This window comes from Arthrobacter terrae (assembly GCF_015708085.1).
Classification (GTDB): Bacteria; Actinomycetota; Actinomycetes; order Actinomycetales; family Micrococcaceae; genus Arthrobacter_M; species Arthrobacter_M terrae.
In genome coordinates this window covers 1-115,343 of record NZ_JADNYM010000011.1, presented here as the reverse complement: position 1 = coordinate 115,343, position 115,343 = coordinate 1, and the positions used below count along the sequence as shown (strand labels likewise).

Annotated in this window: 99 protein-coding genes, 1 tRNA gene, 1 pseudogene and 3 riboswitches (1 of these 104 running past the window's edge); of the genes and pseudogenes, 45 read left to right on the top strand and 56 right to left on the bottom strand. The window is 63.2% G+C overall.

Translation table 11 applies throughout. From position 1 onward, the window contains the following. The 3 genes from IV500_RS10240 to IV500_RS10230 form a co-directional block, all read left to right on the top strand. On the top strand, nt 1–152 hold the 3' end of the coding sequence (locus IV500_RS10240) for a succinate dehydrogenase hydrophobic membrane anchor subunit (protein WP_196396703.1). 313 nt of this gene lie to the left of the window's left edge; the window shows 152 of its 465 coding nt (coding positions 314–465); its start codon lies off the left edge, out of view; the stop codon is at nt 150–152. Between the two features lie 192 nt (nt 153–344). Then, nucleotides 345–2,132, top strand: coding sequence for a succinate dehydrogenase flavoprotein subunit (sdhA, locus tag IV500_RS10235; RefSeq protein WP_196396702.1), 1,788 nt, complete (start codon nt 345–347; stop codon nt 2,130–2,132). Further along, a complete protein-coding gene (locus IV500_RS10230) occupies nt 2,132–2,929 on the top strand; it encodes a succinate dehydrogenase iron-sulfur subunit (RefSeq protein ID WP_196396701.1) in 798 nt (265 codons plus the stop codon). Before sdhA ends, IV500_RS10230 begins: the two co-directional genes overlap by 1 nt. A gap of 103 nt (nt 2,930–3,032) precedes the next feature. Here the strand turns inward: IV500_RS10230 and IV500_RS10225 are convergent, their stop codons facing one another. The 7 genes from IV500_RS10225 to glyA (IV500_RS10195) all read right to left on the bottom strand — a co-directional run bounded on the left by IV500_RS10225 (nt 3,033) and on the right by glyA (IV500_RS10195) (nt 9,665). Further along, complete coding sequence (locus IV500_RS10225; RefSeq protein WP_196396700.1) at nt 3,033–3,953, bottom strand: YihY/virulence factor BrkB family protein; 921 nt, start codon at nt 3,951–3,953, stop codon at nt 3,033–3,035. Nucleotides 3,954–4,020: 67 nt separating this feature from the next. Further along, nucleotides 4,021–4,653 carry a 2'-5' RNA ligase family protein gene (locus tag IV500_RS10220; protein ID WP_196396699.1) on the bottom strand — a complete coding sequence of 211 codons (633 nt, stop codon included), beginning with the start codon at nt 4,651–4,653 and terminating at the stop codon, nt 4,021–4,023. A gap of 4 nt (nt 4,654–4,657) precedes the next feature. Further along, entirely contained in the window at nt 4,658–5,677 is a 1,020-nt protein-coding gene (trpS, locus tag IV500_RS10215; RefSeq protein WP_196396698.1) for a tryptophan--tRNA ligase, read from the bottom strand. Nucleotides 5,678–5,732: 55 nt separating this feature from the next. Next, complete coding sequence (locus IV500_RS10210) at nt 5,733–6,668, bottom strand: exodeoxyribonuclease III (protein ID WP_196396697.1); 936 nt, start codon at nt 6,666–6,668, stop codon at nt 5,733–5,735. Nucleotides 6,669–6,718: 50 nt separating this feature from the next. Then, on the bottom strand, nt 6,719–7,303 hold the full coding sequence (locus IV500_RS10205) for a hypothetical protein (RefSeq protein ID WP_196396696.1): 585 nt from the start codon (nt 7,301–7,303) through the stop codon (nt 6,719–6,721). A gap of 120 nt (nt 7,304–7,423) precedes the next feature. Next, nucleotides 7,424–8,368 carry a bifunctional methylenetetrahydrofolate dehydrogenase/methenyltetrahydrofolate cyclohydrolase gene (locus IV500_RS10200; protein WP_196396695.1) on the bottom strand — a complete coding sequence of 315 codons (945 nt, stop codon included), beginning with the start codon at nt 8,366–8,368 and terminating at the stop codon, nt 7,424–7,426. Nucleotides 8,369–8,372: 4 nt separating this feature from the next. Beyond that, on the bottom strand, nt 8,373–9,665 hold the full coding sequence (gene glyA, locus IV500_RS10195; protein WP_312875888.1) for a serine hydroxymethyltransferase: 1,293 nt from the start codon (nt 9,663–9,665) through the stop codon (nt 8,373–8,375). A 121-nt stretch (nt 9,666–9,786) separates the two neighbouring features. Continuing rightward, a riboswitch (ZMP/ZTP riboswitch) is annotated at nt 9,787–9,872 on the bottom strand. 90 nt (nt 9,873–9,962) lie between these two features. Here glyA (IV500_RS10195) and purU (IV500_RS10190) point away from each other — a divergent pair. The 7 genes from purU (IV500_RS10190) to IV500_RS10160 all read left to right on the top strand — a co-directional run bounded on the left by purU (IV500_RS10190) (nt 9,963) and on the right by IV500_RS10160 (nt 18,187). Then, complete coding sequence (gene purU, locus IV500_RS10190; RefSeq protein WP_196396694.1) at nt 9,963–10,832, top strand: formyltetrahydrofolate deformylase; 870 nt, start codon at nt 9,963–9,965, stop codon at nt 10,830–10,832. 92 nt (nt 10,833–10,924) lie between these two features. Further along, nucleotides 10,925–11,455, top strand: a complete 531-nt coding sequence (locus IV500_RS10185) for a gamma carbonic anhydrase family protein (RefSeq protein WP_196396693.1) — start codon at nt 10,925–10,927, stop codon at nt 11,453–11,455. A 108-nt stretch (nt 11,456–11,563) separates the two neighbouring features. Then, the gene (locus IV500_RS10180; protein ID WP_230854782.1) at nt 11,564–12,763 is read left to right on the top strand and encodes an ROK family transcriptional regulator; all 1,200 of its coding nucleotides are present in this window, start codon (nt 11,564–11,566) and stop codon (nt 12,761–12,763) included. A 158-nt stretch (nt 12,764–12,921) separates the two neighbouring features. Then, nucleotides 12,922–14,466 (top strand): multiple monosaccharide ABC transporter ATP-binding protein, encoded by a 1,545-nt coding sequence (gene mmsA, locus IV500_RS10175; RefSeq protein WP_196396692.1) that lies wholly within the window; start codon nt 12,922–12,924, stop codon nt 14,464–14,466. Nucleotides 14,467–14,492: 26 nt separating this feature from the next. After that, complete coding sequence (gene mmsB, locus IV500_RS10170) at nt 14,493–15,758, top strand: multiple monosaccharide ABC transporter permease (RefSeq protein ID WP_196396691.1); 1,266 nt, start codon at nt 14,493–14,495, stop codon at nt 15,756–15,758. 72 nt (nt 15,759–15,830) lie between these two features. Next, entirely contained in the window at nt 15,831–16,925 is a 1,095-nt protein-coding gene (locus tag IV500_RS10165) for a substrate-binding domain-containing protein (protein ID WP_196396690.1), read from the top strand. 116 nt (nt 16,926–17,041) lie between these two features. Beyond that, entirely contained in the window at nt 17,042–18,187 is a 1,146-nt protein-coding gene (locus tag IV500_RS10160; RefSeq protein WP_196396689.1) for a Gfo/Idh/MocA family protein, read from the top strand. A gap of 211 nt (nt 18,188–18,398) precedes the next feature. On the opposite strand, the gene IV500_RS10155 is transcribed toward IV500_RS10160, so the two are convergent. From IV500_RS10155 to purH, 7 genes are all read right to left on the bottom strand, one after another. Further along, a complete protein-coding gene (locus IV500_RS10155; RefSeq protein WP_196396688.1) occupies nt 18,399–19,112 on the bottom strand; it encodes an ABC transporter ATP-binding protein in 714 nt (237 codons plus the stop codon). Then, nucleotides 19,099–19,962, bottom strand: coding sequence for an ABC transporter ATP-binding protein (locus IV500_RS10150; protein ID WP_446680230.1), 864 nt, complete (start codon nt 19,960–19,962; stop codon nt 19,099–19,101). The genes IV500_RS10155 and IV500_RS10150 overlap by 14 nt, the downstream gene beginning before the upstream one ends. A gap of 215 nt (nt 19,963–20,177) precedes the next feature. Then, nucleotides 20,178–21,410: a branched-chain amino acid ABC transporter permease gene (locus tag IV500_RS10145; RefSeq protein ID WP_196396687.1), complete on the bottom strand. Its 1,233-nt coding sequence runs from the start codon at nt 21,408–21,410 to the stop codon at nt 20,178–20,180. Continuing rightward, a complete protein-coding gene (locus IV500_RS10140; RefSeq protein ID WP_196396686.1) occupies nt 21,407–22,414 on the bottom strand; it encodes a branched-chain amino acid ABC transporter permease in 1,008 nt (335 codons plus the stop codon). Before IV500_RS10140 ends, IV500_RS10145 begins: the two co-directional genes overlap by 4 nt. A gap of 140 nt (nt 22,415–22,554) precedes the next feature. Continuing rightward, complete coding sequence (locus tag IV500_RS10135) at nt 22,555–23,787, bottom strand: branched-chain amino acid ABC transporter substrate-binding protein (RefSeq protein ID WP_196396685.1); 1,233 nt, start codon at nt 23,785–23,787, stop codon at nt 22,555–22,557. Between the two features lie 221 nt (nt 23,788–24,008). Beyond that, complete coding sequence (locus IV500_RS10130; RefSeq protein WP_196396684.1) at nt 24,009–26,231, bottom strand: NADP-dependent isocitrate dehydrogenase; 2,223 nt, start codon at nt 26,229–26,231, stop codon at nt 24,009–24,011. A 91-nt stretch (nt 26,232–26,322) separates the two neighbouring features. Continuing rightward, the gene (gene purH / locus IV500_RS10125) at nt 26,323–27,951 is read right to left on the bottom strand and encodes a bifunctional phosphoribosylaminoimidazolecarboxamide formyltransferase/IMP cyclohydrolase (RefSeq protein ID WP_196396683.1); all 1,629 of its coding nucleotides are present in this window, start codon (nt 27,949–27,951) and stop codon (nt 26,323–26,325) included. Nucleotides 27,952–28,045: 94 nt separating this feature from the next. Between purH and IV500_RS10120 the strand changes: the two genes are divergently transcribed. Together IV500_RS10120 and murQ are read left to right on the top strand one after the other, a co-directional pair. Beyond that, a complete protein-coding gene (locus IV500_RS10120) occupies nt 28,046–29,662 on the top strand; it encodes a glycoside hydrolase family 3 N-terminal domain-containing protein (protein ID WP_196396682.1) in 1,617 nt (538 codons plus the stop codon). A gap of 139 nt (nt 29,663–29,801) precedes the next feature. Beyond that, entirely contained in the window at nt 29,802–30,731 is a 930-nt protein-coding gene (gene murQ / locus IV500_RS10115) for an N-acetylmuramic acid 6-phosphate etherase (RefSeq protein WP_196396681.1), read from the top strand. A 64-nt stretch (nt 30,732–30,795) separates the two neighbouring features. On the opposite strand, the gene purN is transcribed toward murQ, so the two are convergent. Together purN and IV500_RS10105 are read right to left on the bottom strand one after the other, a co-directional pair. After that, nucleotides 30,796–31,410 carry a phosphoribosylglycinamide formyltransferase gene (purN, locus tag IV500_RS10110; RefSeq protein WP_196396680.1) on the bottom strand — a complete coding sequence of 205 codons (615 nt, stop codon included), beginning with the start codon at nt 31,408–31,410 and terminating at the stop codon, nt 30,796–30,798. 26 nt (nt 31,411–31,436) lie between these two features. Further along, entirely contained in the window at nt 31,437–32,747 is a 1,311-nt protein-coding gene (locus tag IV500_RS10105) for a cell division protein PerM (RefSeq protein WP_196396679.1), read from the bottom strand. Between the two features lie 135 nt (nt 32,748–32,882). On the opposite strand from IV500_RS10105, the gene IV500_RS10100 reads away from it, so the two are divergent. From IV500_RS10100 to IV500_RS10090, 3 genes are read left to right on the top strand one after another with little or no spacing between them, the layout of a single operon-like run. Then, complete coding sequence (locus tag IV500_RS10100; RefSeq protein WP_196396678.1) at nt 32,883–33,803, top strand: transporter substrate-binding domain-containing protein; 921 nt, start codon at nt 32,883–32,885, stop codon at nt 33,801–33,803. 8 nt (nt 33,804–33,811) lie between these two features. Continuing rightward, nucleotides 33,812–34,459 (top strand): amino acid ABC transporter permease, encoded by a 648-nt coding sequence (locus IV500_RS10095; protein ID WP_196396677.1) that lies wholly within the window; start codon nt 33,812–33,814, stop codon nt 34,457–34,459. Next, nucleotides 34,456–35,319: an amino acid ABC transporter permease gene (locus tag IV500_RS10090; protein WP_196396676.1), complete on the top strand. Its 864-nt coding sequence runs from the start codon at nt 34,456–34,458 to the stop codon at nt 35,317–35,319. The genes IV500_RS10095 and IV500_RS10090 overlap by 4 nt, the downstream gene beginning before the upstream one ends. 124 nt (nt 35,320–35,443) lie before the next feature. Here the strand turns inward: IV500_RS10090 and cspE are convergent, their stop codons facing one another. Together cspE and IV500_RS22135 are read right to left on the bottom strand one after the other, a co-directional pair. Continuing rightward, a complete protein-coding gene (gene cspE / locus IV500_RS10085) occupies nt 35,444–35,647 on the bottom strand; it encodes a transcription antiterminator/RNA stability regulator CspE (protein ID WP_196396675.1) in 204 nt (67 codons plus the stop codon). 260 nt (nt 35,648–35,907) lie between these two features. Beyond that, complete coding sequence (locus tag IV500_RS22135) at nt 35,908–37,677, bottom strand: acyl-CoA dehydrogenase family protein (protein WP_312875887.1); 1,770 nt, start codon at nt 37,675–37,677, stop codon at nt 35,908–35,910. Between the two features lie 66 nt (nt 37,678–37,743). Between IV500_RS22135 and IV500_RS10075 the strand changes: the two genes are divergently transcribed. Continuing rightward, nucleotides 37,744–38,778: an alpha/beta hydrolase gene (locus IV500_RS10075; RefSeq protein WP_196396674.1), complete on the top strand. Its 1,035-nt coding sequence runs from the start codon at nt 37,744–37,746 to the stop codon at nt 38,776–38,778. 35 nt (nt 38,779–38,813) lie between these two features. On the opposite strand, the gene IV500_RS10070 is transcribed toward IV500_RS10075, so the two are convergent. Continuing rightward, nucleotides 38,814–39,527, bottom strand: coding sequence for a CE1759 family FMN reductase (locus IV500_RS10070; RefSeq protein WP_196396673.1), 714 nt, complete (start codon nt 39,525–39,527; stop codon nt 38,814–38,816). 299 nt (nt 39,528–39,826) lie between these two features. On the opposite strand from IV500_RS10070, the gene IV500_RS10065 reads away from it, so the two are divergent. Next, the gene (locus tag IV500_RS10065; RefSeq protein ID WP_196396672.1) at nt 39,827–40,255 is read left to right on the top strand and encodes a very short patch repair endonuclease; all 429 of its coding nucleotides are present in this window, start codon (nt 39,827–39,829) and stop codon (nt 40,253–40,255) included. Here IV500_RS10065 and IV500_RS10060 read toward each other — a convergent pair. From IV500_RS10060 to IV500_RS10050, 3 genes are all read right to left on the bottom strand, one after another. Beyond that, nucleotides 40,252–41,949 carry a thiamine pyrophosphate-binding protein gene (locus tag IV500_RS10060; RefSeq protein WP_196396671.1) on the bottom strand — a complete coding sequence of 566 codons (1,698 nt, stop codon included), beginning with the start codon at nt 41,947–41,949 and terminating at the stop codon, nt 40,252–40,254. The two genes, IV500_RS10065 and IV500_RS10060, sit on opposite strands and share 4 nt — an antisense overlap. Then, entirely contained in the window at nt 41,946–43,013 is a 1,068-nt protein-coding gene (speB, locus tag IV500_RS10055) for an agmatinase (RefSeq protein ID WP_196396740.1), read from the bottom strand. Before speB ends, IV500_RS10060 begins: the two co-directional genes overlap by 4 nt. A gap of 259 nt (nt 43,014–43,272) precedes the next feature. Continuing rightward, nucleotides 43,273–43,851 (bottom strand): helix-turn-helix domain-containing protein, encoded by a 579-nt coding sequence (locus IV500_RS10050; RefSeq protein WP_196396670.1) that lies wholly within the window; start codon nt 43,849–43,851, stop codon nt 43,273–43,275. Between the two features lie 273 nt (nt 43,852–44,124). Here IV500_RS10050 and IV500_RS10045 point away from each other — a divergent pair, with 273 nt between their 5' ends. Beyond that, nucleotides 44,125–45,216, top strand: coding sequence for a VIT1/CCC1 transporter family protein (locus IV500_RS10045; RefSeq protein WP_196396669.1), 1,092 nt, complete (start codon nt 44,125–44,127; stop codon nt 45,214–45,216). Nucleotides 45,217–45,260: 44 nt separating this feature from the next. On the opposite strand, the gene purU (IV500_RS10040) is transcribed toward IV500_RS10045, so the two are convergent. From purU (IV500_RS10040) to glyA (IV500_RS10010), 7 genes are read right to left on the bottom strand one after another with little or no spacing between them, the layout of a single operon-like run. After that, complete coding sequence (gene purU, locus IV500_RS10040; protein WP_230854781.1) at nt 45,261–46,163, bottom strand: formyltetrahydrofolate deformylase; 903 nt, start codon at nt 46,161–46,163, stop codon at nt 45,261–45,263. A 9-nt stretch (nt 46,164–46,172) separates the two neighbouring features. Next, nucleotides 46,173–47,546 (bottom strand): L-serine ammonia-lyase, encoded by a 1,374-nt coding sequence (locus IV500_RS10035; RefSeq protein ID WP_196396668.1) that lies wholly within the window; start codon nt 47,544–47,546, stop codon nt 46,173–46,175. Then, nucleotides 47,546–48,292 carry a sarcosine oxidase subunit gamma gene (locus IV500_RS10030; protein ID WP_196396667.1) on the bottom strand — a complete coding sequence of 249 codons (747 nt, stop codon included), beginning with the start codon at nt 48,290–48,292 and terminating at the stop codon, nt 47,546–47,548. The genes IV500_RS10035 and IV500_RS10030 overlap by 1 nt, the downstream gene beginning before the upstream one ends. Then, nucleotides 48,276–51,251 (bottom strand): 2Fe-2S iron-sulfur cluster-binding protein, encoded by a 2,976-nt coding sequence (locus IV500_RS10025; RefSeq protein WP_196396666.1) that lies wholly within the window; start codon nt 51,249–51,251, stop codon nt 48,276–48,278. The genes IV500_RS10030 and IV500_RS10025 overlap by 17 nt, the downstream gene beginning before the upstream one ends. Continuing rightward, the gene (locus IV500_RS10020; protein WP_196396665.1) at nt 51,248–51,568 is read right to left on the bottom strand and encodes a sarcosine oxidase subunit delta; all 321 of its coding nucleotides are present in this window, start codon (nt 51,566–51,568) and stop codon (nt 51,248–51,250) included. The genes IV500_RS10025 and IV500_RS10020 overlap by 4 nt, the downstream gene beginning before the upstream one ends. A gap of 21 nt (nt 51,569–51,589) precedes the next feature. Then, nucleotides 51,590–52,810 carry a sarcosine oxidase subunit beta family protein gene (locus IV500_RS10015; protein WP_196396664.1) on the bottom strand — a complete coding sequence of 407 codons (1,221 nt, stop codon included), beginning with the start codon at nt 52,808–52,810 and terminating at the stop codon, nt 51,590–51,592. Then, nucleotides 52,807–54,138 carry a serine hydroxymethyltransferase gene (gene glyA, locus IV500_RS10010; protein WP_196396663.1) on the bottom strand — a complete coding sequence of 444 codons (1,332 nt, stop codon included), beginning with the start codon at nt 54,136–54,138 and terminating at the stop codon, nt 52,807–52,809. The genes IV500_RS10015 and glyA (IV500_RS10010) overlap by 4 nt, the downstream gene beginning before the upstream one ends. Nucleotides 54,139–54,314: 176 nt before the next feature. Here glyA (IV500_RS10010) and IV500_RS10005 point away from each other — a divergent pair, with 176 nt between their 5' ends. Further along, nucleotides 54,315–54,998, top strand: a complete 684-nt coding sequence (locus IV500_RS10005; protein ID WP_196396662.1) for a GntR family transcriptional regulator — start codon at nt 54,315–54,317, stop codon at nt 54,996–54,998. A 208-nt stretch (nt 54,999–55,206) separates the two neighbouring features. Continuing rightward, nucleotides 55,207–56,031 (top strand): IclR family transcriptional regulator, encoded by an 825-nt coding sequence (locus tag IV500_RS10000; protein ID WP_196396661.1) that lies wholly within the window; start codon nt 55,207–55,209, stop codon nt 56,029–56,031. Here IV500_RS10000 and IV500_RS09995 read toward each other — a convergent pair. Together IV500_RS09995 and IV500_RS09990 are read right to left on the bottom strand one after the other, a co-directional pair. Continuing rightward, nucleotides 56,000–57,142 (bottom strand): aromatic ring-hydroxylating oxygenase subunit alpha, encoded by a 1,143-nt coding sequence (locus IV500_RS09995; protein ID WP_196396660.1) that lies wholly within the window; start codon nt 57,140–57,142, stop codon nt 56,000–56,002. The genes IV500_RS10000 and IV500_RS09995 overlap by 32 nt on opposite strands. A gap of 62 nt (nt 57,143–57,204) precedes the next feature. Next, entirely contained in the window at nt 57,205–58,470 is a 1,266-nt protein-coding gene (locus tag IV500_RS09990; RefSeq protein ID WP_196396659.1) for an NAD(P)/FAD-dependent oxidoreductase, read from the bottom strand. 281 nt (nt 58,471–58,751) lie between these two features. Between IV500_RS09990 and IV500_RS09985 the strand changes: the two genes are divergently transcribed. From IV500_RS09985 to IV500_RS09950, 8 genes are all read left to right on the top strand, one after another. Continuing rightward, nucleotides 58,752–59,102: a bifunctional 3-phenylpropionate/cinnamic acid dioxygenase ferredoxin subunit gene (locus IV500_RS09985; RefSeq protein ID WP_196396658.1), complete on the top strand. Its 351-nt coding sequence runs from the start codon at nt 58,752–58,754 to the stop codon at nt 59,100–59,102. 73 nt (nt 59,103–59,175) lie between these two features. Continuing rightward, nucleotides 59,176–60,147, top strand: coding sequence for a formyltetrahydrofolate deformylase (gene purU, locus IV500_RS09980; RefSeq protein WP_196396657.1), 972 nt, complete (start codon nt 59,176–59,178; stop codon nt 60,145–60,147). A gap of 79 nt (nt 60,148–60,226) precedes the next feature. Next, complete coding sequence (locus IV500_RS09975; protein WP_196396656.1) at nt 60,227–62,743, top strand: GcvT family protein; 2,517 nt, start codon at nt 60,227–60,229, stop codon at nt 62,741–62,743. Between the two features lie 78 nt (nt 62,744–62,821). Further along, on the top strand, nt 62,822–64,702 hold the full coding sequence (gene betA / locus IV500_RS09970; RefSeq protein WP_230854780.1) for a choline dehydrogenase: 1,881 nt from the start codon (nt 62,822–62,824) through the stop codon (nt 64,700–64,702). Then, the gene (locus IV500_RS09965; protein WP_230854779.1) at nt 64,699–66,222 is read left to right on the top strand and encodes an aldehyde dehydrogenase family protein; all 1,524 of its coding nucleotides are present in this window, start codon (nt 64,699–64,701) and stop codon (nt 66,220–66,222) included. Before betA ends, IV500_RS09965 begins: the two co-directional genes overlap by 4 nt. 2 nt (nt 66,223–66,224) lie before the next feature. Further along, nucleotides 66,225–67,430: a quaternary amine ABC transporter ATP-binding protein gene (locus IV500_RS09960; RefSeq protein WP_196396655.1), complete on the top strand. Its 1,206-nt coding sequence runs from the start codon at nt 66,225–66,227 to the stop codon at nt 67,428–67,430. After that, a complete protein-coding gene (locus tag IV500_RS09955) occupies nt 67,430–69,451 on the top strand; it encodes an ABC transporter permease (protein ID WP_196396654.1) in 2,022 nt (673 codons plus the stop codon). The genes IV500_RS09960 and IV500_RS09955 overlap by 1 nt, the downstream gene beginning before the upstream one ends. Nucleotides 69,452–69,552: 101 nt before the next feature. Continuing rightward, nucleotides 69,553–70,527 carry an ABC transporter substrate-binding protein gene (locus IV500_RS09950; protein WP_196396653.1) on the top strand — a complete coding sequence of 325 codons (975 nt, stop codon included), beginning with the start codon at nt 69,553–69,555 and terminating at the stop codon, nt 70,525–70,527. A gap of 104 nt (nt 70,528–70,631) precedes the next feature. On the opposite strand, the gene IV500_RS09945 is transcribed toward IV500_RS09950, so the two are convergent. Both IV500_RS09945 and IV500_RS09940 read right to left on the bottom strand, forming a co-directional pair. Then, nucleotides 70,632–71,066, bottom strand: a complete 435-nt coding sequence (locus tag IV500_RS09945) for a nucleoside deaminase (RefSeq protein WP_196396652.1) — start codon at nt 71,064–71,066, stop codon at nt 70,632–70,634. A gap of 57 nt (nt 71,067–71,123) precedes the next feature. Continuing rightward, nucleotides 71,124–72,629 (bottom strand): PucR family transcriptional regulator, encoded by a 1,506-nt coding sequence (locus IV500_RS09940; RefSeq protein WP_196396651.1) that lies wholly within the window; start codon nt 72,627–72,629, stop codon nt 71,124–71,126. 165 nt (nt 72,630–72,794) lie between these two features. Between IV500_RS09940 and IV500_RS09935 the strand changes: the two genes are divergently transcribed. The 6 genes from IV500_RS09935 to IV500_RS09910 all read left to right on the top strand — a co-directional run bounded on the left by IV500_RS09935 (nt 72,795) and on the right by IV500_RS09910 (nt 79,562). Continuing rightward, the gene (locus IV500_RS09935) at nt 72,795–74,327 is read left to right on the top strand and encodes a purine-cytosine permease family protein (protein WP_312875886.1); all 1,533 of its coding nucleotides are present in this window, start codon (nt 72,795–72,797) and stop codon (nt 74,325–74,327) included. A gap of 82 nt (nt 74,328–74,409) precedes the next feature. After that, a complete protein-coding gene (locus tag IV500_RS09930; RefSeq protein WP_196396650.1) occupies nt 74,410–75,207 on the top strand; it encodes a creatininase in 798 nt (265 codons plus the stop codon). 193 nt (nt 75,208–75,400) lie between these two features. Further along, nucleotides 75,401–76,804 (top strand): MFS transporter, encoded by a 1,404-nt coding sequence (locus IV500_RS09925; protein ID WP_196396649.1) that lies wholly within the window; start codon nt 75,401–75,403, stop codon nt 76,802–76,804. 63 nt (nt 76,805–76,867) lie between these two features. Beyond that, nucleotides 76,868–78,124: an aminopeptidase P family protein gene (locus IV500_RS09920; RefSeq protein ID WP_196396648.1), complete on the top strand. Its 1,257-nt coding sequence runs from the start codon at nt 76,868–76,870 to the stop codon at nt 78,122–78,124. Between the two features lie 149 nt (nt 78,125–78,273). Continuing rightward, on the top strand, nt 78,274–79,077 hold the full coding sequence (locus IV500_RS09915) for an IclR family transcriptional regulator (protein WP_196396647.1): 804 nt from the start codon (nt 78,274–78,276) through the stop codon (nt 79,075–79,077). A gap of 59 nt (nt 79,078–79,136) precedes the next feature. Beyond that, entirely contained in the window at nt 79,137–79,562 is a 426-nt protein-coding gene (locus IV500_RS09910; protein ID WP_196396646.1) for a cupin domain-containing protein, read from the top strand. 39 nt (nt 79,563–79,601) lie between these two features. On the opposite strand, the gene IV500_RS09905 is transcribed toward IV500_RS09910, so the two are convergent. The 5 genes from IV500_RS09905 to IV500_RS09885 form a co-directional block, all read right to left on the bottom strand. After that, a complete protein-coding gene (locus IV500_RS09905; RefSeq protein ID WP_312875885.1) occupies nt 79,602–80,777 on the bottom strand; it encodes an LOG family protein in 1,176 nt (391 codons plus the stop codon). 156 nt (nt 80,778–80,933) lie between these two features. Further along, the gene (gene sucD / locus IV500_RS09900; RefSeq protein ID WP_196396645.1) at nt 80,934–81,836 is read right to left on the bottom strand and encodes a succinate--CoA ligase subunit alpha; all 903 of its coding nucleotides are present in this window, start codon (nt 81,834–81,836) and stop codon (nt 80,934–80,936) included. 12 nt (nt 81,837–81,848) lie between these two features. Then, nucleotides 81,849–83,018, bottom strand: a complete 1,170-nt coding sequence (gene sucC / locus IV500_RS09895; RefSeq protein ID WP_196396644.1) for an ADP-forming succinate--CoA ligase subunit beta — start codon at nt 83,016–83,018, stop codon at nt 81,849–81,851. A 200-nt stretch (nt 83,019–83,218) separates the two neighbouring features. Then, nucleotides 83,219–85,627 carry a DNA helicase PcrA gene (pcrA, locus tag IV500_RS09890; RefSeq protein WP_196396734.1) on the bottom strand — a complete coding sequence of 803 codons (2,409 nt, stop codon included), beginning with the start codon at nt 85,625–85,627 and terminating at the stop codon, nt 83,219–83,221. A gap of 119 nt (nt 85,628–85,746) precedes the next feature. Continuing rightward, nucleotides 85,747–86,679 (bottom strand): inositol monophosphatase family protein, encoded by a 933-nt coding sequence (locus tag IV500_RS09885; protein ID WP_196396643.1) that lies wholly within the window; start codon nt 86,677–86,679, stop codon nt 85,747–85,749. 50 nt (nt 86,680–86,729) lie between these two features. Between IV500_RS09885 and IV500_RS09880 the strand changes: the two genes are divergently transcribed. Next, entirely contained in the window at nt 86,730–87,446 is a 717-nt protein-coding gene (locus tag IV500_RS09880; RefSeq protein ID WP_230854778.1) for a hypothetical protein, read from the top strand. Nucleotides 87,447–87,523: 77 nt separating this feature from the next. Here the strand turns inward: IV500_RS09880 and IV500_RS09875 are convergent, their stop codons facing one another. Beyond that, nucleotides 87,524–88,306, bottom strand: coding sequence for a DUF998 domain-containing protein (locus IV500_RS09875; protein WP_312875884.1), 783 nt, complete (start codon nt 88,304–88,306; stop codon nt 87,524–87,526). Between the two features lie 91 nt (nt 88,307–88,397). Between IV500_RS09875 and IV500_RS09870 the strand changes: the two genes are divergently transcribed. Beyond that, nucleotides 88,398–88,471, top strand: a tRNA-Arg gene (locus IV500_RS09870). A gap of 1 nt (nt 88,472) precedes the next feature. Beyond that, nucleotides 88,473–88,928, top strand: a complete 456-nt coding sequence (locus IV500_RS09865; RefSeq protein ID WP_196396642.1) for a DUF6314 family protein — start codon at nt 88,473–88,475, stop codon at nt 88,926–88,928. 56 nt (nt 88,929–88,984) lie between these two features. Here IV500_RS09865 and IV500_RS09860 read toward each other — a convergent pair whose 3' ends face one another. Beyond that, complete coding sequence (locus IV500_RS09860; protein WP_196396641.1) at nt 88,985–90,883, bottom strand: ABC transporter ATP-binding protein; 1,899 nt, start codon at nt 90,881–90,883, stop codon at nt 88,985–88,987. A 223-nt stretch (nt 90,884–91,106) separates the two neighbouring features. On the opposite strand from IV500_RS09860, the gene IV500_RS09855 reads away from it, so the two are divergent. From IV500_RS09855 to IV500_RS09845, 3 genes are read left to right on the top strand one after another with little or no spacing between them, the layout of a single operon-like run. After that, nucleotides 91,107–91,925 (top strand): amino acid ABC transporter substrate-binding protein, encoded by an 819-nt coding sequence (locus IV500_RS09855; protein WP_196396640.1) that lies wholly within the window; start codon nt 91,107–91,109, stop codon nt 91,923–91,925. A gap of 41 nt (nt 91,926–91,966) precedes the next feature. After that, nucleotides 91,967–92,632, top strand: coding sequence for an amino acid ABC transporter permease (locus IV500_RS09850; RefSeq protein WP_196396639.1), 666 nt, complete (start codon nt 91,967–91,969; stop codon nt 92,630–92,632). Next, nucleotides 92,619–93,401 carry an amino acid ABC transporter ATP-binding protein gene (locus tag IV500_RS09845; protein ID WP_230854777.1) on the top strand — a complete coding sequence of 261 codons (783 nt, stop codon included), beginning with the start codon at nt 92,619–92,621 and terminating at the stop codon, nt 93,399–93,401. The genes IV500_RS09850 and IV500_RS09845 overlap by 14 nt, the downstream gene beginning before the upstream one ends. A 26-nt stretch (nt 93,402–93,427) precedes the next feature. Here the strand turns inward: IV500_RS09845 and IV500_RS09840 are convergent, their stop codons facing one another. The 11 genes from IV500_RS09840 to IV500_RS09790 form a co-directional block, all read right to left on the bottom strand. Beyond that, on the bottom strand, nt 93,428–96,529 hold the full coding sequence (locus IV500_RS09840) for an alpha-mannosidase (protein WP_196396638.1): 3,102 nt from the start codon (nt 96,527–96,529) through the stop codon (nt 93,428–93,430). Between the two features lie 10 nt (nt 96,530–96,539). Then, nucleotides 96,540–97,475, bottom strand: a complete 936-nt coding sequence (fdhD, locus tag IV500_RS09835; RefSeq protein ID WP_230854776.1) for a formate dehydrogenase accessory sulfurtransferase FdhD — start codon at nt 97,473–97,475, stop codon at nt 96,540–96,542. A 16-nt stretch (nt 97,476–97,491) separates the two neighbouring features. Further along, nucleotides 97,492–98,748, bottom strand: coding sequence for a molybdopterin molybdotransferase MoeA (locus IV500_RS09830; protein WP_196396637.1), 1,257 nt, complete (start codon nt 98,746–98,748; stop codon nt 97,492–97,494). Next, nucleotides 98,748–99,026, bottom strand: a complete 279-nt coding sequence (locus IV500_RS09825) for a DUF6457 domain-containing protein (protein WP_196396636.1) — start codon at nt 99,024–99,026, stop codon at nt 98,748–98,750. Before IV500_RS09825 ends, IV500_RS09830 begins: the two co-directional genes overlap by 1 nt. A gap of 101 nt (nt 99,027–99,127) precedes the next feature. Then, a complete protein-coding gene (gene mobA, locus IV500_RS09820) occupies nt 99,128–99,877 on the bottom strand; it encodes a molybdenum cofactor guanylyltransferase (protein WP_230854775.1) in 750 nt (249 codons plus the stop codon). Continuing rightward, nucleotides 99,870–100,265: a VOC family protein gene (locus tag IV500_RS09815; protein WP_196396634.1), complete on the bottom strand. Its 396-nt coding sequence runs from the start codon at nt 100,263–100,265 to the stop codon at nt 99,870–99,872. Before IV500_RS09815 ends, mobA begins: the two co-directional genes overlap by 8 nt. Before the next feature lie 31 nt (nt 100,266–100,296). After that, on the bottom strand, nt 100,297–100,797 hold the full coding sequence (locus IV500_RS09810) for an HNH endonuclease (protein WP_196396633.1): 501 nt from the start codon (nt 100,795–100,797) through the stop codon (nt 100,297–100,299). A gap of 195 nt (nt 100,798–100,992) precedes the next feature. Then, nucleotides 100,993–101,898 carry an NlpC/P60 family protein gene (locus IV500_RS09805; protein WP_196396632.1) on the bottom strand — a complete coding sequence of 302 codons (906 nt, stop codon included), beginning with the start codon at nt 101,896–101,898 and terminating at the stop codon, nt 100,993–100,995. A 155-nt stretch (nt 101,899–102,053) separates the two neighbouring features. Then, nucleotides 102,054–102,863 (bottom strand): C40 family peptidase, encoded by an 810-nt coding sequence (locus tag IV500_RS09800; RefSeq protein ID WP_312875883.1) that lies wholly within the window; start codon nt 102,861–102,863, stop codon nt 102,054–102,056. Nucleotides 102,864–102,867: 4 nt separating this feature from the next. Beyond that, nucleotides 102,868–103,055, bottom strand: a riboswitch (cyclic di-AMP (ydaO/yuaA leader). 155 nt (nt 103,056–103,210) lie between these two features. Further along, nucleotides 103,211–104,044 (bottom strand): M23 family metallopeptidase, encoded by an 834-nt coding sequence (locus tag IV500_RS09795; protein ID WP_230854774.1) that lies wholly within the window; start codon nt 104,042–104,044, stop codon nt 103,211–103,213. Between the two features lies 1 nt (nt 104,045). Further along, nucleotides 104,046–104,288, bottom strand: a riboswitch (cyclic di-AMP (ydaO/yuaA leader). 71 nt (nt 104,289–104,359) lie between these two features. Then, entirely contained in the window at nt 104,360–105,055 is a 696-nt protein-coding gene (locus IV500_RS09790) for an iron-dependent transcriptional repressor DtxR (RefSeq protein WP_196396631.1), read from the bottom strand. A 168-nt stretch (nt 105,056–105,223) separates the two neighbouring features. On the opposite strand from IV500_RS09790, the gene serC reads away from it, so the two are divergent. Next, complete coding sequence (serC, locus tag IV500_RS09785; protein WP_196396630.1) at nt 105,224–106,351, top strand: phosphoserine transaminase; 1,128 nt, start codon at nt 105,224–105,226, stop codon at nt 106,349–106,351. A gap of 31 nt (nt 106,352–106,382) precedes the next feature. Here serC and IV500_RS09780 read toward each other — a convergent pair whose 3' ends face one another. Together IV500_RS09780 and IV500_RS09775 are read right to left on the bottom strand one after the other, a co-directional pair. Continuing rightward, the gene (locus IV500_RS09780) at nt 106,383–106,931 is read right to left on the bottom strand and encodes a DUF3027 domain-containing protein (RefSeq protein WP_196396629.1); all 549 of its coding nucleotides are present in this window, start codon (nt 106,929–106,931) and stop codon (nt 106,383–106,385) included. Further along, nucleotides 106,931–107,311, bottom strand: a complete 381-nt coding sequence (locus IV500_RS09775) for a cold-shock protein (protein ID WP_196396628.1) — start codon at nt 107,309–107,311, stop codon at nt 106,931–106,933. Before IV500_RS09775 ends, IV500_RS09780 begins: the two co-directional genes overlap by 1 nt. Nucleotides 107,312–107,523: 212 nt before the next feature. Here IV500_RS09775 and IV500_RS09770 point away from each other — a divergent pair, with 212 nt between their 5' ends. From IV500_RS09770 to IV500_RS09755, 4 genes are read left to right on the top strand one after another with little or no spacing between them, the layout of a single operon-like run. Beyond that, nucleotides 107,524–107,778 carry a hypothetical protein gene (locus IV500_RS09770; protein ID WP_196396627.1) on the top strand — a complete coding sequence of 85 codons (255 nt, stop codon included), beginning with the start codon at nt 107,524–107,526 and terminating at the stop codon, nt 107,776–107,778. A gap of 46 nt (nt 107,779–107,824) precedes the next feature. Next, nucleotides 107,825–110,317 carry a helicase-associated domain-containing protein gene (locus IV500_RS09765; RefSeq protein ID WP_196396626.1) on the top strand — a complete coding sequence of 831 codons (2,493 nt, stop codon included), beginning with the start codon at nt 107,825–107,827 and terminating at the stop codon, nt 110,315–110,317. Next, the gene (locus IV500_RS09760) at nt 110,314–111,960 is read left to right on the top strand and encodes a DNA repair helicase XPB (RefSeq protein WP_196396625.1); all 1,647 of its coding nucleotides are present in this window, start codon (nt 110,314–110,316) and stop codon (nt 111,958–111,960) included. The genes IV500_RS09765 and IV500_RS09760 overlap by 4 nt, the downstream gene beginning before the upstream one ends. Before the next feature lie 21 nt (nt 111,961–111,981). Continuing rightward, entirely contained in the window at nt 111,982–112,878 is an 897-nt protein-coding gene (locus IV500_RS09755) for a methyltransferase domain-containing protein (protein WP_312875882.1), read from the top strand. A 116-nt stretch (nt 112,879–112,994) separates the two neighbouring features. Here the strand turns inward: IV500_RS09755 and IV500_RS09750 are convergent, their stop codons facing one another. The 3 genes and pseudogenes from IV500_RS09750 to IV500_RS09740 form a co-directional block, all read right to left on the bottom strand. Continuing rightward, nucleotides 112,995–113,894 carry a sugar phosphate isomerase/epimerase family protein gene (locus IV500_RS09750; RefSeq protein WP_196396624.1) on the bottom strand — a complete coding sequence of 300 codons (900 nt, stop codon included), beginning with the start codon at nt 113,892–113,894 and terminating at the stop codon, nt 112,995–112,997. Between the two features lie 546 nt (nt 113,895–114,440). Further along, nucleotides 114,441–114,809 carry a VOC family protein gene (locus IV500_RS09745; RefSeq protein ID WP_196396623.1) on the bottom strand — a complete coding sequence of 123 codons (369 nt, stop codon included), beginning with the start codon at nt 114,807–114,809 and terminating at the stop codon, nt 114,441–114,443. 199 nt (nt 114,810–115,008) lie between these two features. Beyond that, nucleotides 115,009–115,343, bottom strand: a pseudogene (locus IV500_RS09740) (hypothetical protein); the annotation flags it as partial.

The window sequence follows — 115,343 nt, the reverse complement described above, 5'->3', positions numbered from 1 at the left end:
CCGAACGCAACGCTACGCGGATGACGCTCAAGACGGTGCTCTACGTGGCGACGGTCGTCATCATTGTCCTCGGCACGCTCGTCATTTTCACCTTTGACCCGTGCCCGGCCGGCGCTGTGACGGACCTCCCGTCCTTCTGCACCGCCAAATAACCGGAAACTGACCAACTAATCAGCGCAGGTTCAGCCACCGCCGGTAGACGGACGTGGCCATCAGTAAGCACTGAACGCTTTAAATCCCACACGTCTTAAACCCCACACTTCTTAAACCTCACACTTCTTAAACCCCACACTTCTTAAACCCCACACTTCTTAAACGCAGTAAAGAGAGAAAGAGCATCCAGTATGCAGGTCCATAAGTACGACGTCGTCATCGTCGGGGCCGGTGGCGCCGGCATGCGTGCCGCCATCGAATCCGGCCAGCGCGCACGCACCGCTGTACTGACCAAGCTCTACCCCACCCGATCCCACACCGGTGCGGCCCAGGGCGGAATGTGCGCTGCACTGGCCAATGTCGAGGAAGACAATTGGGAGTGGCACACCTTTGACACCGTCAAGGGCGGGGACTACCTGGTTGACCAGGACGCGGCGGAGATTATGGCCAAAGAAGCCATTAACGCAGTCCTCGACCTGGAAAAGATGGGGCTGCCGTTCAACCGCACCCCCGAGGGCCGGATCGATCAACGCCGCTTCGGCGGGCATACCCGCGACCACGGCAAGGCCCCGGTCCGCCGTGCCTGCTATGCTGCCGACCGTACCGGACACATGATCCTGCAGACGCTCTACCAAAACTGCGTCAAACACAACGTTGAGTTCTATAACGAGTACTACGTCCTGGACATGCTGATGGTGGATGAAGAAGTCACCGTCGACGGCGTCACCCGTATCCAAAAGCGCGTAGCCGGCGTCGTCTCCTATGACCTTGCCTCCGGTGAACTCCACGTCTTCCAGGCCAAGAGCATTATTTTTGCCACCGGCGGCGCCGGCAAGGTCTTTAAGACGACGTCAAATGCGCACACGCTCACCGGCGATGGTATGGGCATTGCGTTCCGCCGCGGCATCCCCCTGGAGGACATGGAGTTCTTCCAGTTCCATCCAACCGGACTGGCTGGTCTGGGCATCCTGCTCTCCGAAGCCGCCCGCGGCGAAGGCGCAATTCTGCGCAACTCCGAGGGTGAGCGCTTCATGGAGCGTTATGCCCCGACCATCAAGGACCTTGCCCCCCGGGACATTGTGGCCCGGTCAATGGCCAACGAGGTCCGCGAGGGACGCGGCTGCGGCCCGAACAAGGACTATGTGCTCCTTGATCTGACCCACCTTGAACCGGCGCACATCGACGCGAAGCTGCCGGACATCACCGAGTTCGCCCGCACCTACCTCGGTGTCGAGCCCTACACGGAGCCGGTCCCGGTTTTCCCGACCGCGCACTATGCCATGGGCGGCATCCCCACGAACGTCAAGGCCGAGGTTCTGCAGGACAGCGACAATGTCATTCCCGGCCTGTACGCCGCCGGTGAGGTGGCCTGCGTGTCGGTGCACGGTTCCAACCGGCTGGGCACAAACTCGCTGCTGGACATCAACGTCTTCGGCAAGCGGGCCGGAATTGCCGCCGCCGAGTATTCCCTGACCGCGGACTTCGTGGACCTGCCGGCAGATCCGGAGGCCTACACCGTGGAGCTGCTTAACCACGTCAGGACGTCCGACGGCGGCGAAAAAGTTGCGCTGATCCGCAAGGAGCTGCAGGACACGATGGACGCCAATATGCAGGTGTTCCGGACCGCCGAGTCGCTGAACAAGGTTTTGAGCGACATCGCCTCCTTCGAGGAGCGGTACCAGCGCATTACCGTTCAGGACAAGGGCAAGCGGTTCAACCTGGATCTGCTCGAGGCCGTGGAACTGGGCTTCCTGCTTGAGCTGGCCAAGGTCATGACCGTTGCGGCGCTGCATCGCGAGGAGTCCCGCGGCGGTCATTTCCGCGAGGACTTCCCGGAGCGTGATGACGAAAACTTCATGAAGCACTCGATGGCCTACAAGGTTGCTGAGGGGGCCAACGCCGAACACACTGCGGGCATCCGGCTGGGGACCAAACCGGTTGTATTCACGCGCTACGAGCCGATGGTGAGGAAGTACTAATGAGCCCGATTGAAACTGCTGAAACGGCACCGGAACCGGCGTCAAAGATCGAACTGCCCGCGCACATTGGCGGCGGTGGCGAAATCCCCACGTTCGACATCACCTTGCGCGTACGCCGATACAACCCGGAGGTGTCCGAGGACTTTGTCTGGGAAGACTACGAACTGACCATGTACGGTACGGACCGTGTCCTGGACGCCTTGCATAAGATCAAATGGGAGCACGACGGCTCGCTGTCCTTCCGCCGCTCCTGTGCGCACGGTGTCTGCGGCTCCGATGCGATGCGCATTAACGGGCGCAACCGGCTGGCCTGTAAGACTCTGCTGAAGGACCTGGACACGAAAAAGCCCATCACGGTTGAGGCGATCAAGGGTCTGCCGGTGGAAAAAGACCTGATTGTGGACATGGAACCGTTTTTCCAGTCGTACCGCGAAATCATGCCTTTCCTGATTAACAAGGGCCACGAACCCACTAAGGAGCGCCTGCAATCCGCGGAGGAGCGGGCCCGCTTCGACGACACTACTAAGTGCATCCTCTGCGCCGCGTGCACCTCATCGTGCCCGGTCTTCTGGACGGACGGCCAGTACTTCGGCCCGGCAGCAATCGTCAATGCGCACCGCTTCATCTTCGACTCCCGCGATGATGCCGGCGACATGCGCCTGGAGATCCTCAACGACAAGGAAGGTGTGTGGCGTTGCCGCACCACCTTCAACTGCACCGAAGCATGCCCCCGCGGCATCCAGGTCACGCAGGCGATCTCGGAGGTCAAGCAGGCCATCCTCAGCCGACAGGTCTGACCCTCATCCAGGACCAAACCACATCGGCTGAGCCGTAGCTGTCCGTTAGAGCCTTCTACAGGACAGCTACGGCTCAGTCGTTTCGATGGGGCGGTTGATTTGGTCAGGCCGGCCGCAGGGTGCGGGCGCGTCCCCGCTTGTCCGCCGCGAGAACGGCGGCATCGGCATCCGCCTGCCGCACGGCAGCATAGGCGGCGGCGAACAGGAAAACCTGGCTGACGAAGTTAAACCAGATGAGCAGGCCGATGATCACGACAAATGACGCGAGCAGTGGGTTTGCGGTTGCCTTGCCCAGAAGCAGGCCACTGAGCAGCTGAAGGATGGTCATTCCCACGCCGGCCAGGGCTGTGGCGCGCACGAAGATGCTCCGGTCCAATTCCAGCCCCGCTGCCAGCTTGAACAGAATCGTCGCCGTCAGCCAGTTAAGCAGCAGGGCCACCGCCACTCCGAGTACAAAACCTGCGGGGATCGCCACAGCCGTGTCGAGATGCAAAACTCCTGTGACCGCATCCAGGGCACCGCCGAAGACCACGGTTACCCCGGCCGTGATCAACAGGGCCACCCCGAGCAATACCAGTGTCCCCGCGTCCTTAAGCTTCTTCACTACGGGATTAACTGTCAGCGCTTGGAGCCCCGCTACGCCCCGCATGCCGATGCGCAGCGACGCGATCCAGCTCAGCGCGGTGAAGATGGTTACCAGCGCCGCGATGATCGCCGTCCAGCCGAGCCCGGTCGGGTTCAGCAGTGCCTGCGGATCCACTAGTCCATTGCCGCCGTCGACCTTTAAAAGTCCCGGCGTGCTCTTCGCGACGCTGGAAACCAAGGCGTCCAGCAGCGCCTTGTTGGATTTCAGGACCAGCGCGGCGATCGAAAACCCGGTGGTGAGCAGACCGGTGATGGAGAAAAACATCGTGAAACCGATACCCGCCGCCATTACGGGGCCGCGCTGTACGTTGTACTGGGCCAGCATACGCAGCGGCTGCAGGGTGTTGAGCCGGGCGAGCTGAAGATTCAGCCAGGTCATAAAGACTCCGACGCGCCCGGCACCTGCGCGCTTGGCGCGGCCATACGCGGCCTGATTGCCAATTACCTCAAGCCGGAGCTTTGCCAAGTCGGTTGGGCGCGGCTTCGTACCTCGAGGTACCTTGATTTTCGGATGTCCCGCCAAATTTCAGCTCTTCCTTTAGTAGCCACGCGCCAGAATCATTATGGACATAGAGTCCCATTCCCGTCACCGGAAATGTTGCCTCAAAGTCTGCCAGAGTCCGCGCGGCCTCATCGAGCCCTGCAGCGCTGATGTCGTGGGCGATGGTGATATGCGGATGAAAATCGAAGACGAGGTCCCTGGCCAGCGGGCCGCTTTGCAGCAATTCGTGCAATTGTACGCACTCATCGAATCCGGACCCCAACTGCAGGTAAACCACCTCGGACACCGGCCGGAAGGAGCCGGTTCCCCTGACACTGACGCGGAAAGGGCGCTGGCTGGCCGCGACCTGGCGTACGTGCTGGACGGTTTCGGCCCAGTCTCCTATTGGTGTAGTGGTAATCAGGGTGATGTGCGCTGGAATCTGGGCCGCCAGAGCGTCCCCGAAGGAACGTCTGTAGGCGGTGATTTCGGCCGCCAGCGGCTCCGGCAACGCCACGATAATCCCCGCCCACCGGCATCCGGCCTCCGGCGCGGGGACGACCTCCGATGCAATGCGGGTCCGGGTTGACTGGTTCATGGTCTTAGCGGCCGCCCTGCAGCGGGAGAAAGCCCATCTTGTCGTAGACACTGCTCAGCGTCACCGACGCGATTTCGCGTGCCCTGCGCGCCCCGTCCGCCAGCAGCCGGTCCAGCTCCGCGGGGTCGGCCAACAATTCATTTGTCCGGTCCCGCAGCGGCGTGAGGAAATCCACCATGACATCCGCCAGATCGACCTTAAGATGCCCATACATTTTGCCCGCATAGGCGTTTTCCAGCTCCGTCACTGTCTTGCCCGTCAGCGTTGCATAAATGGTTAAGAGGTTGGATACACCCGGCTTAGCCTCAAGATCAAAGCGGACCACGGTGCCATCATCCGTTACCGCCGATTTGATCCGTTTCGCAGCAATCTTCGGATCCTCCAGCAGCTGAATGGATCCGCTGGCGGATTCTCCTGTCTTGGACATTTTGGCGGTTGGATTCTGCAGATCGTAGATCTTCGCGGACTCCTTGAGGATCTTCGCATCCGGAACAGTAAATGCTTCGCCAAAACGGGTATTGAAGCGCTGGGCCAGGTTCCGGGTCAATTCCAAATGTTGGCGCTGGTCTTCACCGACGGGCACCAGATCGGTCTGGTAAAGCAAAATATCCGCGGCCATCAGCGTGGGGTAGGCGAAGAGCCCCAGCGTGGCCGCGTCGGTGCCGCCCTTCTGGGTCTTGTCCTTGAACTGCGTCATCCGGGCGGCTTCGCCGTAGCCGGTGATGCAGTTCAGCGCCCACGCCAGCTCGGCATGCTCGGGCACATGCGACTGGACAAAGAAAATGCACTTTTCCGGATCGATTCCCGCGGCAATGTACTGGGCGGCAACGGTCCGGGTCCGACGCGCCAGGTCGCCGGGGTCGAAATCGACCGTCACGGCGTGCAGATCGGGAATGAAGAAGACCGCGTCGTATTCGGTTTGCATCGACACCCAGTTGCGCACGGCACCGATGTAATTACCCAGATGCAGTGAATCGGCAGTGGGCTTCGCGCCGGACAGAATGCGCTGACGTGATGCGGTCATAAAATCAGTACTCTCAACTGTCTGTAGTGGTCTCTGGTGCTGTTGTAATCTCTGGCTAGGAGCGCACGTTGAGCTGGTAGTCGACCACCAGCGGGGCATGGTCGGAAAAGCGCGTATCCCACGAGGGCGCCCGGTCGACGACGGCAGCGGAGGCTGCCGCTGCAAGGCCGGGGGTTGCCATCTGGTAATCGATCCGCCAGCCCGTGTCATTGTCGAACGCCTGCCCGCGCCAGGACCACCAGGTATAGGGACCTTCGACATCACCGGAAAGACGACGGTGGACGTCTTTCCAGCCGATTTCCGCACCAAAGAACCTGTCAAAGTAGGCGCGTTCCTCAGGAAGGAAGCCCGCCCGTTTGACGTTGCCTTTCCAGTTCTTGATATCCAAGGTGGTGTGGCCGACGTTAAGGTCGCCCACGACCAGCGCGTGGTCGCTTTCCCCGCTCAGCTGCGGGAGCCGCGTTGCCATCACGTCCAGGAAACGGTACTTATCCACCTGTTTGGGCGTGTCGACTGCGCCGGAATGCACGTAGGCGCTGACCACCGTGAGCTCCACCGGCTGCCCGGCGGCGTCCTGGAGCTGATAGTCCGCTTCCACCCAGCGCCCGGCGGTAGCGAAGTAGTCATCCCCAATGCCGATCCGGGTCTGCAGTGGCTGTATGCGGTCTTTGCGGGAGGCAATTGCGACCCCCGCGCGGCCTTTAGCCTCGGCTTCGGCATGCAGAATATGCCAGTCATCGCCGAGCAGTTCGTGCACAATCGCGTCGGGCGCCCGCACTTCCTGCAGGCACAGGATGTCTACATCCCGCGCGGCCAGCCACTGGGCCATTCCGCGCTTATAGGCGGCCCGGATTCCATTAACGTTCACTGACGCGATCCGCAGACCGGTCTTCGCGCTGACCGCCGGCAGGTGGGACGCTTGAGACTGCGGATCAGGTTCCGCCGTTGGTTCGATAAAGGACTGCGCTGCCGCGGTTGTACTCGTTGCCATGCTCACGTATTCCACTTTACCGTTTCCCGCCGGCACGCGGACCGCGCGCGCTAGTCGACGACGACGCCGCTGACCGTTCCGCCGTCGTCGGACCCGTCCTGCTTACGGCCCTGCGCTGACCCATCGACGCCGCCATCGGCCCGTAGCATGCCCTGGCCGTTGTGCGCCGTGATCGCGATGGTTTCCAGCGCGCGGGACATGGCGGCGGTGTCGGCATCGGAGCCGTGCCGCAGCTGTTCCTCAAGAAGGCCGGACTGAACCGCAATGATCTTGAAGCTGTGCTCCAGCTTCCGGTCACGGATGCCGGCGGACCCGTCGTCGATCAGTGTGGTTCCCCGCCCGGTGTTGCCTGCCGCAGCGGCTGCGCCGGGGCCGGTGCCGGCTAAAGTGCTTTGGGCCCGGCGGACCTGCTCGGCGCCGAAGCTCGCGGCCTTGTGCACCCCGATGTAGACGAACGTGGACAGGACCAGCCAGCCGAGGGCGACGGCGGCAATGAACCAGCCCAGTACATCGTTTTGGTTGGCTGCAAAAACCAGCGCCACCAAAAAAACAAGCGCGAGCACCACGGTGCCCAAGCCGGTCCATTTCCCGGGCCGCGGCCGGACTGCGTGATTATCCTTGCCAAGAGAGTACATCTGACTAGTATCTCAAACGCCTCGCCGGCACGCGAAAACGGGACCGGCCCACGAAACGGGTGCTGCGCTCCCCCTGTTTTCGTGGGCCGGCCCCGCTGTCACCGCGGTTCGGCCGGCGGCTCAGTCCGCGATGATGCCCGCCTGGCGTTCGGCGGCTTCGACGACGTTGGCCAGCAGCATGGCGCGCGTCATCGGTCCCACGCCGCCCGGATTAGGCGAAAGCCAGCTCGCCACGTCGGCAACGTCAGGATCGACGTCGCCGACGATTCTGGACTTGCCCGTCTGCTCGTCCACTGCGCGGCTCACGCCCACATCCAGTACGATCGCGCCTTCTTTAAGCTCGGCGGCCTTAATCATGGCCGGCATTCCGGCCGCGGCCACCACCACATCGGCCATAGCAAGCAGCTCCGGCAGGTCCAGTGTGCCGGTGTGCGCCAGCAGCACCGTGGCATTGATGGATCGACGGGTCAGCAGCAGGCCCAACGGACGCCCCACGGTGACGCCGCGGCCGATTACCAGCACCTTCTTGCCGTTGAGCGCGATCTTGTGCCGCAGCAGCAGTTCCACAATCCCGTGCGGCGTGCACGGCAGGGGTGCGTTGACCGGCGAACTGACGTTCAGGACCAGCCGGCCAAGGTTGGTCGGGTGCAGTCCGTCGGCATCCTTCGCCGGGTCCATGCGCTCCAGAATGGCATTGGTATCGATGTGATCCGGCAGCGGAAGCTGGACTATATAACCCGTGGTTCCCGGATCAGCATTGAGCTCATCGAGCACGGCCTCCAGCTCCTGCTGGCTAACATCCGCCGGCAGCTCCCGCCGCACCGAGTTGACCCCGATCTCCGCGCAGTCCCGGTGCTTTCCCCGGACGTACCACTGGCTGCCGGGATCCTCCCCTACCAGGACCGTGCCGAGCCCCGGGGTGATTCCGCGGCCTTTGAGCACCTCAACGCGGACGGCCAACTCGCTTTTAATGGTTGCCGCTGTCACTTTTCCGTCCAGGACCTGGGCGGCCACGGGCGTGCCAAAGGGCGTTTTTGCCCGCTCTGGATTAATGCTGTTAGACATCAGTTCACCATTCTTCCTGGCCTGGGTACAGCGGAAAGTCTGCTGTCAGCTTCGACACCCGGGCGCGCAGGGCCTGGGCATCGGAGGCCGTGCCGTTCTTCAGCGCAGTGGCAATGATGTCCGCCACCTCGGTGAACTCCGCCGCACCGAAGCCGCGGGTGGCCAGTGCAGGGGTACCGATGCGCAGCCCGGACGTCACCATCGGCGGGCGCGGATCGAACGGCACTGCATTGCGGTTCACCGTGATCCCCACACTGTGCAGGAGATCTTCTGCCTGCTGGCCATCCAGTTCCGAATTGCGCAGATCAACCAGCACCAGGTGCACGTCCGTGCCGCCGGTCAGGACCGACACGCCTGCCTGCGCAACGTCGTCGGCGTTCAACCGTTCGGCAAGGATCTTGGCACCCTCCAGCACCCGTCCCTGGCGTTCCTTAAACTCGGCACCGCCGGCAACCTTGAAGGCCACGGCCTTAGCGGCGATAACGTGCATCAACGGGCCGCCCTGCTGACCGGGGAAAACGGCGGAATTGATCTTTTTGGCCCACTCCTGCTTTGCCAAAATGACGCCGGAGCGCGGGCCCGCCAGAGTTTTGTGCACCGTGGAGGTGACGACGTCGGAATACGGGACCGGGGAAGGGTGCAGTCCGGCGGCAACCAGACCGGCAAAGTGCGCCATATCCGTCCACAGCAGCGCGCCGACCTCATCGGCAATGGAGCGGAAGGCGGCAAAATCAAGGTGCCGCGGGTAGGCCGACCAGCCGGCGATAATCACCTGCGGCTTCTCAACAATTGCCTGCTCGCGCAGCTTATCCATGTCCACCCGGAACGTCTCCGGATCAACCTGGTAGGCCGCCACCTGGTAGAGCTTGCCGGAAAAATTCAGCTTCATGCCGTGCGTCAGGTGGCCGCCGTGAGCCAGGGACAGGCCCAGGATCTTCTCTCCGGGAGTAATCATGGCTGCGAGCGCTGCGGCGTTCGCCTGCGCACCCGAGTGCGGCTGGACGTTGGCGTACTCGGCTCCGAACAGCGCCTTAACGCGTTCAATCGCCAGGTTTTCGGCCACGTCGACGTATTCACAACCGCCGTAATAACGCCTGCCCGGGTACCCTTCGGCGTATTTGTTCGTCAGCACCGAGCCTTGGGCTTCAAGGACCGCCCGTGGCGCGAAGTTTTCCGAGGCGATCATTTCGAGGGTGTCGCGCTGGCGTCCGAGTTCATCTTTGAGGACTGCCGCGATTTCGGGATCCAGCTGGGCAAGCGGAAGGTTGGTCACTGACTGGGCGGGCTGAATAGGCACTATGACTCCTGGTGGGCGTAGAGAAACTGCTACAGGTCAGGTTACCGGTTGAGGCGCCGTTGCCTGCGGCAGAGCGCAGTCATGGAACCGCGCTTCGGGCGCGTTTCAATAGGAAAACGTGACCCTCGGCCCAGGCGTACGATCCGTGGTCGTTTATCTCGCTGCTCCCCGGTGGTGCCCCACCTAACGCCAGTTACAACACGGTTAATTCTAGTACAAGGGCGGTAGCCGGCTGGCTGCATTACGGGCCGGGAGCGGCGTTACAGGTCCAGGCACGGCAAAGGTAACGTTGACTTGGTGAGCGAAACAGGAACTTCCGCAGCGCAAACCGGCTTCATCCTCACCCTGTCCTGCGCCGATAAGCCCGGGATAGTGCATGCCGTTTCCGGCTCGCTGCTGGACAGCGGCTGCAATATCACCGATTCCCAGCAGTATGGAAACCCGGTGACCGGCACCTTCTTTATGCGCGTCGCCGTCCAGACGGACACTGCGTTCTTGTTGCTGCGCAACCGGTTGGAAGCTGTGGCGGAACGATTCTCGCTGACCTGGGAACTGCACCGCACCGGCACTCCCGTCCGGACGCTGATCCTGGCTTCCAAGTCCGCGCACTGCCTAAACGACCTGCTGTTCCTGCAGCGCTCCGGAACCCTGCCCATCGAGATCCCGGCCATCGTGTCCAACCACCATGAACTGGCCGATCTGGCCGCGTTCTATGGCATTCCGTTCCACCACATCCCGGTGACCGCCGGGACAAAAGCCGACGCCGAGGACGCCCTTCGCGAGCTCATTGCCGCCGAAAACGTGGAGCTGGTGGTGCTGGCCCGCTATATGCAGGTCCTTTCCGACGGGTTGTGCGCGGAGCTGGCGGGTAAAGCCATCAACATCCACCATTCCTTCCTCCCTTCCTTCAAGGGCGCGCGGCCGTACCACCAGGCGCACGCCCGGGGCGTGAAAATCATCGGCGCCACGGCCCACTACGTCACCGGTGCGTTGGACGAAGGTCCCATCATCGAGCAGGAAGTCATCCGGGTGGATCATGCGCATTCCACCGGCGAATTCGTGGCGATGGGACGAGACGTGGAGGCACGGACACTGGCCAAGGCGGTTCAATGGCACGCCGAGCACCGCGTGCTGCTGGACGGTACGCGGACCGTCGTCTTCAACTGATCAGCTTCTACGATCAGCTTGCACTGACGGCTCTCACTGATCGGCTTGCACTGATAGCTCTTCAACTGGACTGTTTCAACTAGGCTCATGCCATGAAACAACTCATTGCGTTCAACGGTGTCTCGCCGATGGTCCATTCCTCCGCCTTTGTCGCGCCATCGGCGACGCTGATCGGCGACATGGAACTGGGCGCGGACTCCAGCGCCTTCTACGGTGTGGTGGTCCGGGCCGACACGTCCGCCATCCGGATCGGCTCCGGGACCAACCTGCAGGACAACGTCGTCCTGCACTCCGACCCGGGATTTCCGACGACGGTGGGCAACGGCGTGAGCATCGGCCACGGCGCGGTAGTGCACGGGTGCACGGTGGAGGACGACTGCCTGATCGGCATGGGGGCAATGGTCCTCAATGGTGCAGTAATCGGAGCCGGATCGCTGGTGGCCGGCGGCGCCGTCGTCCTCGAAGGTGCCGTGATCCCGCCCCGGTCCCTGGTGGCGGGAGTGCCCGCGAAGGTACGCCGGGAGCTTAGCGATGAGGAGCTCGACGGCGTCAAGGAGAACGCGCTTCACTACGTTGAGTTAGGGCGGGCGCACAAAGAGATTCACCCCTCCCCAACTGAGTAGCACTTACGGCACGCATATCGCGGTTTGCGTGCCGTAACTGCTACTCAGTTGGGAAGGTGTTGCGTTCAATTCTTGACTACAACGTTCGATTGCTGCACTCTACTATTTATGGCCGACGACGACCGCACCATCGAGATGAAGAGACGCTCCCGTAACCCAGGGTCCCAGACTGCCCTGCGCCAGCTGAACCGGCAGCGCATCATCGACACCCTGCTTGGATCCGGGCCCTCAACTCAGGCGGAAATCTCACGCTCCACCGGGCTCTCCACGGCCACCGTCTCCAATATTGTCAAAAACATGGCCGCCAAGGGTCTGGTGTTTACCTCACCCACCACCAGTTCCGGGCGCCGTGCCGTGTCGGTGACCTTCAATGGGAACGGCGCCATCGCCGTTGGCATTGATTTCGGCCGGAGCCATGTCCGGGTGGTGCTGGCAAACCTCAGTTATCAGGTTGTCGCCGAGCGCGCGGTGCCGCTGCCGTTGGGGCACCATGCCAGCGAAAGCATTAAAGCCGCGGCGGATCTGCTGGCCCGGCTGCTGGCCGAAGCGGACCTTCCTCGAAGCGCGATTGTCGGCGCAGGGGCAGGCATCCCCGGTCCAATCGACCGCCGGACGGGCACGGTGGTTCAGGGAGCTATTTTGCCCGAATGGGTGGGAATTCATCTGCTGGACCGGCTCGAAAAGGTCCTGGAAGTTCCTGTGTATGCAGATAATGATGCGAATTTGGGCGCTCTGGCCGAGGTAACGTGGGGCCAGTACGGTTCCGTGAGTAATTTGATGTTCCTGAAAATCGGCAGCGGGATCGGTGCGGGTCTTATTCTCAATGGGGCCCCCTACTATGGGCACGTCGGGGTGACGGGCGAGATCGGTCACGCCACGATTAATGAACACGGACCGATCTGCCGGTGCGGTAACCGCGGTTGTCTGGAGACGGTGGCTTCTACTGCCACAATGATTGAACTCCTGGGCCGGGGCTCTGCGGAACCGTTGACCGTCGGTGACATTGTGAGCCGTGCGCTGGCAAAGGACTCAGCAACGCTGCGGGTGATCGACGATGCCGGCCTTGCGGTGGGCCGGGCGATCGGCAACGTTGCCAATCTGATAAACCCGGAAATCATTGTTGTCGGGGGGCCCTTGGCCGGGCTGGGAGCCATCCTGCTGGACCCGATCCGGCGTGGTCTCCTGCGCCACGCCGTGCCCGTCGTGGGCGAGAGCACTACGTTGGCCATGTCCTCCCTGGGTGACCGGGCGGAAGCCCTTGGAGCCGCCTCACTGGTGTTCGCGCAGCAGGGGATCAGTCGTCGTTAGAATCCACCGTTACCGAGTCGTTGCGTTAAAGACTTGACGACAACTACTGCGACCGAGTTTACTTTTCTTCAGGCCGCATCATCCAGCGCCACCAGATGTCCGCAGAATGTGTGAAACCAGTGCAAGACAATGAAGTCGCTTTGGAGGCGTAGATCATCATGGTGTCCAGCAGCCCGGTAATCCTGGAGATGCGCTCCATTACCAAAGAATTTCCCGGCGTCAAAGCCCTCTCGGACGTCTCCATCAGCGTGCGGGCGAACGAGATCCACGCCATCTGCGGTGAGAACGGCGCGGGTAAATCGACGCTGATGAAGGTCCTCTCCGGCGTCTATCCCTACGGCAGCTACAGCGGGGACATTGTTTTCCAGGGCCAGGCCTGTGAATTCAAGGATATCCGTGCAAGTGAGGCCGCCGGAATCGTGATCATCCACCAGGAACTGGCGCTCATCCCCGAACTGTCCATTCTGGAAAACATCTTCCTTGGCAATGAGCCAACGAAATTCGGGGCCATTGACTGGAACCAGGCCCGACGTCGCTCCCTCGATCTGCTGGCCCGGGTGGGGCTGCGCGATGACCCGGACACACCGATCAAGGAGATCGGTGTGGGCAAGCAGCAGCTCGTGGAGATCGCCAAGGCGCTGAACAAATCCGTCAAGCTGCTGATCCTCGACGAACCCACCGCGGCCCTGAACGAAACGGACTCCCAGCACTTGCTGGATCTGATCCGCGGGCTCAAGAGCAAGGGGATCAGCTCCATCATGATCTCCCACAAGCTCAATGAGATTGAGCAGGTGGCGGATTCCATCACCATCATCCGCGACGGCAGGACCATCGAAACTCTCGATGTGAAGGACGACGGCGTCGACGAGGACCGGATTATCAAGGGCATGGTGGGACGGACCTTGGAATCACGTTTTCCCGACCACACACCGAACATCGGCGAGGTCTTCTTCGAGGTCAGGAACTGGACTGTTCGGCACCCGCAGGTTGCTGACAGACTGGTCTGCAAAAATGCCAGCTTCAACGTCAGGCGCGGAGAAATTGTTGGATTTGCCGGTCTGATGGGTGCCGGGCGCACCGAACTCGCGCGGTCCGTCTTTGGCCGCTCCTACGGGAACTTCGTCTCGGGACAGATCATTAAGGACGGGAAGGAGATCGTCCTGCGAACCGTTCCACAGGCCATCCGGCACGGCATCGGCTACCTCACCGAGGACCGTAAATCGTTGGGCCTGAATCTGCTGGACGACATCAAAGAAACCACCGTCTCGGCGGCACTGCAGAAGGTTTCCAAGTATTCCGTAGTAGACGTGAACAAGGAATATACCGTTGCCGAGTCTTACCGCAAACAGCTGCGCACCAAGGCACCCAGCGTGGACGAAGGCGTGGACAAGCTTTCGGGTGGAAACCAGCAAAAAGTGGTGCTGGCCAAATGGATGTTCGCTGACCCCGACCTGCTGATCCTGGACGAGCCCACCCGCGGCATCGATGTTGGGGCCAAGTACGAGATCTACGGCATCATTCAGCAACTCGCTAACCAGGGCAAAGGAGTCATCGTCATTTCCTCCGAACTCCCGGAACTCCTGGGTATCTCCGACCGGATTTACACCATCTTCGAGGGCGCCATCACCGGCGTTGTGAGCAAAGAAGCCGCCAACCAGGAATCGCTGATGAAACTTATGACCGCGGCTAAGAAATCCGCCTGAACCACGGAAGAAACAGGACCCACATCATGAATGGCATCAAGCAGCTTTTCGGCGGCAATACCCGCCAGTTCGGGATGATCTTTGCGCTGATTTTCCTGATCATCTTTTTCCAGGTTTTCACCGGCGGTCTCACCTTGACCCCGGATAATGTGATCAATCTTTTCAACGGAAATGCATATATCCTCATCCTGGCCATCGGCATGGTGCTGGTTATCATCGCCGGCCACATTGACCTCTCCGTTGGATCGATAGCCGCGTTCGTGGGCATCGTCGTTGCGATGACCATGCGGGATTGGCATCTGCCCTGGTTCATGGGGATTCTCATTGGCCTGGTGCTCGGGGCGCTTATCGGAGCCTGGCAGGGATTCTTCGTTGCTTACGTCGGCATTCCTGCGTTTATCGTTACGCTCGCCGGCATGCTCCTGTTCCGTGGGGCCAACCAGCTTGTCGGCAAGTCCAACACCATCCCCGTTCCCAAGGACTTCCAGTACATTGGTGCCGGTTACCTGCCCGAGGTCGGGCCCAACACCGGCTATAACAACCTCACGGTTTTGCTTGGCCTGATCGCCGTGGCTGCGATTATCTGGGGCGAGGTACACACCCGCAGGAACGCTGAGTCCATCGGCGCCGTGGTTTCCCCGCTATGGGTCTCCGTCACGAAGATAGTCGTTCTCTCCGCCGCGGTCCTCTATACAACCTATCTGTTTGCCACCGGCCGCCCCGGCACTTCTTTTCCCATTCCGGGAGTGATTCTCGGTCTCCTGGTGCTGATCTATGGCTTCGTCTCCTCACGCACCATTATTGGCCGGCACATCTACGCCGTCGGTGGCAACCGCCATGCGGCTGCGCTTTCCGGCGTCAAGAGCAAGAAAGTCGACTTCCTGGTCATGCTGAACATGGCGGTGCTTGCCGGTCTGGCCGGAATGATCTTTATCGGTCGTTCCAACGCTTCCGGACCGTTCGACGGCGTCGGCTGGGAACTTGATGCGATCGCAGCGGTCTTCATCGGCGGCGCGGCTGTGACGGGCGGTGTCGGCACCGTTGTCGGCTCCGTCATCGGCGGGCTCGTAATGGCAGTACTGAACAATGGCCTCCAGCTTCTGGGCGCGGGCGCCGACATCACTCAGATCATCAAAGGACTCGTGCTCCTGGCCGCCGTCGTCTTTGATGTTTATAACAAGAGCCAGGGCAAGAAATCCATCACCGGGCTCCTCATGCGGAACTTCGGCAATAGGCCGCAAGCCGAGACGACTGAGACGAAAGACATCATTTCGACGCCGGCCGGCGTTTAGCCCGGAGTGGTGGGGTCGGCTCACATACTTTATCCAGCAGAATATGTATTCCCCTCAAAGAAAGCGATAACCATGTTGAACCTCAAATCGGTGAAGACCATCGCGGTCATTGCCACCGTGTCGGCCCTAGCGCTGACCGGTTGCGGCCGGGCTGACACCGGGTCCACCGCCGGTGGCACTTCCGGCGCGGCCGGCTTCGCCAAAGATGCGCAGATCGGCGTAGCACTGCCGCAGAAAACCTCCGAAAACTGGGTCCAGGCCGAAGGCCTGTTCAACGACGGCCTGAAGTCTGCGGGTTTCAAAGGCGATGTCCAGTTCGCCAATGGCGGCGTTTCTGAACAGCAGAACCAGATCAGCTCCATGATCACCAAAGGCGCCAAGGTCATAATTGTCGGTGCCATCGACGGAGCGCAGTTGGGTACCCAGCTAAAGCAGGCTAAAGACTCCGGCGCTACGATCATCGCGTACGACCGAATCCTTTTGAACACGGACAACGTGGATTATTACGTCGCTTACGACAATTACAAGGTGGGCCAGCTGCAGGGCCAGGCCCTGCTGGACGGGATGAAGGCCAAGAAGCCCTCCGGGCCCTATAACATTGAGCTCTTTGCCGGTTCTCCCGACGATGCCAATGCGAAGGTCTTCTTCGACGGTGCCATGAACATCCTGCAGCCTAAGATCGACGACGGTACGCTGAAGGTTGTCTCGGGACAGACGTCCTTCCCGCAGGCAGTGACGCAGGGCTGGAAAGCGGAAAATGCGCAGAAGCGGATGGACACCCTCTTGGCAGGAAGCTATACCTCCACGACGCTCGATGGCGTACTCTCACCCAATGACACCTTGGCCCGCGCCATCATCACATCGGTGAAAGCAGCGGGCAAGCCGCTTCCTGTCGTCACCGGTCAGGACTCGGAGGTGGAGTCTGTGAAGTCCATCATGGCCGGCGAGCAGTATTCCACCATCTACAAGGACACCACCGCGCTGGTGAACCACGCCATCGACATGGTGAAGGATCTTCAGGCCGGAAAGACCCCTGAGACCAGCACCGAAACCGACAATGGCACCAAGAAGGTCCCCACCTTCTACCTCAAGCCGGTCATCGTCACCAAGGCCAACGCAGCCGAGGTTTATGCCAATGACAAGCTGCTGGCACCGCTGACCAAGTAGCTCCAGCCGGCCCAGTAATCCTGCGGATCACTCAAAGGTCCCCGTCCCGTTTATCCGGGACGGGGACCTTTTGCATTTCCCACCAGCCCCGCACGGCGCTCTGGCATGATGGCAGGATGAGCACCTCCCCCCGCTACATCGCCAGACCGGACTGGTACGCCTCCGGTTCCCCGCACACCCTCAACGCCACCGGAGAGCCGTTGCGCTGGGGCGTCGTGGCCACCGGAAACATTGCCCACACCGTGACCTCGGAGCTGGCGCTGCTGGAGGACGCTGTCCTGCAGGCTGTCAGCTCACGAAGCCGCGGAAAAGCCGCTGACTTCGCTGCGCACTTCGGCTTCAAGCGCCACTATTACGACGGCGGCACTATGGACAGCGACGCGAGCGGCCGCCGGGTGGGCGTGAACGGCGACGACGGCAGGGCGTCTCCGGGTTACCTGCAGCTGGTGCAGGACCCCGAGGTGGACGTGGTCTACGTCGCCACCCCGCACGCCCAGCATTACGCGGTGGCGAGGGCTGCCCTGGAGGCGGGGAAACACGTTCTCTGCGAAAAAGCCCTGACCATCAACGTCCGCGAAGCGGCGGAACTGATTGACCTGGCCCGGGAGCGCGGCCTCTTTCTCATGGAGGCGGTGTGGGCACGGTTCGTCCCGGGCATGCAGCGTGCTTTCGAGATCGCTGCCTCGGGGGAAATGGGCGACGTGCAATGGGTCCAGGCGGACCTGGGATTCCCCGCGGGGACGGACCGCACTGCGCGCATCTGGGCTCCCGAAGCCGGCGGCGGGGCCCTGCTGGATCTGACCGTTTACCCCCTGCTCTGGGCCTGGGGGACGCTTGGCGCCCCCGCGTCGGTCACCGCGTCGGGAACCCTGACTCCCTGGGGAGTCGACAGCCAAAACGCCATCACACTGGCCTATCCGTCCGGGGCCCTGGCCCAACTCACCTCGTCGCTGACCGCATACGGGCCACGCACCGCCGTCGTCGCTGGTTCCAAGGGTTTCCTGCGGAGCACCGGTTCCATTAACAACCCCACAGCACTGGAGATTCAGATCGGCTCCGAGCCGGCGCGGGTGGAGAGTTTCGACTTTCCCGGCAGGGGTTACACGTACCAGCTGCGCGAAGTGACACGGTGCATCCAACAGGGCCTCACCGAGAGCCCGACGATGCCGCTGGCTGATTCGCTGGCCATTATGGCGCTGTTCGACGGAGTCCGGGGCCAGCTCGGCATCACCTACCCCGCGGATGCCACAAGCGCCGGGTGACCGGCCACAACGAGGTGCTGTAAGAATCACCGGATGGCCTCAATTAGCCGCCCGCGCGCGTAGACATTTGCCCAGTTTCCGCCCCCAAAGACGTCCGGCCGACGGCGTGTCACTACAATACGCCATCGTCCGGACCTGGAAACTGGGCAAAGCCTGGCCCCGTGCCCTGGCCCGGTGCCAACGGCCCCGTGCCAACGGGCCGGTACGAGGGCTAGCCGACGCCCAGGTACGCCTCCTTGATCGCCGGGTTGGCGAGCAGTTCCTTGCCCGTCCCGCTGTGCGTGATTTCACCGGTCTCCAGGACGAAGGCCCGGTGCGCGCGGGCCAGTGCCTGGTTGGCGTTCTGCTCCACCAGCAATACCGTGGTGCCCTGGCTGTTGATCTCCGTGATGATCTTGAAAATCTGCCGGATGAACTGCGGCGCCAGCCCCATGGAAGGTTCGTCCAGGAGCAGCAGCTTCGGGTTGGACATCAGCGCACGCCCGATCGCCAGCATCTGCTGCTCGCCGCCGGACATGGTTCCGCCGAGTTGCTTCTGACGCTCCTCCAGCCGGGGAAAAAGAGCAAAAACGCGGGCAATATCTGTGGCCATGCCGCTGCGGTCCTTGCGCCCGAAGGCCCCCATGTCCAGGTTCTCCAACACGGTCATGCCGGGGAACACGCCGCGGCCTTCCGGTGCCTGCGAGATCCCCTGCACCACCCGGATGTGCGCCTTCATCTTGGTAATGTCTTTCCCGGCAAACCTGATGGACCCGGCTGACGGGTTCAGCAGCCCGGAAATGGTTTTCATCGTCGTCGTTTTACCGGCCCCATTGGCACCGATCAGCGAGACGATCTCCCCCTCCTCGACGGTGAAGGACATGTCCTTGATCGCCTGGATCCGCCCATAGTGGACGCTTACATTGTCCAGCTCAAGCAACGTCATCTTCGGGCTCTCCTAGGTATGCGGAAATCACACGGGGGTCTTCGCGGATCGCACGCGGCGCGCCGTCGGCAATCTTCTTGCCGAACTCCAGCACCACGATCCGGTCCGTCACCCCCATCACCAGTTTCATATCGTGCTCGATCAGCAGCACGGTGTAGCCGTCATCCCGGATGGTGCGGATGAGCGTCATCAGCTCTTCCTTTTCCGCGGGGTTGAAGCCGGCTGCGGGCTCATCAAGGCACAGGACCTTTGGGTCTGTTGCGAGCGCGCGCGCTATTTCGAGCCGGCGCTGGTGCCCGTACGGCAGATGCCGGGACAGTACATCCCAGTGATCGGCAATCCCGACAAAGTCCAGCAGGGCCATGCCACGATCGATGGCCGACTTCTCCTCACGGATGTGCGTCGGCAGGCGCAGCAGTGCCCGACCCACGCTGGTCTTATGCCGGGCGTCAAGTCCGACGACGACATTCTCCAGTGCCGTCATCTCCGCGAAGAGCCTGATGTTCTGGAAGGTCCGGGCCAGCCCCATCCGGGTGATCTTGTGCTGTTTTACCCCGCCAATGGACTGGCCTTCCAGCAGCACCTTGCCGCTGCTGGGTTTGTACACCCCGGTCATGGCATTGAAGCAGGTGGTCTTGCCGGCACCGTTAGGACCGATCAGACCCAGGATCTCGCCGCGTTTGATATCAAACGAAACGTTGTCCAAGGCCAGCAGACCGCCGAACTTCACCGTCAGGTTCTGCACTTGGACCAGGCTGTCGCCGACCTTGACACCGATTTCCCGCTCCGGCGCCACCGTCTCGGCCACGTCCCGATCGATCCCCTGTGCGGCAAGCGCATCCCGGTGGATGGCTGCAGGTTCCGCGGCGCCGCCGGGGCGCCGGCCGCTGTCTGCGCTCACATGCTGTCCCGGCTCACCGGGGTGCCCGCCGTATTCGACGTGATCACCGGCGTGTTCGGCAGTGGGATGGCCGTCCTTCTGGTGTCCGTCGCCGTCGGGATCGACCGGCTTACCCACCGGCCAGTCCGCCGTGTGCCTCGGCAGGTCCTCGTTGTGATCTCCGCTCATGCCTGCGCTCCTTTTTCCTGCGCCGTGCCGGTGGTCCGCTTCGCGCCCGTGCCGTGTTCGCCGTCGTCCCTCTTGAACATCCACTTGACCGCGTCACGGCCATAAGCCAGCAGCTTCTGCCGCGCCGGGAAGAGTCCCTGCGAGCGGAATATCATGATGACCACCAGGAGAATACCGAAAATCAAATATTTGTATTCGGCAATGGCAGTGAAACGCAGCGGTATGTAGCTGACCAGCGCACCGCCGACAATGGCACCCACCTTATTGCCGGCCCCACCGAGAACAACGGCAGCGACGAACAGAATGGAGGTGTAGACGTCAAAACGCTGGTTACTGATGAAACCGACCTGACCGGAAAAAAGTGCACCGGAGAGCCCGCCGATGGAAGCGCCGATCGCGAAGGCCCAGACCTTGTACTTGAAGGTTGGAACGCCCATGATCTCCGCGGCGTCCTCGTCCTCGCGGATGGCCACCCAGGCCCGGCCAACTCGGCTGCGCTCCAGATTACCAACCAGCAGCAGCACGATGATGATCACGGTGAGGATCAGCCAATACCAGGGAACGCCGTTGGAGTTAGTGAAGATGGGATTCCCATCGGCGGCGGTGCCCGGCGGGTGGCCGACCGACTGGAAGCCGACCTGTCCCTTCATGGCCGGGATGATGGTCGCCAGAATCCGGACAATTTCGCCAAAACCCAGCGTCACAATGGCCAGGTAGTCACCGCGAAGCCGCAGGGTGGGAATGCCGAGTATGACACCAAAGAACATCGTGACGGCCATGGCTACCGGGATGGTCCACAGATACGGGATCTTCAGGAACGCGGAATCCGGACTGGTCAGCATGGCCGACACATACGCACCGACGGCGAAGAAGGCAACGTAACCAAGGTCCAGCAGGCCGGCGTAGCCGATGACCACGTTCAGACCAATGGCGATCAGCGCGAAGCGCGCCATATCGAAGCAGGCCAGACCGAAGTTATTACCCGGCTCGGTGGTGATAATAGGGGGGTTGATGACCGGGAGCAGGTACGCAAGCACCACCACGATAATCAGGAAACACCATTGCTGCTGCCGGCTCAGCGCATTCCAGCGCTGTCCCAGCGAGCCTGGCTTTTTGCCTCTCCGGCCCGCAATACTGGCGCCCGGTGCTGTGGTTAGTCCCTCCCGATCCGCGGCAGACTGCGCCGCTTTGGCCGAGGACAAGGGCGTGGGGCCATCTGTCATACTCATGCTTTGCTCCTTCCAAGGGAAGTACCCAGGATGCCCTCGGGCCGGACCAGCAGCACCAGTACCAGCACCATGAAGGCGACGACGTCGGTCCACTGCGAATTACCGAGCAGGATCTGGCCGTAGTTACCAATCAGGCCCAGCAGCAGGCCGCCGAGCAGGGCGCCACGGACGTTGCCGATGCCGCCCAGTACTGCTGCGGCGAAGGCCTTGATCCCCAGGACGAAGCCGCCGGTGTACTGCACGCCGGAAGGAATTTTCATCACGTAGAACAGCGCCGCAGCGCCGGCAAGAATACCGCCGATCACGAACGTGATGATGATGATGCGCTCCTTGTTCACACCCATCAGGGTGGCAGTGTCAGGATCCTGTGCAACGGCACGGATGCCGCGCCCCGTCCGTGACTTACTGATGAACCGCTCCGTTGCGACCATCATGATGACGGCCGCAATAACAATGACCAGTTGCTGGGAATCAACGATGGTACCGAAAACGTCAAAGATGGGCGTCGGCTTAAACATGGTGACGGCCGGTTCGGCGTTTGGTCCGCGGATGAGACGAATAATGTACTGAATGGTGAAGGAAACGCCGATGGCGGTGATCAGGAAAACCAGCCGCGGTGCGTTGCGCTTCCGCAGCGGCTTATACGCGATCCGCTCCACCAGGAACGCTGTCAGCGCGGACGCGATCATGGCGATGATCAGGGCCAAAAGCAGATTCAGCACAATCGCAGCCAGCGACAAATGTGGGGCATTGGGTCCAAACCCAAGGCCGCTGAGGGTAAAGAAGACCGCGTAGCAGCCGATGATAAAAACTTCTGAGTGAGCGAAGTTAATCAGGTTCAGCACGCCGTAAACGAGCGTGTAGCCCAGGGCCACGAGCGCATAGATGGACCCGAAAGTCAGGCCGTCAAAAGTGGCGCTCCAGAAATTTTGGCCCAAGGCGACGACATCGAAGCTGATCCAATCGTTGTCCATGGGCATGGACGTCAGTAGTGAAGAGAGCATTGGCACATCCTGGTTGAGTCCGGCAAGGGGATCAGCACTGATCCGCACGGACAATCGGTAACTGTCGGCTATTGATGCGGCCAAGACAATGCTGCGGGACCGTGTCTACCGGGCCCGCAGCATCATCTGTGTATTGCCGGTTACTCGCCGATCGCGCCCACGGGCACAATCTTGCCGTTTTCCACTTTGTAGCCATAGACGGTCGGGGCCTGCAGCTCGCCCTTGTCGTTCCACTTGTAATGCTTGCTCAGGCCATCCTTGTCATAGGACTTGACCCAGGAGAGCAGATCCGCCCGGGACTGCTTGCCTGCGTCAATGCCGGCCAGCAGCACCGTTGCGGCGTCGTAGCCTTCAATGGAGTAGGTTCCCGGCTCCGCATTGGCCAGGGTCTTGTACGCGCTCTCGAAGGAGGGAATCAGCTCACCCGGGATACAGGGGCAAGTGAAGTAGGCGTTATTGGAGGAATCTCCGGCCTGCTTGATGAACTGGTCATCCTTCAGACCGTCCGGGCCAACGAAAGTTCCGGTGAAGCCCTTGCTGACCAACTGCTGGTCGAAGGGTGCACCCTCGGCGTAGTAACCCGAGTAGAACACGGCATCAGCTTTAGAGTTCATGATTTTGGAAATGACCGCGGAGAAGTCCTTCTGCCCGGTGGTGACCTTGTCGGTCCCCACCAGCGCGCTGCCCAGGCCATCTGACGTGGTCTTACCCAAACCAATTCCATAGTCGGAATCATCCTGGACAATGTAGACCTTCTTGGCCCCGAGCTTGCCGGTCATGAACTTCGCTGCCGCCGGACCCTGTACGGCGTCATTGCCCAGGCCCCGGAAGAAGGTGGTCCAGCCGTTATCCGTCAGGGTCGGATTCGTGGCCGCAGGGGTGATGTGGACCAGCTTTGCCTGCTCGAAAATGTTCCCCGTTGCCTTGGACTCCCCGGAGAACGGCAGGCCGACGACGCCAATAATGCCGGGTTCGGTGGTCACCTGCGTGACTGGTCCCGTTGCCTTGCTGGGATCGCCCTCGGTATCGAATTTCTTGAACTGCACCTGGCAGCCGGCATTCGCGGCGTTGTGTTCGTTGATCGCGAGCTGAATCCCGTTGAAAATGTTAATGCCGAGCTGGGCATTGGGGCCGGTCTCCGCACCAGCATAGGCCAGTGTCGTGGTGGCGGGGCAGGTAGCGTTGCCGTCACCCTTGGGCAAAACCGCGTTGGCGGGAGTATCGATCTTGGTCAGTGCCGGAATGTCCACCTTGCCGCCGGCAGCAGCAGTATCCGATGACGTGCCGGTGCCTGCCTGGTTGGCACACGATGACATCAGCATGCCAAGCGTGGCGGCGATCGCCAGGGTTGTAACGACTTTCTTGCGGTACATAGATTTGCCTTTCGAGCCGCATCCGAAGCACAGGCGTCCCTAATATCTCGGGCGTCGCACTCGGTTCGAGGTTGTGTTCCCTGACACTACAACGAAATGTGGCGTTCGCCACATTCGAAACAGTAGAAATAAGGTAACGGGTCCACAACGAAACTGCCCGCCTTCCCATGCGGGAAAGCGGGCAGCAGGCATACCGGGCCCTGAAAGCTACCGAACGGTAGCTAAGCGCTCAATCCGGCCAGCACCTCATTGAGCTTCGCGGAAGGCCGCATCACGGCTGCAGCCAGGGCCGCATCCGGGCGATAGTAGCCGGCGAGGTCCACCGGCGAACCCTGCACGGCAAGCAGCTGGGCAACAATGGTTTCCTCGTTGGCGGTCAGCGCCTCGGCAACCGCGGCGAAGGCGGCAGCCAGCTCCGCGTCGTCGTCCTGCTGCGCCAGTTCCTGCGCCCAGTACTGCGCCAAATAGAAGTGGCTTCCACGGTTGTCCAGTTCCCCGACCTTCCGGCTCGGAGACTTATTCTCCAGCAAAAAGGTTCCGGTGGCGCGGTCCAGCGTGTCCGCCAAAATCCGGGCGCGGGCGTTGCCGGTGGACGTGGCGAGGTGCTCGAAGCTGACGGCGAGTGCAAGGAATTCGCCCAGGCTGTCCCAGCGCAAATGATTTTCTTTCAGCAGCTGCTGAACGTGCTTGGGCGCCGATCCCCCGGCACCGGTTTCGAAAAGGCCGCCGCCATTGATCAGCGGAACAATGGAAAGCATCTTGGCGCTGGTGCCCAGTTCAAGGATCGGGAACAGATCGGTCAGGTAGTCGCGCAGCACATTGCCGGAGACCGAAATCGTGTCCTCGCCCTTGCGCAGCCGCCCCAGCGTGAAGGTAGTGGCATCCTCCGGCGTCATGATCCGGATCTGCAGGCCCTCGGTGTCATGGTCGCGCAGATACTCCGTGACCTTCTCGATCAGCTTTGCATCATGGGCCCGGCCCTTGTCCAGCCAGAAAACCGCCGGAGTCTGCGAGGCACGGGCACGGGTGACCGCCAGCTTGACCCAGTCGCGGATCGGCAGGTCCTTGGTCTGGCAGGCGCGCCAGATGTCACCGGGGGAAACCTGATGCTCGATCAGTACAGCGCCGGAGGCATCGACGATCTGCACGCTACCTGCGGCCTGGATCTCAAAGGTCTTGTCATGGCTGCCGTATTCCTCGGCCGCCTGGGCCATCAGGCCGACGTTGGGGACGGTGCCCATGGTGGTCGGGTCGTAGGCGCCGTGGGCACGGCAATCGTCAATAACCGCCTGGTATACGCCCGCGTAGCTGCTGTCCGGGATCACGGCAAGGGTGTCCGCGGCCTTACCGTCCGGGCCCCACATCTTTCCGGAGGTGCGGATCATGGCAGGCATGGACGCGTCAACAATGACATCGCTGGGGGCGTGCAGGTTTGTGACGCCCTTATCCGAATCAACCATCGCCAGCGCCGGGCCCTCTGCCAGACCCGCCGTTATGGCTGCCGTAACACCCTCACGGACGTCCGCCGGGAGGGCATCGAGGCCGTTGAGGATGGAGGCCAGGCCATTGTTGGGGCTCAGCCCGGCCGCTGCCAGCTTATCGCCAAAGCGGGCGAACAGTTCGGGCAGGAAGGCCTTCACGACGTGCCCGAAGATGATCGGATCGGAGACCTTCATCATGGTCGCCTTCAGATGGACCGAGAACAGCACGTTTTCTTCCTTGGCACGGGATATCTGAGCAGCCAGAAACTCCTCGAGGGCAGCCGCGCGCAATACCGTACCGTCAACTACCTCGCCGGCCAGGACGGGAAAGGAGTCTTTCAGCACGGTGGCAGTGCCATCTTCGGCGACAAACTGGATTTTGATGCTGCCCGCTTCCGGGATCAGCACGGACTTCTCATTCGAGCGGAAGTCCTCTGCACTCATGTGGGCCACGTTGGTTTTCGAATCCGCAGACCAGGCTCCCATGCTGTGCGGGTGCTTGCGGGCGTAATTCTTCACCGACAGTGGCGCCCGCCGGTCGGAGTTACCCTCACGCAGCACCGGATTAACCGCCGAACCCTTGATCTTGTCGTAGCGGGCGCGAACGTCCTTTTCCACATCCGTGGCAGGATCATCCGGGTAGTCCGGCAGGTCATATCCCTGCCCCTGAAGCTCGGCAACCGCGGCTTTCAGCTGCGGGGCGGAGGCACTGATATTGGGCAGCTTAATAATGTTCGCTTCCGGACTGTTCGCCAGCTGTCCCAATTCCGCCAGTGCGTCGGGTGTCCGCTGATCCTCGCTGAGGTAATCACCGAAGACCGAGATGATGCGGCCGGAGAGCGAGATATCGCGCGTCTGAATTTCCACACCCGCCGTCGATGCGAATGCCTCGACAATCGGCAGGAACGAATAGGTGGCCAACATCGGCGCTTCGTCGGTGTGGGTATAAACAATCTTGGCCATTTGTGCGCCATCTCCTACGGGTAAGGCCGGCAGAAACCTGTAACTGCCGACGAAACTTTCGTTATATTCTTACCTCCAACTTACCTGAGGGCTAGTGGAAGAAGTGCCGGGAGCCGGTCAGGTACATCGTGACACCGGCGGCCTCGGCGGCAGCGATAACTTCCTCGTCGCGCACCGAACCACCGGGCTGGACGACGGCCCGCACACCGGCATCGAGCAAAATCTGCAGCCCATCGGCGAAGGGGAAGAAAGCATCCGAAGCGGCGACGGCCCCGCGCGCCCGTTCAATGGCCATTCCGTCGTCGTCAGCGGCCAGCGAGTTGGCCCGCTGCACGGCAAGCCTGCATGAATCCACCCGGTTGACCTGGCCCATCCCCACACCCACCGATGCGCCATTGTTGGCCAGCAGAATCCCGTTGGACTTCACTCCGCGCAGGGCCTTCCACGCGAACGCCAGGTCAGCTAGTGTTCCGGGGTCCGCTGCAGCACCGGCTACCAGCGTCCAGCTCTGCGGGTTATCCCCCGGAGCGTCCATCCGGTCCGTGGCCTGGATCAGCATGCCGCCGGAAACCTGGCGAAATTCCACCGCGGCCCGGGCGTACCCCTCCGGCAGGGTGAGCAGGCGGATATCCGCGCGCTTCTGCAGCCGTTCCAGCGCCTCCGGCTCGAAGGACGGCGCAATAATAACCTCGGTGAAAACACCCTTCAGGCCGGCAGCCATCGCGTGCGTAATGGGCCGGTTGGACGCAATAACGCCGCCGTAGGCCGAGCTTGGATCGCAGGCCTGCGCTTTGGCATGCGCCTGTGCCACCGGGTCCACCGCATCCGCACCGGCCACTGCAACGCCGCAGGGGTTGGCGTGCTTGACCACGGCCACCGCGGGTTCGTCGAATTCAAAGGCCGTCCGCAGCGCAGCATCCGCGTCTACATAGTTGTTGTAGCTCATCGGCTTGCCGTGCAGCTGGTCCGCCTGCGCGATCCCCGGCGTTGCGGCCTTATCCACGTACAACGCCGCGGCCTGATGCGGGTTCTCCCCGTAGCGCAGCACCTCGGAGCGCTCCAGGGCGACGCCGGCGTATGCGGGCCAGTGCTCGCCGTCGTCGTTAAGTTCTTTGGCCGTCCAGGCCGCAACCGCATTGTCATAGGCCGCGGTATGGGCGAAGGCCAGCGACGCGAGCCGACGGCGGCCGGCGAGATTGAACCCACCCTGCTGCGCGGCAGCGATGACGTCGGGGTAGCTCTTCGGATCCACTACAACGGCCACCGAGGCGTGGTTCTTCGCCGCGGCACGAACCATGGACGGGCCACCGATGTCGATCTGCTCGACGACCTCATCAGTGGCCGCACCGGACGCGACGGTGTCGGCAAACGGATAAAGATTGACGACGACGAGATCAAACGTGTCGATGTCCATGTCCGCGAGCTGCTGCACGTGATCCGGCAGCCGTCGATCGGCAAGGATGCCGGCGTGGATCCGCGGGTGCAGCGTCTTGACGCGGCCGTCGAGCATCTCCGGCGAACCGGTCACCTCTTCCACGCCCTGCACCGGAATGTCCGCCGCGGCGATCCGGGCCGCCGTCGAACCGGTGGAAACTATACGCACTCCCGCCGCATGCAGGCCGGCCGCGAGTTCCTCCAGCCCCGTCTTGTCATACACCGAAATCAGCGCCCGGCGAATGGGTACCCGGTCAAGCTGTACAGGTTCAAGGGGGTTGCTCACGGATTCTTCTCCAGTACGTAGGTCTTTGACGCTGCGGCGCGTCCGGGAAGGGGATGCCTCAAGTTTAGGCCCCCTGCATCTGTAGCCTTGCAGTATGACCGAGACCACTTTCGTTCCCGCAGCTGTGCAATCCTCGGATTCTCTCTGTCTTCGACGCCTGGTCAACGGGGTTATCTGGCCCGGGTTCATCGGCACTACGGTCCCTGCCTGGCTACGGCAAGCGCTGGCGGAAGGGCTGGCAGGAGTGGTCTATTTCAGCCACAATTTCCTTCCCGGCACGCCCGGACAGCCGGCCGGGCTTTCGGCCGCGATCCGGGCGCTCAATCCGCTGGCCGTGATCGGCTCCGACGAGGAGGGCGGTAACGTCACGCGGCTGCAGTTCCGCGCCGGCTCGGACCTTCCGGGGGCAGCGGTGCTCGGGCAGCTCGACGACGTTGCCCTCACCGAGGCGGCCGGCGCCGCGATCGGGACAATGTGCAAGGAGGCGGGCGTCAACCTGGTGATCGGGCCGGTGGCGGACGTGAACACGAACCCGCTCAATCCGGTCATTGGGGTGCGTTCCTTTGGCGCTGACACGGATCTGGTCAGCAGGCACACCGCGGCCATGGTGCGGGGCATCCAATCCACCGGAGTCGGTGCCTGCGCCAAGCATTTCCCGGGCCACGGGGACACCGTTGGCGATTCGCACACGTCACTGCCGCGGCTGGAGATGACCCTCGAGGACGTCACCGGCATCCACCTGCCGCCATTCCTTGCCGCCGTACAGGCCGGTGCCGCGGCGATGATGAGCGCGCATATCGTGATTCCCGAGCTTGGCGAAGCCCCAGCCACGCTGAATCCGGCGGCCGGGGAGTTATTGCGCCGGAATGGTTTTGCCGGTCTATTGATCACCGATGCCTTGGATATGGCTGCAATCAAGGACACCGTAGGGATGGGACGTGGTGCCGTGTTGTCCCTGCTGGCGGGAGCGGACCTGCTCTGCGTCGGCAACCCTGCCAATCCGTACAGCAGCAGCTCCTCCAACGATGCAGCCCACGGTGCAGGAGCTGAGGGCGCAGGATTCAGCACCGGCTGGGAAGACTACGCAGAAGTCTTCGATGCCCTGCTGGCCGCCGCGGTGGACGGTACGCTCCCCCGCCCGGTGCTGGAACGGGCCGCGGGTCGGGTTGCGGCATTTGCGGCCCGCTCGGTGCAGGCCCTAACGGAACAGGTTCAAACGGCGCCGGTTCAAACGGTGCCACTGGCCGGGGACTGGGTTGACGCTGCCATGCGTGCCTGCACCTGGGCCGGTCCCGGCCCCGTGCCACGGTTGCCGGCGGGCAGCACAGACATCGACGTCGTCGACCTGCGCCTCGGTCATAATATGGCTGCCGGCGCCAGCGGGAACTTCTTTGCCGTAGCCCTGGCCGAGGTTCTTTCTGTGCGGACAGTTACCGTGCAAGAACTTCGCGACGGGATTAAACGGATTAAGGCCGGTACCTGGTCCGGCAACCCATGCGTCGTGCTGATTGATGCACTTCGGGATCCCTGCCAGAGGAGCCCGCTGGCCGACTTGGCCGGGCTGGTACCGGAGGCCATCTGCATTAACGCAGGACTTGCTGACAGCTATCAGCCAGCTGGCGCCGGAACTCCTCCCCCGCTGCCCACCATCAACTGCTATGGGTCCTCCCGGGTGAGTGCACGCGCGGTGGTGCGGCTGCTGATGGGATAACTTCCGTTACCAGGCCGCCACCTCCGGCTGTTCCGGCCCGCCGCTAAGGAACCGCGGCGGTCGTTTCGGTCACCCACTGGACTGCAGTTAGAATCACGTAGATCATCTACCCGCAAACGAATTTCCAGGTGCAACAGCCATGACCGAGCCGGACAAATTTGCCGCCCTCCGTACCGAGCTGGCGGAGCTGGTGACGGAAGCTTCCAATGATGCGCACGAAGACCTGGCAGGCATGAGCACCGCGGAGCTGGTGATGGCCATGAACGGCGAGGATGCAAAGGTTGCCCCGGCCATTGCGGATTCGGCTGCAGCGATTGCCCGCTGCATCGATGCTATTGCCGCAAGAATGGCCAGCGGTGGCCGGCTCATCTACATTGGCGCCGGGACCCCTGGCCGCATCGGCATTTTGGACGCAAGTGAATGCCCTCCGACCTTCGGCACCGACCCCGCGCTGGTGGTCGGCGTTATCGCCGGCGGAAGCCGCGCCATCCAAGGAGCCGTGGAGGATGCAGAGGACGACACTGCTGCCGGGGAAGCGGACATCGCCGCGCTGGAAATCTGCGGCCTCGACTCCGTCATTGGCATCTCTGCCTCCGGACGCACGCCCTACGTGATCGCCGCGGTGCAGGCCGCTGCAGCCGCCGGAGCCTTCACCGTCGGGCTGGCCTGCAATGCGGGGTCCCCCTTGGGACGTGCAGCCGAAATTGCGCTGGAAATTGAGGTAGGGCCGGAATTTCTGGCCGGCTCCACCCGGCTCAAAGCAGGCACAGTTCAGAAACTGGTGCTCAATATGATCAGCACCATCACCATGGTCCGGCTGGGGAAGACTTACCGGAACCTCATGGTTGACCTGCGCGCCAGCAATGGGAAACTGCACGCCCGCAGCGAACGGACCGTCGTCCGTGCCACCGGCACGGACCCGGCCACCGCGGCCGCCGTGCTGGAATCCGTGGCCGGATCGGTCAAGGCCGCCATTTTGGTGATTATGACCGGGCTGCCGCCCGAACAGGCCAGCGGATTGCTGGCCAAGCACGCCGGGCATCTGCAGCAGGCCATCGATGCTCCCTGATCGGGGAGCTTTTCCGTTGCCGTGCCGCCGTCCGCGCTTACCGGGGCTCTTCGCGCCCACCGGCTTACTGGTGGTTGCCGCCGTCGTCCTGATGCTTGTTGCCCCGCCCCGGACCAGGGCCTGACGCGAGCTCAGCGAGCACCTGGATCAGCAGCGTGCGTTCGGCCAGCTTGATCCGCTCGTGCAGTGATTCTTCGGTGTCCTCCGGCAGCACGGCCACGGCAGTTTGCGCGATGATCGGGCCGGTATCCACTCCGGCGTCGGCAAAATGCACCGTACAGCCGGTGACTTTGACACCATATTCCAGCGCGTCGCGGACGCCGTGTGCGCCCGGAAACGCCGGCAGCAGGGCCGGATGCGTGTTCACGTAACGGCCGGGAAACGCATCGATGAAGTCCGCGGCAACAATCCGCATAAAACCGGACGAAATGACGTAATCCGGTGCGTAGCGGGCGACGGCGGCAAGCAGCGCCGCGTCCCACTCACCGCGGGTGGCGAAAGCTTTAAAGTCCACAACAAAGGTTTCAAGGCCCGCCGCCGCAGAGCGTGCCACACCCAACGTACCGGGCCGGTCCGCACCCACCGCGGCGATTTCCACCGGCAGGTGGCCCGCGCCGATGTCGTCAATGACGGCCTGCAGGTTGGAGCCGGTGCCGGAAACGAGGACTACGATGCGCATGCTACAACCTTAGGTGGACGGATTCGTCAGCGCTCCGGGACAGTCCCGGGCCCGTGCCCTGGCTCGCGCTCCAGCCAGGGCCCGGCCGCGTAGCCAATGACGACACCGACTGCCACTTCAACCGCCACCCAGAGCGCGGTAGTGAGGAAGTCGGGACCGATGTCCGTCAGCCGGCCGATCCCGGCCGAGCCGTGCGACAGCAGCGCTGCAGCACCGGTCAGAATGCCTGCCACTGCACCGATCACGGCGGCTAACGCGAGGGTGGAGGCCGTGGCCGTAAACCAGCGCGCCTTGAGCTTAATGGAGAGCCATTCGTCAAAGTGGTTCTCCCCTTCGCGCAGGAACCACCAGCCCGCCAGCGCCCCCGCCAGAACCGGAATCACCATGGCTACGACGCCCCAGGACAGCGCTCCGGTCGGAAGCGCACCAAGAATTGGAATGGCGGGCACCGGCGCGACCGAGGTGCCCAGCGCAGAAACGGAGGAACCGACGCCGATGGCAAAGCCTGAACCGGACGCCCAGGCGAGGGCCCACACGGCCAGATTGGGCAGGAAACCGAGCTGGATGATGGTCAGTACTATGCCTCCCACCACACCGGTCTTGAGTCCCTCGTAGACCGTCACGATGTCCGACCAGTGCCAGAGAATATTGACCACCAAGAGCACAGTGGAGAGGACAAGTGCGCCCAGCAGCGCCACAAAACCTGCGCGGACTGCGGCCCAGACATAGGATCCGGCCCAGCGCGAGTGCTGGCTGGTGGCGGCAATCCAGTCGGCCGCGTCTACCCCGATCAACCGTCCCCAGGTCCCGGCCTCCCGCCGCGCCCCGATGATCAGCCCCAGGCCCACCGGAATCAGCGGAATCAGCGTTCCCGGGACGAGACCGGCAGCCACCTCGGGCGTTCGGCAGATAAAAGTCGTTCCCAGGCCCGCGGCACCATAGACGCCCAGGGCGCCCAGGACCCCCTGCCAGAGCTGGTCGGTGTAGGACGCCCGGGCCAGCCGCCTGCCCGCCCGCCAGGAGAGTAAAAAGGGGATCGCCGTCAGGCCCAGCGGAATCAGCGTCAGAGTACCGGTCTGCAGGGAAGCGGAGCTGGGCCCGTCGTTGAAGGCCAGGTTCAGCGGGACTGCGTGCACTACCAGCCAGATCTGCCCACCGAGCCGGGCCAGCGCGTCGGCTGACTTATCCGCAAAACCGCCAGCGAACCAAACTCCGCCCAGCGGCAGCAGGACCAGCAACGCAGAAAATACGAGTACCTGTGCAGATTCAAACACACCCTGCAGCCACAACGGCATCGGAATTCCCCGTTGGCCACCCCGGCCCGTCGTCAGTCTCATTGTCTTCTATCGTCCCATGCGGCTGTACCTCCCAGCTACGGGCAACGCCGGGAGCAGCGACTTACCTGCCCGCGGGTGACTAAGCTGTCCTCATTAGTCATTCCGGGTGAATATCGCTGGCGAAGGAGCCATCACATGAAATCGGTGAAAAATATCAGGGTGGGAGCGGCAGCCGTGGCCGGACTGCTCGTTCTGGGGTTAGTGGCATGCAGCCCCGAGGCTCCTGGGACGCCGGCTGCCAGCAGTTCGGGTGCCGGTTACGACGACGTTATTAGCGCAGGTGCTACGGCCAGCGATGCAACGGTGGCAGCCAACCAGTGGGCGAGCCAAATCAAGAGCAATGGCGTCCTGCATGTCGGCGGCACCGAGACGTCCCAGTTGTTTAGCCTGCTCAATCCCACTACCGGGAAGGCTGTGGGTTTTGACGCCGGGCTCTCTCAGCTGCTGGCCAAATACATCATCGGTGAACCCAAGACCAAGCTTGACCAGGTCACGGTTGATACGCGTGAGGACCTCTTGGTGAACAAGTCGGTGGACGCGATCATCGCCACCTATTCGATCACCGACAAACGCGCCGCGCGGGTCGACTTTGCCGGGCCCTATTACTCGTCCCAGGCCGGCATTTTGGTTAAGTCGACAACTACCGACATCAAGTCGGTGGCCGATCTGGCCGGTAAAACGGTGGCCACCCAGGCTGCCTCAACGGGTGTGACACTGCTGGCCAATGAGGCCCCGGACGCGAAGGTGCTGGCACTGCCGGACAATGCGCAGTGCCTGGCTGCCGTGCAGCAGGGCCGGGCGGACGCGTACGTTATCGACCAATCCCTGCTCCTGAACGCCCTGGTCGGCAACAAGGATGTGAAAATCGTCGGGGACCCCTTCGGGCCAAAGGATAACTACGGTATTGGGGTGCCAAAGGGAACCGATGCCAAGGCGTTTGTTAATGATTGGCTCAAGAAGATCATTGCCGACGGAACGTGGCTTAAGCTCTGGCAGGCAACCATCGGGGCGCAAACCGGGACCTCCACGACCCCCACCCCGCCGACCGTCGGATAGCGTTCGGCATGAACATTCTGCTCACCAAATATCTGGGGACATTCGGCGAGGGGCTGTGGGTGACGGCCCAGTTCACCGTGGTAGGTTTCCTCGGCTCTATGATTCTGGGCGTCATCCTCGCCACCTTCCGGATCAGCCCGGTGGCGTATCTTCGTGCGGTCGGGCTGATCTTCGTGGAAATATTCCGTAACGTTCCGCTTGTATCCCTGCTGATCCTGGTCGTTTACGGACTGCCGGAAATCGGCATCACTATTGACTACCTGCCGTCGGTCATGATTGCCATGATTCTGGTGGGGGCTGCTTTTGCCTGCGAGGTCTTCCGCACCGGCATCAATGCCATTCCGACCGGCCAGGTGGAGGCCGGACGCGCTATTGGTCTGGGTTTCTTCGGAGTCCTCCGGGAGATTGTTTTCCCACAGGCCACTCGCGCCATGGTCCAGCCCATCGTGACTTTGTTCATCGGGATACTGCTCTCGTCCTCACTGGCCGGGGTCGTCGGCGTGATGGATCTGACGGCGGAGGTCAGCTACATCAATAACCGGGAGGCACTTGGCCTGGTGACTTTCCTTGTCGCTGCCGTGATTTACGCGAGCATTGCGCTGGGGGCCGGCGCCATCGGTGCCAGGCTGGAGATAAAGCTGCGGGTCCTGCGGTGAACACGGATCAGGTCCTTTTCGACGCGGTGGGGCCCAAGGCACGGCGCCGGGTTGCCATCCTGACCATCGCCAGCATTCTCCTGACGCTGGGTCTGTTGGCTTTGGCCTATGAGCAGTTTTACCAAAGTGGCCAGCTCGCGCCGTCCAAATGGGCAGAATTTCGGCAGTCGAGCACTTGGTCGTATCTGTTAAAGGCCTTTGGGAACACGGCACTGGCCGCGTTGGGGGCCGGGGCCATTGCCTTGCCCATGGGACTGGTTCTGGCAGTGGGGAGGCTGTCCGCGACCAAGCTGGTGCGCTGGCCGTGCACCGCGGTGATCGAGCTGCTCCGCTCGGTTCCTTTGCTGCTGATCATTTACATCTTTGTCTCCGCCCTGCCGCCCTACGGTATCAACCCGGACGTTTTCTGGAAACTGGTGATCCCCATCGGCCTCTGCTCGGGCGCAACCATCGCCGAGGTTTTCCGTGCCGGGATACTTGCGCTCCCCAAGGGCCAAACCGAGGCTGCGCTCAGCCTCGGACTTACCCCGACCCAGGCCTTCCGTATGGTGGTTTTCCCACAGGCCGTGCGGATTGTCCTCCCGGCTCTGATTGCGCAGGTCGTGATTCTGCTCAAGGACACCACCTTGGGCTACGTGGTCTCCTATGGAGAGCTCCAGCAGTCCGGCAAGGTTCTGGTGGCCTCCACGGGTCACCTGGTTCAGACCTATCTGATCATCACCGTCATCTATATCGGAATGAACATCGTCATTTCGAACGCTGCCTCCGCCATCGACAATAGGATGGCCCGCCGCAGGGCCGGTGTAGCCGGCCCTGTCCCGCAGGACGCCACCGAGCGTCAGCTCAGCACCATCGCCTAGCGCTTCGTTGAGCGCCATAGGCGGGCGGCGGCAGCCAGGGTTGGAGCTGGCCCAGACGGCGAACTGGATTAAACGACAGCAGGGCGGGGGTTACCCCGCCCTGCCTGATCGTGCTTTTGGAAGACTAGACAGACTGGATGTTAGTCGCCTGCGGGCCCTTGGGGCCCTGCTCTACTTCAAAGGAAACCTTCTGGTTCTCTTCGAGGGAGCGGTATCCACCGGAGTTGATGGCGGAGTAGTGTGCGAAAACATCCTGACTGCCATCATCCGGAGAGATGAAGCCAAAGCCTTTTTCAGAGTTGAACCACTTGACGGTACCTGTTGCCATTTTATTTTTTCCTTTAGAAGATGGAGTATCCGCCCGACTTTCGGGCCCCCCGGTTACTTGTTCTTTGCCACTTCTTCGAAAAAAGCAGCGATCCAAAGACCGTTGCTTGAACTACAAAAATGCGCAACACAACAACAACTAACATAAGTATACACAGTTTACGTGCTGGATCCAGTGAAATTGATCCGAAAAGGTTCGCCCGGCGCCGCATTTCGGCACCCGTTAAACCTTGACGAGCCGTGCCCGATCTGAGAGATGCATCACTGCCGCTGCAGAATTGCCGAAAGGTCCGACCCCGCAGGGAGGGTGCCGTATTCGAAGCAGCGTTGCTGACCAAGCCGGCTCTCGACAAAGGCCTCCGACACGGAGGCCGGGCTGTAGCGGATCAGCAAAGATGCCTGCAGGCCCAAGGCCAACTGTTCCACCAGAGCCCGCGCGGAGCCTTCGTGTTCCGGCAGGGACCGTTGGAACGCCGTGACCCTATCCAGCAGAGTCAGCATGAAGTTGTCGAAAATCCGGTTGCTGCCATGGGCGAGTCCGAGTTCCGCAAGAAAATTCGTCACCGCCTTGGGTTCTTTGCCCATGGTACGCAGCACGTCCAGGGCAACGACATTTCCGGCGCCTTCCCAGATCGCCAGCACCGGCTGCTCCCGGTAGCGCATGGCCAAGGGAAATGCCTCGGTGTAGCCGTTTCCGCCAAGGCACTCCATGGCTTCGTAGGCATGTCCCGGCCCACGCTTACAGACCCAGTATTTGGCGACGGCAGTGGCAAGACGGCGGAAAGACACCTCGACGTCGTCGGCCTTATCAACGTCGTCATCGTACGCGCAGGCCAACCGCAGCGCCGTCGCCGTCGCCGCCTCTGATTCCAGCGCCAAGTCCGCGAGCACGTTCGTCATTATCGGTTGGTCAACCAGCTTGCGGCCAAAGGCCGAACGGTGCCGCGTGTGCCACAGCGCCTCGGCAATCCCCTGCCGCATGCCCGCCGCGGTACCGAGCACGCAATCCAGACGTGTCCGGGCGACCATTCCCATGATGGCTGCCACTCCCCGTTCCGGCTCGCCCACCCGGAACGCCGTACTGTTGGCAAATTCCACCTCGCAGGAGGCGTTGGACCTATTCCCCAACTTATCCTTCAGCCGCTGGATCCTAAATACATTCCGAGTACCGTCGGGCAGTACCCGGGGGAGCAGGAAACACGATGGAGGGCTTTCCTGCCGATCAGCTTCCTTCGCAAGGACCAAAAAAGCATCAGACATGGGCGCCGAGCAAAACCATTTATGCCCGGTGAGCAGCTGATGGTCTCCAGCCGAGACAGCCACCGTGGTATTTGCCCGGACATCGGAGCCACCCTGCTTTTCGGTCATGGCCATCCCGATCAGCGCACTGGGCTTACCGGCATGCAGCGACGGGTCATAGCTTCGCGCCAGCAGTCGCGGGAGCCAGGACTGCGCCAGCACCGGAGAGTTCTGCAATGGCTCGACGGCGGCATGGGACATTGAGATAGGGCAGGCGTGACCAGGTTCCAGCTGGGCAAAAAGCATCATTTTCGCTGCCCGGTGCGCGCTGGCGCCGCGGCCGGGATTGCCCCATGCCGCTGTGTGGGCACCGGCGCGCACGGCCTGGGCTAAGATCCGGTGATACGACGGGTGATACTCCACCTCGTCGATCCGATGGCCGTAGGGATCGTGGGTGAGAAGGACCGGCGGATTGGCATTGGCCAGCCGTGCGTCCCTGGCGAACTCTGCAGACCCGACCACCGCACCAATGGTTTCCAGTTCGCTAACGTCACGGGTCCGGCCGATGCTTTGGACGAACTCACACAGGACAGGATTGTCGACAAACTCATTGACCCCCGTCCGCGCGGGCGGCTGATTGAAGACACTGTGGGTTTGGCCAATACTGTGGGTTTCGTCAATACGGTGGGTTTGGCCAATACTGTGGGTTTCGTCAGTGCCGGGCGTTGCAGCACTGTCTGCTGCGGCCCTACCTGGCGTTGCGCCGGCACTGGCGCGGGGATGCCCGTTCACGCCCCCATCGTACGCCACGCAGAATTCCCCGGCACCGGTGTTGTGACAGAATCGAGGGGATCACTTATGGCAAAAAACGACGCAACAGCGAACCCTGAACCCGGGCAGCCCCGGGGCGCACAGCCGAACCAGCAGGCTGGGATCGGCCGTCGTTCGGTGTTGTTGAGCCTGACGGGCGCTGCGGCCGTCACCGCTTTCCGTGCCAATATCGCTGCCAACTATCTCATAACCGACAACCTGTCCTTCCAGGTCGTCACGCTGGAAAATGCCGCCAATAACGACGCGGCGAGCCAATTCCCCGGCGCGACCTGGTATCTGCTGGGTGGCTTTGAAGTCTCCAACGGTACGGCGCGGCGCAAATTGGAGGCACTACAGCCTGCCATGAACGAGCGTGCCCAGGCATCTTACATTGGCTATTCGAACCGCGGCATTGATGTCGCCCAGCTCTTCATTGCCATCATCAGGGACGCATACGTGCGCAAAATCAACACTGTGTACCTGTACGGGGACAGCTTTGGCGGGATGGTCGCCGTCGCGCTTGCACCGTTACTGGAACAGAACGGGCTGCACGTTAAGCTCATTGTTTTCGGTTCCAGTCCGAGCAGCGTCGCAGATGTCAAGGACCCCGGGAAGCAGTACATCTCGCTGGCCGGAGCGGTGGTACCATATCTGGGCATCGTGGGCCGACTGACCTGGGGCGTCTGGAGCGGGCTGCGGAATCCCAATGGCCAAGACATGTATGCGGCTGCCAAGTCGGGGGTCCAAACGTCCTTTGACGGGGAGCAGAACAGTCTGATTCTCAACACGTCCCAAGCGACATTTCTTAAGGCGTTTCCGGCCCAATACGACGGCGGCATCGCCGCGTCCACGGGAATCGGCCTACTGTATGACCCACAGGATTTCATCGTGGATGCGGCTTCCGCCATCCGCGGTTGGCACCGACTACTGCCGGCTAATAACTTTTTCCGCTATGACATCGCCAATACCGGACATGCGAGTCCGGAAATTCACCCGGAGACTTATCAGACGGCGTTACGCGTCCTGCAGGACGTGCTGGCCCCGCTGCCATCGGTGCCGCGGGGCAGAACCAGATATTTCTAAAAAATCAACCGGCCGGGATGAAAATGCCCCGCCGTCTAGCGTGGGGAAATCTGCGCCAGCAGCTGCTCAAACGGCAGTGACTGCGTCATTTCCGCCTCATGCCGTGCCCGCTGTACGTTGCGGGCCGTCGGCAAGTCATCTGATCCGAGGCCGTGCGCAGTGATTTCCGTCGGCAGGCTCATGAGACCCTCGCCCATGGCGGCGGCGAGTTCCTTAGCTGCCTGGTTCACTCGGACATCCAGTCCCGCTACGGCCTTTCCCCCAGCCACGAGCGGATCCCCGGCTCCCCAGTCTTCCGGAGCGGCGTAGACGGCGGTGGGCATGGTCCGGGCACGGAAGTAGCTCAACAGCGGACGCACCGCGAAATCCAGCACCAAGGAATGCCGAGTGCTGCCACCGGTGGCCCCGCTGATTACCGGCATCCCCACTAAGGCCTTTGGATCGAGCAGGTCAAAGAACGATCTGAACAAGCCGCTGTAGGATGCGCTGAACACCGGTGTTACGGCAATCAACCCGTCCGCGTCCGTGACCTGCGCGATAGCGGCGGCAAGCGCCGGCGGCGCAAATCCGGTAACAAAATTTTGCGCAATATCGACGGCGAGATCACGCAGTTCGACCACGGTAATCTCCGCATCGATGCCCAGGACCGCCAGCTGGCGGGAGGTGGCATGGGAGAGCTGATCGGCGAGCATCCGGGTGGAGGACGGTACGGATAACCCGGCCGAGATGACGACGATCTTGCGTTGCATTGCGCTGTTCCTCTGAGGTTCGGCAAACCATATACGTTCGCATCCACCAGGCTTAACCGGTGCGGTCAAGGTCTTATTCCCGCCCGCGGGGCCATGCCCGGCGGGAGAGCCGCTGACGGAGCGGCCGGCGCGCGGACACCAGCCGGATCGGCGCAACGCCTGCCGTGCCGGCTCGGATGCACCGCAGTTCGTGCCGGCTCGGATGCACCGCAGTTCGTGCCGGCTCTCATGCAGTTGCGGTACGGTCAAACCGTTGAATAAACCAGTGCCTGCGTCCCGAAGGGCAGGTGAGGATAGGCATGGCGGAGCGCATCACTAAAGCCCAGCGCAGTGCCAACATGTCCCGGATCAGGGGACAGGACACCAAACCCGAACTGCTGGTGCGCCGGCTGCTGCACCACGCAGGCTACCGTTACCGGCTGCATGGCCGCTACCGGTCCGAACGCCTGCCCGGACGTCCGGATCTGGTCTTCGCCGCGCGCCGGAAGGTCATATTCGTCAATGGCTGTTTCTGGCATACGCACAGCTGCGCAGCGGGCCAGCATGCGCCACAGAGCAACGTGGAATTCTGGGCGGACAAGCGCCGCCGCACGGTGGAACGCGATGCCCGCCAGCTCGGGACCCTTCGCGCCACGGGCTGGCGGGTGCTGGTGCTTTGGGAATGCGAGCTGAAGGACACTTCCGTGCTGGAGTCCCGGCTGGTTGCCTTCCTCGAGACCGATCCCTAGATCCCCAGGTGCGTGGGACCGAACATTTTCAGCAGAGTGTCAACGACGACGACGTTTGGGCCATCACCGGCAAACGCCGCCTTCAGCGCGTCCCCGACATCCGCCGGCGCGACCCGCCGAGCCGGCACACCAAATGATTCCGCCAACTTTACAAAGTCCGGCCGGGCCAATTCGGTGTGCGTGGCCTTGCCAAACGCGTCAACCATGTATTCGCGCAGAATTCCATAACCGCCGTCGTCGACAATCAACCACGTCACGGGCGCATTGTGCTGCCGCGCCGTGGCCAGCTCCGCAATCGAATACATCGACGAGCCGTCACCGGAAACCGCCAGCACCCTATCCGCCTTGCCCTGGAACTGCAGGCCCAACGCGCCGCCAATCGCCGCCGGGTAGCCATAGCCCAGGCCGCCGGCGCCTTGAGCGGAGTGGAATTCACCCTCCCGTGCATCCCAGCAGCTCCAGCCCCAGTATGCCGCGATGGTCATATCCCAGAATGTCTGCATGTCATCGGGGACGGCCGAACGGATGTCCGCCATGAACGTCCGCTCCAGCCCCAGATCCTGCTCGTCCAGGCGCGCTTGGACCTTGGCGAGCGTCTCCTTCACCAGCTCCTGCGGCGTCTTTGCGTGCCAGTGCGCACCGTTGCCGCCGGCGCCGGAAAGGGCATCATTGAGGGCGCTGTCCAGAGCCCGCAGGGCCTGCCCGGCGTCGGCCCTGATGCCCAGCGCCGGACGGTTGGATTCGAGCACGCGCGGCTCGGCATCGATCTGGATGATCCGGCCGCGCGGGGTGAGTGTGAAGTAGTTGGAGGTGACTTCACCGAGCGAGGAGCCCACCACGATCAGCACGTCTGCGTCCTCAAGGACTTCGGTGACGTGGCGGTCCTCCACCCAAGCCTGAAGCGAGAGCTCGTGGTCCCAGGGGAAAGCCCCGTTACCGCCGGGTGAGCAGACCACCGGGGCGTTCAGTTTTTCCGCAATGGAGAGCAACCACGGCTCCGCCTTCCCGCGGCGTGTGCCGCCGCCGGCCACGATCACCGGACGTTGCGCGGCCGAAAGCCAGCTGACGGCTTCCCTGATGAGTTCCACGCGCGGCGGATTATCGAATGGTTCGGCGAGCGCATCTTCTACTCGCGGCACCATGATCTTGTCCAGCAGCACGTTTTGCGGGATTTCCAGCCAGACCGGTCCCTGCGGTGAGGACACCGCCTCCGTCCAGGCATCCTGGATCGCGGAGGGGATCCCGGAGGCATGCTGAATCAGCCGCTGGCTCTTGGTGACGTTCGCGGCTGAGGCCTTCTGATCGTCGAGCTGGTGCAGCATCCCCTTGCGTCGGGCGCCCAGTCCCTCCAGCGGGATCTGGCTCGCGACGACGATCATCGGCACGCCGGTGGCGTTGGCTTCCTGCAGCCCGGCCAGGGCCGTCAGCGCGCCCGGACCGGTGGAAAGGAACAGTACGCCCACCTCGCCGGTGGCACGCGAATATCCGTCCGCGGCAAAGGCCGCATTGTTTTCCACCCGGGAGGAGACAAAATGCAGCGGGGAACGGCTCAACGCGTCAAACAGACCCAGCGCGTGCTGGCCCGGGATGCCAAAAACGGTTCTGGCGCCCAGCGCGGCCAACGTCTCAACGACCAAATCCCCGCCATTGCGCAGCGCCACTGCCGTCGAGTGCTCTGCCGTCTGATGCGTCATTTGGCTGCCTTTTTTACAGGTGCAGACGTACCGCCATCGGTTTCGCGCTCTGCCGTCAGCTTGTCACCGGCCAGCTTGTCACTCATCAGATTGTCACTCATCAGATTGTCACTCATCAGGGAAACCAGGTCGTACGCGACGTGGCTGGCAGCCACCGCGGTTATTTCTGCATGATCATAAGCCGGCGCCACTTCCACAACGTCGGCGCCGATCAGATCAAGTCCGCGCAGTCCGCGCAGTATTTCCAGCAGTTCCCGGCTGGTCAGACCACCCGCCTCCGGCGTCCCTGTCCCCGGCGCATGGGCCGGATCCAGAACGTCGATATCGACGGATACGTACAGCGGTCTGGTGCCGATCCGGTCACGGAGTTTATGGATAACCTCGTCCAGGCCTTGGCGCAGCACGTCCGCTGAGGTAAGAATTCCGAAGCCAAAGCGCCTGTCATCCGCCAAATCCTTCTTGCCGTACAACGGCCCGCGGGTCCCGACATGGCTGATGGCGTCGGTGTCCAACAGGCCCTCCTCCACCGCACGGCGGAACGGCGTCCCATGGGTGTACTCCGCGCCGAAATACGTATCCCAGGTGTCCAAATGCGCGTCGAAGTGCAGCATCGCCACCGGCTGCCCGGCACGCTCAGCGGCCGCGCGCAACAACGGCAAGGCCACCGTGTGGTCACCGCCGAGCGTAACCAGCCTGGCGCCGTCGGACGTCAGATCCAGTGCGTTCTGCTGGATGGTTTCAATAGCCTCGTTGATATTGAAGGGGTTCACCGCCATGTCCCCGGCATCGGCAACCTGGATATTCTCGAACGGTGAAATGTCCATGGCGGGGTTGTACGGGCGCAGCAGCCGGGAAGCCTCCCGGACCGCCGTTGCACCGAAGCGCGCACCCGGGCGGTATGACACGCCCGAATCGAACGGGATGCCGACGACGGCTACGCCCGCATTGCCGACCTGATCCAGCCTGGGCAAGCGGGCGAAGGTTGCGGCCCCGGCGTAGCGGGGAATTCGGGACGAATCAATGGGCCCGATGTTGCCGTTGGCCGCAATGCGCAGTTCTTCCATGGACGCCTCATCTTCGAAACTCAGGGACACTCTCATGTGCCGGAAATAGTCGGCAGCGATATCCGCCTGCCGTGCACCATGCTACATCCACTGTTGCCTTATAAGCACCAAACGTTACTTCTGAGGCAATACGGTCCCGCCCCCTCCCAACTAGGTAGCACTTACGGCACGCATTCCGCGTTTTGCGTGCAGGTGCTGCTACTCAGTTGGGAGAGACGACGGCGGCGGGCAGAGTGCGCACGCAGCCTGCGTGGCGTTGTTAGTTGCCGGAGGCGGCGGGGGCGAGAACGAAGAGCGCGGTGACCGGCAGATCAGTGTGATTGACCCAGCTGTGCGGTTCGCGGCCGGAAAAAGACAAGGTATCCCCCTCCTCGAGGTCATAGCTGGTGCTGGTCATGATCAGTGTCAGACTGCCACGGATAATGTGCAGCACGTCAACGTCGCAGTCGACCGCATACAGCTCGGACTCACCGCTGCCGTGCGGCTCAATTTCCGCATGCAGGATCTGCACCCTTCGTTCGGAGCGGGCAGTCAGCAGCCGCTCCACGATCCCTTCGCCGCCGAGCGAAATCCGCGGACCCTCCTCACGCCGGACCAGATGCGTCTGAGGAACGGCAAAAAGGTCCCCGATCGAGACGGACAAGACCTGGCACAGGGTCAGCAGTGACGAGACGCTGGGCGACGTCAAATCACGCTCCACTCTGCTGAGGAAACCCTTGGTCAGCCCCGTCGCCTGGGCCACGTGGTCGATCGTCAGCCGCTGGCCCTGCCGCGCAGCCCGGAGCCTGGACCCAATGGCTAAAGGGGCGGCGCTGGGTTCTACCGGGAGAGCTTTCATATCCAACCTTCAGCAACTACAGGGTTGACTGTAACGAATACCAGAGTTTAGCGTGCACAGCAACAGATGTTGCGCACTGGAAACCTTTTTCAAGCACGTGTTCATTAAGGTCCCGTCGTTGGAGAGATCAGGTGAGCCTAAGGGACTGATGAGGCGCTGCCGAGACTCCGACAGTTCGGTGTTGCGGTCCACCTAAACTTTCGGGGCAGGGTAACCGGCCGGAAATCCGCCGCGGGTTTCGCTAAAGTTGGGTGACCCAAGGAGAGATTCACCGTGCCGGAACGCACCCCTACACCCCAGGACGTCAAACGCTGGCGCCAGTATTTGGCGGACGAACGCGCCGAAGCCACCGTGTACCGCGATCTGGCCCGCCGCCGGACGGGCGAGGAGCGCGAGATCCTGCTGGCCTTGGCGCAGGCAGAAGGCCGTCACGAAAAGCACTGGCTTGGGCTTCTCGGCGAGCACTCAGGCACCCTGCGCCGACCGTCCAGGCGGAACCGGCTTGTTGGGCTGCTGGCCCGCCGCTTCGGCTCAGTTTTTGTGTTGGCCTTGGCCCAGCGCGCGGAATCACGCTCCCCCTACGCCTCGGATGCTGACGCCACCGCTAATATGGCCGCCGACGAGCAGATCCATGAAGAAGTAGTTCGAGGTTTGGCGACCCGCGGCCGCAATCGACTTTCCGGCTCGTTCCGAGCCGCCGTCTTCGGCGCCAACGACGGTCTGGTCAGCAACCTCTCCCTGGTGATGGGGATGGCGGCATCAGGGGTCGGAAGTCATGTGGTTCTGTTCAGCGGGTTGGCCGGGCTGCTCGCGGGGGCGCTGTCCATGGGCGCTGGGGAATTCATCTCCGTGCAGTCCCAGCGTGAACTGCTCAGCGCATCCCGTCCCACCCAAATTACGCTTTCCGCGGCAGCATCCTTGGACCTCGAGCACAACGAGCTGCTCCTGGTCTACCTGGCACGCGGCATGTCGCGGGAGGCGGCGGAACACCGCGTAGCGGAACGAATGGGACTGGCCGGCTGCGATTGCGATCCCAGCCTGTCCCTGCAGCCCGAGTCTGTCGCAGAAACAGACGAGCACGAAACTCTCGGCACGGCCTGGAGCGCGGCCATCTCGAGCTTTTGTTTCTTCGCCTCGGGAGCCATCGTGCCGATCCTGCCGTTCCTGTTCGGCATGACAGGCATTCCTGCGCTTGCGTTGGCGTGCGTACTGGTGGGGTTGGTGCTGATGGGCACCGGCGGCGTCGTTGGTCTGCTCTCCGGGACATCCCCGCTCAGCCGAGGTCTGCGGCAGCTGGCCATCGGCTTGGGCGCCGCAGCGGCGACCTACCTGCTCGGTCTGCTCTTCGGCAGCGTATTGGGCTAGGCACCTCAATCGGTTACCCGGCAGGATCGCTTCGATGGCGCGGTTTACCGCAGCACCACAGTCCGGTTGCCCTGCAGGATGACGCGTCCCTCGCAATGCCACTTGACGGCATTACTCAGCGCCTTGCATTCGGTGTCACGGCCGGCGGCGACCAGATCGGCGGGCCCGTAGGTATGATCCACCTCGACGACCTGCTGGGCGATGATCGGTCCCTCATCCAGCTCGCTGTTCACATAGTGTGCCGTCGCGCCCACGGTCTTCACACCGCGGGCATACGCCTGGTGATACGGCTTGGCCCCCTTGAAGCTGGGCAGGAAGGAATGATGGATGTTGATAGCGCGGCCATCGAGCTGTCGGGTCAATGAATCGCTGAGCACCTGCATGTAGCGGGCCAGCACCACCAGTTCCGCCTCATGCGCATCGATCAGCTCCAGCAGCCGGGCTTCCGCCGCCGGCTTGGTCGCAGCCGTCACGGGGACATGGTGGAACGGGATGCCGTGCCACTCCACCAGTCCCTGATGGTCGGTATGGTTGGAAACCACCGCGACAATGTCCACCGGCAGTTCTCCGCTGCGCGCCCGGAACAGCAGATCATTGAGGCAGTGCCCGAATTTGGACACCATGATCAGCACTTTGCGTTTAGCCCCGTGCTCGCGCAGTTGCCAGTCCATAGCCCACTGACGGGCCACTGGCGCAAAGGCCTCGCGCAACAACGCTACGGTGCCGGCATCCCCGACGGAGCTGAAGTGCACACGCATAAAGAAGTGCCCTTGGGTGCGCTCGCCGAACTGATGGTTATCGAGGATGTCGCAGCCTTGCTCGAGCAGGAAACCTGAAACGGCGTGGACAATACCGGGCGCCTCTGCGCAATCCAGAGTGAGGACGTGTTCCACCCTGCCGGCTTCCATACTGTTCGGGGAAGCCTTGTGGTGGTCAGTTTCCTTCATATCCATCGCCTAACACTCGATCACGTTCACGGCGAGGCCGCCACGGGAGGTTTCCTTGTACTTGGTCATCATGTCAGCCCCGGTGTCCCGCATGGTCTTAATCGCTTTGTCCAGCGAAACCTTCTGGCTGCCGTCACCGTGCAGCGCCAGTCTGGCAGCGTTGATGGCCTTGACGCTGGCAATGGCATTGCGCTCGATGCACGGGATCTGCACCAGACCGCCGACCGGATCACAGGTCAAGCCAAGATTATGTTCGATGCCGATTTCGGCGGCATTCTCCGCCTGAACGGGAGTCCCGCCAAGCAGTTCGCATAAAGCGCCGGCCGCCATCGAGCAGGCCGAACCCACCTCGCCTTGGCAGCCCACCTCGGCACCGGAAATGGAAGCGTTGATCTTGAACAGGATGCCGACGGCGGCTGCCGTCAGCAGGAACCGCACCACGCCGTCCTCACCGGCCCCGGGGACAAACTTCATGTAATAGTGCAGGACTGCCGGGATGATGCCCGCAGCACCGTTCGTAGGTGCAGTGACAATCCGGCCCCCCGCAGCGTTTTCCTCGTTGACCGCCAGCGCAAAAAGGTTAACCCATTCCATCGCCCGCAGCGGATCCTCGGCATTCTCCGGCGCCTGCAGCGTGCGGAACAGCCCCGGGGCCCGGCGGGTCACCTTTAACCCGCCGGGGAGAATTCCTTCACTGGCGCAGCCGTTGTCCACACATTCACGCATGACCGCCCAGATGTTCAGCAGCTCCGTGCGTAGTTCGGCCTCGGTACGCCAAGTAAGTTCGTTCGCCAGCATCACGTCGCTGATGGACATATTGTTCCCGGCGCACAGTGCCAGCAGTTGGGCTCCTGTGGTGAAGGGATAAGGCAACACTGTGCTGTCAGTAACGATGCGGTCTGCGCCTGCCGCTTCCTCATCCACCACGAACCCGCCGCCCACAGAGTAATACGTCCGCTCGCGCAGCACCTCGCCGGCATGATCCATGGCCCGGAAGGTCATCCCGTTGGGATGGGCCGGCAGCGATTTGCGCCGGTGCAGCAGCACATCGGTGTCAAAATCGAAGTCCACCGCATGGGTGCCGGCCACCAGGAGCCGTGCGTCCAATGCCGCAGCGGCTACCTGGTCATCGGCCGTCGCGGTGTCAACGGTTTCGGGGTCCTGCCCCAGCAGCCCCAGCACCACAGCCTTGTCCGAACCGTGGCCGCGTCCGGTGGCGCCCAGGGAACCGAATAGCTCCGCCTGGACACGCACCGTCCGCCCCAGCTCAGTACCAGCAGCCAGCCCGTCCGCAAACCGCTTGGCCGCCCGCATCGGGCCGACCGTGTGGGATGAGGAAGGCCCGATGCCAATAGAAAACAGATCCAGCACGCTCAGCGCCATCAGTGCACCTCGACGGCGGCAAACTCGCGCATGCCGTCCAGCAGCCAACGTCCCAGGAAATCGGCAAAGGAAGCCCTCGGGAAGATCCGGAAAGCGTCATCGTCCACCCTCCATAGGACGGCCGGGATCAGGCCAATCTGCGTATTGACGGCGGTCCCCACCGTGAACTCACGCGGGTGCAGGTCCAGCGCACAACTCTTTTCGAGCACCGCGCGGGCGCTGGGACCGGCGAGTTCAAAGGTCGTTCTGTTGGAGGAGAGATCAACCACCTGACCGGGGTCTCCGGCCAGCGCAGCCAGCAGCCCGCTCAGCAGCGAAACACCGCCCGCACCGCCATCGGCCGCGCCGCCATCGGCCGCGCCGCCATCGAACGTTCCGCCGTCGAGTGCGTCCGGCGCATCGGGGGCAATGACCAGGAACTCCTCCGGGCCCAACCACAACACGCTCACCCCTTGCGCTGTCCCGGGCGCACCCCCGGCACTGTCCCCGGCCCCGCCTGCGGCAGTGTATCCGGTGACCTGGCCATAACGCTCGGGCAGGCCCCCGACGACCGCGCCAAGCCGGTCCCACACCGCAGAGCCGTGCGCGGCCCGGACACCGATCATGGTCAGAAACGGCACTTCACGCAAGGTCACACCCTGCACACCGCTGACCGATCCTCGGGTAAAGTCCTCGGCCAAATGCACCGCGGGACTGCGGCGCAGCCCCCGAATCACGGCGTTCTCCCGCTCAGCTGTCTGTGCCATCTTTACGCTTCCCTTCTGGATCAAAAAGTACTGTTTCCGCAACCACAACGTCCACCAAAGTGTCTCCCACCGAGGCCACCATTTCCTCGCCGATCCGATTGCGCCCGTTCTTGATCAGCGCCAGACCAAACGACCTGCCCAGCGCCGCACTGTGGTAACTGGAGGTAACGAAGCCCTGCATCGGAACCGGCCCATAAGCCGGTGTCATCGGCACCCCCTTCTCCACCAGTTGTGTCCCTTCCGGAAGCCGGATCGACCCATCCACGGGCAGTACACTGACCAGGTGTTTGCGGTCCGCCCGATTCGATTCCGCGCGGGAGTACGAGCGCTTGCCAATGAAGTCCTTGACCTTGGACACCACCCAGTCCATGCCGGCATCCTGCGGGCTGACCGTGCCGTCGGTGTCCTGCCCAACAATCGGGAAACCCTTTTCCGCACGCAGAACGTGCATCGTCTCCGTCCCATAAGGAGTGATGTTGAATTCCGCGCCGGCCGCCGTCACAGCCTCCCAAGTATTCAGTCCGTACCAGGCCGGAACATTAATCTCATACGCCAGTTCCCCGGAGAACGAAATCCGGCAGACCCGTGCCGCTACGCCGGTGGAGAGCGTGGTTTCACGGAACGCCATGAATGGGAACGCCTCGGAGTTTTCGGCGGTGCCCAGCTCCAGCTCCGGAGCCAGCTTGGCCAGCACGGCCCGGGATTTAGGCCCGACGACGGCGATGGTCGTCCACTGCTCCGTCACCGAGGTGCAGTACACGTCAAGCTCGGGCCATTCGGTTTGCAGCCACTCCTCCAGCCAGTCCAGGATCCGTGCCGCACCGCCGGTAGTGGTGGTCATGAAGTAGCGGTCCTCGTCGAGGCGAAGGGTCACGCCATCGTCCAGGATCATGCCATCCGCCATGCACATCACTCCGTAGCGGGCCAGGCCCGGCTTGAGCTTTTTAAAGGCGTTGGTGTAAATGCGGTTCAGGAACTCCCCGGCGTCCTTGCCGCGGATCTCAATCTTGCCCAGCGTGGTGGCGTCCATATAGCCCACGGAATTGCGCGTGGCCGCGCATTCGCGCAGTACCGCGGCGTCCATGTCCTCCCCGGCCTGCGGGTAGTACCAGGGACGTTTCCACTGGCCGACGTCCTCAAATTCAGCCCCGTGTGCCACGTGCCAGGGCTGAACCGATGTGACGCGTGCGGGGTCAAACAGTTCCCCGCGCTGCCGTCCGGCGAGCGCGGCAAACGCGACCGGCGTAAACGGCGCCCGGTACGTGGTAGTCCCGATCTCCCCAATACCAGCACCGGCGCAGCTGCCCAACCCGAGGGCTGCGGCGATGACGCCGATGGCGTTGACGCCGGAAGTTTTACCCTGATCGTTTGCGGTGCTGATGGAGGTGTAGCGCTTTATATGTTCGACCGAGCGCATGCCCGCTCCGGTTGAGCGCAGCACGTCGGCCACGGTCTGGTCCCGCTGCAGGTCGACAAAATGCTGGTGCCAGTCCGACGGCGTCCCCTGCAGTCCGCCGACCAGCCAGAGCGCGCGGGTGGTGCCCTGCGCAACGGCCGGTTGCGGTGGCCGGGCGGATGCCGCCGTTGCGGCATCGACGGCGGCACGGGTGGCAAACCCGACGGCGACGGCGGCAACCGCGCCTGCGGACAGTCCTTCCGCGACACAATCCGCCAGAAGGTAGCTGCCTCGTCCGGCGCCGATTACCTGTTGGTTCGCCACCACGGAGGAGGGTACGAAACCAACCAGCTCATCGTCCCAGCGCAGCTTGCCCTGCCGCTGGCTGTGCAGATGCACCACCGGCGACCAGCCGCCGGACACCGCCAGCACATCGGCGTCAAAGTGCTCGGTGTCCCCGAACGGCGTGCCGTCCTCCTCGATCGCACTGACAGTGACACCGCTGAGCCGTCCGCCGCCGTCGCCCTCCGTATTAACCACAGCAGCGGCATTGATGATGCGCACCTGCGCGCTGGCAGCGGCGTCAAGGGCGCGTGCGGAAGGTTCCGGCCGGGCATCCACGACCGCTGCCACGGCAATCCCGGCTGCGTGCAGGTCAGCCACCAGATCATAGGCGGAATCGTTGGTAGTGGAAACCACCACCCGTGAACCTGCGGCAACGGCATAGCGGTTCAGATAGCTGCGGACGGCGGAGGCGAGCATGATGCCCGGGCGGTCATTGTTTTCGAACACGAGCGGACGCTCATGCGCGCCTGTCGCCAGGATCACCTGACGGGCACGGATGTGCCAGATGCGCTGCCGGGACACGCCGTCGGCTGCCGGTGTGCTCAGATGGTCGGTGCGGTTCTGCACCGCCAGAACGTAATTACTGTCATAGGATCCAAAGGCTGTCGTGCGGTTGAGCACGGTGCACTCCGGGGCGGAAATCAGCTCGGTTTCCACATCCTGGACCCAGCTCATAGCCGGCGCACCCTGCACCGTCTCGTCGCGCCCGGACAGCAGGCTGCCGCCCGGCTCCCCCTGATCATCGAGCAGGATCACCCGCGCCCCCGTGCGGACGGCCTCCCGTGCCGCAGCCAGGCCCGCGGGGCCGGCACCGACAACGAGCACGTCGGTGTGCACGTATTTCTTGTCGTAGACAGCCTCGTCCCCGGCTGGATCCAGCTGGCCGCGGCCCTGCAGGTATTGAGCCTGCAGGCCGTCCACCAGGGACACCACCGTGGCCGGAAGCATGGATTCATCCGCGTGGCCCTTGAAGCGGCCGGCGATCTTGACCAGTGCATTGGCCTCCTCCACGCCAGCGGACATGATGCCGCGGGGCCGGTCCGCATAGAGGGAGTTGCCGGCCGAAAGCTGCCCGTTGGCCAGTAGCGCCGATGCCAGCGTGTCCCCTGGATGACCGGTGAATTCGGTACCGTCAACGCTGAAGCGCCAGGTGATGCTGCGGTCAATACGGCCGCCGTGGCCGATCCGGAAAGGCTGGCTGGGGGTCTGGGTAGTCATGACTGCTGTCCTTTCTGCTGGGTCTGCGCGGCGTCGGCCGGCGGCTGATCGGGGCGGCTGTCACCCATCGGGTAGACGGCCTTTATGTCGTAGCTGACGGTATCCCGCAGCATGTTGAACCATTGCCGGCAGCCGGTGCTGTGGACCCAGCGCTCGGCAAAGTCGCCGCGGGTGTTGTCACGGTAGAACAAGAACTCAGACCATTCCTTATCGGTCAGCGCATCCGCATCTTTCGGATAGGGCACGTGCGCCTGGCCGCCATAATGGAACTCGGTCTCGTCACGCGGCCCGCAGTTGGGGCATGAAAACAGCAACATTCTTCTGGCTCCTTACTTCCTCTAGTGGGCCACGGCGGCGGCGCCGTGTTCGTCGATCAGGGCGCCGGTCTCGAAACGTTCCAGTGAGAACGGCTTATTCAAAGCATGCGGAGCGCCGGTGGCGATGGTGTGCGCAAAGGTCAGTCCGGCCGCCGGGGTTCCCTTGAATCCGCCGGTCCCCCACCCGCAGTTCACGTACATGTTCTCCACCGGGGAAAGCCCGACTATGGGCGAGGCGTCCAGAGTGGTGTCGACGATGCCGCCCCAGGTGCGCAGTACGTGGGCACGCGCAAAAATCGGGAAAAGTTCGACGGCGGCAGCCATCTGTTCCTCAATCACGTGGAAGGATCCGCGCTGGCCGTACCCGTTGTAGGAATCCACCCCGGCTCCCATCACCAGTTCCCCTTTATGCGCCTGGGAAACGTAGACGTGGACATGGTTGGACATGACCACCGTGGGGTGTACCTGCTCGTGCAGTTCCGAGACCAGCGCCTGCAGAGGGTGCGATTGGATCGGCAGCCGGAAGCCGGCCATTTCAGCCAGTACCGAGCTGTGCCCTGCCGCGCACAACCCCACCTTTTCGGTGTTGATCGTGCCCCGGTTGGTCTTAACACCGACAACCTTATTGCCATCCTTGAGGAAGCCGGTGACTTCGCAGTTCTGGATGATGTCTACACCCATTTCGTCGCATTTGCGCGCAAAGGCCCAGGCCACGTGGTCGTGCTTGGCGATGCCCGCCCGCGGCTGGTAGGTGGCCCCCATGACCGGGTAGCGGATGTTGTCGCTGACGTTCAGGATCGGGCACAGCTCCTTGACCTGCTTTGGGTCCAGCCATTCCGCATCGACGCCGTTGAGTTTATTGGCACCGACCCGGCGCATGCTTTCGCGGACATCACCGAGGGTATGGGCCAGGTTCATCACACCGCGCTGGCTAAAGAGAAAGTCGTACTCCAGCTCCTCCGGCAGAATTTCCCACAACTTCAGCGAGTGCTCATAGATGGCGGCACTTTCATCCCAAAGATAATTCGACCGGATGATCGTGGTGTTACGGGCCATGTTCCCGCCGGCCAGCCAGCCCTTTTCCAACACGGCGATATTTGTCATGCCGTGGTTTTTGGCCAGAAAGTACGCGGTGGCCAGGCCATGGCCGCCGCCGCCGACGATGACGGCGTCATAGGACTTTTTGGGGTCCGGGTTGCGCCAGAGGAAGTCCGGGTGTTCGGGGAGATGTTCGGTTGTCATGCTCCGGCTCCGATCAGATCTGCTGTGGATTCGGCGGCGGACGAGCCGCCGCCACTCTGAAGGTGGGGGTAAAGCGGGTACTTCTCAGCCAGTGCACCCACGCGGGCGCTCAGTGCGGCTTCGTCGTCGGCCCCGAAGTCGGGGAGCAGCGCTGCGGCGATTATGTCCGCCACCTCGGTGAAGTCGGCAGCGCCGAACCCGCGGGTTGCCAGTGCAGGGGTGCCGATCCGCAGCCCGGAGGAAATCATCGGCGGTCGCGGGTCGAAGGGGACGGCGTTTCGGTTAACCGTGATGCCGATCCGATGCAGACGGTCTTCCCCCTGCTGCCCGTCCAGCTCGGAGTGCCGCAGATCCACCAGGACCAAATGGACATCCGTGCCACCGGTGACCACGGAGATTCCGGCGGCCGCGACGTCGTCGGCCAGTAAACGCTCGGCCAGAATCGCAGCGCCCGCCAGCGTACGCCGCTGGCGGTCCGCAAATTCCGCGCCCGCGGCGAGCTTGAAGGCCACCGCCTTGGCTGCAATTACGTGCTCCAGCGGTCCGCCCTGCTGACCGGGGAAAACGGCGCTGTTGATCTTCTTGGCCAGGGTCTGCTTGCTAAGGATCACACCTCCCCGGGGCCCACCCAGGGTTTTGTGCGTCGTCGTCGTGACTACGTCAGCGTAAGGTACCGGATTCGGGTGCAGGCCCGCGGCCACCAGCCCGGCAAAATGGGCCATGTCGACCATCAGGTAGGCACCTACCAGATCGGCAATCCGGCGGAATTCGGCAAAATCCAGCTGGCGGGAGTACGCGGACCAGCCGGCCACTATCAGCTGCGGACGGTGCTCGAGCGCCAGCGCCTCCACCTCTGCCATGTCCACCAACAGGTCCGTCTTGCGCACATGATAGGGAACCACGTTATAGAGCTTTCCGGAGAAATTGAGCCGCATCCCGTGCGTAAGGTGGCCGCCATGGGCCAGATCCAGACCCATGATGGTGTCGCCCGGCGTCAGCAGCGCGGCCATTGCGGCCGCATTGGCCTGCGCGCCGGAATGCGGCTGGACATTGGCGGCTTCGGCACCAAAGAGGGCCTTGACCCGGTCAATGGCCAGCTGTTCGATGACGTCCACGTGCTCACAGCCGCCGTAGTAGCGCTTTCCGGGATACCCCTCGGCGTACTTATTCGTCAGTACCGATCCTTGCGCGGCCATGACTGCCGCCGGAGCAAAGTTCTCGGAAGCGATCATCTCCAGAGTGGACTGCTGTCGGAGCAGCTCGTGGGAAATGGCCTCGTCGACCTCTGCGTCGACTTCGGACAATGGGTCGGTGAGCAGGTCTGCCATCGGTGTCTCCTTTGAAGTAAAGCCATTCGGTGAAATGTTCAGTGAAATGTTAGATTCGGGTTTACTGATATATCAGTGTTGTTTGAATGCTATGATCAATCTCACAAATAGTCAATAGCACCACCCGGAACCTCCCCGGATGTCACCGCGAACCTAGAGCACAGTCAGGAACCGATGTGAACGCCCTGCCGCAATTGCCGCCCGCCGAAGCCGAAACGGAAACCGAAGAACTGTCCCTGGCGGAGTCCGCTTACCGGAGGATCCGCGACAAGCTGATCATGCTGGAGATCAGGCCGGGTGAGCCGCTCAATGACGGGCAACTGGCCGCCGAACTGCAGGTGGGCCGCACGCCGGTCCGTGAGGCGCTGAAGAAACTTGAAATTGACCACCTGGTGGTCTCCTACCCCCGCCGCGGCACATTTGCGACCATCGTCGATATCACGGAACTGGCTGACGTCTCCGAAATCCGGCAGCTGCTCGAGCCGCTCGCTGCCCGCCGCGCCGCACTGCGCGCCACCCCTGCACTGCGCGCCGAACTGCTCGCCGTGGCAGCCACCATCGGCACCTTGGATGCTCAATCGCGGGACCAGCGCGAGCTGATGCGGTATGACCTCACCGTGCATCGGCTGATCTACAAGGCGGCCGCCAACCCGCATCTGGAGGATGCCCTGATCCGATACGACAATCTGGCCACCCGGATCTGGTGCCTGGTGCTGGACAAGGTCCCCTCGGTCAGCGGCCACATCACCGAACACATCCGGCTGCTGGAATCAATCGCCGACGGCGACGCCACCTTGGCAGCCGAATTGGCGCTGGAGCACGTGACAAGTTTTGAAAAGACCATCCGCAGCGTTCTCTAAGCCTCCGCGGTGAAAGCTACGCAAAGTTAGGCCGCAACTGTGCGCAGGAAGTACGGGTGCGAAAACCAAGGTCTGAACATTACGCAGAATGAACCGGCGTTCCGCAGCTCGCCCCGGTGCCGGGCGCGGCCATCATGGCCGCGCAGGCGGGGCTTCGCCGAGGCCGGGCGCGTCTCATCCCCGCCGGCAAGTCTGGGAGCATGAAGGTATGGTTGCCGACAGATCCCCCGATGCCTTACCCGCAGGTTTGACCGATCCGGAAAGTTCCTCCTCCCGGGGCGGGGTGCAGTCTGTGGACCGCGCCATCACCGTACTGGAGATCCTGGCTCGCACCGGCGGTGCCGGGGTCAGTGAAATTGCGGACGAAATGGGGGTCCACAAATCGACGGCTTCCCGTCTCCTGAGCGCCCTGGATGCCCGGGACATGGCCCAGCAGGACCACGAACGCGGCAAATATCAGCTCGGCTTCGGCATCCTGCGCCTGGCCAGTTCCATCCCCGGACGTCTGAACGTGGCTGCCGAGGCCCGCCCCTTCCTGCACGCGCTGGCTGATAAATTCCAGGAAACAGTGAATCTGGCGGTACTGCGCTCGAATTTTGCCGTCAATGTCGATCAGGCAATGGGCCCGTCCGCACTGGCCACCTCCGACTGGATGGGCAGCCTGACACCGGTCCATGCGACCTCCAGCGGCAAGATCCTGCTGGCGTCCCTGGACACCGCGGAACGTGGGCAAATCCTGAAGGAATCCGGCCAGCCGGCCCTCACCGAGAGTACGGTAACGTCCCGTCCAGCACTGGAAAAGCAGCTCATCGCCGCCGCGGCAAACGGGTTTGCCACCTCCTATTCGGAGCTGGAGATAGGGCTCAATGCCGTCGCTGTACCGGTACGCGACCATCGCGGCGTTACGATCGCGGCCATCAGCATCTCCGGGCCGGCCTTTCGGTTCGACCCCAAAGCAATACCCGGTCTGCTTGAGGAGCTCAAGCAGACCGGGGAGCAGGTCAGTGAGAAGCTGGGCTACCGGCGGCGCTGATCCTGCTCGTCACCCAGTCATGGAAGACCGCAATGTGATGCTCGCTGGGCACCAGAACGCCGCCCTTGGCGTAGATGCGTGATCCCATGGACGGTTGGCAGCGCTCGCAGGCGTCAAAGTCCTGCCGGTTGACCCGGTCGAAGAGCTCGACGGAAGCGGTGAGATCTTTGCCGGAGTCCACCACACTGGGCAGGTAAAGCCAATCACATTCGACAATGGTGTGGTCCGCAGCCATCGGGAACATCCGGTGGATGATGACGTGATCCGGCACCAGATTGACGAAAACCGTGGGCTTGATCGTGATGGCGTAGTAGCGGCGGTCCTGCTCGTCGTCGATCCCGGTAATCCGCTCCAGGCCTTCGGAACCGTCCACGGTAAAGCCCTTGATGTCTTCGCCGAATTCGGCGCCATGTCCGACGAAGAACTGGGCCGCAAGGCCGTCGGCGAACTCCGGCAGGACCTCGGTGAGCTCCGGGTGGATTGTGGCGCAGTGGTAGCACTCCATGAAGTTCTCGATGATGAGCTTCCAGTTGGCTTTCACATCGTACCTAATGCGCCGGCCAAGGCTAAGATGCGCGATGTCGTACCCCTCAATGGCGCGCAGGTCACCCAGCCGCTCCTCGATGGCGCCGATCACGTCTGCTTCGAACGATGGTGGTTCGTCCGCCAGGCAAACCCAGACATAGCCCATGTATTCGCGCACCGCGATCTTCACCAGGCCGTATTCCTGCCGGTCGATGTCCGGCATCTTTGTCAGGTTCGGCGCGGCAATGAGCTTGCCCTCGAAGTCATACGTCCAGGCATGGTACGGGCATTGGAAGGCCCGGCCGACAACACCGGCTTCCTCCATGCACAACTTCACGCCGCGGTGCCGGCAGATGTTGAAGAACGCCCGCACCTCACCCTTGCGAGTGCGGTTGATCAGCACGCTTTCGCGGCCTACCTGCACCGTTTTGTACGATCCCGGCTTCGTCAGGTCAGCGGACAGCACCGCGCAAAACCACATCTTCTCGAAGATCTCTTCCTGTTCAGCACGGAAAATATCCTCATCGACATATGTGTGCCCCGGCAGGGTCGGGATCAGGGACGGAGAAATTACTTCGGAGGTCATTCTTATACTCCTCAACAGCGGGGCGGACAACAGCAGGGGCAGGCAGCATCAGGGGCGGACGTTCAGCAGGCCGGGCTCAGCGACGTCGCTCCGGTTTCCCTCGGGACGGGCGCGCATTCCTTCGAGGTACTACCGTTGAGCGACCTACGCCACCTGGTGAACAGCCGGGGCTGATTCACGCCCAAAACGGCGACCGCTTCCCCGGCGCGGTAGTAGACGGCCAGGAAGGTGTGATCGGCAGGGTCACCTGCTTCAATTTCCACGCTGTCGGCGCCGTCCGCGGTGCCGGCGAACTGGAGCCTCGCGCCGTATTGGTCGGACCAGAAGTACGGCAGCTCCAGCGCGCCAGTACCAGCGCCGGTCGGTGCACCAGCAGGCGCGGCGGCGTCCGCCAGCAGAGCAGCCACGGCGCGGCCAGGCCGCTCCAACGCGCCGGTCCAATGTTCGGCACGCTGATAGCTGCCCGATCTGCTGTCAAACCAGGCGGCGCAGTCACCCACCGCCGACACGCCGAGGGCACCGGTCCGGCCCGCGGAGTCGCACCGGACGCCGTCGGCCAGATCCAGCCCGGAGCCGGCGAGCCATTCAACATTCGGAATTCCGCCCAAGCCCAGCACGACGACGTCGGCCGGCACCGTGCTCCCGTCGGACAGCCGTACTGCGCTGGCCGTTCCGGCGTGCCCACCATTTCCGCCGTCCGCAACAAGGGATTCGATCCGGGTGCCGCTGATGAGCCTGACGCCGTTGACCTCGTGCAGGCCGCCGATCAGGGCACCCATTCGCGCTCCAAGGGGGCCGCTAAGCGGGGCCGGCCCCGAGCCAATCAGGGTGACGTCCGCGCCGATGCTTCTGGCTGTGGCCGCGACCTCGGCTCCGACAAAACCGGCACCGATCACCACGAGGCGGCACCCCGGAACAAGCTGCTCCTTCAGGCGCTGCGCATCCTCAAGGGTCCGCAGGGTGTGGACGTTCCCGAATCCCGCCGCAGCCGGCAGTATTCGTGCCCGTGAGCCGGTGGCAATAATGGCTGAGTCGTAGGCGACTGTACGGCCGTCACTGCAGGTGATTACGTGTCGCCGCGTGTCCAGCCCGGTTGCCGCGACGCCAAGCAGCCATTCGGCCTCCAGCTCTTCATCGTCCGATTCCAGCGCCAGGTCGGCGGCGGTGATCCTCCCGGCGAGAAAGTCCTTGGACAGCGGCGGCCGATCATAGGGCCGCCTGCCTTCGTCGCCGATGATCACCAGGCGGCCGCGGTATCCCTGCGCACGGAGGGCCCGCGCAGAGGAGATGCCCGCCAGCGAGGCTCCCACAACTGCGATGGTGGTCATGTGCCGTCCCTCCTTAAAGGATGAAAATGCCGGAAAAGGCCGATATTGCGTCCTGCGCAACCAACGTCGCCATGTGAAACAGAATGCGCGTTGGACTATGCATTGTCAAGGGGTCCCTTTCCGATGGCCCGACCCCTTGACAAGCCGTGTGAGATGAATCACGATGTTCCGTAATGCGAGTTAAGTTGCAGAGTGCGAAACGGCCCACCCTGGCAGAGATGACCTGTAGGGATGGTTTGCACGGATGGCTCAAAGAATTCCTTAGGAACAGAGGTTCGCCCATGCACACCGCATGTCCACTCAGCGCTCTTGCCCCCGGCGATGCCCTGCGGCTGGAGACGACCCCGCCGATTGCCGTCTTCCACACGGAGGATGGAGAGCTTTTTGCCATCGATGACACGTGCACGCATCAGGATGCTTCGCTGGCGGACGGCTGGGTGGAAGGCTGCGAGGTCGAGTGTCCGCTGCACGCCTCCCGCTTCAATCTGCGCACCGGCGCCGCAGACGCTCCTCCGGCCAAGCTGCCTGTCCGTGTTCATGCCGTGTCGGTGATCGACGGGAACATCATGGTCGCCGAGTCCGGTGAGGTACCAAACCTGCCGCCGGGATTGACCCTCCAGGGCCACGGCTGATGCCCTCGCCCGCCCTCCAGCAGCCCTTTGCCCGTCCGGAACGTATATCGCGAACGTATTTTGGGAGTTAATCATGGCTAGAGCGCAGGTCCTGATGCAGGAAGCACCGGTAGAGTCCGGGGCGGCCGTTGACTCCCCGATCGGCTCCCCGATCCACGTTCTGACCCTGAGCTGTCCGGAGCGGCCGGGCATCGTCCATGCCGTGACGAGTTTCCTGGCCGAGGGTGGTTTCGACATCGTCGAACACCAGCAGCTGGATGACCATGTTTCCGGCACTCTGTTCCTGCGCACAGCCTTCCGTTATGAGGCGCTGCAGGGGAACAATGCCAACCCGGAGATGCCCGGCTTCGGGATGTCGGCGTCGGCCCTGACCGCGTCGGACCTCACCCAACGGTTCGCACCGACCGCGGAAAAGTTCTCCATGACGTACCAGATCAGCGATGGGCGCAGAGAGCGGCTGCTGATCATGGTCTCAAAATTCGGGCACTGCCTCAACGACCTGATCTACCGCTGGCGCTCCGGCTGCCTGAGCGCGGACATCGTGGCGGTCGTTTCCAACCACGAGGACTTGCGCCCGATGGCCGAGGCGGCAGGCCTGCCCTTCATCCATATTCCCGTGGCGGCGCAGACGAAGTCCGCCGCAGAGCACCGGCTGCTGGAAGTCATTGCGGATTACCGGATCGATCTGGTGATCCTGGCGCGATACATGCAGGTCCTCTCGGACCGGCTCTGCGGGGAGCTGGCGGGCCGGGCAATCAATATCCACCACTCATTCCTACCGGGATTCAAGGGAGCCAAACCGTACCATCAGGCCTATGAACGCGGGGTGAAGCTGGTAGGCGCAACGGCACACTATGTAACCGCGGACCTTGACGAGGGCCCGATCATCGAACAGGAAGTCATCCGGGTGGACCACTGCCTGGATCCGGAATCAATGGTCGCCGTCGGCCGCGACGCCGAAGCCCTGGCACTGTCCCGCGCGGTGGAATGGCATACCTCGCACCGCGTGCTGCTCAACAAAACCCGCACCGTTGTCTTCCGCTAGCCGGTCAGAGCACTTCCGCGCCGGCGCGCGTGCCCCAGTTCCTGCCCTTCCGCTGCCTAAGCCACTTGGAGACTATTCAATGACCACATCACCCCGCGTTGTGATTATCGGCGCCGGTATTGTCGGAGCAAACCTGGCCGATGAGCTGGCCAGCCGCGGCTGGACCAATACGACCGTCGTCGAACAGGGTCCCCTGCACCTGGCAGGCGGCTCCTCATCGCACGCGCCGGGACTGGTGTTCCAGACGAACGCGTCCAAGACTATGAGCGAATTTGCCGGCTACACCGTGGAGAAGCTGCTTTCGCTGCGCGCGGACGGCGTTTCCTGCTTCAACCAGGTGGGCGGTCTTGAGCTGGCAACCACCGGGGCCCGGCTGGCCGAGCTGCACCGCAAACTTGGCTATGCGACCTCCTGGGGCATCGAGGCGCGCGTCATCGATGCGGACGAATGCGAAAAACACTATCCGCTTCTTGGCCGGGACCAGGTCCTGGGCGGGCTCTATGTGCCCTCCGACGGGCTGGCCTCCTCGGCGCGGGCCGTCCGTCTGCTGATCGAGCGGTCCGCCGCTGCCGGGGTCACCTTCGTTGGTTCAACACCGGTCCTTGCCATTGAGCAGCGCGGTGGCAAGGTCACCGGAGTCCGCACCCCGGACGCGGTGATTCCCGCCGACATCGTGGTGTCCTGCGCCGGCTTTTGGGGGCCGAAGATCGGGGCCATGGTCGGCATGGCCGTGCCGCTGCTGCCGCTGGCCCACCAATACGTCACGACGACGGCGCTGCCGGCGCTGGCCGGCAGGAACGAGCTGCCCGACGGCGCACAGCTGCCGATTCTGCGGTACCAGGACAAGGACCTCTATTACCGCGAACACGGCGACCGGATCGGCATCGGTTCCTACGCCCACCGTCCCATGCCGGCGGATCTGGACCAGCTCCCCCGCGTCGGCCCGGCCGAGATGAATGAACACCGCATGCCCTCCCGGCTGGAGTTCACGGAAGCGGATTTCCTGCCCTCCTGGCGGGACAGCCAGGCGCTGCTGCCGGCCCTGCGCGACGCCGCCATCGAGGACGGCTTCAACGGCATCTTCTCCTTCACTCCAGACGGCGGTCCGCTGGTGGGTGAATCTCCGGAGCTGGAGGGCTTCTACCTGGCCGAGGCCGTGTGGGTCACCCACTCGGCAGGTGTGGCTCGGGCCGTGGCGGAACTGCTTGTCGAAGGCCAGTCCCGTACCCCGCTGCACGAATGCGAGGTCTCGCGTTTCGAGGAAGTGCAGACGGCCGAGAGCTATGTCAGTGAAACCTCGCAGCAGAACTTCGTGGAGATCTACGACATCCTGCACCCGTTGCAGCCCCGGGTCTCCCCACGGGAACTGAGGGTGAGCCCGTTCAACGTCCGGCAAAAGGCGCTCGGGGCCTTCTTCCTCGAATCCGCAGGCTGGGAGCGTCCGCACTGGTTCGAGGCCAACGCCCGTCTGCTCAACGAACTGCCGCCCGAATGGCAGCCGCCCGAGCGCGAACCGTGGGCCGCCCAATTCTCCTCCCCCATCTCCGCCGCCGAAGCGTGGAAGACGCGCACCGCCGTCGCCCTTTACGACATGACCCCGCTCAAACGCCTGGTCATTTCGGGCCCCGGGGCGCTGGCTCTGCTGCAGCGGCTGAGCACCGGCCAGATCGCCAAGAAACCGGGAGCTGTGACCTACTGTCTGCTGCTGGCCGGCGACGGCGGCATCCGCAGCGACATCACGATCGCCAGGCTGGACGAGGAGACCTTCCAGATCGGCGTGAACGGCAACATCGACCTGGACTACTTCACCGTCGAGGCGCGGAAACAGACCGCCGCGGACGTGGCCCAGTGGGTCCAGGTCCGGGACAGCACCGGCTCCACGTGCTGCATCGGGCTGTGGGGACCGCTGGCCCGGGCGGTGATGGCGAAGGTCAGCACGGACGACTTCAGCAACGACGCGCTGCGTTATTTCCGCACCAAACACGTTCGCATCGGCGGCGTCCCGGTCACCGCGATGCGGCTCTCCTACGTCGGCGAGCTGGGCTGGGAGCTCTACACGACGGCGGAAAACGGGCTCCGGCTCTGGGACCTGCTCTTCGCTGCCGGGCAGGAACACGGCATCATCGCCGCCGGCCGTGGAGCCTTCAACAGTCTGCGGCTGGAAAAGGGCTACCGGCTCTGGGGCACCGACGTCACGCCCGAGCACGATCCGTACCAAGCGGGTCTTGGCTTCTCCGTCAGCAAGGCCAAAACCGGTGAGGACGACGGCGGCAAGGCCGTCGATTTTGCCGGCTCGGCGGCGCTGGCGCGGCGCCGGGAAAACCCCGCAGCCCGGGAATTGCGCTGCCTGACCGTCGACGACGGCACGTCGATCGTGCTGGGCAAGGAGCCGGTGTATGTCCACGGCGAGGCCGCCGGGTATGTCACCAGTGCCGCCTACGGCTACTCCATCGGGAAACCGATTGCCTATGCGTGGCTGCCCGCTGCGACCGCCGTCGGGGACGGGGTCGATATCGAATACTTCGGCCGCCGGATCCGGGCCACGGTCACCGCCGAACCTTTGGTGGACCCGGGGATGGAACGCCTCCGCGGCTGACACGGCCGGTCCGGCGGCCGCTTCCACACACCACATCCGGCCGGATTTTTTCCATCCCCGTACGAGGAGACCCGCAACATGACGGACAAGAGCTACGACAGTGTTATGGACGACAGTGCGAAGAACGACAGGGCTGGAGACGACAGGGCTGGAGACGACAGGGCTGGAGACGACAGCGCCAAAGACAATGCTGTGAAGTATGACGGTGTGAGCTATGACTATGTGATTGTCGGCGGCGGCAGTGCCGGTTCGGTGCTTGCGGACCGGCTGAGCGCCGATGGTACCCATACAGTTCTGGTCCTGGAGGCCGGGCGCAGTGACTACCCCTGGGATCTGTTCATCCAAATGCCGGCGGCGCTTACCTTCCCCAGCGGAAACCGGTTCTATGACTGGCGCTACCAATCGGACCCGGAACCGCAGATGGCCGGCCGGAGGGTCGCCCATGCGCGGGGTAAGGTGCTGGGCGGGTCGAGCTCCATCAACGGCATGATCTTCCAGCGCGGCAATCCTCTGGACTACGAGCGCTGGGGGGCGGATCCAGGCATGGAGAGCTGGAATTACGCGCATTGTCTGCCCTATTTCAAGAAGATGGAGAATGCGCTGGCGTCGGCCGGGGATGACGAACTGCGCGGGCACCACGGGCCGCTGGTGCTCGAACGCGGGCCGGCCCGGAACCCGTTGTTCCAGGCCTTCTTCCGAGCGGCCGGGCAGGCCGGCTACCCCCGGACCGATGATGTCAACGGGTACCGGCAGGAAGGCTTCGGTCCCTTTGACCGCAATGTGCACAAAGGCCAGCGGCTCTCCGCATCGCGGGCCTATCTTCGCCCCCACCGCCGCCGCACCAACCTCAGCGTGCTCACCCGGGCCTTCGTCACGAAAATCAACTTCACCGGCACTGTGGCCACGTCGGTAAGCTACCGCAGGAACGGGCGGCGGCACACCGTGCACGGAGCGGAGATCATCCTGTGCGGCGGTGCCATCAACACCCCCGCGCTGCTGCAGCTTTCCGGCGTGGGCGACGCGGTGCAGCTGCGGCAGCTGGGCATCGCGTCAGTGGCGGACCTCCCCGGCGTGGGCGAAAACCTGCAGGACCATTTGGAGGTCTACATCCAGCATGCCTGCACCCAGCCCGTGTCCCAACAGCCGAGCCTGAGTCTGTGGCGCTACCCGTTCATTGGCCTGCAGTGGCTGCTGCGCCGCAGCGGACCGGCCGCGACCAACCACTTTGAGGGCGGCGGCTTTGTCCGTTCCAATGAGGACGCCGTTTACCCGAATCTGATGTTCCACTTTCTGCCCGTCGCGGTGCGCTACGACGGGCAGAAAGCCGCTGCCAAACACGGCTACCAGGTCCATATCGGTCCGATGTACTCAGATTCCCGCGGCAGCGTAAAAATCCAATCCACGGATCCCCGCCGCCATCCGTCACTGAAGTTCAACTACCTCTCAACCGCCCAGGACAGGCGCGAGTGGGTCGAAGCCGTACGCATTTCCCGGGACATTCTGGGCCAGGCAGCAATGGCAGCGTTCGACGGCGGAGAACTCTCCCCCGGACCAAAGGTGCAGTCCGACGACGAGATTCTTCAGTGGGTGGCGCGTGACGCCGAGACCGCCCTGCATCCGTCCTGCACCGCCAAGATGGGACCGGCATCCGATCCGATGGCGGTCGTGGATCCGCTGACCATGCGGGTGCATGGTACCGGCGGCCTGCGGGTAGTGGATGCATCCGCGATGCCGTATGTGACCAACGGCAATATTTATGCACCCGTCATGATGCTCGCAGAGAAGGCGGCTGACCTGATCCTCGACAAGCCCCCGCTGCCGGCCCAGGCGGCAGCGTTCTACCGCCACGACGGATCCCGGCCCGCAACGGCACCCGTGGAATCAGCAACGGTTGAATCAGCAACGGTTGACCCAGCAATGATCGAAACTGCTGCCACCCGCGGCGGGACGACATCATGAGTGCGGCCCCGGCAATGGACCTCGGGACCCAGCTGGCCCGCGGCGTCTATGCCGGCGGAGCGTGGCTGCCATCCGTTGGCGGCGACACCCGGCTCATCAGCTGCCCCGCGGATGGCACCGCCGTCGCCACCGTGGCTGAGGGCAGCACGGCCGACGCCGAAGCAGCCATCGCCAGCGCACGGCACAGCTTTGATGACGGCGGCTGGCCGGCGACCTCCGAAAAGGAACGCGGACGGATTCTGATGCGTACCGCAGATCTGCTCGAGCGCGACAAGTCTGTCTATGCCAGGGCGGAGGCTCTGGATACCGGAAAGCGGTATGCCGAGGCCGAATACGACATCGACGATGTGATTTCCTGCTTCCGGCACTACGGCGGTATCGCCGGCACGGACGCCGGCCGCGTGATCGACACGGGCCGTCCCGGGGCCATCAGCCGGATTGTTCATGCCCCCATTGGTGTCTGCGGCCTGATTACACCCTGGAACTATCCACTACTGCAGACATCTTGGAAGGTGGCCCCGGCCCTACTGGCGGGAAACACGTTCGTGCTCAAACCCAGTGAGCTGACGCCGTCGACCGCAATCCTGCTGATGGAGACACTTGCTGAGGCAGGAGTTCCTGCCGGTGTGGCCAATCTGGTGACCGGCTCCGGACCTGTCGTTGGCGCCGTGCTGGGCACCGATCCGCGGGTGGATATGATCTCGTTCACCGGCGGGCTGGCAACGGGCAAACTCCTGATGGCAGCCGCGGCTGCCACGGTCAAGCGCGTGGCGCTCGAGCTCGGCGGCAAAAACCCGAATATTGTGTTCGGCGACGCCGATCTGGAGGCCGCCGTCGACTACGCTCTGACGGCCGTTTTCCTGCACTCGGGCCAGGTCTGCTCCGCCGGTGCGCGGCTCATCATCGAAGAATCGATCCACGCCGACTTTGTTGCCGAGCTCACCCGGCGGGCACGGCTGATCCGCCTCGGCGGTCCGTTTGATGACAACGCCCAGACCGGCCCGCTGATCTCCACCGCGCATCGGGCCAAGGTGCATGCCTATGTTCAGGACGGCTTGGCCGAAGGCGCCCGGCTGCTCTGCGGCGGATTCATTCCGGACGAACCGGACCTGGCCGGCGGAAGCTACTACCCGCCGACCATTCTCGATGGCTGCCACAGCACCATGCGGGTGGTGCAGGAGGAGTCCTTTGGCCCGGTACTGACGGTGGAGACCTTCAGCACCGAGCAGCAGGCTGTTTGCCTGGCCAATGACACCATCTACGGGCTCGCCGGCGCGGTCTGGACGCAGGATGGCGCCCGCGCCCAGCGGGTGGCGATCGCGCTGCGGCACGGAACGGTATGGATCAACGATTATCACCCCTACGTTCCACAGGCGGAATGGGGCGGCTTCGGCCAATCGGGGAACGGACGGGAACTGGGCGTGGCCGGCCTCGCGGAGTACCGCGAAACAAAACACATCTGGCAAAACATCGATCCGGTCCCCGGTTATTGGTTCGACCCATCGACGGCAGGAGCATAGCGATGAACAGCCCCGTTATTTCGGTCCGCAATCTCTGGAAAGTCTTCGGTTCCGGGGGTGAAAAGGTTCCCGGTAATGCCGGGCTGTCCGGACAAAGCTCCGCCGAGCTGCTCGAAAGCACCGGCTGCGTGACGGCCGTGCGGAACATGAATTTCGACGTCGCCAAGGGCGAGGTGTTCGTGGTGATGGGGCTTTCCGGGTCGGGGAAGTCAACTCTGATCCGATGCCTCACCCGGCTGATCGAACCAACATCGGGGCAGGTACTCGTGGACGGCCGGGATGTACTTCAGGCCGGCACCTCGGAGCTGCGCGAGCTGCGCCGGCGCAAGATCTCCATGGTGTTCCAGCATTTCGGCCTGCTCCCGCACCGTACGGTCCTGGACAACGTCTCCTACGGCCTGCAGATCCGGGGTACGGCCAAAAACGAGCGGTACACGAAGTCCCAGGAGATCATTGACCTTGTGGGGCTCACGGGCTACGAGCAGCACTATCCCGACCAGCTTTCCGGTGGCATGCAGCAGCGCGTCGGACTGGGACGGGCGCTGGCCGGAGACCCGGATACCATCCTCTTCGACGAACCCTTTTCGGCCCTGGATCCGCTGATCCGCCGCGATATGCAGGCCGAGGTGATCCGGTTGCACAAGGAGATGGGCAAGACCATGGTCTTCGTCACCCACGACCTGTCCGAGGCCCTCAAGCTCGGAGACCGCATCCTGATAATGCGCGACGGCGAGATGGTCCAGATGGGCTCCGGTGACCAACTGGTGGGTTCCCCGGCAGACAGCTACATCGCTGACTTCGTCTCCGAGGTACCACGGGCCGACGTCCTGACGCTCAAATGGATCACCAAAACGGTAGCGTCCAGCACGGCCCTTGATGGTCCCGTGCTGGCTGCAGGGACGTTGATCAGAGATGCCATTCCCGTGGTGATGAGCACCATCTCTCCGGTGCTGGTGTCCAACGGCGACGGAACAATCCTCGGCCAGATAGACCGCGACTCCATCCTGTCGGTTATCCACGGCTCCGGTAGCCATACGTCCGACGGCCGGAATTCCGGCCACCATATTTCCGGCGGCCCTACTTCCGGCAACAACGGCGCTGCCTTCCCCGCCGCGGGCGGCCGCGACAATGAGACTGTCCCCAATAAGGAAGTACCCGGTAAGGAAGCAGCCGGCAAAGAAGCAGCCAGCAAAGAAGCAGTCGTCTGATGGCTACGCTACTGCAGGACCGCCCGGCAGCAGCCAGGCCCGCCCGTAGCCCGGTGGCCGGCCGCCGGGTCAGCCGCCGGACCTGGCTGCTGCTGGCGGCCGCTGTCCTGTGGCTGCTCGGCTTCTTGTTGCTGCGGGGAACCGGCACGCTGGCCCTGCCGGCCTCGGAACTGACTGACCTGCACCGGAGCCTTAACCGCTTCAACGGCTGGATCGCGGAGAACCGCGACGGGAATCCCGTTTTCATGTACATCCTCACGCCCCTGCGCAGCGCCGTAGGACTGGTCGCCGGCTTCTTCATGGCCGTCTTTGCGGCCAGCCCCACCGGCGAAGTCATCCCGGTCCTGGGCTGGCTGGGGACCGTTGCCGTGCTGACCTGGATCGCGTTCGCCGTCGGCAACATCAGGGTCGCGCTGCTGACCGCCGTCGTCTTCACGTTCTTCGGGATACAGGGACTGTTTGTCGATGCGGCCTATACCTTTGCCCTGGTGCTCACGGCCGTGCTGTTGACACTGATCGTAGGCATTCCATTGGGGGTGCTGGCCGGGACCAGCAACCGGGTGCAGAAGGTCGTCACGCCGGTGCTGGACTTTATGCAGACGATGCCCACGTTTGTGTACCTGGCTCCGCTGGCGCTGATCTTTCTGATCGGACCCGCGTCCGCCGTAATCGCCACCGTAATCTATGCCGCCCCGCCGGTCATCCGGCTGACGTCCCACGGCATCCGCAGCATTCCCGACAACACCAGGGAGGCATCCGATTCGCTGGGCACCACCGGTTGGCAGCGGCTGCACACCGTACAGCTGCCGATGGCACGCAGGACCATTGTGATGGGCATCAACCAAAGCACGATGGCTGCACTGTCCATGGTCACCATCGCGGCTCTGATCGCCGCCCCGGGACTGGGTCAGGTCGTCGTCGTCGCCCTACAGTCCCTGGACGTGGGCACGGCCGTCAACGCCGGCCTGGCCATCGTTTTGATGGCCATCGTCCTGGATCGCGTCACCACGGCGGCCAGCCAACGGGCAGAGCCCGGTGCCCGACGGGCCAGAAGGCTTTCCGGGCGCGCCAGGTACGTCGTCCTCGCGGGCACGCTGCTGCTGACCTTCGGAATCGTGCAGGTCTCCCGCACCATCCTGTGGGCCGCTGTCTTCCCTGCACGGCTGAACTTTGGCGCGGCCATCAGTGACGGCGTCACCGCGGCCAGCGGCTGGCTGCAGGCGAATCTGTACTTCCTGACCCACTCCTTCCGCGAATCGGTGACGGTTGGCATCCTGAACCCGTTCCAATCGCTGCTGACCGAGACACCGTTTTATCTTCTGGTGGTCGTGATTGCCATTGCCGCCTACGCCATTGGCGGCTGGAAGCTGGCAGCGGTGACCACCTTTTGCCTGGCCGTGATCGTCTCTCTGGGGCTATGGAACGACGCCATGGTGACGCTGGCCAGCACCCTGCTGGCGACCGTGATTGTGATGCTGCTGGGCGTGGTCTTCGGCGTGGCGATGGGACGCTCAAGCCGGATAGATGCGGCCATGCGGCCGATGCTCGACGCCGGCCAGACCATGCCGGCGTTTGTTTATCTGGTTCCCTTCCTCGGACTGTTCGGGGCCACCCGCTTCACCGCCATTGTGGCCGCCATCATTTACGCCGCTCCGGTGGCCATCAAGATCACCGCGGACGGCATCGCCGCCATTTCGCCCACGGTGGTGGAGGCGGCCGTTTCCAGCGGCTCCACCCCGTGGCAGGTCATCAGCAAGGTCCAGCTTCCGATGGCCCGGAAAACGCTCGCCCTGGCCGCCAACCAAGGGTTGATGTATGTCCTGGCGATGGTGGTCATTGGCGCCCTGGTCGGCGCCGGCGGTCTGGGCTATGACGTGGTCGCTGGCTTCGTCCAGAGCTCGGTCTTCGGGAAGGGCCTGGCAGCGGGACTGGCCATTGTCTTCCTCGGTATTCTGCTGGACCGCATCACCCAGGCAGCCGCCGCAACGCCCGGCAGGAAGCCGGGTGCCCGAAAGACCTGACCCCAGCATGCCGACCTCAGCATGACGACTTCGGCATTGCGACCTCAGTTTCACCGATGGCATTCCGACCAGTACCGCCCCCACCCTAAAGAGAGAGAATTATGTCCAGAACCGCAGGGCTCCTAAAACGCAGTCTCCCCGCCGCCGCCGCGACCGTCGGGGCACTCATGCTGCTCACCGGCTGCGGCGGCGCAGCCGTAAACCAGTCGGCACCCGGCGCCGCGGCCAAAACCGACTGCGGGACGGTCAACGTCGCGTTGAACGCCTGGGTTGGATACACCGCCGATGCCGCGGTGTACAACTACGTGGCCACCAACAAGCTTGGCTGTACCGTGGTGGAAAAGAACCTGAACGAGCAGATCTCCTGGCAGGGATTCGCCTCCGGCCAGGTGGACGTCATAATTGAAAACTGGGGCCATGACGATCTGACGAAACAGTACATCACGGATCAGAAAGTCGCCGTCGACGCCGGTCCCACCGGCAACGTGGGCCACATCGGCTGGTACGTACCACCGTGGATGGCAGCAAAGTATCCCGATATCACGGACGGCAAAAACCTGAACAAGTACGCGGACCTGTTCAAAACGTCCGAGTCTGCGGGCAAGGGGCAGGTGCTCGACGGCGACCCGGCCTTCGTGACCAACGACGAAGCGCTGGTGAAGAACCTCAATCTGGACTACAAAGTGGTCTTCTCCGGCTCCGAAGCCGCGCTCATCCAGTCGTTCCGGACAGCCGAAGCGAACAAGACGCCGCTGCTGGGTTATTTCTACGACCCTCAGTGGTTCCTCTCAGAAGTTCCATTGGTCAAAGTAGAACTCCCGGCATGGACTCCCGGTTGCGACGCCGACCCGGAGAAGGTCGCGTGCGACTACCCGGAGTACAAGCTGAACAAGGTCATCTCCAAGAAGCTCGCCGACAGCGGCTCGCCGGCGGCGAAACTGGCCACCGCCTTCAACTGGACCAACGAGGACCAGAACTCGGTGGCCAAGGATATTCAAGGCGGCATGAAACCCGACGCCGCCGCCAAGAAGTGGGTTGATGCGAACGGCAGCGTCGTGGACGGCTGGTTGAAATAGATCGCTGCATCCAAGGGACGTGCGGGTCCACCCGGCGACTGGGCGGACCCGCACGCCGCCGCCGTCGTCGTCGTCCGGGGTAAAACGCCACCATCGGCTCGGCTTTAGTCAGCGATGTCCTCGGCCCAAAGTTCCGCATGGTCGCGTTGGAAGCTTCGCATCATGTCGATGCAGCGCTCATCGTCCAGAACCACTACCTCCACCCCGCGGGAGCGCAGCAGCTCGAACTCCCCCGGAAATGTCCGGGCCTCACCCACAACCACGCGTGGAATCTTGAACTGCAGGATGGTGCCGGTACACATGGCGCACGGTGCAAGCGTGGAATACAGCACCGTATCACGGTAGCTTTTTTGCCGGCCGGCGGCCCGCAGCGCTGACATTTCACCATGCGCGATCGGGTCCCCGCGCTGAACCCGCTCATTGTGACCCGACGCCACCACTTGCCCATTGCGCGCCAACGCCGCTCCAATCGGAATGCCGCCCTCACGCAGGCTTTTCCGGGCTGCCGCTACGGCTGCCTCAAATGCGGGATCGATCATCAGCTTCTCCTTGTTCGTGATGCGCAGAATTTTTCGTCCAGCGGTCCCGCCATGCCGTTAGCGCAGTCGTGAAGCGTGCACGTGATGCGGGAGGGTTGCGGCTAGCCGGACGGCCAGATGCAATCCAGCCATCTTGCCCGTGCCGCGCGGATCGCCGCCAAGTAACTCGAATATCCTGGTTAACCGATTGTGCATTGACTGGCGCTCCAAAAACAGTATTCGGGCAGCTTCCGCCGTATTACAACCGGTTACGAGCCACTGATCGAGTGTCTCCAGGAGCTTGGTACCGCGGCGTTTATCGTACTCCAGTAGTTCGCCGACCAATTCCTGGGTCAGGCGGGCCACGGCCAACGCCGGCAGTGCACCGGCGGCCAGCCGCTCCACCACAAAGTTTTCGCTGTCCCACAGGTTATTGCCGACCTTGGACGCCGGACCCAGGGAATGCGCAAGCTTGGCCTCGCTCAAGGACCAATGCGCCAAGGTGGCATCGACGACCGTTGGGCCCATGACCCCGGTGACGGCAATTTCGGCGAGCTCCTTCTCCAATGTCTCCAGTATGCTAAACCGTCGCTGCCGGGTCCCGACGTTTCCCAACGGGATCAGTGCATAGACGTTCCCGCCCTCCTGATAGGTCCGCACACCGGGGCAGCACCGACGCACCGCCCGTTCCGCGGACCCCTGGATATTGGCCAGACCTATCCTCCGGAACTCCATCATCAGTACGGGCTGGTCGGTGGGGAATTTGGCTATCGCGCAAAACTCCTTCACCTGCGCCGCCCCGGAGCCATCCAACACCGCCCGCATCAAAGTGGTGTCCGCTACCTGGGACAGCGTCGGCTGGTATCGCTGCGACAGAGCCAGAGCCAGCGTTCCGCTGAGCCTCTCACCGATGGTCCGGAGCACGGCCGCGTCGCTGCTGGCCCGGCGGTGGATGCTCAGTTTCGCCGTCGCGATGCCCCCGATGAAAATTTCCACCTCAATGAGTTCGGCCTGCTCCATCGCCTCGCCAGCCGTTTCCAGCACGGCTCCGCGCAGATCCATCAGCACCACCTGCGTCTTCAGCGATTTCGCCAGGAGGTCCATCAGCGTCGACAAGGTGGCGCCGGAGGCCAGCGCTTCCATCAAGTGCTGGGCTATGGAGTCGGCAGTCTGCAGGGCGGCAATCTGCTTGGAGACGATGCGCCGGTTAATGTCTTCGGCCACGTCCACGAACGGGACGACTGATTGAAACTCGATGAGAGGCAGGGATGAGTCTTCGGCGGCCTGAACCAGTTCCGCCGAAAGCTTACGGCTTAATCCGGCCGTTTCGATGACAAGGGCACTGACGTGCCGCTCGGCCAGTCGGCGGATGTAGTCCTGCTGTGCCGCTGGCTTAAGTCCTAAGAGAGCTGCCCCTCCCGTCAGCAGAAGTTCCTCCCCGCGCAGGAGCGGAGCGATTTGCAGCACCTCACTTGAATGGACCCAGCGGACCGAGTTCACCGCGATCATCGCCCGGCCCGCGCGGATACGCGGACGGCCCGCGCGCACGAGTTCATTGTCCAGCACCTCGGCCAGAGGAAGCATAAATCGTTTCCCTTCGTTAGCCGCTAACTGCTCGAAAACAGCCCGGCAATGGACACAGTGTCAAGTTTTCCCCGCGGGGATATGGACACTTGCAACATATCATGTGGTGCCCATCACACGTAAACTTCTGCAGGGACCTTCAATCAGCGGCGGAAAGAGTAACCAGTGAAACAAAGATCGGCGACTAAATCTGAAGACGCCACCCAGGAAGTAGAAGATATTCTCCAGCCAGTGCCGGAATCGGCGCGGACCACTAAGCTCTCGGGTCAGTTCTGGATCTGGGCAGGTGCCAATGTGGCCCCCATCAACTGGATCCTCGGCGCACTGGGAATCCAATTGGGGCTCGGCCTTTCCGATACGCTCTTCGTGCTCATTGTCGGAAACCTCATCGGTATGCTGGGTTTCGGCTTCTTCGTCATCTTGGGCCAGAAAACCGGTGCCACCGGGATGTTGCTCTCCAGAGGCGCCTTTGGGCGCCGGGGCGCCTACCTGCCAGCGGCAATCCAAGCCACGATTGCCATCGGATGGGCGGCCGTGAACACCTGGATCATTCTGGACTTGGTCATGGCCCTCTTCGCGCTGATCGGCTGGGTGGACCCGGCGGCTTCCAATTTCGGCTGGCGCATCGCCACAGCCGGCGTCATTATGAGCATCCAGGTCATTATCTGCTACCGCGGCTACCACGCCATCGCCAAGTTTGAGCGCTGGACCATGCCGCCCACGATCGTGGTCCTCATCGCCATGTCCATCCTCGCCTGGACACACCTGAACATCGATTGGTCCTACGCCGGCCCGGCAGGAGAAGTCCTCACCGGGATGCCCCGCATTGCCGCGATGTCCGGCGTGATGACCGCTATCGGGATCGGCTGGGGAATCGGCTGGTTCACCTACGCACCGGACTATTCGCGGTTTGTGAGCAGGAAAATACGACCGGCGAAACTGTTTACCGTCAGTGTGCTGGGCCAGTTCCTGCCGGTCGTTTGGCTCGGCATTCTCGGCGCCAGCCTTGCCACCAAGAACGGAAGCGCGGACCCGGGAGCTCTCATCGTGGAGAATTTCGGCACGTTTGCCATTCCTGTCATCCTGCTCGTCATCCACGGTCCGATCGCCACCAACATCATCAACATGTACACCTTCGGTGTCGCGGTACAAGCGCTCGATGTCAAGGTGTCCCGCAAGAAACTGTCCATCCTGGTCGGCGCCCTTTCTATGCTTGCCGTAATCGGCTTCATGTTTGCCCGCAACTTCGGTGAATTGCTGGACACCTGGCTGATCGCGATAGTGGCCTGGGTTGCCACGTGGGGCGGCATTATGGCCGTGCACTATTTCGTCTTTGAACGCCGGCACAAGAACTTCAGCTATCTGTTCCTCCCCCCGGAGAAAACCCATCTCAAAGCATTCAATCCGGTCGCGTTCATTGCATTCTTCGCCGGGATTGTCATGACCTGGATGTGCATGTACGGCGCCATCCCCGCCCTGCAGGGACCCATCGCCACGGCCTTGGGCGGAATCGATTTTTCCTGGCTGGCTGGCACCATCACCTCCGCGGGCCTGTATTTTGCGCTCGGCTACCCTCGCTTCCGCAGGCGCCTCCGGGCCGGTGTGCCCTTGGGCATCCGCCTTGACCTGCAGGACGATGCCGTGCTGGCAGAGCATGGCGATGCCTGCGCAGAGAAAATCCCGGAACCCGTGGTCTGAGCCCGCACCCCCGCTGCGGCGGCCATTTCGGCCGCCGCAGCGTTCACTTCCCTGCATGCCACACCCACCGAGGAGCACCACCATGGGCACATCAGTATTTCTGGAAGACCTGGACGCCTTCGCCTATCGCGAGGCTCTGGCGTCCGGGGAGGCAATTGTCCTCATCCCTGTCGGTTCCTTGGAGCAGCACGGGCCGCACCTGCCGCTGGGAACGGACACCATCTTGTCAACGCATTTCGCGCAGGCAGTGGCCACCCGGCTGGGGGCGCTTGTTGCCCAGCCCATCGCCTACGGCTACAAGTCACAGCAGAAGTCCGGCGGCGGCAACCACCTTTGCGGCACCACCAGCCTGGACGGCGCCTCGCTCATTGGCGTGGCGCGCAATCTGGTCAAGTCCTTCCTGAACCAGGGCGTCCGGCACGTGGTCTTTGTCAACGGGCACTTCGAGAACTACCAGTTCCTCTATGAAGGGATCGACCTGGCCCTGGAGGAACTCGGGATCGGGCCGGGCGCGAAGCCAAGCGTGTTGCTGCTGTCCTACTGGGACTTTGTCACCCCGGACACGCTGGCCCAGGTCTACCCCGGCGGCTTCCCCGGGTGGGAGATCGAGCATGGCGGGGTACTGGAGACCTCGCTCATGCTCTACCTTGAGCCGGGCAGAGTAGCCATGGACCGCGTTGTCGACGGTCCGGCCGCCGTGCTGCCGCGCTTCGACCGGCTCCCCGTGGTGCCGGACCGCACGCCGGACACCGGCTGCCTGTCCTCGGCAGCCGGGTCCAGCGCAGCTAAGGGTGAACTGCTCCATGGCCAGGTGGTTGACGACTTGGTGATGGATCTGGCCAACGAACTGGTTCGCGAGCCCGCGGGTGTGCCGGCCTAGCGGCGGCATTCGCTTTCCTCGACGCAAATTACTGCTCTGCAACGACGGTGCCGCAACGGGCTAGGCTACGGCGCCGTTGTCGCGGCTGGGGGAAACTCAAACACGCAACCCCTTGACCGTGATGCGAATCACGTCGTACGCTTATGCAACGACGTTGCAACGCTTGCAACCCCAAACCCTTTGGTGGATTCTTATGACGAATGAAACACCCCCAGTAGCTTTGCCCGCCGGTTTGCCGGGCACCGAGCCCTATGCCGGGCCCGCTTCGCCGTCCCCCCGAACGACGACCCTCAGCGGCCAGCAAAACCCCAATGACGGAACCGGCGTTTCCAAGAAAACTCTGCGCCGGGTCATTGGCGCCAGTTTCATCGGCAACTTCGTCGAATGGTTCGACTACGCCGTCTACGGATACCTGGCCGTCACCATAGCGCATGCGTTCTTTCCGGAGACGGACAAGCAGACCGCACTGCTGCTGACGTTCGGCTTGTTTGCCATCTCCTTCTTTGTCCGCCCCATCGGGGGGTTCATCTGGGGGCACATCGGTGACCGGGTGGGGCGCAAGAACGCCTTGTCCTTATCGATTTTGATCATGTCCGCGGCGACCTTCGCGATTGCGCTGATCCCTGATTACAACATCATTGGTATCTGGGCACCGATCCTGCTGCTGCTCGTGCGCGTTGTCCAGGGGTTCTCGGCCGCCGGTGAATACGCCGGCGCCTCGGCATTCCTGGTGGAGTACGCCCCGGCGAACCGGCGCGGACTATACGCAGCCGTGGTGCCCGCCAGCACGGCCACCGGCCTGCTGCTTGGCTCCCTGATCGCATTGCTGCTTTCCGTTTCCCTGTCCCCGGACCAAATGAACTCCTGGGGCTGGCGCCTTCCGTTCCTGCTTGCCGCCCCGATGGGTCTGATCGGCCGCTACATCCGTGTCAAGCTCGAGGACACCCCGGCATTCCTGGCCCTGGAAAAGGAAGACGAGGCGATCAAGGCCCCCGTCACGGACCTGTTCCGCAAGCACTGGCGTCCGCTTCTGATCGCCGTCGGTGCAGTGGTTCTGAACGCGGTCGGATTCTATGTGGTTCTCAGCTACATGCCCACTTACCTCAGTGAGGTAGTCGGCCTGGATTCCTCCGAGTCGTTCCTGGCCACCACGGTCGCCCTGGTCACCTACATTGGCTTCATCTTCCTGACCGGCCTGGCCTCGGACCGGTTTGGCCGGAAACGGGTCCTGATCACCGCATCGATCCTCTTCGTGGTGCTGACCGTTCCGATGTTCCTGCTCTTGAGCACCGGAAACTTCCTGATCATCATCCTGGTCCAGATCCTGCTGGGCGCGATGCTGACCCTCAATGACGGAACGCTGCCCAGCTTCCTGGCCGAACTGTTCCCGACAAAGATCCGCTACAGCGGATTCGCTGTAAGTTTCAACCTCACTAACGCACTCTTTGGCGGCACCGCACTGTTCGCCTCCACACTGCTCATCAAGCTCAGCGGCTCCAACCTGGCACCGGGCTGGTACCTGATGGCGGCCGCCGTCGTATCCCTGATCGCCGTGTCGCTTGCCAAGGAGACCTCGAAGGCGCCGTTGATGCACTAACGGCCCAGGCCCATCCCAGACTTTCCCCTCAATTTACCAATGCAACATCAACAAGGAGACACCATGAGCATCACCATTCCCGAAAACGCCAGCTCCGTATCCGAGCTGGAACGCCTCAAAGTCCTGCACAACGGCGAAAAGGTTCAGCTCACTTTCTCCGATGCAGAGTTTGAACGCCGTCTCGGTGGATTGCGGGAAATCATGGCGGCCAAGGAGCTCGACGCCGTCGTACTGACCAGTTACCACAGCATCAAGTACTACTCGGACTTCCTCTTCACCTACTTTGGCCGCTCCTACGCCATGGTGGTCACCGCGGACGACACCGTCACCGTTACGGCGAACATCGACGCCGGCATGCCGTGGCGACGCGGTTACGGCGACAACGTGGTGTACACGGACTGGCGCCGGGACAATTACATTTTTGCGATCCAAGAGGCCCTGCGCACCCGTGGCATCAACGTCCGCCGGCTCGGCGTCGAGGACGACTCCCTGCCACTGGATAACCGCAATAAGATCCAGGCCGCGTTCAGCGGCGCCACCCTGGTGGACGTGGCACAGGCCGCCATGCGCCAGCGCATGATCAAGTCCGCGGAAGAAATTGCCGTCATTAAGCACGGCGCCCGCATCGGTGACCTGGGCGGAGAAGCGATCCGCAACGCCATCAAGGTCGGCATCACCGAGTACGAGGTCGCCCTGATCGGCACCGAAGCCATGGTGCACGAAATTGCCCGCACGTTCCCTAACTCCGAGATCCGCGACACCTGGGTCTGGTTCCAGTCCGGCATCAACACCGACGGTGCCCACAACTGGGCCACAACGCGCAAGCTCCAGGAGCACGACATCCTGTCCCTGAACTGCTTCCCGATGACCAGCGGCTACTACACCGCACTGGAACGGACCCTGTTCCTGGGCGAGCCCGATGCACGGTCTTTGGAACTGTGGAACGTCAACGTCGAGGTCCACAAGCGCGGACTGGAACTGATCAAGCCCGGCGCCGTCTGCAAGGACATTGCCGCTGAACTCAACGAGATTTACGTGGACCGCGGCCTGCTCGCTAACCGGACCTTCGGCTACGGGCACTCCTTCGGCGTTCTGAGCCACTACTACGGACGCGAAGCGGGGCTGGAACTGCGTGAAGACATCGATACCGTGCTGGAACCGGGCATGGTGGTTTCGATGGAACCGATGATCACCGTGCTGGACGGCCAGGCAGGCGCCGGTGGTTACCGTGAGCACGACATTCTGGTGGTTGGCACCGATGGCGCGGAGAATATCACCAAATTCCCGTTCGGCCCCGAGCACAACATTGTGGGAGCCTAAGACATAACACAGGGCTCAGGCCTGTCCGGACGGCAGGCCGGTCCGGACGGCAGGCCGGTCCGGACGGCAGCGCAGCAAGTACCGTCTCGTGAATGCGGCGCCACGTTTTCGTGACGCCGCATTCGGACGACAAACTCAAAGGGGAAGTAATGACCACTACCGCAGTCCGGGATTCGGCCGACGGCGAAGGCCGTGGAAGCTCCGTCATTGTCAACGCAATTGCGGTACTGCGATGCTTTTCGACCGAAGAACCGCTGCTGGGCGTCACGGAAATCGCCTCCCGGGTCGGCATGCACAAAAGCACGGTCTCACGCATCATGGCCACTTTTGAAGCTGAAAACCTGGTCCGGCAGGATCCGGAAACGCGACGCTACACCCTGGGACTGGGCCTGATCGCGGTCGCGGGCCCCTTGTTGGCAGACCTGGAGGAGCGACGTGTCGCCTATCCAGTGCTGCAGGAATTGACCGAACGAACCGGTGAAACCAGTGCGCTGATGGTTTGGGATAACAATGAATCCATGTGTGTGGAGCAAATTGCCAGCCACCATCAAGTCAAACACACCACCCCACTTGGCACCCGTTACCATGATTCTTTCAGCTCATCGATTCAGGTCTTTTTGGCGCACGAACCCGTTGAACGAGCGCGCAGTCTGCTCACCAGCGGCACTATCGCCTTCCCGGGAATGGATGACGAGGCCCTGGAGGCCTACCTGATCCGGCTAAAGGAGACGTCCGCGCGGGGCTACGCCACAAATTACGGGGAAACGTCACTGGACGAAGCCAGTGTGGCCGCCCCGGTTTTTGATCATCGCGGGAATGTCGTCGCAGCGGTGCTGATACCCGCACCGAGGTTCCGCGTCTCGATCGACACACTGCAGATCCTCGCCGACGCCTGCACCGATGCCGCGGCTAAAATCACCACCCGGCTCGGCGGCGTCGTTCGCCGCGGTTGAGTATCCCCAACCGTCAGGAGGACAAGATGCCGGCACAATCGAAAGGCCAGGAACACCAAATGATTGAACATTCCGGCGAACATGCGTTTAACTACCGGCTGCACGGCGGCTCTCCCGTCCGGATGCAGTGGCATTTCTTCGACCAGTCGGAACTGCGGGTTGCTGTCCAAACCTGGGAACTCCCGCCCGGCGGCTGCGAAGGAATGCACGCCCACACGGACAACGACATGGCGCTCGAAGAAATCTACATTGTCACCGAAGGAACCGGACAGATGGAGGTCAGCGGTGAGACATTTGACATCTCGGTCGGGGACTCAATACTGGCCAAAGTGGGGGCCCACCATGACCTGCGCAACACCGGAACCGGGCCGCTGAAACTCGTGGTCATTTGGGGAGCACCGGGAGCATCGGATTTCTCGGGCTTCGGATCAGCAAAGCTGGCCCGGCAAGTGAGGCAAACCACGCGATTCCCCGCTGCCGGGTAGCTCCTCAGCCGCAGTGCGGTGCAGTCCCCGGCCCGGAATCTACAACCCGGGGCCAACGGGCCGCCTGAGGACCGCCAACGCGTCATCGGGCGTTTCGACCAGGTGCAGGTGGCCTTCCATGCCCCGACCCTTGGCCAACCGCTGGAGCAGGGGCCAAACTGGAAGAGTCTTTTCCCAGTACTCCTGGCCGACCAGGATCATCGGTGCCACCGCTTCGGGTGCAGCGTAGTAGTTTTCGCACGCGTCCTGAAAAATCTCCTGCACGGTTCCGGCGGCCCCCGGAAGGAAGACAATGCCACCCGTGCAACGGCTGAGCAGCACCGCTTCCCTAATGGAATTGGCAAAAAACTTCGCTATCCCAGTGGCAAAAACATTTGGCGGCTCGTGACCATAAAACCATGTCGGAATACCCAGGTTCGCGGTTCCCCGGGGATAACGGTCGACGACGGCGAGGGCAGCGGCTGCCCACCTCGAGACCGATGGGCGGAACCTTGGAACTGCCGCCAGGGATGCCAACGCACCGTCGAGAGCGCCGACGTCGTGCGCGCTGAGGTAAGCGCCCAGATTCCCCGCCTCCATGGCGCCCGGGCCGCCGCCGGTGGTGACCACAAATCCCGACCGCGCCAGCAGCCTGCCGAGGCGGGCGGCGTCGTCGTACTCCTTGCTGCCCCGGACTGCGGCGTGCCCGCCCATCACTCCCACCAGTTTCCGCCCCGCGAGCCCGCCACGGGCCGCGGTTGAGGTGCCCGGCAGAGTGTTGCCGAGGAGCTCATCGAGCGCACTGCCGATCGCATGGTCGTGCATGGCCGTGGCGAGTGTGGCATCCAGCCCGGGATGGGCACCGGCCCGCAAGGTCCACTGATAGACGCGGGCGTCGAGCGTCTGCTCATAGGTGCTGGTCTTGACACCGGCATACAGTTCCGCTCCGGTGTAAAGACGGCCCCGGTACGAGTCAAAGGGAACTCCGGGAAGGAAAGGAAAGATCAAGGCGCCGCGGGAACGAAGATCTGACTCCGCACCGGCGGCGAAGCTGCAGCCAAGAAATACCGCGCCGGCCGCCTCCATCCGGGCCAGGGCCGCTGTCCGGCCGCGCAGCTCCAAGGACTGCAGGTGCCACCCGTGCATGCTCGTGGCACCGGCTTCCACCAGAGCGTCGAACCTAACCAGGTCAGCGACTTCAATGCTTCGGGGCTTGGTCGGGATCGGAGCATTCACCGGTACAGCCTACTGGCAGTCCGCGGGGATTGTCGCCGTCCCGACCATGTCCCGACCATGTCCCGACACTGTATACGCGAAACCCCCGCAGTCCAGCCGGAATACGGCGGACAGCGGGGGTTTTAGCGTGCGGTGTCCACGCTTGCCCTGGCTAAATTACAGGGCGGCGTAAACCTCGCGCAGCAGGGTGGCCGTCTCGGACGGCGTCTTGCCGACCTTGACTCCGGCAGCTTCGAGAGCTTCTTTCTTGGCCTGCGCCGTTCCGGCCGAACCGGAGACGATGGCGCCGGCATGGCCCATGGTCTTGCCCTCGGGGGCGGTGAAGCCGGCGACGTAGCCAACAACGGGCTTCGTGACGTGGGCCTTGATGTACTCGGCCGCGCGCTCTTCGGCGTCACCGCCGATTTCACCGATCATCACGATGGCCTTGGTCTCCGGGTCTGCCTCGAAGGCCGCCAGCGCATCGATGTGCGTGGTCCCGATGACGGGGTCCCCGCCGATGCCGATGGCGGTAGAGAAGCCCAGGTCACGCAGTTCGAACATCATCTGGTAGGTCAGCGTGCCGGACTTGGAGACCAGACCGATGGGCCCCTTGCCCGTGATGTTGTTCGGCGTGATACCAACCAGGGCCTCACCGGGGGTGATGACGCCGGGGCAGTTCGGCCCGATGATGCGGGTTACCTGCTGGCCGGAAGCGTCAACCTTGGACTGGGCCAGTGCCCAGAACTCGGCGGAGTCCTGGACGGGCACGCCTTCGGTAATGACAACAACGAGGCCTATGCCAGCTTCGATGGCTTCGACGACGGCGTCCTTGGTGAAGGCCGGCGGTACGAAGACTATGGAAACGTCAGCGGAGGTCTTTTCAATGGCTTCGGCAACCGTAGCGAAAACCGGCAGTTCAACATCGCCGTGCTTGACGGTGGTACCGGCCTTGCGTGCGTTCACGCCGCCAACAACCTGGGTTCCGGCCTTGAGCATCAGGGCGGTGTGCTTGGTGCCTTCGCCGCCGGTGATGCCCTGGACGATGACCTTGGAATCTTTGTTCAAGAAGATAGACATATCTGCAAACCTCTACTTCGAAGCGTTGGCGAGCTCGGCAGCCTTGTCGGCGCCCTCGTCCATCGTGGCGGCCAGGGTGACCAACGGGTGGTTGGCCTCGTTGAGGATGCGGCGGCCTTCCTCAACATTATTGCCGTCAAGGCGGACAACCAGCGGCTTGTTCGCGGCGGAGCCCAGCTCGGCCAGTGCACCAACGATGCCCTTGGCGACGGCGTCACAGGCGGTGATGCCGCCGAAGACGTTCACGAACACGCTCTTGACCTGCGGGTCGTTGAGGATGACGTCAAGGCCGGCAGCCATAACCTCTGCGGACGCTCCCCCGCCGATGTCCAGGAAGTTGGCGGGCTTGACGCCGCCGTGGCCCTCGCCGGCGTAGGCGACGACGTCGAGCGTGGACATGACCAGGCCGGCGCCGTTTCCGATCACGCCTACCTCGCCGTCGAGCTTGACGTAGTTCAGGTTTGCGGCCTTGGCCTTGGCCTCGAGCGGGTCGGCCGCGGCGGCGTCCTCCAGGGCAAGGTGGCCCGGGTGGCGGAAGTCGGCGTTTTCGTCGAGGGAGACCTTGCCGTCCAGTGCCAGGATGTCGCCGGCGCCGGTGCGCACCAGCGGGTTGACCTCCACGAGCGTGGCGTCTTCTTTCTTGAAGACGTCCCACAGCTTGATGATCACGGCAGCGACCTTGGGTGCCAGCTCAGCGGAGAACCCGGCGGTCTCAACGATCTCGTTGGCCTTGGCCTGATCAATACCGACCTCGGGGTCAACGGCAACCTTTGCCAGCGCGTCGGGGCGCTCGACGGCCAGGACCTCAATCTCCACGCCGCCTTCCACCGAGCACATGGCCAGGTAGTTGCGGTTGGCGCGGTCCAGCAGGACGGAGAAGTAAAACTCCTCGGCGATGTCTGCACCCTGGGCGATCATGACGGTGTTGACCGTGTGGCCCTTGATATCCATGCCGAGAATCGCGGTTGCGTGCTCGAATGCTTCATCAGCGGTCTTGGCGACCTTGACGCCGCCGGCTTTTCCGCGGCCGCCAACCTTTACCTGAGCCTTGACAACCGTAACGCCGCCAATTTTCTCGGCAGCCGCTTTGGCCTCTTCCGGGGTGTGCGCCACGATGCCGGCAAGCACGGGGACACCGTGCGCCTCAAACATATCGCGCGCCTGATATTCAAACAGGTCCACAGGTTGCGTCCTTCTACGTCGAAGTAGTGTTCATTTCAATCTTGCGACTGCGGAGCGCCCGGTCTGCTCTTCCGGCGACGGAAAACAGACCCGCTACCCCACTGGAACTTTAGTCCAGGGCTGCGGTCCACCGGTTACAGACTACCCGTTTAGTGGGAAAGCACACACGGGCTGCTATGCGCAGCCGCCGCCTGCATGCGTCACACGGCTTTTGTCAACGGCGCATAACGCAGCAGCAGGCGCTTCTCGCCGACGTCGAACTTCACCTTTGCCACCGTCTTATCTCCGGCACCCTCCACCGAGAGCACCGTGCCGTTGCCGAAGCTGGTGTGATTGACCTTGTCCCCCACAGAGACGGCGACCACCTCCTTCTGCGGCTGCACCCTGCCGGCTGCGCTGCGGGCCGAAATGCTCGGCGGGAGCTGCCCGGAGTCCCGGCCGCCCATGGAGCTGCCCGCTCCCCAGAAGGAACCGCCGTAGCGGTTTGCACCGAATCCCTCGGAAAAACCGCCCGGGGAAATGGTCCGGACGGTGCCTTCGCGCTTCCATTGGATCAACTCGGCCGGAACTTCCTCAATAAACTGGCTCGCCGGGTTGTACTGGCTTTGCCCCCAGAGGCTGCGGACCTCCGCCCGCGTCAGGTACAGGCGCTTGCGGGCACGCGTCAGGCCCACATAGGCAAGGCGGCGTTCCTCCGCCAGCTCGGCGGGATCCGAGGCCGAGCGCGAGTGCGGAAAAATACCGTGTTCCATTCCGGTCAGGAACACCACGGGAAACTCCAGGCCCTTCGCGGTGTGCAGCGTCATCAGCGTGACAACGCCCAGCCGCTTGGCCTCGGCCACCGCCGCTGCCGCTTCTGCCGCCGTTCCTCCCGGGGCAACCGGGATCTGATCGGCGTCCGCGACCAGGGAGACCTGCTCCAGGAATTCGCCGAGGGTTCCCTCCGGATGGTCCCGCTCGTATTCGCGCACCACGGCAATCAGTTCCGCGAGGTTCTCCACCCGGGACTCGTCCTGAGGATCTGTGCTGGCCCGCAGCCCGGCCAGGTACCCGGTCTGTTCCAGCACAGCTTCCAACGCGGCGGCCGCGCCGGATCCGGCCGCAACAACGGCCAGATCATCCATTAGTTTCACAAATCCGGCCACCGCGTTCACGCTCCTGGTGGCCATCGCCGGCGCCTCATCGGCCCTCCGCAGGGCGGCCATGAAGGAGATCCGGTCCCGTTGCGCCAAAGCGGCTACCGCTGCTTCAGCCCGATCCCCGATGCCGCGCTTTGGTTCGTTCACAATCCGCCGCAGGTTTATGTCGTCATCGGCATTTACCAGCACCCGCAGATAGGCCAGTGCGTCCTTGATTTCCCTGCGTTCATAGAACCGTGTGCCGCCGACCACCTTGTACGGAAGTCCCACCCGCAGCAGAATTTCCTCGATAGAGCGCGATTGCGCGTTGGTGCGGTAGAAGATTGCAACATCGCCGGGACGCAGCTCAGACTCATCCTGCAGCCTGTCGATTTCCTCCGCGATGAAGCGTGCTTCCTCGTGCTCGTTCTCAGCAACGTAGCCGACGATCTTCTCGCCGTCGCCCTCGGCAGTCCACAGCCGCTTCTCGGGCCGGTTCGGGTTCCGCGAAATCACCGCATTGGCGGCGCTGAGGATGTTTTGCGTGGACCGGTAATTCTGCTCCAACTTAATGGTCTGCGCCGCCGGGTAATCCTTGGCGAACTCCACAATATTGCGGATATCGGCTCCGCGGAACGCATAGATGGACTGATCCGAATCCCCCACCACCGTCAGTTCCGCCGGGGAAGGCGCCAGGATGCCGTCCTCCACCGGCAGGGTCAACTCGCGCACCAACGCATATTGGGCATGGTTGGTGTCCTGGTACTCGTCGACCAGAACGTGCCGGAAACGCCTGCGGTAATAATCCGCGACGCCCGGGAAGGCCCGGAAAATGTAGACGGTCTGGGCAATCAGATCGTCGAAGTCCATGGCGTTGGCCTGGCGCAGGCGCTGGGTGTACCCCTGATAGACCTCGGAAACCGCTTGCTCAAAGGGATCACTATGATTAGCCTCGGTCGAATACTCATCATCATCAATGAGCTCGTTTTTCAGTGCCGAAATTTTGTGCTGGATCGCTTTCGGGGCGAACCGTTTCGGATCCAAGTTTAGTCCCTTGGCCACCAGCGTAATCAGCCGCAGTGAATCGGCTGAATCATAGATAGAGAAGTTGGAGTTCAGCCCCACGTTACCGGCCTCGCGACGTAGAATCCGCACGCAGGACGAGTGGAACGTTGAGATCCACATGCTCTTGGCCCGTTCACCGACCAGCGAACCGATCCGTTCGCGCATTTCCGCGGCGGCCTTATTGGTGAAGGTAATGGCCAGAATCTGTCCCGGATGCGCCTTGCCCGTGGCCAGCAGATAAGCAATCCGATGGCTGAGCACCCGCGTCTTCCCCGATCCGGCGCCAGCGACAATCAGCAGCGGCGAACCGGTGTGCCGTACGGCCAGTTCCTGCTCGGGGTTAAGCCCGACGAGCAGGTCCACGGCACTAGGCAGGGCCGGGGCAGAGGTGGACGGCTGGGGCGTGGGGCGAGGGTCAAACAACATATCCATGGTGATATCAAGTCTAATCGCTGCCCCTGACACGGACCTTCGCTACGGTCCAGCGGCACCGCAGCCGGCCTGCAGACGGCGCGGCACTTCGGCACCGCAGCCGGCCTGCAGACTCAGTCCAGCGCCCCGGACCGCAGCGCCGCAGCTACTTCCCGGACCGCCGTCGGGCCTCCGCCGATACACCAATCCAGGCCATTGACCCGCACGACGGCGGTGGTGCCGCCAGCTGCCTGGACAATTGCCTTCCCCGGCAGCCAGTCCCATTCGGGGCAGCTGTGCTGGAACCAGCAGCCCAGCTGCCCGTCCGCCACGCGGCCCAAATCGCAGGATCCGGAACCGAGCATGCGGATCGTGGCGGGCAGGATCGCGGCGGCGTGCCAAGGCATCGCCGCATGAGGCTGCACCAGCCAGGACGGGTGAATGTAGGTGCCGGCGCTTAGCTGGCCAATGCCGGCGTTCGACGGCGGCGGTAACAGCCGTCCGTTCAGCGTTGCCGGGTGATCCACCCCGCCCAGCCAGAGTTTGTCCTCCTCCGGCTGGTAGATTGCGCCCACGAGTACATCCGGATCCGGGGCCGTCCCTGGGCCGGCAGGTCCGTCAGCAGGTCCGCCGGCAGGTCCGCCGGAAGGGACACCGTCCAGCTTCAGGGCAAGGGCCGAGCACCAATAGGTGGATCCGCTGAGGAAGTTGTAGGTCCCGTCCACCGGGTCGATCACCCAGGTACGGCCGCTTGATCCCGGATGCGCTGCGCCTTCCTCCCCCAGAATGCCGTCCGCGGGACGGCAGCGGCGCAGCTGCTCCACGATAAAACTCTCCGCCGCGCGATCGGCGGCTGTTACAACATCGGAAACGGATGATTTCTGCTCGGCAAGCAGCCCGTCGGCGCGCATCCGCCGCGCCAGTGCACCCGCGCGGCGGACCAACTCCGCAGCCAGCTCCAAATCTGTGCGCGCGGGGTCCAGGGTGGCGGGGTCCAGGGTGGCGGAGTCGAGTGCGGCGGAGTCCAGTGCGGCGGAATTATCAGACGGAGCGGATTTGGAGGCCATGGGCCCAGCCTACCGATAAGGTCTTTCCCATCCGAGTGGATAATGGAGCCATGGCCAAAACTCCCGCGCAGCGCGCTGCCAAACACGGTGGTCCGGCAACCAGCCTCACCCAGCCCGGAGTCCTCGCCCGACCAGGCTCCCCTGCTGCTGTGGCTGAAGGGGGCGGAAACGGCAATCTCATTTTGATAGCCGCCAGCGTGGCCACCGCCTTCCTCTTCTGGTACTTCCACCTGCTCACGCTCGAGCAGATGACCCAGCTCTCCAACGGCCATCCCATGCCCGATTCTCTGATCGGCGGGTTCGACCTGTCCTACATTGAACAGCTACGCGGCTCGATGGATGCCGACGCACGGGGGCAGCTGCAGTTCGTGCACAAGACGGCCGGTACGCTGTTCCCGCTGGTTTTCGGATTCACCTGGATTATCCTGATCGCATTCAACGTCCGGCGGGCAGCCCTCAGACGTGCGCTGTGGGCCGTCCCCGTACTCTTCGCCGTCGTGCAGTTGTGCGCAAACGTTGCTGTCGACAGCATGCTCGCGGATGGAACGCCCGACGGCGGTCAGGTTGCCTTGACCAGCTTCCTGGTCGTCTCGTCGTGGGTACTGCTGGCGCTGGCCCTCTTGGCAGGTGGCTGCGCCCTCGTTTTGGGCCGGGGCAGGAAGCGGCACAGCCGCGCAAACGGCGCTAAGGCTGCTCCCGACGGCGGTCCGAGTGCTTCTCCCGACGGCGGCTCTCCGGGCGGCAACTCTCCTCGCGGCCGCCGGTGAGACAGGGGTGAGCCCGTGACAACGAAGCGGCCGGCACCTTCCGCCCGGGGCCTCTCCCAGCGCTGCCGGAGCCACGCTCAGGCGAGGGCGTGCTCCCGGACGGATGCCCGCGCCTGCTGGCATCCGCGGGCCATCACCATGCCCACCACCGACAGCCCGATCGTGATCGGGTAGGCCATCAGGCGCTCCACCGTTCCGACTTCGATGCCGGGAACCAGCGCGAACACCACGGTGGAAATCAACGACACTACGCCACAGAGCAGTAAGAATGCGCTGATCAGCCGCCGTCGGCGCCAATTCCAGCCAAGCACCACCAGCGACAAGCCCCCCGCAATGAAGAACAGCACAGCCCCGGCATAGTGCAGGGAGGAAATCGTGTCCTCCGGGACCAGCCCCACCACAATGGTGCCGAGCCCCGACACACCGATCAGCGCGCGGACGGCAACGGGCCAGCCCCTGACCGGCGGCAGACCCGGCAGGCCCGGTTTACCGGCAACCCGGAAGAGCACCGAGCTCAGCAGCACCGCGCCGATGATCATTGCCAGACCCTGAACTATGAAGGAGGCGTCCATCAGCCGGTGCAATGGCGAGCACACCGCCCGGCCGCTGTATACCCCGCAATATTCGGCACCCAGGTCACTGATGACATTGAAACGGCGACTGTAGGCGGTTGGCCCGGCCCAGGCGGCAATGACCACCGCTTCGGCAATGAAATACTGCAGAATGCTGATTTTGGCCCACGCCCCCACCAGGGTTCGTGTCCTGGTCAGCTGTGCCGTGGACAGGGCAGCCAGCGGCACGGCTGCCGCCATGCCTTCCCGGTGAGGCTCTGCTGCGGGCTGCGAAACTGATTCGGTCACGGTTTCACTTTAGCCGTGGCCACAGACATCGTGCCGAAACCGGTAAGGTAGTTTCCGCACAGGTTTGCGAATACGTTCCTAACCGGTGCGGGCGTGAGTAGCTCAGCAGGATAGAGCATCCCTCTCCTAAAGGGAAGGTCGCGGGTTCGAATCCCGCCTCGCGCACGTGGAGCCTGTACCCGTCGCCGATCTATGCGCCTATCTGGCCGGGAGCTGGCGGGTTGAGCGCACATTGGTGGACCGTTCCAGCGGGTCCCGCGGGCGCTTCGACGGGACAGTACTGTTTGTACCCGGCGACTTCGAGCCCGACGGCGGCGGGCTGCGGCAGCGTGAACACGGCACGATCAGCTGGCCGACGTACACCGGGAAAGCGACCCGCGAATATCTGCTGCAAGCCACCACAGAGCCTGCCGCCCTGGACATTTATTTTCCCGCCGGGCGCTTCTTCCATACGCTGAATCTGTCCGCCGGCACGTGGACCACCGTGCACGGGTGTGCACCGGACACGTACACGGTCACCTACCACGTGGTCTCAGCCCGCCGGCTCGACTACGAATGGGATGTCAGCGGACCGGACAAGAATCTGCTGCTGACCACGTCCTTGTTCCGCCCAGTGGGGTAGAACAAGAAGGTCGCCGGAGCCCGCGCCCGTCCGGGCGCAGACTCCAGCTGTCCGGGTCAGGCGTCGGACACGCCAGCCTCGGCGACGGCGGCCACGGCCTGGGCAAACTGCGTGTCGTGCAGCTCCGCATAGCGGCCGCGGGCGCGAAGCAGATCCTCATGTGTGCCCTGCTCCACGATGCGCCCCGCCTCAATGACTAAAATTGCGTCCGCAGCCCGGATGGTGGAAAGCCGGTGCGCAATGACTATAGCTGTGCGGTCCTGCAGCGCTTCCCCGAGTGCGGCCTGAACCGCGGCCTCGTTCGTCGAGTCAAGTGCCGCCGTCGCCTCATCCAAAATGACAACCGCGGGCTGGACCAGGAGCAGTCTGGCAATCGTCAGGCGCTGACGCTCGCCGCCGGAGAGCCGGTAGCCGCGTTCGCCCACCACAGTGTCCAGCCCGTCGGGCAGGGAGGCGATCATGTCTTTCAGCCGCGCCCGGCGAAGCGCATCCCAGATCTGTTCATCGCTGGCGTCAGGTTTTGCCAGCCGCAGGTTGGAGCGGATGGATTCATGGAACAGGTGCCCGTCCTGGGTGACCATGCCGATAGTCTGGCGCAGCGAGTCAAAGGTCACCTCACGCACGTCCGTTCCGGCCAGCCTGACCGCACCGGAATCGACGTCGTAGAGCCGGGACAGGAGCTGCGCGATAGTGGATTTTCCCGCCCCGGAGGACCCGACGAGGGCAATCGTCTGCCCCGGTTCGGCGCGGAAACTGATTCCGTGCAGCACTTCCTCACCGCCCCGGGTGTCCAGCGTGGCCACATCCTCCAGCGACGCCAAGGAGACCTTGTCCGCGGACGGGTAGGCGAAGCGGACATCGTCAAACTCCACGGCCACCGGTCCGCGGGGAATCCCGTGCGCGTTGGGTTTTTCGGTGATCAGCGGTTTGAGGTCCAAAATTTCAAAAACCCGGTCGAAGCTGACCAGAGCGCTCATAATGTCCACCCTGGCGTTGGCCAGCGCGGTGAGCGGCGCGTAGAGACGGGTCAACAGTAAAGCCAGGACGACGACGTCGCCGGCAGCCAACTGACCGCGGATGGCGTAGTAGCCGCCCAGACCATAAACCAGCGCAAGGGCCAGCGAGGAGACGAGCATTAGGGCGGTAAAGAAGACAAACTGCATGACGGCGGTCCGGACACCGATGTCCCGCACCCGGGCGGCCCGTCCGGTGAACTCGCGGGATTCCTCCGCCGGCCGGCCGAAGAGCTTGACCAGGGTCGCCCCGGGTGCGGAGAAGCGCTCCGTCATCTGGGTGCTCATGTCAGCATTCAGATCAGCCGCCTCTTTGCGCATGCCCGCCAGTCGGGAGCCAAACCGCCGGGCCGGGATCAGGAAGATGGGCAGCAGGACCAAGGCAAGCACGGTCACCTGCCAGGACTTGCCGAGCATTACCACCAGGGTCAGGATCAGGGCCACGGAGTTACTGACGATGCCGGAGAGCGTGCCGCTGAAGGCCTGCTGCGCACCAATCACGTCATTGTTCAGCCGGCTGACCAGCGCGCCGGTACGGGTCCTGGTAAAGAAGGCAATCGGCATCTTCTGCACGTGATTGAACACCGCGGTGCGCAGGTCCAGGATTACGCCCTCACCCAGGTTTGCGGAAATCCAGCGGATCACCAGCGAGAAGCCTGCGTCCAGCACCGCCACAAGAGCGATCAGCAGGGCCAGGTTGATGACAACCTGCACATCGGCGCGGGCAATGATGGCGTCCACTACCTGCCCGGCGAACAGCGGTGTGGCAACGGCGAGGATCGCCGATGCTACGGACAGCACCACGAAGACCACCAGCCGGCCGCTGTACGGCCTGGCAAAAGCGAGTGTTCGCTTCGGCGTGTCCTTGGAGATCCCGCTGCCGCTCTTATCCGAACGCATTGAGCTCCAGAGCGAGCTCCAGGCTGCGCCTTCCATACTCATGGTGTTTCCTTTGGTTTTGCTGTGCCCCGCGCCGTATCCGAGGATCAAGCCTAGGGCCTGTAGGGCGCGGTAGGTTAACACGGCAGGTTAACGCGGTCTGGGTCAAGAAGGCTTCATGGGAGGAAATAAGACCACGCCGTAAAGACGTTGACGCTGCTATGGTCGCAACCTGTGCCCGCGGACAGACACCTGTCCGCGGAATTCTTAGAAGAAGGGCATCCTTATGAACCGCCGCCGTTTTGTCCTAGTCGGTTTGGCCGCAGTGTCATTGGCCCTGGGAGGTTGCTCAACGGGCTCAGGCTCCAGTTCCGCGTCCAGCGGTTCCACCGGTGCCGATACCTCGCTAAGCGACGTGAAGTCCAAGGGTGAACTGGTGATCGCCACCGAGGGCACCTACAAACCCTTCACCTTCCATGCCGACGGTTCCGGCCAGCTGACCGGTTACGACGTAGAAATTGCACAGGCTGTAGCGGACAAAATGGGCGTCAAGGCAACCTTCCGGGAAACCCAGTTCGACGGAATTTTCGCCGGACTCGAAGCCAATCGGTTCGACATGATCGCGAACCAGGTCTCCATCAACCCGCAGCGGAGCGCCAAGTACGATTTTTCCACGCCGTACACCGTCTCATCGGGGGTAATTGTGACCAAAGCGGACAATAACTCCATCACCAGCTTCGACTCCCTCAAGGGCAAGACCACCGCGCAGTCGCTGACCAGCAACTATTACACGCTGGCGCAAAAGAGCGGTGCCAATGTCGAGGCCGTCGAAGGCTGGGCGCAGGCCATTGCCCTGCTGCGCCAAGGCCGCGTGGATGCTGTGGTAAATGACAAACTCACCTACCTTGATTACATTAAGACCAATCCGGACGCGGGTTTGAAGATAGCTGCCGAAAGTCCCGACAAGTCCGAGAACGCCTTCGTCTTCCGGAAGGGCTCCACCGCCTTGGTGGACGCGGTGGATAAGGCGCTGGCAGAACTTCAGGCCGACGGCACGCTGACGAAAATTTCTCAGAAGTATTTTGGCGTGGACGTTTCCAAATGACGGCTCCGTGTTTCCACACGACCGCCCCGTTAGGCTAAAGCATGAGTGTCAACTGGGACTTAGTCTGGAGTTCGCTGGGCCCGCTGATCGGCGGCGCGATCAAAGGCACCATCCCACTCACCCTCGCCTCTTTTGTGCTGGGGCTGATTCTTGCCCTGATCGTGGCGCTGATGCGGCTGAGCCGGAACGTGATCCTTGCCGCCGTCGGACGCTTTTATGTCTCGGTGATCCGCGGCACGCCATTGCTGGTGCAGCTCTTCGTGATCTTCTACGGGCTGCCAACCATCGGCATCAAACTGGATCCCTGGCCCAGTGCGATTATCGCCTTCTCACTGAATGTGGGTGGCTACGCGGCGGAAGTGATCCGTGCCGCGATCCTGTCGGTACCAAAGGGTCAGTGGGAGGCCGCGCACACCATCGGCATGTCCCGCGGACAGGCCCTGCTGCGGATCATTTTGCCCCAGGCCGCCCGGGTCTCAGTTCCGCCGCTGTCCAACACCTTCATTTCGCTGGTGAAAGACACCTCGCTGGCGTCCCTGATCCTGGTTACTGAACTGTTCCGGCAGGCCCAGCAGGTTGCGGCCTTCAGCCAGGAATTCATGGCGCTGTATTTGGAGGCGGCAGCGGTGTACTGGGTTATCTGCCTGGTCTTGTCCTCTGCACAATCACAGCTCGAAAAGAGATTGGACCGCTATGTCGCCCACTGATGAGGCACCGGTGCTCAAGGTCAGAGGACTGACCAAGTCCTTTGGCAGCAATGCAGTTCTCCGGGGCATCGATCTGGACGTGCCCAAGGGCAAAGTCGTGGCGCTGATCGGCCCCTCGGGGTCAGGGAAGACCACCGTGCTCCGTTGCCTTAACGGACTGGAAATGCCCGACGGCGGCACGGTAGCCCTCGGCGGGAACGGAACCGGGGAACTGCGGCTGGATTTCGGAGGGAAAGTTTCGCGCAAGGAGATCTTCGCGCTGCGCGACCGCAGTGCCATGGTGTTCCAGCATTACAACCTCTTTCCGCACATGACGGTTCTGCAGAACGTCACGGAAGGGCCGATCAAGGTGCAAAAGCGGCCCCGGACGCAGGCTGTCGAGGAAGCCGAGCGGCTGCTGGCCCGTGTCGGGCTGCTGGAAAAGAAGGATGCCTACCCGTTTGAACTCTCCGGCGGTCAGCAGCAGCGGGTTGGAATCGTGCGCGCGCTGGCTCTGCGGCCCCAGTTGCTGCTCTTCGACGAGCCCACCTCGGCCTTGGACCCGGAGCTGGTCGGCGACGTTCTGGGCGTCATTAAGGAACTCGCCGAGGAAGGCTGGACCATGGTAATCGTCACCCACGAGCTCGGTTTCGCCCGTCAAATGGCTGACGAAGTCATCTTCATGGACGACGGCGTCGTGGTGGAACGCGGCCCCGCATCCGAAGTTCTGCGCCAGCCCCAACAGGAACGCACCCAGCAATTCCTCCAGCGGCTGCTGCACGACTTCTAGCTGGCCTGCGGATACCTCCCAAACGGTCAGCGGCAAAAGCGCAAGGTGAGCAGCTGGAAGGGCCGCAGCGTCAGCTCGGCGAAGTCCCGGCCGAACACGATACCCGGCGGAGTTGCAATGGGATCCTCCAGCAGGTCTGTCAGCGCAACATCGCGGACCGCAAAGTTGGCGGTCACCAGTCCACTGGAACGCTCGCCCAGGGATTCGTACAACCGGACAATGACGTCGCCCGAGCCGTCCTCGGCCAGCTTCACCGCTTCGATCACGAGGGCCGCGTTGAAAACGGTGAACAGCGGGTCCGCAGCATGCGCACCGTGGACAAGACGCGGCTCCAGATTGGTCCGGTAGCCCTCTTCCACGGCATCGGCGATCCCGGCACCGGGGCGGATAGTCACCGTCAGTTCGTGCCGGCCCTGGTCGGTGAACGGGTCCGGGCAGCGCGGCGCGCGCAGCAACGAGAGCCGGACCGTCGTCGTCGTGCCCTCCGATCCCGACACGCCGCCGGCACGGACCGCCCGGGTCACGTCGTGCCCGTACGTCGAACCGTTGGAGATCGCCACGCCATACCCCGGCTCGCCCACATGGATCCAGCGGTGCGCGCAGATCTCGAATTTGGCTGCGTCCCAGGAGGTGTTGCTGTGCGTGGGCCGGTAGACGTGGCCGAACTGCGTTTCCGCGGCGGAGCGGTCCGCCCGCACGTCCAACGCAAAGCCGAGCTTGAGCAGTTTCTCGCTTTCCTGCCAGTCCACCACAGTGCTGATGACCAGCGACGGCGCACCGGCCGCCAGCCGGATCCGCTGCGTTACCGGTGAGGACCCGACGAGGCGTTCTACGACGACAACGGCGTCCCACCCGGCGCGTTCGAGTGTCACCGACCGCGCCTGTGCATAACTGGTGACATTGCGGCGGTAGAACTCCTCGACGTCCCAGGCGTCCCAGGCATTGGGAGTGTCGCGGTGCAGCTGAAGATGGTTGCCGAAGCTCCCCGGGGCAATGGCCTCACGTCCGGTGGCATGGTCCATCAGGGACGTCAGCAGTCCGTTACCGTCCAGCACTGCCCGAATGATTCCGTTGTCCAGGATGTAACCCCCGTCCCGAGCGGTGACTTCGACCGGCAGCTCCGGCACGGATACCGTGGCTGCCGCGAGCGCGGGAACTCCGGAACGCTCATGCGGGGCAGCGTTAAGCAGGAATTCCGTCTCCCCCTCCCCGAGCAGTGTCCGTGCCGAGGCGGTGATGAGGGCTTCCAGATCATGGGCGACGGCGGCATAGTTGCGTTCGGCGTCCTGGTGGACCCAGGCGATGGCGCTGCCGGGCAGGATGTCATGGAACTGCTGGAGCAGGACCACCTGCCAGAGGCGTTTAAGCTCCGCGGCGGGGTAGTCCGCGCCGGTGCGCACGGCGGCCGTCGTGGCCCACAGCTCAGCTTCCCGGAGCAGGTGTTCGCTGCGCCGGTTACCTCTTTTGGTGTTGGCCTGGCTGGTGTAGGTGCCGCGGTGCAGTTCCAGATACATCTCTCCCAGCCATACTGGGGGATCCAGGTACTCGGCCTGAGCCTGCTCAAAGAACTGTGCCGCGGTTCCCATCACTACGGTGGGCGAGCCCTCCAGATCCGAGGACCGGTGCGCAGCCGCAATCATTTCGCGCGTGGGGCCGCCGCCGCCGTCGCCGTAGCCAAAGGGAACAAGCGACAAAGTGCCGCGCCCCTGCTCACGGTAGTTCCGTTGCGCGTGCGCCAGGTCCGCCGCGCTCAGGTCCGAGCTGTAGGAGTCCACGGGGGGAAAATGCGTGAAGATCCGACTGCCGTCAATCCCCTCCCAGAGAAAGGTATGGTGCGGCATCTTGTTCACTTCGTTCCAGGAGATCTTCTGGGTCAGGAACCATCTCATTCCCGCCGCACGGGCAATCTGCGGGAGCGCTCCGGAATAGCCAAAGGAATCCGGCAGCCACGTCTCCAGGCAGTCAATCCCGAACTCTCTCCGGAAAAAATTCTTCCCCTCGACAAACTGCCGCGCCATCGCCTCCCCACCGGGCATATTTGTATCTGACTCGACCCACATACCGCCCACCGGAACAAACTGCCCAGCGGTCACTTTGGCCCTGATCCGGTCAAACAATTCCGGGTAGAACTCCTTCATCCACGCCAGCTGCTGCGCGGAGGAACACGAGAAGAAGAAGTCGGGGTTCTCATCCATCAGGGCCAGCACGTTAGCGAACGTCCGGGCACATTTGCGGATGGTCTCGCGCACGGGCCACAACCACGCCGAGTCAATATGGGCATGACCGGTTGCCACCACACCGTGCGCGGACGCGTATGCCGGCCGGCTGAGCACTCCGGCCAGCACACTCCTGCCGGCGATGGCGGTACCCGCGACGTCATCCGGGTCCATCACGTCCATCATGGTTTCGAGCGCCCGCAGAATCTCGGAGCGGCGAGGCAGATCCGTTGGCAGTACGAGCATCAGGCCGCTGAGGGCAGCCACATCCTGGCACAGTTCCCAGACCTGCAGATCCCGCTCGGCCAGCACAATCGGCCCCAGCCGATACTGCGGCAGCGTGCCCGCCGTCGCCCTGTCCCCCAGGGGATTAGGGGCGAAGCTAAAACCCGCCGCCACATCGGGATTGGCCGCCGCCTCGACGTAGAAGTCCACCGCTCTGCTGGTTTCGTCATTCTCCGGCCCGGTCTTCGCTGCGTCGGTCTTCGCCGTTCCGGTCCCGGCGAGCAACTCCAGTGCTACGTGCTGGTTGCGTGGCGAAATGGCTTTCGCGATGGTCCCGTCCCGTCGCCAGGCGATGCCTTCACACTGGAATCCGGGGAGTTCAATGGTGAAACCCAGATCAACCACGACCTCCAGTGCGGTGCCGGCGCTCCCCCACCCCGCCGGCACTGGACCGGTGAGGTGCAGCCAGGTCGTGGACCAGGGCGCCCCCCATGCTGCGCCCGGTGCGACGGATACGTATTCCTGCACTGTCGCCGGCGCCGTCGCCTCGGTAAACGGAACCGGCTCGCCCGGGACGGTCCAGCCGGTGACGGTCAGCGCGACGCTGCGGATGTAGATGGCCGGGAGCAGCCGGTCCCGGACAAAGCGGCTCAACCGGGCCTCGGTCAACAGTCTGTCATCATGCACTAGGTGCTCCTCACTCGGTGGGTTGGTTGAGGACCCGTTCCGGATGACTGTAGACGTTCAGGCTGCTGCCCCGGCTGAACCCGACGAGAGTCAAGCCGGAGCTCTCGGCCAGTTCCACGGCCAATGACGACGGCGCGCTCACAGCCGCGAGGATCGGCACGCCGGCCAGGGATGCCTTCTGCACCAGTTCAAACGAGGCCCGCCCGGACACCTGAAGCACGGTTGAGTTCAGCGGCAGTCTGCCTTCCCGCAGCGCCCACCCCACCACCTTGTCCACCGCGTTATGTCTGCCAACGTCCTCACGCAGACACAGCAGCTCCCCCGCCGCACTGAATAAACCGGCGGCATGCACGCCGCCGGTGCGGTCGAAGAGTTTCTGCCGCTGCCGCAGTTTGTCCGGCAGCGAGGCCAGCAGCTCCACCCCCACCAATGGCGCCCCGCGCACCGCCGCGGCCGGGGCGAAGTGGGAGGATTTCCGGACGGCATCAATAGATGCCGTCCCGCAAATTCCGCAGGAGCTGGTGGTGTACACATGCCGGGCCAGTCCAGTATCCGGTGGTGCAACATCCGGTCGCAGCTGGGCCTGGACCACGTTGAAGGTCTGCCGGCCGTTTTCGTCCTCGCCCGCGCAGAACCGCAGCGATACCAACTGACCAGGTTCCCAGATAACCCCTTCGGAGACGAGGAAACCTGCCACCAGGTCGAAGTCGTCACCCGGGGTCCGCATGGTCACGCTGAAGGGCACGTCTCCCAAGCGGATTTCCAGCGGCTCTTCCACCGCAAGCGTGTCCTCCCCGTGGTGTTCGCCCGCCCGGATGACGGACACAGCCGGTACCGTTGCCTGCGGTACCGTTCCCTGCGGCGCCGTTCCTTCCCGCGCCGCCGTCGTCGTCGTCGTCGACAATCGGACCTTGGTCATCCGGACGCGTTGTGTCAGCCGTCCCATACACTCTCCTTTGTGATCACGGCAGTTGCCATGGCAGCGGAATCGCAGTTACGGTCCCGCCCATTTTCGCACCGTGCGGCGGTACCAGCATGACGCCGTCGGCCGCTGCCAGCCCACGCAGCATGCCCGAATCCGCAAACTTAGTCGGCGATGCCAATCCATAAACCAACCGGTACGGCAACAGCCGGGTCCGCCCCGGGCTTTCCGGAATGGGTGAACCACAAAATACCTCCCCCAGTGCCGGCAGCTCACGGCTGCCCAGCCGGGCCAACAGCGGCGCCGCAACGGTCAATAGGCCCATCATCGCCGCGAGTGGATTCCCCGGTAGGCCGACCAGCAGCCTGCCGTCCGGGAACTCGGCCAGCAGTGTCGGATGGCCCGGTCGCATGGCGATCCCATCGATGATCATCGTGCCGCCGAGCCCTGCCACGGCTGCCCGCAGAAAGTCCACGCTGGAACGTCCCGTGGCGCCGGTGGTGATAATCACGTCGGCAGGATCCTCCACTCGGTCTTCGAGTGCTGCAGTCATTGCCGCCAGGTTATCGGCGACGCGCTGCTGTTCAAGCACCGAGCCGCCGAGCATGCGGACCACCGCGGCCAGCTGTGGGGAAAAGGTATCGCGGACCTGTCCAGGCCCGGGCAATCCGGCGGAAACCACCTCGTCTCCGGTGAAGACCAGCTTCACCGCGGGCTGCCCCAACACCCGTACCTCATCCAGTCCGGCCAGTGCTGCTACGGCAATATGCACCGGATTGAGCCGCTGGCCGCTGCGCACCATAACCTCCCCGGCGCTGGCTTCCTCCGCCGGTCGGCGGATGTGCTGGCCGCCCTTGGGCTCACCTGGGCGAGCACTCTCGCTGAGCACCAGTACCGGCAGCCCGTCCTCATCCCTACTCAACCGCCCCGACTCACTGCGCAGCACGGCCTTGGCTCCGGCGGGGATCAGCCCCCCGGTCACGACCGGAGCCGCCTGACCCGCGGTAAGCCGGAGTCCGGTCTGCGCCATAATCCACGGCGGGCTGCCGGCAACCGACCAGCCGTCCATGGCCGAGGAAGCATAGTGCGGAATGTCCTGCAGCGCCGTAATGTCCTGCGCCAGGATCCGGCCTATTCCCTGATCGAGGGAGACCGAATGTGCCGGCAGCGGGACAACACAGTTATAGGCCCTGGCTCGTGCCTCGTCCCAACTGTGCGGCAAACGCACCTGCGGCCCGGGAAGGTCAGACGGCACCGGAAGGTCGGACGGCACCGGCGCCGGTTCGGCGCTGGGCATTAAATCGTCCCGTCGGCTTCGGCAGCTGCCATTTTCCCCGCCAGCTCCAGTGCCGCACGCATTGCGGCCGCCTCGGGCGCTTGGCCGGAACCGGCAGCCAATCCGGCTGCCAGTCCGGCGATAAACGTGGTCAATGGAGCGGCCGGGCGTACTACGGCATGGGCTGCCTCGCCGGCAACCTTGAGAATGGCATTGGTATCAATGGAAAGCTCGGTAATCTCAAAGCCCTGCAGCAGTGTATGCACCCAATCTTCCAGCAACTCTTCCTGGCTCTTCACGATGGCTCCTGACGTGCAATAAGTTCAAACCACGACCCGCAAAGGTTGTTATGGTTCGGCTGGGTTAAATCATTACTTCCCGACTCACTGGCGGTTTTCCGTCAGTCGTCGTCGGCTGCATCCGGTGGGCTGATGCCGGGAATCCCGTCAACGCCCAACCTGGCGGCATCTGCCCAACTGTCCACATCCGCGGTGCTGCCGACGGGGACCGTGGTACGAGCCACCTCCAGACTAGCAATCAGAGAGAAGAGCGAAGCATTCGTCACAATTCCTTCCCGCCGGGCCCTGTCAATGGCACCGCGCAGTGCGGCAATGCGGTACACCGCGGCCAATGGCTGGTCCCGTCCCTGGTCAGTGGCAAGAACACCATCGGCGGCTAAGCCGTGGTCCAGTAGCGACCGGAGTACAACCGGTACCCTGGGCATGTCACATGCGAGCACCAGGACATATCCGGCTGATCCCGTCATTGTGGTAAGCCGGGCCAGTCCGGTGGCAAGTGCGGCAGCCGGGCCGGAAAATACCGGCTCCTCTCGAACAAAAAACAGCTGTTGTTTGTCAATGCCCGTTGTCGCGGTTGTCGCTAGCAGGGGCCTGAGCTGTTCTTCAGGTCCCACCACAACAACGGGAGCATCCAGCACAGGACGCTCCTTGGACCGCAGCGAGCCTCTGGCCGCCGCCACCGTTCCGGCCAGCAGGCTGACGCCGCCGATCGTCAAAGCCGCCTTCGCTGTTCCGCCCAGACGGGACGATCGGCCGCCGGCCAGGACAATGACACCGGTGATGCGGGATTCCCCCGTCCGGGGTCCGCCTGCAGCGCCGGGTTCGCCTTCGGTACCCGGTTGCTTAGGCAAGCCCGAGACGTTCCTCGCCGGCGTCGTCGACCTTTTCATTCTTCATTTGCGCCAGCCCGAACAGCACCCCTGCCGGATCCACGATGTAACTGGCTCCACCTGCCGCGCCCTTGTCAAAGCGCGGATAAACTATCTCACCGCCATTAGCGACCACGGCGGCCATCGCCGCGTCCAGATCCGGGACGGCGATCACCGGGGTGGCATGCGGGTCACCGTCCTGGGACGCCATCAGTCCGGTATCGATACCCGGGGCACCGCTGTGTTCAGCGATCAGGTACTCCGGCGTACCGAACGGCTGCGGATCCCATCCGAAGGTTGCTTGCATGAAGGTCCGGGTGGCAGCCATATCAGGACTGTGTATCTCCACGAACGTTACTGGCTGGATCATGACGACGCCCTTTCTCGCAGCTTCCCTCAGCTTACGCCGCCGACTCCTGCCGAAGGAATGGCATCCACTCCGGTACCGGCTTGTCCAGTTCCTTGATCTGCCGGAAGCCGGACCGCGGCGGCGCCGGGGCGACCCGCAGTTTCCAGCCCATTTTGGCAAGGGTGTGGTTCCCCTTCAATCCATTGCACCGCAGGCAACAGGCCACCAGATTCTCCCAGCTGTCCGTTCCGCCGCGGGAACGCGGCTCCACATGATCTACGGTGGTGGCGCTCTTTCCGCAGTACGCACACCGGTGCTCGTCACGGCGCAACACGCCCCGCCGGGTGACCGGAGCGGATTGGTTGTACGGCAAACGTACGTAACGCGTCAGCAGTATGACGGAAGGTCGCCCAAGGATTTCGCTGGGGCCCACCACCGGATCGTCACTTTCGGCCAGGACGCTGGCCTTCCCCGTGAGAACAAGGACCAGCGCCCGGCGGAAGGTCACTACCGCCAGTGGCTCATATCCGGCGTTCAGAATGAGAGTGCGCATGCACGCTTCTTTTCGGCAAAGTCCGTCACCGTTGCGGCCGGGCCGGCTGCCCTCCGCTGGTTTCCGAACCGTGGATTCTACCGATAAGACTAAACACGGAGCAGCCGTATTGCGCAATCCGACGCGGATTAAATAGCTTCGGCCCCCGTTTGACGACGGGAGCCGAAAGCTATTTGCCGCCGCAGCGGCTGTGACCTAGTGGCCGATCGCGATGAATACCGGGCCGGAGCCCAGGTAGGCACTGAACAGCTGCGTGTTACCACCGTTGAATCCACCGTGGACTGCCTGGCCGTTACCAACGTACACCGCGATGTGCGGAACACCGGCGCCAGCGTCGTCATAGTAGATGAGATCGCCCGGCTGGGCCTCTCCGGCCGAGACGGTCCGGCCGAGAGACATGTAACCGGCAGGCCAGCCATGGTAGAAGATACCTGCTGCAGCCAACGCATTGCTGGCCAGTGCGGTGCAGTCCTGGTGCACGCCGAGCTGGGCGTAGGCCGCAGCGGCGATGGTGGCGCCGACGCCGCTGGCTATCGCGGGAGCCGGAGCCGGAGCGGGTGCAGCGACCGGGGCCGGAGCAGGTGCAGGTGCCGGAGCAGGGGCTGGAGCAGGTGCAGCGACCGGGGCCGGAGCAGGTGCAGCGACCGGGGCCGGTGCGGGTGCAGCGACCGGGGCCGGAGCGGGTGCAACGGCGTTGGTTGCCGCCGCGTTGCGTGTGTTAGCGACGGCGACGTTACTGATTGGAGCTTCCGTGCTTGCCTGCGCCACGACTGCTGCTTCGACGACGGGGGCCGGCGCCGGAGTGGAGGCGTTGGCCGTCCGGGCGAACGCCAACTTGACCGCGGAGTCAGCCGTAACGGTCTGCGCCGCTTCGGCCTTGACGTTCAGGGTGGACGACGCGTCAGATACCCGCATCATTGTCGGCTCGGCAGCATTCGCCGCGATGCCGGTGGTCAGAACCAGCCCGGAAGCGGCAACGATGACTGCCGCCTGGCGGCCCATGCCCCCGGCATTGGAGCTGACGGCTTTAGCAATTACCGAAATCGAGTTGGTCTTTGACACCTCGGCGCGGTGCCGTGCAATGGGTGCACGAGTGGTCATGTGATGCTCACTTTCAAGGTCCTCAAGCTGATTGGTTCTCAAGCTGATCGGGATCACCTTGAGGGTACTGGGGGCTCAGCGGATTGTTTTTCGCGAGCCGCCGGCCCGCGTGGAAGGCAATACCTCAGGTATGAACCTGAGGTATTGCTTAGGTATTAAGGGAGCGTGTAGAAGACGGAGGTTCCCGTCGCGGTCGCCGGCAGGAGCACAGTTCCATCGCTGGGGTTGAGCGCGCTGATGACCATGCCGTTGCCGACATAGATTCCGACGTGGACTCCGCCGTTCTGGACAACCAAGTCGCCCGGCTGCGGGTTGGAGGTCTGGACCATGCCATTCCACTGGTTGGTCCGCGGGAGGGAGATGCCGGCCTGGGCGTATGCCCACTGCACGAATCCGGAGCAGTCCCAGCCGGAAGGCGTGTTGCCGCCCCAGACGTAGGGGTGGCCGATTCCGCCGTAAGCGGCTGCCGCAACACCGGAATGTCCACTGCCGACGGCGGGAGCCGCCGGTGCCGGGGCCTGAACCTTGGCTGCGGCAGCGGGCTGGGCGGCTACGGTGGCCGTCGGTGCTACCACTACGGCTGCCACTGGGGCGGCCGGGGCGGTCGGTGCTACTGCGGCGACATTGTCAGCAGCGGCAGCGACAGTGGCAACAGGTGCTACCGGCACAACGGCGGGTGTGGAGCTAACGGCCGGACGTGCAAATGAAACGGAGGCAGTTGCCGGTGCTGTGATGGACAGCGGAGCAACTTGGACAGATGCAGAGGCGTCCGACGTAACGCGGCCGGTTTCAGATGCCTGCGCCGGAAGACCGATGCTCAGGATCAGGCCCGAAGCGGCGGCAATAACTGCTGCCTGACGGCCAACAGTCCCCGCATTCGAGGAAACGGCTTTGGAAACGGCCGAAAGCGGGTTTGTAGTGGCCGTGGCCGCACGGTGGCGGCCAAGGGTATTGATTGATGACACGACTGATGCCTCTCCCAATGCCTGCGAGGTAAGCTGTCGGATTCGGATGGGAGTCACCCGGCCGCCGTACATCCGAAGCAGAATCTCTTCCACTGGAATGCTTGGCGACTTAACCCCAAGGACTTCTTGCGAAGCCCGATATTGGTTCCCCCGCCCCTGCCAGACGATTGTTGCGAACGGACCATGAGCGGTGGCAGAGCTAGGCAATCCACTCAAGGACGCCAACTTCTGTACAAGTTGGCGCGAGTAAGACGCTACAACAGATCCGGCCTAATGTCACGTTCAGGTCACGGTGGCCTGTTGACAACTTAGCGGCCTGTTGACAACTCAGGAACGACGCTCGGTGCTCAAAGCCAGCCCAGCGGGTCCACCGGGGCGTTATCCACAGTGACTTCGAAATGCAAGTGGCAGCCCGTGGACGCCCCCGTGCTGCCGCTCAGGGCGATCTGTGCACCGCGCTCCAGCTTCTGGCCAACGGTGACATTAATCTCGGAAAGGTGATTGTACGTCGTTGCTAAACCGTTTCCGTGCTCAACCAGGATGCGGTTGCCGCCCCCATACGGGTGCCAGCCGGCACCGGTCACTGTTCCCCCGGCGGCAACGTGAACGGCACTGCCGCAGGCTACGCCGTAATCCTGGCCGGTATGAAGTTCTCCCATTTCGCCGGTGAGCGGGTTGACGCGCCCACCGAATCCGGAGGTCTGCTGCGGAGAGTCCAGCGGCGCACTGAGCACGCCCTTGGCCGCCGCAGCCGTAACGTGATCAGCCGAGACAGCCAACGTTTGATGCAGTTTTCCATCGGCGTCCAGGCTGCTGCTGACCTGCGGCCTGGCAAAGTCCAAAGGGGCGCCGGCCGCGGCCGTAACCGCCGGTTCTACGACAGGAGAGGCATCGGATACGCTGCCGGCGAGGGGCGGCGTCGTCGTCGGCACCGTCACGGCGAGCGCCAACCCGGCAGCTGCCAGCACCATGCCGGCCTTTTGGCTCAGCCCTGCGGAAACCATCCTTCGGATGTGCCCGCCTGCCGCCGTATTTCTGCGGCTTTTCCCCCGCTCCGCACGGATGACGTCCCGCCTGCACTGCGCGTCCACGGACGGCACGACTGCGGCCGGGAGTCCGCCGGAGTCCGGGCGGGAACGCCTGCGGCCATGCTGGTAATTGGTGGACAATTTTGTTGACAAGAGGCCCTCTCGATGAACGCCTGCGGAGTTAGCTGTCGGATTCGAGTCTGCGCAATGCTCTACAACTCGGCCCAGGCAGCGCAGTCCCGCTGCGATGGAGAGCGAAGTATGGCCGCTTCATCGTGGACGGTACCGCACGGGGCTTCACCCCAAGGCAGCCTCTGTCAGCTGCCGAAAGTGGGTCCTCCGTCCTTGCCAACGGGTTTTCACCTGCTCCGTTGGCAAGGTTCGGCGCCGGAACAGGTAACGCTTTGATCTCAGCGTCAGCTAGCTACTCTACGGTAGAATTCTCCACCGTGATGTATTCGTTATAACTCAGCCCAGCGAAACGAAAACATGCGCGGCAACTTCCGGCGGAAGTTCCAACGCGCCGTCAATTTCCGGCACGCGCACTGAAATGTAGCCGCCCACCAAGGCCAGCGAGATCCGCGCACCTGGCCGCAGGCCGCCCTCATCGAACTGGGTCAGCAGCTCCGGATCCACCTGGATCCGCTCGGACAGCCGGCAGATCTCGACCCGGGACTGATCCGTATACAGCGGCATCGCTTCCAGCAGATTCATCACCCCATCGGTAAAGGATCCTGCCGCCGGGCCACCGAGTTCTTCGAGCCCGGGAATGGGATTGCCGTAGGGTGACTCGTCCGGGTGCCCGAGCATCTCGTAAATACGCTGCTCCACCCGCTCACTCATGACGTGTTCCCAACGGCAGGCCTCATCGTGGACATAGGCCCATTCCAGCCCGATCACGTCGGAGAGCAGCCTCTCGGCCAGTCGATGCTTGCGCATCACCAAAGTTGCCTTGTGTTTACCCAGTTGCGTCAGCTCCAGATGGCGGTCCCCGGAAACGACCACCAGCCCGTCGCGTTCCATCCTGCCGATGGTCTGCGAAACCGTCGGACCGGAATGATGGAGCCGCTCCGCTATGCGCGCACGCAGGGCCACGATGTTTTCCTCTTGCAGTTCCAGGATGGTCCGTAAATACATTTCTGTTGTGTCGATCAGGTCGGACAAGTCAACAGCCTCCTGGCGCTATCTGCCTGCGTTGGTTTCTCTCTACGTTAGCGTGCTTGCCGGAGGGCGAAAAATTACGCGCCCGGTTTCGTTCTGACGACCGCCCTGCGGCACAATTGTCACCAGCGGACGACGTCTGTCCACATCACACAATCCTTGGAGCTACTGGTGAGCGAATCCACTGCCCTGACCATCCCGGCGCATCTGCTCCCCCGTGACGGACGCTTTGGCGCCGGCCCTTCGAAGGTCCGCGCCGAACAATTGGCAGCGTTGGCTGCCGCCGGAGCAAAGCTCTTGGGCACATCCCACCGGCAGGCCCCGGTCAAGAACCTGGTCGGTGAAATCCGGGCCGGCCTGAGCTCATTCTTCAGGGCCCCGGACGGTTATGAGGTAGTGCTCGGCGTCGGCGGTTCTACGGCCTTCTGGGATATTGCAGCTTTCGGTCTGGTGGAGCACAAGGCCCAGCACCTGAGTTTCGGCGAGTTCGGGGCCAAGTTCGCGGCGGCCACCAACAAGGCTCCGTTCCTGGCTGAGTCCGCCATCATCACCGCCGAGCCGGGCACGCGCCCTACACCGCATCCCCAGCCCGGGGTGGACGTCTACGCGTGGCCGCAGAATGAGACCTCCACAGGCGTTGCAGCGCCGGTGCACCGCGTTTCCGGCGCAGATGAGGGGGCCCTGGTGATTATTGATGCCACGTCAGCGGCCGGCGGACTCGACGTAGATGTCAGCCAGACGGATGTGTACTACTTTGCGCCGCAGAAAAACTTCGCGTCCGACGGCGGCCTGTGGCTTGGACTGTTTTCTCCCGCAGCGCTGGAGCGGGCCGCAAAGATCCAGTCCGGCGATCGCTGGATCCCGGACTTTTTGAACCTGCAGACAGCGATCGATAATTCCCGGCTGAACCAGACCTACAACACTCCGGCGCTGGCCACCTTGGTGACGCTAAACGAGCAGATCAAATGGCTGAACACCAGCGGTGGCCTGGATTTCGCGGCCGCCCGGACCGCTGATTCCGCCGGCCGGCTCTATTCCTGGGCCGAACAGTCGGCCGTCGCCTCGCCCTTCGTGACGGACCCTGCGGACCGTTCCAACGTCATCGTGACCATAGACTTTGACGGCTCTGTGGACGCCGCGGCGGTGGCCAAGACCCTGCGCGCAAACGGGATTGTCGACGTCGAGCCTTACCGGAAGCTCGGCCGGAACCAGTTGCGGGTAGCAACGTTCGTCGCCATCGAGCCTGACGACGTCAGCGCCCTGATCGCCTGCATCGACTTTGTGATTTCCAACGGCTGAGGTGGCCCGGCCGCGGGTCAGTGACTTCGCCTCAGTTGTGCGTGTCGGCCTCGGCGTCCGCCGCGTCCTGTTCCAACACGTGTTCGCGTTCGGCGTCGCCCCCGGTTGCCGCGGCCTCAGATGATTCCGCGGGCGCCAGACCCGCGAGCTGGACGGCCTCGTCGTCGTCCCCCGGCCGCACACGATCCGCCCACGGCACCCATTCCGGGGCGAGTACGGATTGTGCCGACGGCAGCAGACCCAACTCATTTACGGTGACAGTCTTGGACCGGGACACACGGGTCAGGACCGCGAACCACTGCCAGCCCAGGTAGCCTGGCATTTTGCTCTCGAAAAGGTGCGTCGCAACGCGCTCGCCCTCGCTGCGGACCCCCAAGTGCACGCCGACCTGCCCCTCCGCTGCTATTGAGAGGACGGCGTTGCGCGCCAGATCGACGGCGGCAGCCAGTACGGAATCGGGCTTACCGGTGCGCCAGAGGGGTACGCCGACGCGGACTTTGGGCTGCTTGGCCGGCGCTGCAACCGCCGGCGCTGCCTTATCCGTGTCAGCAGCGGACTGGGGAGTTGAGGAGTCGTCCATTACGCGTCGAAGTTTTCGGCAACCTTGCGCAGCGCGGCGGCAATCCTGGCCGCGTCGCCATCCGGGTATTTGCCGTTGGTGAGTCCGCCCACAGATTTCTCCAGCATGCTCACCAGATCCTGGACAATCGGTGCCAGATCCTTCGGCGGCATCCGTTTCGCCTTCGCAACAGAAGGTACCTTGTCCAGGATCCGGGCGGCCAAAGCCTGGGCACCCTTGCGTCCGTCAGCGACGCCGAACTCCATCCGCATACCCACCTTGACGTCGGAAACGCCGTCCGGCAGGGCGTTGGCGTGCAGGAAGACTTCCTTGCCGTCGTCGGTAGTCAGGAAGCCGAAGCCCTTTTCGTTGTCATACCACTTGACTTTCCCGGTTGGCACTTAGGTTACCTCGTTCATCGTCGTACTCGAATCCCGCCCGTTGCAGCCTGCGATCAATAGCGGAAACCCCGGAAGGGAATCATAAAAAGGGCGCGACGGCGTTGGGCGTGTTGGTCTGCTCTCTCTAGATTAGCTTGTTGCTTCCCGGCTGCCGTGCGTTTGGGCGCTTGCGGTGCTTTGCCACACCGATATCCGCTGTTAGCGTTATGGGCATGACTGAGAATGACCGCAACCTGCCCGTCAGTACACAGCAGGAATCCGGTCGCAGCCGCCAAGTATTCAATGCGCTGGCCGCAGCGCTCGCCATTGTCTGCGTCGCCTCCCTGGCCGCGGTCCTGCTGATCAAGGTCGCCGGCGGCCATCCCTGGGTCGGGCTGGACTGGATTGCGATGATCGGGCTGCCGCTGGCCTTTATTCTGCTGGGAATCGCACTGCTGCGGGCGGTTGCCCGCCGGCGCCGGCTCTAGCGCGGCGCTGGCTCTCCATTAGGCAAGGCGCGATACCGTTAGTGGGATGTCCTCGATAAGGATCCTGACCACGGAACTGGCGGCGCGAAGCGACAACTCCTTGCGCTCGCTCCTTGCTGCGCGGCCGGATCTGATCTCGCCACCGGTACCGGATTTCGCTGCTCTCGCCGCGCGTGCCTGCGCCAGAGTCAGCGTTGCCCGCGCGCTGGACCACCTTAGTCAACCCCAGATGCAGGTGTTGGAAGTGCTGCATCTGAGCACCAACGAGGACCTGGGGCAAAGTGCCAGCGCCGGATCACTCAAGCCATTGATCGCAGGCAGCACCACGGCTGTGATCGAGGCTATTCTCGAGGACCTGCACGCGCGTGCCCTCGTGTACCGGGCTCCAGACGGATCCGGATTCCTGGCCGTCAGCAGCCTCAAGGATGTGATCGGACTGCACCCTGCGGGGCTGGGCCGCAGTTACCCCGAGCTGGTGCGCACCCAACCCTTGGTCGGGGCTCGGCTGCTGCAAACGGTGCAAGCCCTGCATCGGTTCGGGGCCGGTGTCGAATCCGCGTCCACTGCCCTGGAAGCCGCGCTGGCGATGCAGTCCTGGGTGAGCGCTCCGGGCCTGCTCGAGCAGCTCTTGGCCGCAGCGCCGGAGACCACGGCGGGCATGCTCTCCCGCTTCAGTGCGGGGGCGATGGGTGCCGTTGAGAATGCCCAGCGAACCGTGCGGCCGGAGGCAGCGGACCCAACGCCGGTGGATTGGCTGCTGGCTCGAGGCCTGTTGATCCCGCTGGATAACGAGCATGTAGAGCTGCCTTCGGACGTTGCCATCGTGCTCCGCGGGCGCGTCATCATCCAGGAGTTTACCGCCAACCCGCCGGCCCCGAAGCTTCAACGGACCAGTGCCTCGCTTCGCACCAACGCGGCACTCGGAGCCATTGCGGAGCTGCTGCGGCTCGAGACGGAATTGCTCAGCCAGATCCGGAACACCCCGCTGTCCACCCTTCGAGCTGGTGGGGTCGGTGTGCGTGAAGTGCGCAGATTGGCCGATGCCTTACGGGTGGACACGGAACTGACCACGCAGCTATTGGAACTTGCAGCGCTGTCCTCGTTGCTGGTCCTGGACGTTGACACGTCCCGATGGCAGCTGTCGCAGACCGGCTGGCAGCAATTACCACGGGAGCAGCAGTGGCTCTGGCTGGCTACTTCCTGGCTCGCAGCCGACCGCGCACCGTCATTGGCCGCCCAGTGGGCGTCGCGGAATTCCAGCCCTTCCGCCCCTTCCAGCCCAGCTGGCCTTTCCCGCTCCTCCGCCACTTCCAGCCCTTCCGGCACCGCGGGCGGAACCGGGCCGGTCAATGCGTTGGCCGCGGAGGCTCACCGTCCCGATGCTCCTGTTCTGCGCCAGCAGACGCTCTCCATCATGGCCGAGCTCAGCGCCGAAGACACCAGCAATCCTGATACCGTCCCCGTGCTGGACGAGGCCGCTATCCTGAGCCGCTTCCAATGGCGGCGGCCCCGGCTGGCCCGGCGGCTCCGCCGTCTCCTGGCGGGCTTCCTGCGCGAGGCAGAGCTGCTTGGCATGACAGGATCGGGTTCGCTTACCGTGGTGGGACGCGCCGTCGCCGCCGGCACCCCGGAAGAGGCTTTGGACGTGCTGCGCAAGGCCCTGCCGCAACCGCTGACGCACGTCTTGCTGCAGGCCGATCTGACCGCCGTCGCCCCCGGATATCTGTCTCCGGAACTGACGGCAGAGCTAAGCCTGCTGGCCGAGGCGGAGGGGCAGGGACCGGCCACCATTTACCGGTTCAGCCCGGCCTCGATCCGTCGCGCCCTGGACGCCGGGCAGGACGCCGTGCGGATCCTCGATTTCCTGGGCCGGCATTCGGCAACTGACATTCCACAGCCATTGCGCTACCTCGTCGAAGATACTGCCGCCCGGCACGGCAAGCTCCGCGTGGGACGGGCCGTCAGCTATGTGCAGAGCGAAGATGACGGCATGCTTCGGGAATTGACGCAGCTTCCCGCGCTCAAGCATCTGGGACTGGTCCCGCTGGCCCCCACCGTCCTCATTTCCAGGGTCGGGTCACGGGAGTTAGCCGCAGCGCTGCGCTCAGTGGGCATGTCCCCCGCCCATACCGAGGCCGACGGCGGCGTGGTGAAAGTGCCAAAGCCCAGTCCGTCAGTGGTCCGCTCCGCCGGCCCTGCCCGGCGCACCGGCGGGGAGGCCCCTGCCGAGGCGGAAATTGCAGCCCAGCTCGCGGCGCTGCGGAGCAAACCATCGTGGGCTCCTTCCGGTACCGAAGCCGCCCCGCAGCTGGGGCTGGAAATATTGCGCCAGGCCATCCGGTTGAAGAAGTCCGTGAATATTTCGATTGTGGACAGCAATGGCAACCATGACCAGCAGGTCCTGGTGCCTCTCTCGGTCACCGGCGGCCGGGTGCGGGTCTATGACCCGGAGCGGGAAATTGAGCGCGTGGTCTCGATTCATCGGGTGATGGACGTCGAGCTGGCGGATCTGCCGGACGGGAAAAGGGTAACGCAATGACCGACGGACCGCTGATTGTGCAGAGCGACAAGACGATCCTGCTGGAAGTGGATCATCCGCTGGCCACCGAGGCCAGGCATGCCATCGCGGCGTTTGCCGAATTGGAGCGCGCCCCGGAGCACATGCACAGCTACCGGTTGACGCCGCTGGGCCTGTGGAATGCGCGCGCCGCCGGACTCGACGCAGAGCAGGTTTTGGATACCCTGCTGAAGTACTCGCGCTTCCCCGTCCCGCACGCGCTGCTGATTGACGTCGCGGAGACGATGTCGCGGTACGGCCGGCTTCGGCTGGAAAAGGACCCTGTGCACGGTTTGGTGCTGCGAACCGATGATTATCCGGTTCTCGAAGAGGTCATTCGGGCCAGGAAGATTGAGCCGCTCCTCGGTCCGCGCATTGACCCGATGACCGTCGTCGTCCATGCGTCCGCACGCGGTGCACTCAAGCAGCTCCTGCTCAAAATCGGTTGGCCGGCGGAGGACCTGGCCGGATATGTGGACGGCACCCCGCACCCGGTGGCGCTGCTGGAGGAGGATTGGAAGCTGCGGCCGTACCAGCAGCTAGCGGTGGAGAATTTCTGGGCCGGCGGTTCCGGCGTCGTCGTTCTTCCCTGTGGTGCCGGCAAGACCCTGGTGGGCGCCGCGGCGATGGCGTTCAGCGGTACCACCACGCTGATCCTGGTCACCAACACCGTGTCGGCGCGGCAGTGGAAGGAGGAGCTGCTCAAGCGCACCAGTCTCACGGAGGCGGAAATCGGGGAATATTCCGGCGCTGTCAAGGAGGTCCGCCCGGTCACCATTGCCACCTATCAGGTCCTGACCATGCGCCGCGGCGGGTTGTACCCGCATCTGGAACTGCTGGATGCGAACAATTGGGGCCTGATCATCTATGACGAGGTACACCTGCTGCCGGCGCCGATCTTCCGGATGACGGCGGATCTGCAGGCACGACGGCGGCTCGGACTAACGGCCACGCTGGTCCGGGAGGATGGCCGGGAAGGCGAAGTTTTCTCGCTGATAGGACCCAAACGCTACGACGCCCCGTGGAAGGACATCGAGGCGCAGGGCTATATAGCGCCGGCGGATTGCGTGGAGGTCCGGGTGGATCTGCCTCGTGACGAACGAATGGCCTATGCCATGGCCGACGATGCGGATAAATACCGGTTGTGTGCCACCAGCGAGACCAAAACAGCTGTGGTGGAGCGACTGGTCAAGGCCCATCAGGGTGAGCAGCTGCTGGTGATCGGCCAATACATCGATCAACTCGATGAAATTGCCGAACGCCTTGACGCGCCCGTCATTAAGGGCGAAACAAGCGTTAAGGAACGGCAGCGGCTGTTCGGCGAGTTTCGAAATGGGACCATTCACACTTTGGTGGTCTCGAAGGTGGCAAACTTTTCTATCGACCTGCCCGAGGCATCGGTGGCCATTCAGGTCTCCGGTTCCTTCGGCTCCCGGCAGGAGGAAGCGCAGCGCCTCGGCAGATTGCTCCGGCCCAAGGCGGACGGCCGGTCAGCACGGTTCTACACCCTGGTGGCACGGGACACGCTGGATCAGGACTTTGCGGCCAAGCGCCAGCGCTTCCTGGCGGAGCAGGGATACGCCTACCGGATTCTGGATGCGAAGGACATCGCCACAACCGGATAGAAGCGGAGTAGGATCGGCGCTGTGGAGGCGAACGCTGTGGAGAATAACGCTGTGGAGAACAACACTGTGGAGAACAACACCGTGAAAAACAACACCGTTGAAAAGAACACCATCAGCCACTATTCCCTTGGGGAACTGGAAGCGAAGTTCCTCGCGGCCCTGCGTGCCGCGGGCCGCGACCCGGAGCACCTGCATCAAGAGGACCTTGCGGGTGCCGATGAATTCCACATCGGCGGCATCAAGTCCACTGAGGATCTTGCCCGCGGCGCCGGCATCCACAGCGGTTCGCACGTGTTGGACGTCGGCAGCGGCATCGGCGGCCCCGCGCGGCTGTTTGCGCAGCGTTTTGGGGCAAAAGTCAACGGCGTCGACCTGACTCCGGAATTTGTCCAGGTTGCCCGGTTATTGACCGAGCGGACCGGGCTAAGCGGGCAGGTTACCTTCAACCAGGGCAGCGCGCTGGCGCTGCCCTTTGGCGACGACGAGTTTGACGTCGCCACCATGCTGCATGTGGGTATGAACATCGACGATAAGGCTGCGCTGTTCGCCGAGGTATTCCGTGTCCTCAAGCCCGGTGGCGTCTTTGCTGTCTACGACGTGATGCAAATGGTCGACGACGAACCCACCTATCCGTTGCCCTGGTCCACAGTGCCGGCAGATTCCTTTGTCTGCTCGCCCATGGAGTACTCCGAAGGGCTGGAGGCGGCTGGCTTTGCGGTCGACTCAGAGCGGAACCGCCGCGATTTTGGCATCGCTTTCATGGAACGGGGACAGGCGCGGGCGGCCGAAAAGGGTCCATCGCCGCTTGGCCCGCTGCTGGTTCTTGGCCCTGACGGGCCGCCGCGGATGGCCAATTTGCTCGCCGCCTTTCGGACCGGCATCCTTGCACCGGTGGAGATCTTCGCGCGCAAGCCATAATCGGTGGAGCACACCCGCCTACTGAGCACCCCCGCGGCTTGAGTCCCGTCGCCGGTTGAGCAGCTGCACCGACCAAGCACCCCGTCCGTCGAGTCTTGTCGCTCTGTTTCAGCGCCCTAGTCTGCGCAGAGAATCCGCTGCAGAGCTGTGAGCGCCTCCGGTAGGCCAGGAAGCTCCGGATGCCAGGCCTTCTCCCATTCCAGCGAGAACCACGGATCTTCATTGCCCTGCGCCGCACTCAAGGAAGTGGCCAACCGTGCCATTTCCCGCAGTGGAACGTCGCCCTCCCCCGGCAGCCGCAGGGTGACATCCTTCGGCGCGGAGCCCACTTGTCCGTCCTTAAACTGGCAGTAAGCGAAGTATGGGGCTATCTGCCGGGCTGTCTCCTGCGGGGTCTCGCCATATCGCCATGGGTGCAGCACGTCCCAAATGATTCCAACGGCGGGCTGGCCGGCTTGGGCCCCGGCAGCACCGGACTGGCCCGTTTCGGCCTCGGCAGCACCGGCGGCTGAATCCGCGCCCGGGTCCTCAACCAGTGACAATAAACGTGCCACGTCCGCACCCCTTGGGTGTGAATCGTGCGTCTCCAGCAGCAACCGGACGCCCAGGTCCCGGGCGTCGCCCAGCACCGCCGACAGCCGCCGGGCACCTGCCGCATCGAACACTGACATATCAGTCGTCGCAAGAGGATCTACTCCCGCGCCGGGGAAAACCCGTATCCCTGCCGCGCCCAGGTCCGCTGCCAGCTGCACGTTCGCACGCAAGCCGGCCAACACCTCCTGATCCGGTTCCGACGCGCAGATATTGACGTAGCTCGCCAGCGCCAGCACTCCAACCCCGGCATCTTCAAGTGCCTGCCGAAGCACCACGCGCCCGGCCGCAGACAGCCCCAAAGGTGCGATGCCGCCGTCGTCCACCCGTATTTCCAGCCCTTCGGCACCAAACCGCCGTGCCCACCGGACCAGTTGCGTCACAGAAGCGTCAGGCGCCCCCAAAGTTGAAAATGCCAGCCGCATGCGGCTCCCTCCGCTCTTCTCCCGAGCACACGTCGTGCGCTTGACCAAGGGTCCAGTCTTCCTCAGAGTGGAATTATCCACTACCTATTAATCCCTGCCTCTGCGGCGTGCTGCGCCTGATTAGCCGGATCGGACACACTCCGGGAGCAGCCAGCACCACCTGCACAGTATGCCGGGCGTGCGCGATCCTGACCTTTGGGGCCGCACCGGTCACCACCGCCGCGAAATCCTGCAGTTGAAGCAGGAAGCCATTCTGAATTTCCTCAGGGGCTGGCTCGTGCAGAATGCTGGTTCGCCCGTCACGCTGAAGTTGGGTGCCCCCTTCGCGGATCGGAAATAATCAGCCCGCGTTCACAGACCACCCGGACGTCATCAACATGCTGCGGCAGGTCGGAGACAATTCCGATGGACACAGTGACCGCGGACCCCGGCCCGCGACAAGTCCCACGGCACGCATCCTGGTCTGGCGAGGAGGTGCGCGGGCAAATCGTCGGAGGCCGCATTAGCACTACCCGGCACGATAGCTATTCCGGCGTGGGATCCGGCTCACAGTTCCTGATCAGAGCGGGATAGGAGGCAAAATTCGTTCCCCTCAGGATCCCCCAGCACTACCCAACTCACGTCTGGACCCTGGCCGACGTCGGACCGGCTGGCTCCCAGTGCCAGCAGCCGCTCCAGCTCTTCGGACGTCGTCGTGCCATGCGCTCGAAGGTCAAAGTGCAGGCGGTTTTTGACGCTCTTACCCTCCGGAACGTGCAGGACATCAATGGTCGGCCCGGCCCCATCGGGGGACGCGATGCTAATGCCGCCGACATCTTCGTCGATGATCTTCCAGCTCAGTACCTCGCACCAGAAGTCGGCGATCCGGCGGAGGTCATGGGCATCAATTGCTATGGTGGCAAGTCGGCTGGTCATGAAAGTATTCTCGGCAGATTCCTGCCAGGCCGCAAGAGTGCAACGGTGCCAAGGCTCTCTGCACTGTGCGAGCCACGGCGGAGTGCAGGCCGCGGCGGTGTGGAGACCTGCGCGGTCTGGCCCCGTAATCGGCCCCAATAACCGTGAGAATTCGTTGTCCACAGACCCCATATACTATTGTCTGTTCTAACCAACAGGACTAAACTGAAGATATGTTCGATAGTAGTAGAACAAGCACCGGAACCAGCGAAACACCACACACTTCGCCGGCACCCTCCACCGCGTTGGTCCGCTGCCCCGTCCCGGCACCCTTGGCTGTCCCTGCACCGCCGGCTGTCCCGGCACCCTCCACCGCGGTGGTCCACTGCCCCGCAGGATCCGTTCCCGCACCCGTCCCGGCACGCGCTGCTGTAAACGCTGCTGTAAACGCTTCGCCGAGTGCGGCCGGTGTGGTCGTTGCACCGGTCCTGTCCTTCGGTCTTCCTGCCGGGCGGGTGAACGAGGCCGTGATCAGGGGCTGGATCGCTGAACTGG

Excerpts from the sequence above, each read along its gene's own strand:
- sdhA (WP_196396702.1), top strand. The coding sequence starts at position 345 with ATGCAGGTCCATAAGTACGACGTCGTCATCGTCGGGGCCGGTGGCGCC.
- IV500_RS10230 (WP_196396701.1), top strand. The coding sequence starts at position 2,132 with ATGAGCCCGATTGAAACTGCTGAAACGGCACCGGAACCGGCGTCAAAG.
- IV500_RS10225 (WP_196396700.1), bottom strand. The coding sequence starts at position 3,953 with ATGACCTGGCTGAATCTTCAGCTCGCCCGGCTCAACACCCTGCAGCCG.
- IV500_RS10220 (WP_196396699.1), bottom strand. The coding sequence starts at position 4,653 with ATGAACCAGTCAACCCGGACCCGCATTGCATCGGAGGTCGTCCCCGCG.
- trpS (WP_196396698.1), bottom strand. The coding sequence starts at position 5,677 with ATGACCGCATCACGTCAGCGCATTCTGTCCGGCGCGAAGCCCACTGCC.
- IV500_RS10210 (WP_196396697.1), bottom strand. The coding sequence starts at position 6,668 with ATGGCAACGAGTACAACCGCGGCAGCGCAGTCCTTTATCGAACCAACG.
- IV500_RS10205 (WP_196396696.1), bottom strand. The coding sequence starts at position 7,303 with ATGTACTCTCTTGGCAAGGATAATCACGCAGTCCGGCCGCGGCCCGGG.
- IV500_RS10200 (WP_196396695.1), bottom strand. The coding sequence starts at position 8,368 with ATGTCTAACAGCATTAATCCAGAGCGGGCAAAAACGCCCTTTGGCACG.
- IV500_RS10185 (WP_196396693.1), top strand. The coding sequence starts at position 10,925 with ATGAAACAACTCATTGCGTTCAACGGTGTCTCGCCGATGGTCCATTCC.
- IV500_RS10180 (WP_230854782.1), top strand. The coding sequence starts at position 11,564 with ATGGCCGACGACGACCGCACCATCGAGATGAAGAGACGCTCCCGTAAC.
- mmsA (WP_196396692.1), top strand. The coding sequence starts at position 12,922 with ATGGTGTCCAGCAGCCCGGTAATCCTGGAGATGCGCTCCATTACCAAA.
- mmsB (WP_196396691.1), top strand. The coding sequence starts at position 14,493 with ATGAATGGCATCAAGCAGCTTTTCGGCGGCAATACCCGCCAGTTCGGG.
- IV500_RS10165 (WP_196396690.1), top strand. The coding sequence starts at position 15,831 with ATGTTGAACCTCAAATCGGTGAAGACCATCGCGGTCATTGCCACCGTG.
- IV500_RS10160 (WP_196396689.1), top strand. The coding sequence starts at position 17,042 with ATGAGCACCTCCCCCCGCTACATCGCCAGACCGGACTGGTACGCCTCC.
- IV500_RS10155 (WP_196396688.1), bottom strand. The coding sequence starts at position 19,112 with ATGACGTTGCTTGAGCTGGACAATGTAAGCGTCCACTATGGGCGGATC.
- IV500_RS10145 (WP_196396687.1), bottom strand. The coding sequence starts at position 21,410 with ATGAGTATGACAGATGGCCCCACGCCCTTGTCCTCGGCCAAAGCGGCG.
- IV500_RS10140 (WP_196396686.1), bottom strand. The coding sequence starts at position 22,414 with ATGCTCTCTTCACTACTGACGTCCATGCCCATGGACAACGATTGGATC.
- IV500_RS10135 (WP_196396685.1), bottom strand. The coding sequence starts at position 23,787 with ATGTACCGCAAGAAAGTCGTTACAACCCTGGCGATCGCCGCCACGCTT.
- IV500_RS10130 (WP_196396684.1), bottom strand. The coding sequence starts at position 26,231 with ATGGCCAAGATTGTTTATACCCACACCGACGAAGCGCCGATGTTGGCC.
- IV500_RS10120 (WP_196396682.1), top strand. The coding sequence starts at position 28,046 with ATGACCGAGACCACTTTCGTTCCCGCAGCTGTGCAATCCTCGGATTCT.
- murQ (WP_196396681.1), top strand. The coding sequence starts at position 29,802 with ATGACCGAGCCGGACAAATTTGCCGCCCTCCGTACCGAGCTGGCGGAG.
- purN (WP_196396680.1), bottom strand. The coding sequence starts at position 31,410 with ATGCGCATCGTAGTCCTCGTTTCCGGCACCGGCTCCAACCTGCAGGCC.
- IV500_RS10105 (WP_196396679.1), bottom strand. The coding sequence starts at position 32,747 with ATGAGACTGACGACGGGCCGGGGTGGCCAACGGGGAATTCCGATGCCG.
- IV500_RS10100 (WP_196396678.1), top strand. The coding sequence starts at position 32,883 with ATGAAATCGGTGAAAAATATCAGGGTGGGAGCGGCAGCCGTGGCCGGA.
- IV500_RS10095 (WP_196396677.1), top strand. The coding sequence starts at position 33,812 with ATGAACATTCTGCTCACCAAATATCTGGGGACATTCGGCGAGGGGCTG.
- cspE (WP_196396675.1), bottom strand. The coding sequence starts at position 35,647 with ATGGCAACAGGTACCGTCAAGTGGTTCAACTCTGAAAAAGGCTTTGGC.
- IV500_RS10075 (WP_196396674.1), top strand. The coding sequence starts at position 37,744 with ATGGCAAAAAACGACGCAACAGCGAACCCTGAACCCGGGCAGCCCCGG.
- IV500_RS10070 (WP_196396673.1), bottom strand. The coding sequence starts at position 39,527 with ATGCAACGCAAGATCGTCGTCATCTCGGCCGGGTTATCCGTACCGTCC.
- IV500_RS10065 (WP_196396672.1), top strand. The coding sequence starts at position 39,827 with ATGGCGGAGCGCATCACTAAAGCCCAGCGCAGTGCCAACATGTCCCGG.
- IV500_RS10060 (WP_196396671.1), bottom strand. The coding sequence starts at position 41,949 with ATGACGCATCAGACGGCAGAGCACTCGACGGCAGTGGCGCTGCGCAAT.
- speB (WP_196396740.1), bottom strand. The coding sequence starts at position 43,013 with ATGGAAGAACTGCGCATTGCGGCCAACGGCAACATCGGGCCCATTGAT.
- IV500_RS10050 (WP_196396670.1), bottom strand. The coding sequence starts at position 43,851 with ATGAAAGCTCTCCCGGTAGAACCCAGCGCCGCCCCTTTAGCCATTGGG.
- purU (WP_230854781.1), bottom strand. The coding sequence starts at position 46,163 with ATGAAGGAAACTGACCACCACAAGGCTTCCCCGAACAGTATGGAAGCC.
- IV500_RS10035 (WP_196396668.1), bottom strand. The coding sequence starts at position 47,546 with ATGGCGCTGAGCGTGCTGGATCTGTTTTCTATTGGCATCGGGCCTTCC.
- IV500_RS10030 (WP_196396667.1), bottom strand. The coding sequence starts at position 48,292 with ATGGCACAGACAGCTGAGCGGGAGAACGCCGTGATTCGGGGGCTGCGC.
- IV500_RS10025 (WP_196396666.1), bottom strand. The coding sequence starts at position 51,251 with ATGACTACCCAGACCCCCAGCCAGCCTTTCCGGATCGGCCACGGCGGC.
- IV500_RS10020 (WP_196396665.1), bottom strand. The coding sequence starts at position 51,568 with ATGTTGCTGTTTTCATGCCCCAACTGCGGGCCGCGTGACGAGACCGAG.
- IV500_RS10015 (WP_196396664.1), bottom strand. The coding sequence starts at position 52,810 with ATGACAACCGAACATCTCCCCGAACACCCGGACTTCCTCTGGCGCAAC.
- glyA (WP_196396663.1), bottom strand. The coding sequence starts at position 54,138 with ATGGCAGACCTGCTCACCGACCCATTGTCCGAAGTCGACGCAGAGGTC.
- IV500_RS10000 (WP_196396661.1), top strand. The coding sequence starts at position 55,207 with ATGGTTGCCGACAGATCCCCCGATGCCTTACCCGCAGGTTTGACCGAT.
- IV500_RS09995 (WP_196396660.1), bottom strand. The coding sequence starts at position 57,142 with ATGACCTCCGAAGTAATTTCTCCGTCCCTGATCCCGACCCTGCCGGGG.
- IV500_RS09990 (WP_196396659.1), bottom strand. The coding sequence starts at position 58,470 with ATGACCACCATCGCAGTTGTGGGAGCCTCGCTGGCGGGCATCTCCTCT.
- IV500_RS09985 (WP_196396658.1), top strand. The coding sequence starts at position 58,752 with ATGCACACCGCATGTCCACTCAGCGCTCTTGCCCCCGGCGATGCCCTG.
- purU (WP_196396657.1), top strand. The coding sequence starts at position 59,176 with ATGGCTAGAGCGCAGGTCCTGATGCAGGAAGCACCGGTAGAGTCCGGG.
- IV500_RS09975 (WP_196396656.1), top strand. The coding sequence starts at position 60,227 with ATGACCACATCACCCCGCGTTGTGATTATCGGCGCCGGTATTGTCGGA.
- betA (WP_230854780.1), top strand. The coding sequence starts at position 62,822 with ATGACGGACAAGAGCTACGACAGTGTTATGGACGACAGTGCGAAGAAC.
- IV500_RS09965 (WP_230854779.1), top strand. The coding sequence starts at position 64,699 with ATGAGTGCGGCCCCGGCAATGGACCTCGGGACCCAGCTGGCCCGCGGC.
- IV500_RS09960 (WP_196396655.1), top strand. The coding sequence starts at position 66,225 with ATGAACAGCCCCGTTATTTCGGTCCGCAATCTCTGGAAAGTCTTCGGT.
- IV500_RS09955 (WP_196396654.1), top strand. The coding sequence starts at position 67,430 with ATGGCTACGCTACTGCAGGACCGCCCGGCAGCAGCCAGGCCCGCCCGT.
- IV500_RS09950 (WP_196396653.1), top strand. The coding sequence starts at position 69,553 with ATGTCCAGAACCGCAGGGCTCCTAAAACGCAGTCTCCCCGCCGCCGCC.
- IV500_RS09945 (WP_196396652.1), bottom strand. The coding sequence starts at position 71,066 with ATGATCGATCCCGCATTTGAGGCAGCCGTAGCGGCAGCCCGGAAAAGC.
- IV500_RS09940 (WP_196396651.1), bottom strand. The coding sequence starts at position 72,629 with ATGCTTCCTCTGGCCGAGGTGCTGGACAATGAACTCGTGCGCGCGGGC.
- IV500_RS09930 (WP_196396650.1), top strand. The coding sequence starts at position 74,410 with ATGGGCACATCAGTATTTCTGGAAGACCTGGACGCCTTCGCCTATCGC.
- IV500_RS09925 (WP_196396649.1), top strand. The coding sequence starts at position 75,401 with ATGACGAATGAAACACCCCCAGTAGCTTTGCCCGCCGGTTTGCCGGGC.
- IV500_RS09920 (WP_196396648.1), top strand. The coding sequence starts at position 76,868 with ATGAGCATCACCATTCCCGAAAACGCCAGCTCCGTATCCGAGCTGGAA.
- IV500_RS09915 (WP_196396647.1), top strand. The coding sequence starts at position 78,274 with ATGACCACTACCGCAGTCCGGGATTCGGCCGACGGCGAAGGCCGTGGA.
- IV500_RS09910 (WP_196396646.1), top strand. The coding sequence starts at position 79,137 with ATGATTGAACATTCCGGCGAACATGCGTTTAACTACCGGCTGCACGGC.
- sucD (WP_196396645.1), bottom strand. The coding sequence starts at position 81,836 with ATGTCTATCTTCTTGAACAAAGATTCCAAGGTCATCGTCCAGGGCATC.
- pcrA (WP_196396734.1), bottom strand. The coding sequence starts at position 85,627 with ATGTTGTTTGACCCTCGCCCCACGCCCCAGCCGTCCACCTCTGCCCCG.
- IV500_RS09885 (WP_196396643.1), bottom strand. The coding sequence starts at position 86,679 with ATGGCCTCCAAATCCGCTCCGTCTGATAATTCCGCCGCACTGGACTCC.
- IV500_RS09880 (WP_230854778.1), top strand. The coding sequence starts at position 86,730 with ATGGCCAAAACTCCCGCGCAGCGCGCTGCCAAACACGGTGGTCCGGCA.
- IV500_RS09860 (WP_196396641.1), bottom strand. The coding sequence starts at position 90,883 with ATGAGTATGGAAGGCGCAGCCTGGAGCTCGCTCTGGAGCTCAATGCGT.
- IV500_RS09855 (WP_196396640.1), top strand. The coding sequence starts at position 91,107 with ATGAACCGCCGCCGTTTTGTCCTAGTCGGTTTGGCCGCAGTGTCATTG.
- IV500_RS09850 (WP_196396639.1), top strand. The coding sequence starts at position 91,967 with ATGAGTGTCAACTGGGACTTAGTCTGGAGTTCGCTGGGCCCGCTGATC.
- IV500_RS09845 (WP_230854777.1), top strand. The coding sequence starts at position 92,619 with ATGTCGCCCACTGATGAGGCACCGGTGCTCAAGGTCAGAGGACTGACC.
- fdhD (WP_230854776.1), bottom strand. The coding sequence starts at position 97,475 with ATGGGACGGCTGACACAACGCGTCCGGATGACCAAGGTCCGATTGTCG.
- IV500_RS09830 (WP_196396637.1), bottom strand. The coding sequence starts at position 98,748 with ATGCCCAGCGCCGAACCGGCGCCGGTGCCGTCCGACCTTCCGGTGCCG.
- IV500_RS09815 (WP_196396634.1), bottom strand. The coding sequence starts at position 100,265 with ATGATCCAGCCAGTAACGTTCGTGGAGATACACAGTCCTGATATGGCT.
- IV500_RS09810 (WP_196396633.1), bottom strand. The coding sequence starts at position 100,797 with ATGCGCACTCTCATTCTGAACGCCGGATATGAGCCACTGGCGGTAGTG.
- IV500_RS09805 (WP_196396632.1), bottom strand. The coding sequence starts at position 101,898 with ATGACCACTCGTGCACCCATTGCACGGCACCGCGCCGAGGTGTCAAAG.
- IV500_RS09780 (WP_196396629.1), bottom strand. The coding sequence starts at position 106,931 with ATGGACGACTCCTCAACTCCCCAGTCCGCTGCTGACACGGATAAGGCA.
- IV500_RS09770 (WP_196396627.1), top strand. The coding sequence starts at position 107,524 with ATGACTGAGAATGACCGCAACCTGCCCGTCAGTACACAGCAGGAATCC.
- IV500_RS09765 (WP_196396626.1), top strand. The coding sequence starts at position 107,825 with ATGTCCTCGATAAGGATCCTGACCACGGAACTGGCGGCGCGAAGCGAC.
- IV500_RS09760 (WP_196396625.1), top strand. The coding sequence starts at position 110,314 with ATGACCGACGGACCGCTGATTGTGCAGAGCGACAAGACGATCCTGCTG.
- IV500_RS09750 (WP_196396624.1), bottom strand. The coding sequence starts at position 113,894 with ATGCGGCTGGCATTTTCAACTTTGGGGGCGCCTGACGCTTCTGTGACG.
- IV500_RS09745 (WP_196396623.1), bottom strand. The coding sequence starts at position 114,809 with ATGACCAGCCGACTTGCCACCATAGCAATTGATGCCCATGACCTCCGC.